Here is a 90544-nt window from a genome sequence, read left to right on the forward strand (position 1 = left end):
GCCCACGACCCGGCGGTCATCTGCCCGTACATGATGAGTCCCTTCGACTCCAGTTCGTGGAAGTGCTCCCAGTTGTCCCACGCGCCGACGAGGTTCGAGTTCGCAATCAGTACCCGTGGTGCTCGTTCGTGGGTCGTGAATCGACCGACTGGTTTCCCTGACTGGACGAGCAACGTGTCGTCGTTGGCGAGCGTCCGAAGTTCCGCGAGGATGCTGTCGTAGGCGTCCCAACTACGGGCCGCCCGTCCGGTCCCGCCGTACACGACGAGGTCTTCGGGTCTCTCGCCGACGTCCGGGTCGAGGTTGTTGTTGAGCATGCGGAGCGCGGCCTCCTGTCGCCACCCTTCGCACTCGATATCCGTTCCCGTCGGCGCTCCCTGATAGTCGAGCCACTGCGACGACGGAGCGCCGATGTCGTCGGTCGATTCGTTCCCGGAATGTTGTTTGGCCATGTGTACGTATACCACAGACGAGTAGACCCATAGTTTAGGCTATCCGTGCGGAAAGGGCTTTAAATATCGACGGCGAGAGTGAGATGATGCACAAGGCGGTGTTCCGAATCCGGAGCGACAGTCCGTACGCGGGTGCAACAGCGGGAAACGATACCCGAATCGAACTGTGGTGCAACGACCACTGTGATTTGCTCCACATCGAAGGCGACCGACAGTCAGAAGTCGTCGACCACGTCGAATCGACCGTCGGCGTCCGCGAGCGAATCGACAACGGCGACGACCGAACCGTCGTCACCGACGCGTGTCTCAAGGAGTACCGAGACGATTACATCGAACGCCACATCGCTGCCAGTGGCTGTCTGCTGCTCCCGCCGCTTCGATACGAACGCGGCGAAAAAGTCGTCCGCGTACTCGCGTTGAACCCGGCGAATCTGGCGACACTGTACGCCGACATCTCGGCGGACCACAACGTGACAGTCGAATCGAAACAGGAACTGTCGTCGGTGAAATCAGAGACGCCTGTACTCTCGGCGAGTGCGTTTCTGCCGAACCTCTCGAAACGGCAGCGAGAAGTGTTTCTCGTCGCGTACGAACGAGGATACTACGAGATTCCGCGCGGCACGACGACCGAGGAAATCGCGGACGTCGTCGGTGTTGGTCGGCGAACCGCAGAACACCACCTCAGGCGTGCCGAGGAGAAACTCGCAACGGCGTTCGCTGCGTATCTGTGAGAGCGACGACTGGTGGCCTTTACCTTCCTGCTGGATACGCAGGTGACAGTCGTTGCTCGTGGACCCGAGAAACGTCGATTAGTTGACTGACCGGGATATACTCGAAATCGAGCGACTGATAGCCCCGACCTCAACAGTTGGGTAGCGAAGTTATGTCCTCTGCTACCCACTATCATACTGGTTACAGTCCGAGGCGTCCCGGTTGACACATGGACGACTGAACCACCCCACGTACAGCCCAGCGAATAGGAGGTGGCGGTCATTGGCTTGCACCCCCAATGGTCGCTGCTACTCCGCTTCCATTGCTTAGTCCGACGAGTTGTGTCTGTGGTTAGTGACTTCGTTGGGGGAAATTCCATCCGGCCATGTCGAGTCCAGGGATATCCGGCGGTAGACACTCCGACGGTGTCACTCCATCTTCCTTCTCGCAGATATGAATGAGATGGATATCAGAACACGTTCTAACTGACTGGAACAGAAAATGTCATTATCTAGAAATTCAAATAAAGGATAGTGACTGAGTTTCGTACGCTAGCGGGAAAATGTACTGTCACCAGTGGTTCCATAGAGGTCAAAGAGAGTCTGATTGGTCCGATAAAGACAGCGTATCACCTCAGTAAGCTCTATTTCTTCGTGCTCGCTGTGTACGTCCCTTTGTTTGGTTTCTTCATTGTATTGACGTGGGAGAACGGCCTCCCAGTGTTGGTGTCTTTTGTAGTGATTGTATCCGTGCTAGTGGTGCTTCGGTATCGGTTGTCGTACGGGTCGGGGACGTTAGATGCTGACTCGATATCTCTCGACACTGTAGAATCGGTCGAGGTGAGAGAGGACCAGTTGATTCCAGTGCTTGTCGTGAGCTATCGGCAGAACAACTCAGTCGAAAAACGAGTCATACGAATGCCGTACTCAGTGCTGAAGAATTCTTCAAGAGAGCTAAACAAAGCCATCGAGGCATTCGACGGCAAAGGGATAGAAATCGCTTGAGTTCTCCCACGAGATAGGCATCTCGCCCAGTGACGACCGAATTGCTGATGTTCTCGACGAGTTAAATTCTGACCAGCTCAGATAAGAGATTCGAGGACGTCGAAATCCAAGCTTCCAGAGCAGATCCTGGCGAGTTGAGGCGCTCTAAGGGGCGTTCGTGGTTGATACCCAACTTAGCAGTTATATGCCCCTGAAGCGTGGTCATCTTGCCCCGTCACTTCCACGTATCGGAGATTTCGATCACACGTCGCTGTTACGATTTCGACGATCCGACCGTCGCTCTTCACTGAAATGATGACTGTGGGGTTGTTGGGTGGATCTTCGACAGTCAACTCACGGGTTGATCCTTCTGTGAGATTTGCTGTTGTAACATGACGTGCAGATTCAGGTAGAACCACCGCTATCGGCGGATGGTCATACCCTTCTGGATGAAACGATCTTAAACCAGGAGTCATTGACAGATTGCCTACCTCTCCACTACTATCCTTGACACCGATTTTCTCAACAGAATCGTCTACGACCCACACCTCGAACGTCTGTGTCTCGTTTGCAGAGTTGATCAGTCCAACTGTAACAGGCCCTTGTTGATCACCGCCTACGAGTGGAGTCATGCTACAGCCAGCAAGCGCCACCATCGAAGCGAGGCCCAAGATTGCTAACAATCGGGTTATCGCTTGTGAGCGACGAGGTAACGTCAAAGACATTGTACTTGGTGATTGACCTTACAGCGTATTAGTATTTCAGATGGCCAGAAGAAAACGGCTCAGAAGATCGCTAGAACTACTAACAGTTGTATCCCGCTGTAGCCCTTCCATCCAGAGTGGTCACTTCAAGGTAATTGAAATCCCCGCTACACGCGGCTGTGACCAGCGCAATAACTCGCGTATCGTTCCTCACCGTGACCACAACCACTGGGTCAGAAGGCGGATCTTCGATAGTGAACTCATCTACCTCACCAGGACTAATCGAGATTTGTTTGATGTCTCGGGCAGATTCTGGTAGTTGTACAGACGTAGTTCGAGGTGTTTTCCCGCTGTAGTTGAATTTCGTCAAACCCGGACCAGCAGGAACAGTCACTGTTTCCCCGTTTCCTTTCTGCACTTGGATTCCATCGAGTGGTCCCTCTGCTACCCACACCTCAAATGAATAGGTCGAATTCCCGTCGTTTATCAACCCAACTGTAACAGGCCCCTGCTGGTCTCCACCCATGAGCGGAGCCATGCTACACCCAGCGAGGATCACCATCGATGTGAGACCCAGAACTGCCACCAATCGACTGCTTGAGTATGCGAAGTTCATCTTTGACTCTGACCCACTATTGAATCTCTGGGATGTTGTCTTATCAACTACACAATGTTTTGCACCGATTTCAGCCTCTGCGAGATGGTGGTGATCAGATTATGTTGGTAGCCGTTTACCGTCACTAAATCTGCAGCAAATGCGCTGCTACCGCATTGCCCATTACTCACCAACTCAATCCAGTCTGATCAGTCACTAACATAATACCTCGGTCGAATCAGAATGTTCGCAATGAGGCGCGAATGCACCTATGTTCCTTCTGGACCACGTTACCTCTCCTTCCCTCGATTGAGTCGGTCGTGGCGATTAGACGAACGCGGTGAGCAGGAGTATATTGCAATGCGGCGGGCGCACAGAGACCCAGATGCTCCAGACCCAAATGTCGAAATTAGCTACCTTGAGACAACGCTTATCGAAGTAGCCAAGCAACTCGAAGAAAGCGGAATCTCCATCGAAAAGTTCCTCCATATTTTGATTCAACCCGCGCCAGAACTGGGAATCTCTGCTGAGGATGTGTTTCACGTAGACAATTCTGTCGCTCTGTCGTGGCCCGAGGATACTACCATAAGTATGGTTGACGTTGAGTGGCTACACCTTCTGCAACGAAGCAACTCAACAACTGGACACCGACACACTCCAAGCAGACTCATCGATGGATGTAGCAGAGGTCAAACGATTCCTCTCTCGATTGCTCGACTTTTGCAATCACGCGGTCAACCTCGGGGTCAGGCCTCAGATGATGAAGTTTGTTGGGCCAGATTACAAATGATTTCACGCGGGTCGGTCAGAGACCTGTGCAGCAAAGAGCCTCAATCATCATCAGCAGTGTACGCTCCACCACGGCGCTTGATTCGAGCGACAACTATCCGCTGTTCGGGTTGGGCGGAAGGTCACAGCTAAACGGAACTCACCGATACGCACCTTCTTGTGCGGACTGTTCTGGAGCGGTTCGCCATAGTCGGGTGGATCCCGCCACGGTGAGTCGACAATCTCGTCGAGTTTGTTCAGTATCCGTTCTTGTTCAAATGGAGAAAGAGCAGAAATGTCGTCCTGTGCTGTCGATGTGAACTCCCACGTCCAGTCGCCCTTACTCATCGCTGTCCGTTCCGAACTGCTTGCGAGCCTCGTCGGCACTCATCGTCCGTCCCTCACGGATGTCCTCCTCTGCTTGGAGAAGAGCGATGAGTTCATCGCGGTCGAACGTCGGGAATTCGGTTGCGTCTCGGAGAGTGTAGCGGATGAATTCGCTCCGGCTGTTGAATCCGCGCCCCTGCCATGTGCTGTCTATTTCGTCGAGAAACGACTGTGTGACTTTGAAATTCACCGTGACAATCTCGTCATCGCCGTTCGATCCGGTAGTTGCTTCAGACATACACTGATGTTACGTCTGTCTTACCAAATCAATTTCGACAGTATATGATACATAGTGCGAGCGCATACCCGCGTCTTTAGGCGCGGGTCAAGCGGACAATAGTGTACATTTCCACCGACGATGGCACGGCTGGATTTCCCACCGTGTAAGATAGCTTTAACACACCACAGAGGCATAGTATGTAGTACGGATGAAGACCACACGGCACGCAACGTACAACCTCAACTACCACATAGTGTGGATACCGAAGTACCGCCAATCGGTACTCGTCGGTGACGTTGCAACCCGTGTGCGAGACATCCTCCACGAAATAGCCGACGAGAAAGGGTTGGAGATTATCGACCTTACCGTCCAACCCGACCACGTTCACCTGTTCGTCAGTAGCCCGCCGAAACACGCTCCGTCGCTTCTCGCCAACTGGTTCAAAGGCATCAGTTCGCGGAAATACAACCACCGCTACGCCGACCACGATGGCGAGAAAATCAAGTGGGCACGCGGCTACTACACAGGAACCGCAGGGTACATTTCAAGCGAGACTGTCGAGAAGTACATCCAGCGTCAACAGAACTCATGAGTTCTGTTTGGCACACGAGAAGCACACTGTGTTTCTCGGAACGTCACGAGGAGGACAAACAGTGACCGAACTCACCGAGACGCTGGAACTGAAGCTTGTGGAACCGAACGCCCACAAGCATCGGAAACTCTGTGAAACGAAACAGGCGTACCAAGACGCGCTCGAAGCCGCGTTCAACGCCAACTGTACCTCACAGTCGGCGGCCAACGACGTGGTGGTCAACTACGACTTGAGTGGGTACGCGAAGAACGCGCTCAAGAAGTACGTCCCGCAACTGTGTGGCGGAAGCTACGACGCGAAAGAGCTTCACGACGACCATCCCGTTCGATTCACGAACGAAGGCCCGAAGCTCGACCACAAGCCCCAGAACGCCATCGAGTGGTACGTCAAAATCCCGCACCACGACGACTACCACCTCTGGTTGCCCGCACAATCGAATCCCGAACATCGGGAGTGGTTGGAAGCGTTGCACGTGGGCGACGCGAAGATGGGCGAGTGTCGGCTGTTCAACCGTGACGGCGAGTGGTACTTCCACATCGTCGCTACGCGAGACGTGGAGGAACGAGAAACCAGTTCGGCGGAAACGCCGATTGGGGTAGACATCGGGGAAGCCTCTTTGTTAACGGTGTGTCACCGTGACGAGCGCGGCTCCCCGACTGCTCCCAACCTCTGGAATGACGAAGGCAAAACGGTTCGACAACTCCGTGAGACGTATTTCACGGCGACTCGACGCCTTCAGAAACGCGGAAGCGAACGTATTACAGAGTCCTACGGTGACGAGTTGTGGCGACACATCGACCACATCCTCCACACGGTCACGTCGGAGGTCGTCGCCTACGCCGACCAATTCGAGAACCCCGTACTGGTTCTGGAAGACTTGACGCACATCCGTGAGAACATGGACTACGGCGCGTTCATGAACCGCCGCCTCCACGGATGGGGATTCGCCAAGATGCACGCCCAGATTCGCTACAAGGCGGCTGAGAAGGGGATTCGTGTGGAGACGGTGAATCCTGCGTACACCTCGAAGACGTGCCACTGTTGTGGAGAACAGGGCTACCGTCCGAAACAGGCGACGTTCAAGTGTTCCAACTCGGCGTGTTGGGTTTCGGAGTACCAAGCAGACGTTAATGCCGCGCTCAATATTGCAGACCGCTACCTCAGCGGAGAGAGCCATTCAAGAGAATACACGAGTGGCGATGACTCGGCTGAGGAAGGGGGACGTTTGACCGTCCCACAAGACAGCCAAGCCGATGCTGACACCCAGCAAGAGACGCTTGGAACGTATGCGTCTTGAAACCTGAAGGCCGCGCTCGGCCTGAAATCCCATGGTGGGATTCCCGCGACTTTAGGCGCGGGAGGAGGTCAAGCCGTGGAGTCCGCTGGCGGCGGGTTTTCTCACACGTTCCTATGATGAGTTTGACGCGACGACGCGCGGTGAACACGAGTCTTCGCTCGGGCGTGGCTACACGAAGGGTGGCGGTCCCGAAATAAACCAGCGTGTGCAAGAACTCGCCGAGGAAAAGGACGTGAAGATGGCACAAATCGCGTTGGCGTGGCAGTTCCACAAGGAGTGGGTGACGACGCCCGTCGTCGGAACGTCGAGTATCGAACATCTCGAAGACGCTGTGGAAGCGCTCGACATCTCCCTGTTGGAGTCCGATATCGAGTATCTCGAAGAGCCGTACGAACCGGTTCCGGTGTCGGGACACGAGTGAACCTGGGCTTGCTCATCCAGATCACTGGCTTTGGTGGATACTCACTCACTGATAGTTGTTTTAAGCCGTGTTCAGTCCAGGACGCAAGTCCGTCACTCATCCGTAGATTGAGTGGTATGACGATTGTACAACCACCATGGAATATCGAGTACCATCGCGAAGACAACTGCCGCACCAAACCCCACCAGAAACTCATCAGTAACTCGGAATGCAAGAAAGACCGCAGTGCCACTCATAACGACTCTTATGATCCGACTTAGATTCCAATCAAGGAGGGCAGACTGAAGCGTGGACATTACTTACCCAGTCAGAAGTCGCAAACATATGCGTTCTGGAAGTCTGGGTTCGAGATGATGAACTCATCCTCTGTATTCAGCACGCAATCCCTGCCAAGCCCTAGGCATTTCAGTAGAGCTAAAAACAGTCCCCTTCACGCGTTCGCGGCTTGGTACCCGAATTGACATCGATTCGACGGGTTCGCTGCTGTACCGTGAGAACACTTCGAGGAAAGTCACAACTAGCTGCTTGCCGAAGGTTCTCTCGAATGTCGAGTAGTTCTGACCTCAGTGTTCGTCTCGTCCGGAATGCGACCGTCCTCGTGACCGTTAGCGACACGACGTTCCTCGTCGACCCCCTGTTTGCAGCACCCGGCGAGATGCCGCCGATACAGAATACGCCGAACGACCGTGCGAATCCGCTTGTCCCATTGCCAGACATCGAACTGGCCTACGACGCCGTGGTCGTCACGCACCGTCACCCAGACCACTTCGACGAGGCTGCAACAGAGGAACTCGACGCCGACGTCCCGCTGTTCTGTCAGCCTATCGAAGCGGACGCCTTCGTAGACGACGGGTTCACCGACGTGCGACCGGTCGACGACGAGATATCGTTCGGGGGGGTTACGCTCCACCGAACGCCTGGTCGCCACGGACATGGGGAGCTCGCAGAAGAGATGGGGCCCGTCTCTGGCTTCGTCTTCGAGGGCGAGAAAACGCTGTACCTCGCTGGTGATACGGTCTGGTACGATGCGGTCGAACGAACGCTTGAGAGGTTTGAGCCGGATATGGTCATACTCAACGGCGGCGAAGCACAGTTCAACTACGGCGAACCGATTACGATGGGAGTCGAGGACATCGTCGCCGTCCACGACGCCGCTGACGGCATTGTCGGTGTCGTTCACATGGAAGCAATCAATCACTGCCTTCTCACCCGTGACGAACTACGCTCGAAAACGGAGCACGTCCACGTTCCCGAAGACGGCGAGCAGATTTCGCTGTGAGCGGCCCTTGTGACGGCACAGGCGCGTAGTTGGTACTATATGACCCGTGGGGTACAACGAGTGGATATGACCGAAACGACGGGGTATCGCGTCGCGGAGATGACGTGGCAAGAACTCGAAGACGCACTGACCGAGACCACGACGTTGTTGCTTCCGGTGGGAAGCACCGAACAGCACGGCCACCATCTGCCACTGGGTGTGGACGTATACATGCCTGAAGCGATTGGTGAGCGCGTCGCTGCAACTACTCCGGCCTTGCTTGCACCGCCGCTTTGGTACGGCGTGAGTCCCCACCACACGTTCAAGCCGGGCACGTTCACCGTCTCGACGGAGACGTTCCAGCGATACGTCTTCGACATCTGTAAGTCGGCGACCGAGTGGGGCATCGAACACATCCTGCTTCTCAATGGTCACTACCTCGCACAGGACCCAGAACTCGAAATCGTCGTTCGACGACTGCGGAACGAACTCGGTATCGAAGCGTTTCACGTGTCTCTGGTCGAACTGTTCGCCGATGTCGCCGCAGAAATCCGCACTGGAGACGTGTCGTTTCACGCCTCCGAGTTCGAGACGAGCATTATGCTCGAACTGTTCCCGGATTTTGTGGATATGGACCGCGCGAAAGACGTTGCACCGCCCGATGAGTCGTTGCCGCTGACCGACTACGACGCACTCGGCGAAAACAAGGTTGGGTGGGCACTGAGTGCAGACGACATGGAGGAGTTGACCTCGACAGGCAATATCGGTGACCCAACCGTTGCGACACAACAGAAGGGCGCACGATTGGTCGAGGCGGCTGTCTCCGACATTCGCTTGCTCGTCGACGCACTCGAAGAGTCGAAGTAACTGGTACTGGTCGAACTGACTCTGACTTTTGCGGAGAGTATCCTGGCACATCCCGATATCGATGTCGTTGATTAACACCAGCGACGGACGACCGACAGCGAAGAACTGTATCGAAATCCAGAACACATTTTGTCGGCGTGTATTTCTATCAACCAATGCCCTCCACGCGTCGAAACGCACTCTCAGTGATAGCTAGCGGGCTAACTGTCTGCATAGCAGGCTGCGCTGGGAGTAGTTCTTCGTCGAACAACTCACGGGAGTACGGAAATTTAGTGACCGAGTACGAGACAGCACGGCACGTTGTCGACGGCAGACAGCAACTCGTCCGCACGTCGAAAGAAAGCGTTCAAAACGACGAACGCCTCCTCATCGTAACGGATGACGACCGGTCGGCACTCTCGTTTCCCACCGAGGATAACACGCCAGTCACCTCGTTCGTGGCTACTACCGACCTCACCAATTCTTCACTGGCACTGTTCCAAGCACATCACAGCAGTTGCCAACGTTTCGACGCATACCAGATCCTCAGACGACCTGCTGCACTCCGTGTCCACCTCTGCACAGAACCGCGACCAGCAGACGAAGAGTGCCAACAGGAAACGGACCGCTCGACACTGCTTGCATTCAAGTTTCCATTCGATGGCTCGACGCTTTCAGAACTAGAGACGGTCGTTTCATCCGAGTGCCGCAGTCGGTTCGGACCCGCTCCCAACGGAGGGACTAACTGATGACCGGGCACTCTCGACGAACAGTACTCGCTGGCGCTACTGGGCTGCTTGCCACATTGAGTGGCTGTTCAGTTACGAGTGAGTTTGATGGGAGCTACGACGACGACGCGCTTCGTCGGCTCACAGAGACAGCCCCCCTCAGACAACCGTACAGACATCCGTTTGTGATTCCGGATTCGATGATACGGCATCATCGTGAGCGAGCAGTGATGTTGCTCGAAAGGGTACCCTCTTCGACTACCATCCCAAACGAACTGATTGGGAGTCGTATCGAAACCGAACGCGAGCGTCTCAAAACAGATTTTGAGGAAGTCACAGCCGACTTGTCGGAGGGTGATGAGCAATCGGCGAATAGTGAGGTCGAAACGTCGCGCGAACGTGCACGAACTCGGTTGCGGGTTGCACACCGTCACCGCAAGGAGGCCGCAACGCTGTGGGGGTCGTATCGAGCGGCCACTGACGACATTACCCGAGAGGAGGTTGTGCGTCGCCGTGATTCTCAGCGAGACCGTCTGGCGACGTTTCGGACCGGGTGGGAGTATCGTGCTCCGACCCCGATTCGTGCGATTCTCGTTCACAGTGATTTCGAGTCGTTGATTCGCGATATCCAACACTCGCTTGAACCGTGGCCGCCGTTCCCAGAAGACCCGCAAGCAGCCACAGACGAGGTTGGGTACATTCTAGGGAAGATAGAGCAAGCGGCGATTTCGCTCGGTGACTTGGAACGGTACCAGCGTCAAGTCGGGAATCAAAACGTCCGTAGCTATCGACCAGCACTCATGGCCGCAGCGACGTGGCTTCGTCGACGTGCTCGCGACGAAGCATACAGTGTCGAACAGCCACTCGAACAGGGAGTCGCTGGGTTCGACGACGAAATCGGTGATTCAGTGACACGCCATGAGTTCAGGTTTGCTCGCAAAGTTGCCCAGCAGTACTCCAACAGCGAGTTGCTCGACAGAATCAAAGAGGAAAACTACGCGGAAGCGGTATTGTTCGCTACAACGCGGCGTACGGCTGTCTCTGCGTTCGCAGCTATCGTCGACGAAGTTGAATCGAAGCCACCGGAGACGACTGTCTCTGCAGAACATATCGAGAAATCGCGTCAGAACGCACGACAAAGGGTGCAGGACGCACTGAATCATCGCTCGAAGCCGTTGATGGCGCACGTGCTCTCTCCTGTGTTCGATGTTCTCCGTGAAGCACACAACGAACTCCAGGGTGGGTCCTCAGGTAACCCGCCCCGTGCGTATGCTGGGTATCGATATGCAGGTCACTTTGCGGAAACTGCAGCAGACGCCGCAGATGAACTCGCGTATTTGTTAGAAAACGCTGCCAACTGACGTGGTGGTGACTAGAGATCCGACGGTCAGAGTACACAACCAGAGAATTTTTGGGAAATAGTTCCGCACGAATGACTATGTTTGATGGACTTGACCTTCCGGATGACTGGACGCCTGTTAACGCGCCAGAGAATCGAACGTCGATGTGGTCTTGTTCACGGGTGCATGCCAGCCATGTCGGTCGGATACACGTCAACCACGTTCTCGACGAGAAATACCGAGTGACAGTGACCGAAGAATCCACTCGTTCGGTGTACTCAGAACCCGATATCGTGTTTTATCGAAACACCACGGAGTCAAACCTCTCTGAGACCGTTGCTCGGAGTGCAGAACAGTGGACCAGTTATGCTCGGCATCGATGGGGAGACTTCGAGACTTCGACGTCTGATACGCAGTCGGAGAAACCAACCTCTCCTCGCGCCTGAAGACGCAGAAGCCTCGCCACGTACCACGCGATTATCTGTCCAAGGATGACCGGGATAGCGGGCAGAGACACGAGACGGAGTCTGAAGCCGACGAGAACACAGAGGTTTTCGCCTCAAACTTTCGCAATCCAGATATCGAGTCCGTTACCAACACGAGGCCTCCGCTCTCAACCGTGTTTTCCAGACTCACATCACACGAGTTGGAGTGCTGAGCACTTTCAACTGCCGTTTACTGGGCAAACTCTTCGAGCACACGACCAGCCAATAAAAACGCGAGTGCCCCGATTACGACCCCAGCAATCGTATCAGTCGTGTAGTGGGTTCCCAGATACACGCGTGAGAACACGATAGCCGCGGCGAGGACGGTGACGATGGCCGTCGGCAGTACTTCCGACCGGCGGGCCGTCAGGGCGAACACCGTCGCCGACGCCGCGTGGCCGGACGGGAACGACGTTGCCACTGCCTCACCTGTCGTCATACAGATCGGTTGTGGCGGAAACGACCGCTGGACGGTGAACATCAGTCCTGCGACGACGACACCGCAAATCGCAAGTGCCACACTCGTCTGTCGAAACTCTTGCGACCAGCCCGCGACGTAGAACAGTCCCAATAAGACGAGGGCCGCGGTCGCGGAGCCGAGCCCGGTCACCGAGGTGAGAATTTTCGTTGCGAGCGGCGTTCGAACAGCCACGATGTCGTAGGCGATCCGGGTATCCAGCGTCAGTAGAGTCTCCAACAGCGCTGAGAGTTGCTCCTGCATACACTACTTCGTGAGCAGGACGCACCACTCATAGAGGTTCGCCCGAGGGCGACCTTCACTGAGGGAACGACGAACTTCCGGTATCCGTCGTTCGTTTCAGTGGTCCGCCCACGTCGCGTGGAGGTGTTTGGCTGTTGTGACTCCCACCACGGTCCAGATAGCGACTTCGAGGAAGAACGAAGGGCTCCAGAGGTAGTACCAGAAGAACTCACCGGGCGGAATCGCCAGCGGGGTCGGTGGCACGACCAGTGGCCAGAACAGAAACAGCGCGTCGGTCGGCCGACCGTTGATGACGATATGGAGTGCGTCCATGAACAGGTGGAGCGCCCAGCCCACAGCAATCGCCACCCCGTGACGGCCGGTCAACGCGACTGCGAGCGCGAGTGGGAACAAGAGCGCCGTGTGCCCGACCGTGTGGAACATCTCCACGACCCCGGACGTCGCCAGTGGCTTGTCGATGAGGTCCGGGAGTGCTGCCCCGAGAACCACGGCAAAGACCGGCAACCGTCGAACTCTTGCGAGCACCGCTGCAGCGAGGAGGTGTGTCGCAAAGAGCATGTTATCGGATTCTTACCGCCTGAAGTAGTTGAACCCCCGGAGTGGGGCGAACTACGATTCGACCGACCGTTCCTGTTCTGCATCCGGGACCGGCCGACGGACACTGTCCTGTTTCTCGGCCGGGTCGTCGACGCCGACGCCATGCAGAAAAACCAGTAGTCGTCAGCAGGGAATCCTGCGGCAGACACACCGTCTCACTGCTCACCGAGCGCATCCGCGAGGTCGTGGGCGACGTCCTCGATGGCCTCGTGGGTTCGGTCGACGTCACGCATCGTCATGAACCCGTGAACCATCGACTCGTAGTTCTCGTAGCGCGTGGAAACACCGTCGCCGACGAGTTGCTCGGCATAGGCTTTCCCGCCGTCTCGGAGTGGGTCGAACCCGGCGGTGACGACTGTCGCTGGGGCGACACCGGAGACGTCGGCGGCGTTCGTCGGGTCGGCATACGCGTTTCGTCTGTGGATATCGGTGACGTAGTAACAGTCGCCGAACCACTCCATGTCGGCCTCACTGAGGACGATTCCGGTGTTCTCTCGAACGGATTGCTGGTCGTTGTCGATACCGACAGCAGGGTAGATGAGCAGTTGGTGAGCGAGTTCCGGACCGTCGCGTTCGGCGGCCATCAGCGCTGCGACGGCAGCGAGGTTTCCACCAGCGGAGTCGCCGGCGACGGCGAGTTCGTCCACTCCGCCGAGCGCATCTGGGTTTTCGGCAGCCCACTCGACGGCGGCGTAGGCATCCTCGACTGCCGCGGGAAACGGGTGTTCGGGGGCGAGTCGGTAGCCAACCGAGAGGACTGCACAGCCACTCTCGCGGGTGAGATGTCGGCAGAGCCAGTCCAGCGTCTCGATACTGCCGAGAACGAATCCGCCGCCGTGAAAGAACACGACCGTCGGAACCGGTTCGTCGGTGTCGGGAAGGTAGAGGCGAGCGTCAAGTTCGCCTGCCGGACCGGGAATCGTTCGGTCGACGGTCGCACCGACGCTCGGTGGGTTTCGGTTCTGCAGCCACATCGCCGGACGGGTGACGAGACGGAGCAGTTTCAGTCCACGACGGCTGTGCGGGAGTGGAAATCGGCCCCGCTGTTCGAGCGCTGCCTTCGCTTGCGGGTCGATTTCGTCGGCTTGCATGAGTGATTGTACGGTCGACAGACACTAAGCTGCTCGTGCTCGACGACGTGAGAACGAGGCGAGTAGACGAATCGTCGTTTCGAGAATGAGATACATTCGACGGCGAGACACTGGGTTCGACGTGGAGTTCAGTCGTCTTGGGTGTACCACCACGCCCACAGGACGAGTACGCCTTGCAGCGGGAGGCGGGCCCAAAGCGCGGCTTGGCCGAGGCGCTCGGCGTCGTCGGGAACTGCATCGGGCAGGAGGCCGCTCGTCGCCATGTAGACGTTTGCCGGGAAGACGGCGAGCAGCAGGCCAATCAGACCCCACGCCGAGAGACGTCGTGTCCGCCGAAACAGAACGCCGATTCCGAGAACGATTTCGACAACGCCGGAGAGATACACCAAGAACACCGGACGCGGTAGCTGCGGTGGGACGATTCGTGCGAACATCTTCGGCGAGACGAAATGCATCACGCCTGCGAACACGTACGCGAGACTCATCACGTAGAGAAGCGGTCGTTTGAGACGGGACGAAGACGAATCCGTGCTGCTGCTCATGGTCTCTGTAGGTGTCGGTCTGTGAAAACGGTACGCAAACGTGCAGGCGACGGTAAGCACGACTGGTGTCTCCCGAGAGCGTCAGACGGGGAAGCCACCCGTCTTCGGGGAGCGTCAGATAGCGAATCCACCTACGCTGGGTGGCCGGTGTTGCCGGGGTGCGGCAGGGAGACGTCGATAGTCGTGGGGAGGTTGTACAGAGTCAAGTCGGGACCGGTCGAGAGCAGGTGCTTCCGTTCCCGAACGTTCGACGTCCTCTCGAACGATTACGACCGGTACGTCGAGTGCAGTTCGAGCCTGAATCCGCTCTCGCAACTGATCTGCGGCCCCGTCGTCCGCCACCGCTTGGACGACCACGAGACGCGGCGTCCGCGAGAACAGTTCCGTCTCGTACTCGACGGTCGTTGAAAGAACTTGGAGTTCGCTTTCCGCAGCGGCTTGTTCGACTGACGATTCGAACTGCGCGTTCTCCTGAACGTCAATCGTCGTAACGACGAGAAACGACGAGAGTACGGCGATGCCGACGACGAGGACGCCGATACGTTGGAGCGTGATTCGGCGGGCGGTCTCCTGTTCGAACCAGTGGTCCGGTCGGTAACCGCGCACCCACAACACGCCGAGACTAGCGAAGTTGATGGAGAGTACGTTGACGAGTACCAGAATCCCAGCGCTGATTACTAACACAGAGTCCGCATAGGCGACGCCGAGTCCGACGGCCGCCGCCGGCGGGATGAGCGCTGCTGCAATCATGACTCCGACGAGTGGCGCACTCGCACCCGCCGAAAGCGAAAGCGCGCCTGCCGCCCCGGACCCAAGTGCGACAACCAGCGAGAGCGCACCGGGGTTCACGCGAGCGGCGACCTCGCTCAACGACCGAATATCGGTGTTCGGCATCACGGTGTACTTCGCCGCGAACGCGAATAGGGTGGCGCTGAAGACCGCAAGGCCGAGACCGAGCAACTGCGCTTTGACACCGGTTCGAAAGAGGTCGTCGTCGTTGACTATACTCCCGACGCTCGCCCCGACAGCGGGGCCCAAAAGCGGTGCAATCACCATCGACCCGACGACGACGGCGGCGCTGTCGGCCAACAGACCCGCACCCGCGACGACGGCGCTGATGACGGTGAAAATGACGTAGTTGGGCGTCACGGCTGCCATCTCGGCTGCTTGGGCGCGGAGTTCGTCACGGGAGATTCGGTCGGTCTGTATCAGTCGCTCGTTTTGCTTGTTTGGCTCGTCTTCTTTCTCGTCGGTGAGTTCGTCGGAGAGAACGGCTTCGACGTCGCTGATGACCGCAAACCCGTTTCGCTCGACACCGACCGACCGAAAGGCGTCGAGGAGGTCCTCGACGGCGTCGGTTTCGACGGGGACCGAAATAACGAGGTCGTACTCGCGTTGTGACACCTCCTGTGTCATCGTGAACGCGAGTTCCCGAGCGTCGAGAATACCGACGACTGCTTCTCGGCTGTCGGTCGGTATCGTCAGTTGCACTAAACGCATTCATAGACTCAGTGGACAGCGCGGTATATATCTCCAGTCGGAAGATGACCGAGAGGCAGGCAGGCGGGGTGACCGGAGTCAACGGAGTAACCGTCGAACAGTCACTGTGGATGTCGGCAGAGCGGAGGTCACCAGTCGAACGCTCGATGTATCTCTCGACCTTCGTCGTTCAACACCGGACCGACAACCTCGCTCGTGCTGTCGAGAATCTCGGCGGAACGCACGGAAGGTTCGGTTCCGACGAACTCCGCAATCTCGTCACCGCCGACGCTGTAGACGACACGGTCGAATCCTGCCGACCGCATCCCCCCGGCGCACATTGGGCACGGTTCCGTGCTCGTGTACATCACCATCTCGGCGCGTTCATCGGCGTCGTAGTCACGGCACGCACGGTAGGCGAGGTGAAGTTCGGGATGACGACGGATGTCGTTCTCCGTGACGACGTGATTGGAATCGGTCTCGACAACCTCGTCGTCGTGGACGAGCACGCTTCCGAACGGTCGGTCTCCGCGGTCGCTGGCCTCGCGGGCGAGGTCGAACGCCTCTCGCATGTGCGATTCGTGGTCGAATTCGTCGAAGTTCGGAGATGACACGTTAGTAGGTACGTGAACCCTCGACTAAGCATTTCGCCGAAGTGATTTGCCACGAAGCGTGTGAGTAGCCTCCACGGTTCCTGCGAACTCGTCCAAACGAGGTGGGAGTGAAACGAGAGACGTGAAGAGTGAGAGACAAAAGACGTGAAGACCAAAACCGAAGGCCACACACCACTGTTTCCGGAGCTACCGGAGAGACTCGAGTCGAGGACACCCTCACTCCACCATTTCCGGAGCTTTTCGTGAGAAAGGGAGGGTGTCGCTCGAAGAAGCCGACTCGATTGCCGGTTCTCGGTTAGACGGGAGATAGTGTCGTGTCAAAAGTGTCGACAGACAAATAATTATATATCTTCTATGTTTTGAGTCTACGGCAGTACGGATTTGGTTTTACTCTTACTAACTTAAATCCTTCCCTACTAGAAGTCTTCGTCTCGACCCCCCGGGTACCTGTTGAGACGATAGCTTCGGAAACAGTGGAGTGAGAGGGTGATATAAAGAAATCGTGCTCCGGAAACGGTGGTGCCTCTCGAGTATTAGTATTCTCGGGCTCCGGACGCTCCGGAAACGGTGGTTTTATCGTGTTACTCTATGTGTCATTTTCTCATGGGGATGTTCGAGCGAGACCGACTCGTGTTTGCCGACGCCGAACCGTTGGACGATTCGTACGAGCCGGAAGATATCCGCGAGCGAGACAAGGAACTCGCAAAGTACCAGCGAGCACTGCAGCCGATAATCGACAACCGGCCGACATCGAACATCTTTCTGTACGGGAAGACGGGAACGGGAAAGACAGTTGCGACGAAGTTCATGCTCTCACATCTCGAACACGACGCCGAGAAGTACGACGATATCGACCTTTCGACGGTGTGGGTCGGCTGCGAGAACCTCTCTTCGTCGTATCAGGTCGCAGTCTCGCTCGTGAACGAACTCCGTTTGGAGAAAGGAAAAGACCGCATCAGTACAACAGGCTACTCCCAGCAACGCGTCTTCGACATCCTCTACGACGAACTTGACTCCTTCGGCGACACCGTCGTCATCGTCCTCGACGAGATCGACAACATCGGTGATTCCGACGATATCCTCTACGGTCTCCCCCGTGCTCGCTCGAACGGCTACGTCGAGGACGTCCAACCGGTCATCGTCGGCATCAGCAACGACTTCCAATTCAGGGAAGGGCTCTCTCCGAAAGTCAAAGACACGCTGGCCGAAAAGGAGATACTGTTCCCGCCGTACGACGCGAACCAACTCCGCTCGATTCTCCAACCGCGCGCGACGAAAGCGTTCCACGATGGTGTGCTCGAAAGCGACGTCGTCCCGCTGTGTGCGGCGCTCTCCGCACAGGACACCGGCTCTGCTCGGCAGGCGATACGTCTCCTTCGGGAGGCCGGTGAACTCGCCCAAGCGGAGGATATCGCTACGGTGACTGCCGACCACGTCCGTGGTGCACAGGACGAACTCGAGAAAAATCAGCTGTACGAGGGGATGCAGGAACTCACCACCCAGGGGCACGTCGTCCTCTGTGCGCTCGCCCACCACGAAGCACGCGACGAGGTCCCGGTTCGCTCTCGTGACCTCTACGAGCAGTACGTCAGTATCTGCAACCAACTCGACGCCGACAGCGTAAGCGGCCGACGCGTCCGTGACCATCTTTCGGACCTGAACATGCTTGGCCTCATCAACGTCTACGAGCGCAACGAGGGGCTCTCGGCCGGACGATATCACGAGTACGAACTCAACGTTCCACTCGACGCCGTACTGAACGTGTTACTCTCCATCTCTCGGTTCGAAGAGATTGCCGAATCCATCGAAGCGAACGCCAACCAGAACAACGTCCTCCAGTCGGATATCTCCGACTACTGACCGCCCGTTTCGACGTCCCCGTCCATCCGTTTTGCCGGTCTCGAAGCTTCGGAAACAGTGGTGTGTTAGACACTACTGGAGGTTATCACTTCGCTTCTCTTTCAACCTACGGAGGAGCGGATTAGCTTCGGAAACGGTGGAGTCCGAAGTCTCGTCGAGCCAGCTCCCCCGAGATACGAGTTCGGCCCGATAGCTTCGGAAACGATGGGGTGTCTCCCCCGTAGGTCGCTGGAACGAAAATTTTAATATCTCGGTGAAATCTTTCACAGTCAACGAGATATTTTCCATCGAACAGACCGCTTCTTCCGTAGCAAACCTAATCAGCCGATACAACAGAAAGAAGCGCTATAGCGGCAGATAACTCCGGAACAGGTGGAGGGGGTTAGCTCACTCGAGTCCGTCTTGAAGGTACGAGAGTACGGTCGGCCACGAGTTCGCTTCTGCCCGGGCGATTCCCGACGCTGTTCCGCCTAGCGCCCGGTCGCCCAACACTATCCGATGCTGCGTCGGTGCGTAAGGGAACCTCACTGAGTGACCTGCGTTCTCGTAAACGAGCATCTTGTAGTCATACGGATGGTCGTGTGAGTCAAGCCGCTCAACGACTTCCCGTCCGGACTGCGCTGCGGGAAGAACAGCGTCGTCGCCGCCTGCGACGTACAGCACTGGACCTGAAATACGTTCGACCGAAATCTTGGTCCTCTCCCGTGTCTTCTCGTCGGCTGCTGCCAGCGCGGTTTCGTGGGCCGGCGTCGTGTGTAGCGCCTGTTGACCGTCTGTCGTCCGTTGTTGTCCCGCATCGAACTCGACTTCGATGTACGGCACTGGTTCTCCGTCGACAGACCACGGCGAGGTTCCGAAGCTGTCGAACCCCATGACGTAGCTGGGTCCGTTGTAACAGACGACTGCCCCGACATCGTCGCGACGTGCGCCCAGAAGAAGCGACAACTGGCCGCCGAGCGACCACCCTATCGTCCCGATAGCGTCGCTGGAGACCGCACGTAACCCGGTAAACCACTCGATTGCGCTATCGAAGTACTCTAACGGAACCCGCCGAGGTTTCGTCGGAATCGGACCGTACGGACCGGTGTAGCGGAGCACGAACGCCGCGAATCCATGCGAAGCGAGTTGCTTTCCCTCCCGGTCCATCCACGTCCCATCCCCGCCTCCGTGTAGGACCAGTACTCCCGGGTGAGGGCCGTCGGACTCTGGAAGGTAACACCGTCCGACGATGTCTGTCGGCGGCTCTACTTGTTCGATTCCGGGTGAGTCGGCGCGACGACGGATTCGCGTCGACGCGACCTGGTCACCGTCAACGAACGCAGTCACGACGGTCTCTACGATTCCGCTCTCGGACGGTTCGTCGAGCTCCGGGGCTCGATTGGCCTCTGAGATGTGTTCACGCGGCCGCATCGACCAGATAAGTCCCATCGGCCGAACGCCGTCGTACGTCCCCCCGACTGGAGCCATCTCGGTCACGTCGACGGCTCCGTTCTCGTCGGCCTCGAACGTCGCATATGACTCGAACTGGCCACGCGACGAAAACCGAAACAGAGGTGCGTCACTGCTGGGGCGATAGGCTGCTCGAAGCGAGACTTCTGTACCTGCATCGAGACCCGAAATCCGGAGGTTCAGTTGCTCGTCTAAGAGACACTCCTCCGGTGCGCCGATTGCTGGTTCCGCGCCCGTTCCGATCGACGAACAGCCTGCAGAGGCGAGAAGAGAACCGGACCCAACCGCCAGAAGTAGCTCACGGCGGCGAGTAGACGAGAAGATGTCATCGAAACTCACACTCTGTGTTTGCTTCCGCAACTCAAAGTAGTTCGGGTGCGTCGAACAGGCTACCTAACGTCCGTTCTACTGGAGTTCGCCTCCTGATGCTAATCGTCGAACGTCATCCCGTAGCCCCACTCTTCGAGATGCGTTTCTGCTTCGTCGAGATGTTCGAGTCCGACTCGCATCAGCGCCTCACGTAGGTCGGTTAGAGAGACGTCATCGTTGAACCGTTCTTCCATCTCACGGAGCGCATCACGTTCTGCGTTTTTCGTCTCCGGTTGGAGGAAGAGAGGAACACGGTTTCGCCCGTCTTGGACGCCGTCACGGCGAAATTTATACGGAATCTGTATCGTCTGCTGTTGTGTCTGTTGACTCTGTTTTGTCTCCGCTGTCTCCTCTTCGACTTCGGCCGACTCAGTCGATATAGCACCCGATGATTTATCGGACGGTTCTTCGGATTCGACGTCCTCTGCGAAGGGGTCTTCGCCGGCGCCTTCTTTCATCCCCGTCATGGCAGCGCCACCCCGTGGGAGAGGTCACCCGGTTCAGGTGGGTTCGGCGCTTCGATGCCCACTGTTCCCTCCAGATTCCGTGCTAGTCGGTCGAATTGGGCGAGCGTCTCCAGTTCGTACTTCCGATGCCGGTCGCGGTGTTCGCGGACGTAGGTGAACGCCGAACACTGTTGCATCCAACAGCCTTCCATCAACGACGCCCGTTCACCGATAATCTCCGGTATCGCGTAGTCGATTTCGTCGAGTACGGTGCGCTGGTCGCGGGTATCTTTGAACGCGACCGGTACGGCGGCGAGTACACCGACGTCGATGTCGAGCTGTTCTTCGAAACCAGCGACGAGCGCTTCTAGTCCTTCGACCGCTGCCCGACCCTTCGCGCTCGGTTCGACCGGGATGACGAGCGACCGGGTGGCGTGAATCGCATTGTAGAGATGCGGGCCCTCCGTCGCCGGAGGGTCGCAGATGAGGACGTCGTACTCGTCGGGAACGTTCGCCTCACGGAGTACGCGGAGCAGCTGTGCGTGGACACCGAACGCTTCGCCCATCGCCTCGGATTGGTCCTTCTCTCGCTGGAGGTACTCCGAGAGGTCCGAGAGCATGTTGTGCTCGGGAACGATGTCGACACCTTCGACGGTCTGAATCAGATCATCGAACTCACCTTTCGGGCGGCGAATCATGTGTCGAACGAGATTGTCGACCGACTCGGTTCGCTGGTTGTCGACACCGAACAGTCGAGAGAGGTCGCCGTCTTGAGGGTCGAGTGGAACGACTAATGGTTTGAGTCCCGCGCGTGCGTGCGCGACTGCCAGGTTCGCAGCGGTGGTAGTCTTGCCCACCCCGCCAGCCTCGCTGTACGTCGAGTACGCTAACATGTACTCGTCATGAGCGTCACCCCTCTTGAAAGTACGTCAGACACACTAATGAGTGAATGTCATTGCTGATTGTAGTGAACACATTCGCTGAACACAACTTATGAACAATAACATTGAACATGTCATAAACGGACCGTCTTTACACTGTCTACGAGGACAACGCCGCGAATATTTTATGATAACACTTCACCGTATATCGGCTTACTATGAGCTCAAAGCCCTGATAAGAGTCTTCTAGAAAGTGAACAAACTCACTGAATACAGATGCTGAATATATTCTGTGAACAAACTTGATGAACAAGCTGACTGAGGTGTTAGTCGTCACCCCTTGAGAACACTTCTCGGCTGTAGGTGTTGTATGTGGTGGATGTCGTTCATGAATACATATAATGAACACAACTACTGAACCTAATTGCTGAATACATCCTTTGAACGTAGCTAACGAACCCACCACATGAACGCCGATACTGTACACACTCATTGAATGAATCGAATGAATCCTGTCGATGAATGATGCGAGTGGCCCTGTTGGATGTGCTCAACTCAGTGCACGGATATTCTTCGTCGAACCTGTGTCACACGCCGGTAGTCTCGAACGCCTCAGCCAACTGTTCGCGCATGTACTCGCGTCGAAGGTGGCGTGCCCGGGCCTCAGAGAGATAGTTTTGGAGAACGACTTCGGCGCTCGAACTCCCCTGTTCGGCAGCGATTTCGTCGAGACTTCCGAGCACCACGTCCAGTGACGCGGAGTACGCGTCGTACCAGAACCGTCGCCCCATCTTCGGCGCAGGTGACACGCCGTCGATTTCGTCGGGCAACGCTGCGCGTTCGGCCAGGTCCGTGAACCGATTCCAGACCGTCCAGCGAGAGACGTGTCTGCGAGAAGCGTGCGGAGAGGGAAACAGATAGCCGTTCCAGTTTTCATCGTCGACCCCATCCGCGAGACGACGGTCGAGTTCTTCGTGGCCGTACAACATCGATACCTCCCCGGGACCGTTCTTTCGCTCTCGAAAGTCGATGTACGGGACGTCCTCGTCGGGAACGTCGAAGACAAACTGCTCGACGTGCAACCGAGCGACTTCGTTCGGCCGGAGTCCCCACGCACAGAGTGCGAGCACGAGCAAACGTTCTTCGTGGTCGTCGGCAGCGCGGTAGAGTGCGTTCACGTGTTCGCTCGACAGACACGGCGTATCCGCACGGTCTCCCTCCTCCGAACGAGACCAGTCGAACTCGTCGTTGAGTCCGTCGGCCGGGTTCACTTTCGCCCATTTTCGGCGGATGAGGTGCGCGTACCAGTTCGAGACGGCGAGGTGAATCCGACGCTTCGTCTGCGAGCTGTCGAGTTCGGCGTGGAGTCGGTCGAACGCCGCCCAACAAGCGTCTACTGCCTTGTACGCGGGAGTCTCACTCTCGCGGGCGATGGGAGTCACCAAGTCATCCGTCTCGTTTTCGGCGCTGTACGCCTCGACATACCGGTTCAATCGGTACCGAAGCGTCTCGATGGACGACTCTGCGAGTCCTTTCCGTTTTCGGCGCGATGAGAGAAACGACTCGACAGCCTCGAGTGTTCGTTCGTCGTTCGTCGCCCATTCGTATCCAGTAGTCGCCGTTTCGAGACCCAAATCCTCGGTCCAGAACTGCGCGAACGTCTTGTCGTGATGTTCGCGGAGCGTGTACAACAACGGCCTGAGGTCGTGGTCTCGAAGCCACTGATGGGTAGGTCTCTCACCCCGGGGGTTTACGCCCTCCATCTCCAACAACGGGGCGACGACTCCCCAGTAGGCGTCGACGAGTTCATCGAGGTCTAGAAGCGTCCACGAGACGTCGTCGACTGCTTTCGGCTCGTGTTTCGGCGCGCTGAGTGCTTCATCCACGGCTGTGTACCTCTTTTGGACGCTGGCCGGTCGGATTTCGAGGTAGCAACCTCGCTGCGGTGACGTCACGTTCTGAGACGGGCATTTTCGGCTAATACGAGTATTCAGACAGTTAGCGTATATATTTTGGGTACCAACAGACCGTGAGAGTCTGTGTGAACACCAATTCAATCGCCATTGACCTCTATTTTGGTCATAAACTGCAAGATGATATACAAAAATAGGGGGCGTGTGACCATCACAACTTTGGAGGATAAGTTTTGGTGTGTGTCTCAATTCCTCTCTCAAAGAAGTGGTCTAAAAGGCGGTGTTGTACCGACAAAAACCCTCTATCATCCGGTTACCGTTCCATCGGATTCTAGATTTACTGTAAACCGGTCGTGTCGAGTTCGTCGAACAAGTCTGTGACTCGCTGTTCGATATTATCCCGGATCGTACGGACCTGAGCGAGACCTTAACCGTCTGAATCCTCCAGTGTCCAATCACAAACGTCGACGTCCTCAGCATCAACTTCGAGTGTCGAACAGCCCACCGTAGCGACGACATCACACGATTCGAGCTCATCGGTCGAGACTTCCCGTGAGGCTCAATCCGAGCGATCGATATCATGATCCCGCATGACCGCCACGACTCCGTCGTGGACGCTGTCGGCGGGGCGAGTACCACCGATAATGATCTCAATACTGTCTTCGAGGCCACGACGGTCACGCTCGCCTTCGGCGGAGGCTGTCGACGTCTGACTGCGACCTGCGTTCTGTACACAGACGAATCCTGAGGTAACCGATGAATCGTCTCGCCTGGACAATCGGTTCGTTGCTACGACTTGAGAACTTGTGTGTGAAATATATGCGTCTCAATAGCCCGAAGCGGGGACTACGAGTACTTATGGGACGATGGATCGAGAGCCGTCGAGCGCGACCAGTATTGCAGTGGCTCGGTTCGTTGCTTTGTATTTGCGCCACTTCCCGTCTTTTCGTCGTGTGAGGAGTCCGACCTCAGTGAGCTGGGAGAGTGCGTGGCTAATCGCACTGTCACTCACATCAAGTAGTGGAGCGAACTCACAGACACACAGTTCTTCATCGGCAGTATGGAGGATTCGGACGATCTTGTAGCGTGTCTCGTTGGATAGCGCGGACAGCAAGTCGACATCCGCTTCGAGATCAGGGCCGCCGACGGCTGCATCCAACTCTTCGAGTTCTTCGAGGCGTTCCTGAAGCGCATCGCTCGTACAACTCCCCCGTTCGTCGCTCAGATACCGTTGGAGTCGGTCGCTCGCTGACATACAGCCAATTGATCAATGGATAAATTAACTCTTTTGCAGTCATCGCTGACCCTACAGCAAAACGATTTAGTATTTACTAATCTGATTTGGCCCTAATTGTCTACAATCTACAGTGAGAGAAGCCATAGTCGACGCAGCCATCGAGGTGAGACCGGCGACATCGAGTAGTAGAGTACATGAATATCTGCGACTGGATGGGCCAAATCGCCTGTAAAATGCTCTAGTACCACTTATCAGGATAGAACCAAGCAACTTGACTGCACCCCGACGGAACTAATCCGGTCGATATTCGATTTAGAGAATATCGAAACGTTTAGTAGGCAGTTCATGTTTTGCTCAAATGAGTACGGAACAAGACGACTCTCAATCACGGTCGACGGTTCCGACCAGCTGAGACTCGTTTGACAACCGATCCAACAAACCCATGACTCGAATCCAACTCTACGAAGAAGCTATGTGTTGTTCCACAGGTGTCTGTGGACCGAACCCCGACGACGAACTCGTCGAACTGAGTGCCGCACTCGACCAACTCGAAGACGAATTCGAGGGCGCCGAGATTTCGCGTGCAAATATGCAACACAACATCGACGAGTTCCTCAACACCGAGGAGATCTACGATCTCGTCGAAGCAAACGGCCCCGAAATCCTCCCGATCACGACCGTCGACGGAGATATCGTCGCCAAAGAGGAGTATCTCTCCTACGACGAGCTGGCAGCCGAACTGCGCGGCAACCAACCTCAGGAGGCCTAATTAATGGCAACAACGCAAACGACAACTGATGCCCGAGAGATCGTCGAACCGAGCAGCGAAGACACTGAGTTCGTCTTTTTCAGCGGGAAAGGCGGCGTCGGAAAGAGTACCGTCAGCTGTGCGACCGCGACGTGGCTCGCCGACAACGATTACAACACCCTGCTGGTGACGACCGACCCCGCACCGAACCTCTCGGACATCTTCGGCGAGGAGATCGGCCACGAAGTCACCGCGATCGACGACATCGACAACCTCTCGGCCATCGAAATCGACCCCGACGAGGCCGCCGAGGAGTACCGCCAGGAGACCATCGAACCGATGCGCGAGTTGCTCGATGACGAGCAGATTCAGGCCGTCGAAGAACAGCTCAACAGCCCGTGTGTCGAGGAGATCGCGGCCTTCGACAACTTCGTCGACTTCATGGACAGTCCCGAATACGATGTGGTCGTCTTCGATACCGCACCCACGGGCCACACCATCCGGCTGATGGAACTCCCCTCCGACTGGAACGCCGAACTCGAAAAGGGTGGCTCTACCTGTATCGGCCCTGCCGCCTCGATGGAAGAGCGCAAGAAGGACTACGAACGCGCCATCGACACGCTCCAGGACAGCGAGAAAACCTCGTTTGCCTTCGTCGGCAAGCCAGAGGACTCCTCGGTCGATGAGATCCAGCGAAGTGCATCGGACCTCGGCGAACTCGGCGTCAAGTCACAGCTGTTGATCATCAACGGCTACCTACCCGAATCGGTCTGTGAGGACCCCTTCTTCGAGGGGAAACGCGAGGACGAACAGGCGGTCATCGAGCGCGCTAAATCCGAACTTGATGCCGACGCGATGGCAACCTATCCGCTCCAACCCGGCGAGATCGCCGGTCTCGACCTCTTGGCAGATGTCGGTGGCGTCCTCTACGACGGTGACGACGCGACCGTCGACGTCGGCTCGGCAACCAACGTTGAAGAAGAAGAGTCGGTCGACTTCGACTCGCTGGCCGATCCTGATGCCATCGCTGAGAAACTCCAGTCGGTCGACGGCGAAACGCGTTATCTTTTCTTCACCGGGAAGGGCGGCGTCGGCAAGAGCACTATCGCCGCGACGTCAGCAACCAAACTCGCCGAAGCGGGGTACGAGACGCTTGTCGTGACGACCGACCCCGCGGCCCATCTCGAAGACATCTTCGGCGAGCCCGTCGGCCACGAACCGACCTCGGTGAGCCAGGTCAATCTCGATGCAGCCCGCATCGACCAGGAGAAGGCCCTCGAAGAGTACCGTCAGCAGGTCCTCGATCACGTCACTGAGATGTACGAGAACAAGGAAGACTCCGAGATTGATGTCGACGCGGCCATCGCCAGCGTTGAGGAAGAATTGGAGTCGCCGTGTGCCGAGGAGATGGCAGCCCTCGAAAAGTTCGTAGCCTACTTCGAGGAGGACGGCTACGATATCGTCGTCTTTGATACTGCGCCGACCGGTCACACCCTGCGACTGCTCGAACTCCCATCCGATTGGAAGGGGTTCATGGATCTCGGCTCGCTGACGAAGGGTGCGGCTCCCGCGAAGGGCGACCAGTACGATAACGTCATCGAGATAATGCAGAATCCCGACAAAAGCTCGTTCGCCTTCGTCATGTACCCCGAATACACGCCGATGATGGAAGCTCACCGGGCGGCCGAGGACCTGAAAGATCAGGTCGGCATCGAGACCGCCTTCGTCGTCGCCAACTATCTCCTACCCGAGGAGTACGGTGACAACGCCTTCTTCGCCAACCGTCGGGCCCAACAACAGCAGTATCTCGGCGAGATCAAGGACCGCTTCGAGACGCCGATGATGCTCGCGCCGCTCCGACAGGACGAGCCAATCGGTCTCAACGAACTCAGCGCGTTCGGCGACGAGGTGACCGGACTGGGTGCACTCGACGAGCAGGTCACAGAGGTGCCACAACAATGAACGACTCCGAATCCGTCCAGAACGCAGAGGACGCCGTCGAAGAGAAACTTCAAACCTTCATCGATGCCGTTGCGGACAGCGAGACTTATCAACAGTTCATTGAGGCCAACACGCAGCTCGAAAGCGACCCCGAAGCGATGGAGCTGCTCGATGAGTACCGACAGAAGCAGCGACAGATGCAACAGAACTTCGATCAAGAACTCATGGCTGAGCTCCAAGAGATCCAGACAGAACTCTCGGAAAACGAGACGATTAAGCAGCACAGGGAAGCCCAGTCGGCACTAGTCGAGTTGCTCCAGAAGACCAACGACGTAATCAGCGAGCCGATCGGTATGGAGTTCGCTCAGTCGACGGGAGGTGGGTGCTGTTGAACACCGATGACCAAGAGGTATTGGCGGCCGCCGAGGAACTCGGCGAGGAGCTTCGAAACGCCCAACAGAAATCAAGCCAGCTCGAATTTAACTCATTGCTGCTGCGCTGCAACGATGCGATCACCGAGGAGATCGGCGTCGACTATGGCGATGCTTGCGATACTGACGATTGCTGTTAGTCGACAATTTCTACCCTGATTTCGACGCAACCCTCAATCTACAACATTAGCACAAGGCGATTGAGATGCCGGACTTGCTGGACCCGTTTTCAGATCGGGCCCGTCGGATGACCGATGCCTACAGTGCGGATATCGAAATTACCGAACGGTTGAAAGCAGGTGGCTCTGTCCCGTCGAGTATCGCAGAGAGTGCAGTTCGAGCTGAACCACTTGATGATGAGTCTCCTGAGCGGCATCCTGCTCCGTATTCGTTTTTGCGGATGGTCCGACTCCTTATCTACCGAGAAACTGCACCGCGTGCGAGCCTTGCTCGACGTGAACAGATACCGATTCAACGGCAACCTCCTGTCCATTTTCGTTCATCGTCTGGATAGCCTCTCGCCCGTCACCGTGGATACGTTTCGGGATCAGATAGTTTACGTCGAGGTTCGAGAGCGTCTGGTACATCGATTTTCGAGTCAAACTTTCGGGCTTCCAGTGCCGATAGCTGGCTCGGTCAGTCACAGATTCCGGTTCCATCGACAGAATGCTTTTGGCCGCGCTCAGCGAAATTCTCCCATGACTACGACCGCGCCAGCACCGTCGAAACACTCTCGACTCGGACCGACGACCAGGGACTCGCTTCGGACCCCTTCGTGACTGCGATTCGGACCCGCGAGCTGCAGGTCATCGAAGACGTCGCCACCGACGCACGAGCCAGTCCGTGGCGGGAATTCGCGCTGAGACACGGGGCGCGCTCGTGTTTCAGCATTCCTCTCACCTACGAAGAGTCCGTCTACGGTGTACTCGTGGTTATGGGACGACGCCAGCCCAGCAACACGGTGATCTGGACGTGCTCGCGGAACTCGGCCGGACGATCGCCCACGCGATTCACGCCGCCGAACGCAGCGTGACCAACCGGATGGACAGCGTGACCGAACTCACACTTCGAACGACGGCGATGACGTCGCCGCTGCGTCGCCTCGCCCAAGCCACGGGTGCTGAAATCGCGTTCGAAGGGCTGGTGCCAGGCTCGGACGACACGCCAACGGTGTTCTTCACCACGACGGGGACCACGCCCGAGGCCCTGATGGCTGCCAGTGAGGACGTCCTCGCGGTCCGGGAACTGGTCTACCTCGCCGACCGCGAAGAGAGAGGCCTGTTCAAGGCCCACCTCACCGATCCGATTCTGGCGTCGTACCTGCTCGAACACGACGCAAGAGTACGCTCGCTCACGATCGGTGCGGCGGCCGCGACTATCGTCGTCGACCTCCCGTCGGCCGCCGATGTCCGCGAGGTTATCGAGGACATCGAGCAGACCGTGCCCGATATCGAACTCCTGTCGCGCCGAACGCGGACGCAGTCCCCCGAGAAGGGTGTGGTGTCCCAGACCGCGGTGCTGGATCGACTCACGCCACGCCAGCAAGAGGTTCTCCAGTTGGCCTACCGGAGCGGCTACTTCGAATCACCCCGCGTTCAGACGGGCAAAGACCTCGCCGATGCCCTCGGCATCTCGCCGTCTACGTTCACGAATCACATCCGTGGCGCGGAACGCGGCCTCCTGAACGTGGTGTTCGATAACGGACAACGATGACGATGGTACGTGGGCCGAATGCTAGATAATTCGGTCTGGCACTGCTGCGAGACGAACATTTTCTTAACAGGCCTTTCGTCCGGACACTGTCTACGGAGCCCATGGCTATTGACGAACCCGTGGACAGGTCGGGTGAATCAACGCAGTCCGAGCGGTCACTCCTCACGGCCGAAGACAACGAACTCTCGGAAATGCCCGGTGTCCTGAGTCAGCAGACCGACCGACGCATCCTGATTCACCCACTCTCCCACGACGGCCCGATACCAGTGGAGTCATTGGCGGCACAGTTCGCGGCGCCCGGCGCGTCCGAGCCTCCCGAGCCCCCGGACGGACCCACAGACCGAAAGCAAGAGGGGCCGTGATGACGAGGGAGTCACAGTCGGCAGCGCCGGCGATGGATACGATGCTGGATATCCTGGCGAACAGGTATCGCCGGCGAGTGCTCGTTGCGCTGCTGGACCACAACCCACAGGACGACGACGAGACGCAGATTCCCGACGACGCGGCCCCGGACGACGAAGACCCAGAAGAGCTACTGCTCCAAATGCGCCACGTCCACCTTCCCAAACTAGAGGAAGCGGGATTCATCGAGTGGGATCAGGAGACGAACAGTGTCACGAAAGGCCCACAGTTCGAGGAGATTCGGCCGTTACTGGAGTTGATGGCCAACCACGGCGACGAGTTGCCCGACGACTGGCTCTGAGTCTCTAGCGTCGTCTCTGTCGTTGCAATCAACGATTAGTTCGATTACACCCGCGCGACGAACCGAACCGGTGCACCGTCACCGTCTCGAATCTTGACGGGGAAGCCTTGCAGTTCGAGTCGTTTACCGACAAGCACGTCGAGGTTCGTCAGATTCTCTGCGACGAGCACGCCTTCGCCCAACAGTGTTCGATGAACGGGGAACTCCATCCATCCCTCCGGTCGCTCCGGCGGTGGAATATCCGGCGTCAGCGTATCCATCGCAATCATCTTCACGCCCCGTTCGACCAACCACTCCGCGAGGTCGACCGAGAGCCACGGATGTGAGACGTACGTCGGCGTCCCGAACTTCTCCTGCCATCCGGTGTACAGCACGACGATATCGCCCTCTCGAACGTCGCCGTCCGCCGCTTCGACGTCATTGACGGTTATCTCTCGGGCGTCGTCGACCGAGACGTCGAGGACGACACCTTCGCCGGCGAACCGGTCGAGCGACAACTCGTCTATCGTCGCGCCGCCCTCTACGAAATGTCGCGGGGCGTCGACGTGGGTCCCGAGGTGGGTCGCCGCCGTGTATCGCTGGACGTTGATTCGGTCTTCGGCGACATCCCGTATCGTCTCGAACGTCGGCGCTGGAACCGCCGGCGGATGCGGCATCTCCTCTGAGAACGGCTGTGAAAGGTCGACCCACCGATTCTCGTTTTCGTCGCTCATGGCTCCGATCCGAGCGCCTCGTACAGTTTCACGACGGCCGAGGCGTCCAACTCACCGTACCCCATCGCTTCACCGACGCGGTAGAGACCGCTGCCGCCGCCCAAGAGCAGCGGAACGTCGTTGTCGGCGGCGAACGACTCGGCCAACGAGACGTCTTTGCGCATCAGTGATAGCGTGAACTCGGAGTCGTACTCGTCGGGGATGACGAACCGCTCCATATCCCGGTCGAGCGCGTACGACGCTCCCGACGAGTCCGCGAGCGTCTCGGCGAACGTCTCGTCGTCGACTCCGGCCGCTCGCGCCATCGACAGCGCCTCGAACAGCACCAACTGGTTGAGGCCGAGTACGTAGTTGTTCACCACTTTCAGCGTCACGCCGACACCCGTCGGCCCGACGTGGTGAATCGTCTCGCTGATGGTCTCCAACACGGGGCGGACGCGTTCGACCGTTTCGTCGGACCCGCCGACGAGAACGGTGAGCGTCCCCTTCTCGGCGTTGCGTGCGCCGCCGCTGACGGGCGCGTCGAGGAATTCGACGTCGGCGGCCTCGCAAGCGTCGGCGACGCGTTCGGACGCCCCCGGAGAGACGGTGCTCGTATCGACGAGTACGTCCCCCGACGCCATCCCGCTCAGGACACCATCCTCACCCAGCGTCGCCGCGTGTAACGCACCATCGCTCGGCAACGAGAGGAAGACGATATCGGCCCGTTCTCCGACGTCAGCTCCCGAATCGGCCGCTGTCGCGCCCTGTTGTTCGAGCGCTTCGACCCGTGCCGGGTCGATGTCGAAGACGACGATATCGTACGCTTCGGCCAGTACCTCGGCGATTCGACCGCCGATGTTTCCTAATCCGACGACGCCGACGGTTTCCGACATAGTCACTCCTCCGCCCGTCGTCGGTTCGCCGTTCGCTGTTTCCTCGTTGTCCATCGTCCGCTACCCGTCGCCTCGCGAAGCGTTTCGCTACGGTAATCGCTCATGTGCAGTGATACACGTTGTCACGTGTCGGATATTGAATCTTCGTATCACGGCCTGCCGCACCGGAAGCGTTGAATCACCCGCGGGCCGACTACGGGCGACAGCCTCCGCGGGGCGTGGAGTTAAGACGGTCCGGTGAGGGTAATCGACGTATGGTAGCCGTTGGAGTCATCGGACTCGGCCAGATGGGCGGCCCGATAACTGAACATCTCCTCACAGACCACGACGTGACCGTCTTCGACCTCGACCGCAGCGCCGTCGACCGACTGGCGGCCGACGGAGCGACACCGGCAGAGACCGCCGCCGACGCCGTCGCCGGTGTCGACGTGGTCTTTCTCTCGCTGCCGACCCCGGACATCGTCGAAGCCGTCGTCGAAGAGACTGCGACGGCGTTCGACTCCGGGTCGGTTCTCGTCGACCTCTCTACCTCGACGCCGTCGACGACAGGCCGCGTCGCGGAACTCCTCGCCGACCACGACGTCGACGTTCTCGGTGCGCCGGTCAGTGGAGGGCCTTCGGGTGCGGAAGCCGGAACGCTCTCGGTGATGGTCGGCGGCGACGAGGCAGTGTACGAGGCCACTCTCCCGATTTTCGAGTCGTTCGCCTCGGACGTGTTCCACGTCGGCGACCAACCGGGTCACGGCCACGCAGTGAAACTACTGAACAACTATCTCTCGTTTGCGGGCTTTCTGGCGACCTCCGAGGCGGTCGCACTCGGTCGCTCGGCCGGACTCGACGGCGAGACGCTCGTCGACGTGTTCAGCGCCGGCAGCGGGCGCAACAGCGCCACGGAGCAGAAGTTCCCCGAGTACGTGCTGCCAGAGGCGTACGACATGGGTTTCTCGCTCGAACTGATGGAGAAAGACATCCGTCTGTTTCAGGAGTTCGCGGAGGCGAACGACGCCTCCGCACTGCTCGGCGGCGTCGTCCGCAATCTGGTCGGCTACGCGCGGGCCCAACAGGGTGGCGACGCCGACATGACTCGCGCCTACGAGTTCGTCGAACGACAGATGACTCGGAGATAGCGTTCCGTCGGACGACAGATGACTCGGACGTAGGTTTTCCCCGACGATAGATAACACGGAGATAGATTTTTACCCTCCATCCGTAATCGTTCGTACGAGACAACTATGACGAGTCCAATCACGGGTGTCGTCGCGCCAGTGGTAACGCCGATAAACGACCAAGGGAACCTCGCGCCCGACCGAGTCGCCGACAGCGTCGCGTTCACGATGGAGTGTGGCTGTCACGCCGTCGTCGCCTCCGGAACCGGTGTCCAAGAGACCGCCGCACTCGCGCCCGATGAACGGAAGACGCTGATTAGCGAAACCGTCGCCGCCGTCGACGGCGAAGTTCCCGTCCTCGCGGGCGTCTCGTATCCTGCCCAGTCGGTCGTCTCCGACCTCGTCTCGCACGCCGAGGAAGAGGGCGTCGACGGCCTGCTCGCCATGCCGCCGTGGGGAATGCCGCCGAGTCACGACGCTATCGTCCGCTACTACGAGGCCATCGCCGAGGAGACGGAGCTCCCGATTCTCGTCTACAACAACCCCGCTGTCACGGTCGATATGGCCAAAGAAACGATGCGCGACGTCGCCCGCATCGACGGCGTCGACTACGTCAAGGAGAGTTCGCGGGACTGGCAGAAAGTCGGCTGGCTCCTCGAACGCATCCACCACGAAGGCCACGCGGAGGTGTTCACGACTATGGACGTTCTCCTTTCGACGTTGCAGGCCGGCGGGTCGGGCGCGGTCATCCCCGCGCCGGCGACGGTGCCCGCGATGCGCGTCTACGATGCCTACCAGTCCGGCGACGTAGAGTCGGCCGTCGCCGCCCAGCGCAGTTTCGGGACGTTCCCCCCGGACGAGGTGTCGACCGGACTCACCGCCGTCTGCAAGACCGCGACGCGTCTCTCGGGCGTCGACGTCGGTTCGCCGCGGCCGCCGTACGACGACGTCGGCGAGGAGGGTCGCGAAGCTATCGACGCGTGGCTCGACGAGCAGGACGTTCCGAAACTGTAACAGCGGCCACTACGACGCTCAGTCCGCAGCGATTTGTTCCAGTATCGGTTCCAAATACTCTTTTAATCGAGTTGGATTCTCGACCATCGGGAAGTGGCCGAGTTCGGTCATCTCCTCGAACTGCGCACCGTCTATTTCGTCGGCGACGCGGCGCGTATCCTCCGGTGCCGCCGAGTAGTCGTACTCGCCGGTGAGCAGATAGACGCCCACGTCGTCGGTGTCTATCTCGTCTAACGTCCCGCGCGCGTCCCAGTCCTCGGCGTAGAAATGCAGGTCGCCGGTGTAGACGCCGTCGCCGCCCTGACTGTAGAGCCACCACGACTCCCGTTTCAGTCGCTCGGGGCTCTGCGGCGCTTGGAGGCCGTACACCCACTCGGGACGGACGACTTCCTGATTCACGTGCGGGTGGTCGAGGTAGCCGATATCCCGCGTCGGTGCGTGTGCAGTCGACTCCAACCCGACGACCGCACGAACGTCGTCGGCGTAGTTCCGGGCGAGTTCGAGTACGATAGCGCCGCCCATCGAACAGCCGACGACGGCGGGCGAGTCGAGGCCGAGCGTTCGGACGAACGTGGCGACGAATCCGGCGTAGAAGTCGGTCTTCAGTCGGTAGTCCTCGGTCCACCAGTCGCTCGTCGTCGGCGGGAGCGTCTGGCCGTGCCACGGCATGTCGAACGCGTAGACGGTGTACTGCTCCAGCACGTCCGGGTCGTTCAGGAGGTGGCGAAACTGTCGGGAGTCCGCGCCCGCGGTGTGTAGACAGACCAACGGCACGTCACCGTCGCCGGCGACCTCGTAGTAGGTTCGGTACTTCTCGCCGTCGAACTCCAACCAGACGTACCGGGCCTCGATTGGTTCGTGGTCGCCGTGATCGAACTCGTCGGGGGTCGCCGCACCGTCACCGTCACCGTTGTTGTCACTCATCGTCGACCTCCCGGAACACCTCGAGCGTCCGCTTCAGCGCCCTGAGGTGTTGTATCGCGGTCTTCAGGTCGCCCTCCAGTACGAGGTCGCCGCGGAGCCACGCCCCCAGCAGGTCGTGGTACGGCGCTGGCGGCGTCTCCGAGAGCATCTGCTGCCACACCGTCTCGGGTGCGCGGAGCGCGAACGCCCACGAGACGAGTTCGGGGTCGTCGTAGACGGTGAGTTCGCCTTCGTCGACGCCGAACGCGCACGCCGTCTCGCCGAAATCGAATCGAATCGTCGTCGAGAACGCGCGACTGGCCCGTGCGAACTGCTCGTCGGCGGCGAGTGCCGTGGCCGCCGATTCGACCCACTCCTCGCTGGGAAACGATGACATACCGTACACGTCCGGCGAACGGATAGTCAATCTTCCGCCTGCCGAGGAGTTCCGGCGTCGCTGAGGTGATTTTTCCCTCGACTCAGGCCGCGTCGGCACCGGCCACGTGGACGGGTCCACGCGGTTCGTACTCCATGCGTGTGGCGACGGCGTCCGCTATCTCGTCGCCGAACTCGCGGCGGACGACGTGAAACGCTAAGTCGAGTCCGGAGGTGACGCCGCCGGCGGTCACCACGTCGCCGTCGTCGACGACGCGAGCGTCGACGACTTCCGCGCCCGACTCCCGAAGGTCGTCTTTGGCGCTGGCGTGCGTAATCGCCGGCCGTCCATCGGTGATTCTCCCCCGAGCGAGCAACATCCCGCCCGTACAGACGCCCGCGACGGCGACACCCTCGTCGTAGAGGTCGGCAATCGTTTCGGGGATGACTCCTCGTTCGGCCTCCGCCCACGCGCCCGTCTCGCCACGACTGGCCCACTGTCCACCGGGGACGAGCACCAAGTCGGGAGATAGTTCGTCGAGGCGGTGGTCGACGCCGATACGGACGCCGTGGCTGGCGGTCACTTCGTCGACGTCGTCTACGGTACACAGCGTCACCGTGAGGTCCGCTCCGCTGTCTCGGGCGTTGTCAAACACCTCGAACGGTGCGATGGCGTCGAGTTCGTCGACACCCTCGAAGAGAACGATTGCGATATCCATGCGTACAACTACCGCGGCAAGAAGAAAACTGTTCGCCCGAAAAGGCGGCAACTGGACGGCCGACTGTGCGCTTTTGCTACTCTCGTTTCGCACCTCCGCCTATCTGCGGTCGTCCGTCACCGGACAGTCCGAGCGCGCTCCGCAGGACGCCGACAGGGTCCGGCCGGCCAGCGAACGCCTGAACGATGTACATGGCGACGAGAACCCCTAGCGCGAACAGCTGAATCGTCGGCGAGGGGTGGACCATCGTGACGAGTCCGAGGGCGGCGTAGACGACCCGGGCGGGGAGCGTGATAGCTTTCCCGAACGCGAACGGGTAGTTGATGCCGTGAATCATCGCTATCGCACCCATCATTGCGAACGCCCCGGACGTCAGCGCCACCGAGTCGAACGTCCCGGAGACGACTTCGGGGTGGTAGATGAAGGTGAACGGCAGGACGAACAGCGGTGCCGAGATTTTGATGGCTTCCCAGCAGCTCTTCCAGAAGTCCGCCCCGGCGATACCACAGGCCACCGCGACGCAGGTCGCAATCGGTGGCGTAAGCCCCGCCAGAATCGCGGCGTAGAACACGAAGAAGTGTCCCGCCAGCTCCGGCAGGAAGAACTGGTTGATGAGCGTCGGCGCGATGAGCAGCGCGACGATGGTGTACGACGCCGTCGTCGGCATCCCCAGTCCGAGGATGATGCAGATAATCATCGCCAGGATGGCGGCGAGCCAGAGTTGGCCGCCCGCCAACTGCATCAGCGTCAGCGAGATGGACGTCGGCACCCCAGTCGCGGTGAGGATGTCGACGACGCCGTTGATTGCGCCGAGGATAATCGCCACCGGTGCGAGCACGACGACACCCTCACGTGCGCCGTTGAGCGTCTCCCAGAGGCTGCGGCGGGCCGACTGACCCGTCGTTTCGTCGCTGACGCCGGCACTCGCCTGCAACAGCGGAATCAGCGTACCTGTGGCCAGCATCGCCGTCGCCGTCCACAGCGCGGCCGTCATCACGGTCACTTGGACGATTCCGAGCTGGTAGATGAGGACCGCGAGCGGGATGCCGTACTTCACGCACTCGGTGAGGAACTCCGAGCGCGGCATCGAGTCGGTGATGAGCTTCTCGGGGTCCGTGTCGTCGAGTTGCGGTACCGAGACGTAGTGGACCGCGATGAAGATGGTCACCACGAGCACCGCCGCCGGAATCAGACCGGCGACGATGACGTCGGCGTACGTGATGCCGGTGATGAGCGAGGCCATGATGAACGCGGCCGCACCCATGACCGGCGGCAGCACCTGTCCGGAGGTGGATGCAACGGCTTCGATTGCACCCGAGGTTTCGGGCTTCATCCCGTTTCGCTTCATCAGCGGGATGGTGAACGACCCGGTCATGCCGGCGTTAGCGGTCTGACTGCCGTTGACGGAGCCGATGACCGCCGAGGCCAGTACCGCAGTCTGGGCGATACCGGAGTCGATGTACCGCGCCGAGCGGAACGCTAACCGCATGATGAGGTCGAACGCGCCGTAGGCTTTCAGGAAGCCGGCGTACAGCAGGAACAACGCAATCCACGCCGCGACGAGTTGCGTCAGGAACCCGAAGAACCCGTCGACGCTGAGCACGAGGATACGCATGAGCCTGTCCCAGCCGATGCCGCCGTGTGCGAGCGGTCCCGGCGCGAGCATCCCCCAACGGCCGTAGGCGATGCCGAGTAGGATAATCGAGAGGAACGTCGTCCCGAACGCCCGCCAGGTGAGATAGATGATGACGAGGGTGAATATCGCCGCCATGTATATCTCGTACTGGAACGCGCGCCCCTGTCGGGTGACGTACAGCTCTTGGAAGTTCATCACGACGTACACACAGACGATGGCGACGATGATTCCACATATCGTCAGTAACGCCGATTCGAGTCGGTTCCCCGGTCCGTAGGCCCGTTTTAAGTCGTCGACGAGTCTGTCGCGGCCACCGCCGGCGAGGTCCATCAGTTCGGTGAAGATGAACAGTTCGAGGATGGCCCCGAAGAAGATGACACCGTACTGTGCCCGCGGCATCATCTGACTCCACGCGTACCAGATGACGATGCCCCAGAAGACGACTGAGAGTAAGATGAGCACGTTGCGCATCGACACGAGCTCCGCGTCCCCGGGCTGTTCGGTGTCGAACCCGTCGTTCATTCCCGATTCCGCGCTGTCGGCTGCCTCACTCACGTTCTCTCACTCCCTCCGGTGGTCGGTTCGTGTGGCCGTTCACGTTGCCGCCTCGAATTCTGCATGATTAGTAGTCTGGGTCCTGGGTGTAGTATGTTGTGTCTGTATTGCTGAAACGTTCGGGCCTGTGAACGGTGTTTAGTTGGTCGAGCCTTCTGTCCACTCGTCGTTCCAGGCGTTGTTGTCCTTCCAGTACTGGGCGACGCCCGGGTGGATTTCGAGGTCGGACATGACCGCGGAGGTCATCGACTCGATGCCCGAGTGGTCGATTGCCGTCGGGTCGGCCTGCTGAATCGCCTCGTGATGTTCCGCGGAGATGCGGGCCACCTCGCGGGCCGCGCTGGCGGGAACGTCCGGTCCGAACGCCCACTGTCCGGCGAGAACCCACGACGTCGTCGTCTCGGTGACGTTGTTGATTTCCTGCTCCCACTCGTACGGGTACTCCTCCCAGTCGTTGAGAAGCGCGCCGGGGACGCTCTCGATTGCCTGTCGGAAGTTGTCGTCGACTTCCATGAGATACAGGCGACCGTTACTGCGGACGTCGACTTCCTGCACCCAACTGGAGAGGTTGACGCCGTTTGCACCGTACACACAGAGCGCGTCCACACGGTTCTCCTCGACAGCACCCGGGATGTCGGTCGTGTCGACGTTCAGTATCTCGTTCTGTTCCCAGAGGCCCGCTTCCTTGATGACCTCTTCCGTGAGCAGTCGCGTCCCGAAGCCGGGTTGAATCGGATAGATGGTGTAGCCGCCGTCTTGGAGGTCGGCGGTCGACTGGATGTCCGAGCCTTCCATCGCCACCCAGTGCATTTCGAGGTTGGTGAAGACGAACCCTTGCATCGGCAGGTTGTCGACCGGGTCCTCCGCGAACGGACCGCTCTCGCTCATCGCCTTCGCCAGCGAGTTGTTGTCCACCCCGAGCGTTTCGAAGTTGCCGCCGTCGAACTCGTAGAGGTTCGCGGTCCATCCGTCTGTCACCTGAACGGTGATAGAGAGCGTATCGCTGTGCTGGCTTGCCGCCCGTGCGAGCGCCTGTGCAGCCTGCTGCGTCGACGTTCCCGAACCTGCACCGGCGATGACCATCTGATACTGTTCGCCGCCACCGCCGCCGCTGCTGTTGTTGCCACCGCCGCCACCGCCGAGCGAATCGGTACAGCCAGCCAACCCAATTGCGCCGAGCGTCGTCATTCCTTTCAGTACATCTCGACGCCGCTTGCTATCGTCTGACATAGACATTCGACAATAATCATTATGGTACATAAGTATAACGCCAGCTGTAATGCTTACTCCGAAGTTCGGAGAAAACGCCACGAGAGGCGCTTTTGACTCGGATTTGGAGTCGGCCGTTTTCAGCGGAACTCGGAGTCGGCGCTGACTGGGACGTGACCCCTGTTTTCGAGCGCTCTCTCCCGATATTCGCGGAGGTCTGCACGGAAGTCGGGGTGGGCGACGTCGATAATCGCGCCCATCCGCTCGGCTGGACTCGCTCCCCTGAGGTCCGCGACGCCGTACTCGGTGACGACGACCGAGTGGTCGTGTTCGGTGTGGTCGACGTGCGGGACGCTCGGGACCACCCGCGAGATGTCTCCCCCGGCGGCAGTCGAGGGGAGTGCAATGATGCCGAGTCGGCAGTTGCGGTTGAAGTCGCCGCCGCCGCCGATGCCGTTGACGATGCGCGTGCCGCCGATGTGGGTCGCGTTCGCGTTCCCGTACAGGTCGATGTCGACGGCGCTGTTGACGCCGACGACGCCGAACTGGTCGATGAGCGCGGGGTTGTTCGACACGTCGGCGGGTCGGAGCACCACGTCGTCGGCGTAGCGCTCGATATCGTCGAACAGTCGTTCTTGGCCTTCGAGTGAGAGCGCCAGTGAGGTCGCACTCGCACCCGAGAGCATCCCCTCGTCGATGGCGTCGAGCAGACCGTCTTGGAACACTTCGCCGAAATAGATGACTTCGCGGTCCGCGAACTCTATCTCCGAGAGTGCGCCCATGAGCGCGTTACCGAGGCTGCCGACGCCGAACTGCAGGCAGATTTGCTCTTGGAGCGTCGGATTCCGCTTCAGTTCCGCCTCCAAGAAGGTCCGAAGGTTGTCGGCGATAGTCGTGTCAGCCTCCGTCGGTTCGCGGAAGTCGTACGGGTCGTCGGGACGGTCGGTCTCGACGACGGCGACGAGTTTCTCGGGGTCGAACTCCAGTTTCGGCGACCCGACGCGTCCGATCGGTTCTTCGAGCGGAATCGGGTCGCGATTCGGCGGCAGGTCCCGGAGATAGACGTCGTGGACGTGTTCCAACAGTCGAGGCTGCGTCTCGTTCACCTCGACGACGAGACGGTCGGCGGCGGCGACGAACGACGGCATGTGCCCGATGGAAGTCGATGGAATGAGCCAGTCTTCGCCGACGGCGACGGCTTCGATGACGGCGACACCGGGGTCGCCAAAGTCGCCCAGACGAACCTCGTCGCCGAACCGCGAGATGTGGCGGTCGTGAAACTCGACCTCGCGGTCGTTTATCGCCGCCCGGGAGACGCTTCGTGTCTGAAACGGGTAGCGCCGCGCCATCTGGCCGGCTTCGACCAACTCGTCGTCTATCTCGCCGCCGACACCGCCGCCGGAGATGACCGTCAGCGACAGGTCGCGGTCGTCGGCCGCCAACGCCTCCGGGACCCGTTTCGGGTAGCCGACGCCGCCGAAGCCGCTCACCAAGACGACGTCGTCGGGTTCGACCGCATCGGCGGCCGTCGCCGCGTCGGTTACGGGAACACCGTCGGCGATGCGGTCGTCTGCATCAGTCATCCGTTCCTCCGTCGGACGGTTCGGTGCCGATTCCTTCGGGCCATCCCGGCGGCCGTGCGGCCGTCGGCTGGGCGTACTCGCGTTTCAGCACCATCGGCGTGCGCTCCATCGACAGCACCTTCGTCCCCTCTTCGTTGTACGCTCTGAGCTCTGTCGTAACGATGCCGACGTGGTCGCGCGAGGAGCTCTCGCGCTTTTCGAGCACCTCGCTCTCGGCGAAGATGGTGTCACCGTGGAACACCGGCGCGTGGTGTCGAATCCGGTCGTAGCCGAGGTTCGCGGTGGCGTTGACCGAGATGTCGATGACGCTCATCCCGACGGCGAGTGCGATGACGAACGTGCCGTCGACGAGTCGCTCGCCGAACTCCGTCTCGGCGGCGTACGCCTCGTTGAAGTGCATCGGGTTGAGATTCATCGTCACGTTCGTCATCCAGACGTTGTCCGTCTCCGTGACGGTGCGCCCGAACGGATGTTTGTACACGTCGCCTACCTCGAAATCCTCGTAGTACCGCCCCTGCCAGCCTTCTACCAGTCGCGTCTCACTCGTCTCCTCCGTCGTGTCGTTGTCGGTCATTGTCGTGTAGTCTCCTTCGTGTGGTCTTCGTGGGGTGTTCGTATGGTTCTTCCCTGCGGTTCTTTCGCGGTCTTTCCCTCTTTTTGTTGCCTCTCTTTAGAACGACCGGGGGAGTTCGAGGACGTTCTCCCCGATGTAGTTCAGCGCCAACTCCTGCGTGATAGGGACGAGACGGGTGAGTCGCGCCTCGCGCAGGTACCGTTCGACGTCGTACTCGCGGGCGACGCCACGCCCACCGTGGACCTGCACGGCGGCGTCCGCCGCCTCGAACGTTGCATCCGCGGCGAGGTACTTCGCAGCGTTCGCTCGCGCACCGACGGCTTTCCGCTCCTCGTCCGTTCGCTTCGCCGCGTCGAACGTGAACTGCTTTGCGGCCTGTACGCGGGCGAACGCCGCGGCCAGCGGGTGTTGGACCGCCTGATTCTGCCCGATGGGCTGGCCGAACACTTCGCGCTCGTTCGCGTAGTCGGCACCTTTCTCGATAGCGAGTTCGCCGAGGCCGATAGCTTCGGCAGCGATGACGAGTCGCTCCTCGTTGAGGCCGTCGAGCACTTGGTAGAACCCTTCGTCCTCGACGCCGACGAGTTGGTCGGCCGGAATCCGGAGGTCGTCGTAGGTGACGCGGAACGAACTGACCACGCCGCTGACGGTCTTGTCTATCTCCTCCAGTTGGATGCTCCCCTCGTCGACCCCTCGTTCGATATCGACGAGGAACAGCGAGACGCCCTTGGTCTTCTTGTCGACTTCGTCGTACGGCGTCGTGCGGGCGGCCAACACGAGGTAGTCGCTCACGTCGATACGGGAGGTCCAGAGTTTCTCGCCGTTGACGACGTACTCGTCGCCGTCGCGTTCGGCGCGGGTCGTCATCGCCGTCGACTCCGACCCCGCGGTCGGTTCGGTGAGGCTGAAACACTGAATCCACGCCTCACCGCTTGCGACTTGTGGGAGCAAGTTCTCTTTGAGTTCGTCGCTTCCGTACTTCACGAGCGGTGCGGAGTTGTAGATGGCGGCGTGGACCGTCTGCGCGCCGCTGAAGCCCGCGCCGCTTCTGGCGATTTCGTACATCATCGCCACCGTCTCTTCAGTACCGTAGCCTTTGCCGCCGTACTCCTCGGGGAGGAGGATTCCGAGCCACCCCTCTTCGGCGAGTGCGTTCACGAACTCGTGTGGATACTCCCCTTCGGCGTCGCGTTCGCGCCAGTACGCGTCGTCGAACTCGTCGCACACCGCCCGAATCTCTTCCCGAACCGCCTGCTGTCTGGGAGACAGCGCCAGTTCGCTGGCGAAGTAGCCTGACATCAGTTACCATATACTCGAAGGGGGCATTAAGCGTATTGGGGTTCCCGAACGATTATCCGGTTAGGATTCCCGCCGACGCGAAAGCACCGCCTGAGCGGTGCGAAACCGATGGTTACGGTGACATTCCGTCGAGCCAGCCGCCGTCCAGTGCGAGCGTCTCTCCGGTGACGAAGTCGGCCGCCGGCGACGCGAGGAAGACGACGGCCCGTCCGAACGACTCCGTTTCGCCGAGTTTCCGTATCGGCAGTTCCTCGGCCCGACGTTCGCGGGCCGCCTCGACGGATATCTCCTCTCTGTCGGCGAGCAGTTCGATTTTGTCTTCGAGACGGTCGGTGACGATGCCCCGTGGACACGCGCAGTTCACGCGGACGCCCTGCGGACCGTACTCCTCGGCGAGGCTCTTCGAGAGCGCGTAGATGCCCGGACGGAACGCCGCCTGAAGCACGTCGCCGGGTAGCGGTTCCGCCGCCGTCGCCGAGATGACGTTCACGACCGACGCCTCCTCGTCGCCTTCGACGAGATGCGGGAGCGCCGATTTGAGCGCGACGACGGTGCTTCGGACGACGAGTTCGTACGTCCGGTCCAGCGTCTCGACGTCCGTCTCCGCTATCGGCTGGACCGGCGGCCCGCCGTGGTTGGTCACGAGTACGTCGAGGCCACCGAACTCCGTCGCTGCGGCGTTCACGGTCTCTCGGATGTCTTCGGGTTCTGCGAGGTCACACGCGTACGTCCGAACGTCGTCCTCGTCGACGCCCGTCTCCTCGACGATGTGTGCTTTCGCGTCCGCGAGGTTCTCCGCGCCTCTCGAGGCGATAGCTACCTGCGCGCCCTCTCGTGCGAGTTCCGTCGCGGCGGCCCGGCCGAGACCTTTGCTCGCCGCGAACAGCAACGCTCGCTTACCGGTGAGTTCGAGTTCCATCGTCAGTTGGCGACCAGCACCGGTCGCTCTCCTTCGAGGATGAGTCCCTGCGTGACGCTTCCGAAGACGGCTTTGCCGACTGGTGTCCGCCGCGAGTTCCCGATGAGAATCGCGTCGGCGTCGACGTCGTCGGCCGCGTCGAGAATCGCCTGCTTCGGTTCGCCAGTCGTCGTTCGAAGACTCACCGCTACGCCGTCGTCTTCCAGTCGTGTTCCAGCATGCTCGACGGTCTCGGGAACGCCCTGTAGCGATTCGATGTTCTCGTTTATCGATTCGAGAATCGTCTTCCCCGCCTCGTCCGCCGGGGTGTCTATCTCCTCGTAGACGTGTAGTACGGTGACTTCGACGCCGTCACGGTCGAACAACCGTTCGAGAGTGTCGAGTTGTCTGTCGAGTCGCTCCGGTTCGGCGTCGACTGGCATGATAACACGCTTCATGCTCGCACCGTCGAGACGGTTCGTAATCAAAGTTTTCACTACACCGTTACAAACTGGATTCCGGACACGAACGGCGAAATCGCTGAAGCTCCGGCGTGCTCAGCGCCCCCTTTCAGCGCTGCTCTACTACTGCGGAGACGACGTTCTCCTGTTCAGAGAGCGACGAGAGAACGTCGTACAGGTGGTCGACTTCGCCTTCGGAGAGAACGGTCCCGGCACACTCTTCGAACTTGGCGCGTAGTTCCTCGTCGGTGAGTGGGTCGTCGTGGGTTCCCGGCGGGTTCTCCTGATAGCGCTCGTACGTCTCCGTTCCGGTGTCGATGCGTACTGTCGCCTCGTGAGAGTCGTACGGCAACTCCTCGTCGACGACGAACTCCACGCGCTCGCGCATCGACTGAACCGCCGGGTCGTCGATGGCGTCGTCGCGGAACGTCGCGAGCGTGACCCGGTCGCGGACCAACCCGCTGGCGACGGCGTACTCCATAGAGAACTTCGCTTCGAGGCCGGTGTCGGGGTCGGCGTGGTGGAGCGCGTCGCCCGCTCCCGACGATGCCGTGACGGTTACGTGCTCGATGTCGTCAGGGTCGACACCGTCCTCGGCGAGCGCTTGTGCCGCCGCGATGGAGGTGTGGGTGAAGTAACAGCACGGATACGCCTTGATGTGGATGCCACGCTCCTCCAACATGTTGTACTCGGGGCTGTCGAACTCCGCTGGTTCGGTGTCGCCGTACAGGTCCCAGAACCCACGGTCACCGCTTACCGCCGCCACGTCCGCAGTGAAGCCGTCGGCGGCGAGTCGTGCCGCGGTCACGCCCGAACGACAACAGAGACCAGCGTGCAACGGCTTCGTCATCGAGCCGAAGTTCCGCTTGAGCCCCGACGGCATCGACGCTGCAATGTTGAGCGCTGCTGTCGTCTCGGCTTCGTCCAAGTCGAGAAGTTTCGCCGCCGCCGCCGCCGCGCCGAAGGCTCCGAACGTCGCCGTCGCGTGCCACCCGGCTTCGTAGTGGTCGGGGCTGATAGGGTCGGCGACGGCGCACTCGACCTCGAATCCGGCTACGTACGCCGTAAGGAGGTCGCGGCCGCTCGCACCTGTCTCCTCGGCGAGTGCGAGGAGCGTCGGAACGAGTGTGACGCTGGGATGTCCGCTCATCGCCCACGCGAGGTCGTCGTAGTCGAGCGCGTGGCCGGCCGTCCCGGTCCGGAGTGCAACACTGTCCGGCGGCGTGTCGGCATCGACGCCGAGTAGCGTCGCGGCGTCGGCAGTCGCCGGGTCGATACCGCTGGACTCGGTCGCCTTTCTCCCTGCTCCTTCCGTCGACCCCGCGAGCGTCACGGCGACGGTGTCGACGAACGCCCGAGTGACCGTCTCGACGGACTCCTCCGGGAGGTCATCGTACGTCAACTGAGTGGCGAACGCTGCGAGACTCCGTTCCGGTGACGGTTGCTGCATGGTGGCACCTAACGACAGTCGGTCAAAAACGTTTGTCCTGAACGTTCGTTCCATTCCGTTCCGCGATACCGAACAGTATTAGTCCGAGCGTGTGAATCGGTAAAGCATGACACAAACGAACGACCCTGCAACGGTGCAGGCAGTACGGACGATGTTCGACATCGTCGAGTACGTCGCCGAACGCGACGGCGTCACCATCACCGAAGTTGCCACCGACCTCGGCTACGCGAAGAGCACTATCCATCGGCATTTCTCGACACTCCACGAGTTAGGCTACATCGTCGAGACGCCGACCGGCTATCAGGTTGGATTACGGTTTCTCGAAGTCGGCCACACTGCTAGAGTACGCCAACGCGGACACAGGATGGTCAAAGAGAAAGTCGAGAACATCGCAGCGGAGACCGGTGAACGGGCCCAGTTCATCGTCGAGGAACACGGTGAAGGGGTGTACATCCACCGGGCGTTCGGCGAGCGTGCCGTTCGGACCGACCCCGGAATCGGCAGTCGGATTCCCCTACACGCCACCTCTGCCGGCAAAGCTATCCTCGCAAGCATGGACGAAAAGCGGAGCGCCGAACTCATCGAGGCAATCAACTTCGACCCAATCACCGAGTTCACGATAACGGACTCCGAACAACTGTACGACGAACTCGAAGCCATCCGCGAACGAGGCTACAGTTTCAACCGACAGGAGAACCTCAACGGGCTTCACGCCGTCGGCGTCGCTGTCTCCGGCCCCGATGGTGAGGTCATCGGTGCGCTCAGCGTCTCCGGTCCGTCACACCGGATGCAGGGTACGTGGTTCGAAGAGGAACTCCCGAAACTTCTGCTGGGGACGGCCAACGAACTCGAACTCAACATCGCCCACTCGTAAGCGTTCCGCGATGCAGAACAGAATGTGATGGTCTGTAATTACTTTACCTCGGTTTCCAGTTCTACGACATTGCACATGGCACTCGTTAACGTAAGTTACACAGCACTCCCGATGTGCCACGTGATACATACTAACATTACTGGAGTGTACACACCGGTCTCAAACCCGATTTTAGTTTACTCTCGTTGTAGTGAAATAGTGACAAATGCGTTCTCAGACGCCCTAATGCCCGGTCCGTGAAGTTGCTCTGTGTACGACAGACCGAGCACGCTCTCAGATGCACCTGATAAACTCTGTTCCGTATCGTCGAACAATTGGTTTCTTGGAAGCGGTTCTCAGAAGGTCTATCAAGCGGTCTCGGCACGCAGTAACCACCGGACGACGTCGTGACGGTTATCCGAATTCTTTCGAACCCGGCGGATTTTGACACACACCATAACAAGCTTATTACTGTTATTCTGTCTCTGTGGACAATCTTACACGCCTCACCAGCCCGAACCATCTCACTTCGACTCAACGGCCTGATTCTCTAGTATGGACGAGCGACTGTGGAGCGTCCAGACAGACGGTTTCGCAGTGCGGAACGCCGTTTCTCTCCCCGAGACGACACGGGAGCGTACGTGCCGCTCGCCGCTTACTCTCGAAGCGTCCGGTCGACGAACGTCCCGGCGAGTCCGACGTAGTTCGTCGGGTCCGCTGCTGCTTCGAGTTCGTCGTCGGTCATCGCGTCCGTCACTCGTTCGTCGTCCCGCAGACACGCCAGCAGGTCCCGGTCGGTCTGAATCGCCTCCATCGCGTTCTCGTGGACGACGTCGTGGGCAGTCTGCCGACCGGTTTTCGACGCGAGCGCCATCATTATCGCCTCCGAGGCGATGAGCGACCCGTGGTGGTCGAGGTTCTCGCGCATACCTTCCGGATGGACATCGAGGTCGGTAAGCACCGCCTTGCAGTTTTCGAGCAGGCGGCCGAAGTACAGTCCCGAGTCGGGAACGACCGCGAACTCGACGTACCACGTCGTGAAATCGCGTTCGTCGTACGTCTCGGTCGCTTCCAGCATCGCCGTGGCGTTCGCCCGCAGGAGTTTCGCCAGCGCCCCGTTGAACTCCGACCGAACAGGGTTCCGTTTGTGCGGCATCGTGCTGCTGCCGACCTCGCCCTCGGGAACGTGTTCTGTGACCTCACCGAACTCGGGACGGTTGAGCAGCAGAATCTGGTGGGCGATTTTCGAGAGGCCGCTACCAATCTGTGCGAGCACCGAGAGGAACTCCGCGAATCGGTCGCGGGCGGCGAACCACGGCGTGTCCGGGACGACGAGGTCGAGTTCGGCCGCGAGGTTCTCCTGTACTTCTTCGCCGCCGTGGTCGAGCGACGCGAGCGTCCCCGTCGCGCCGAAGAACTCGACGACGAACGTCCGTTCGGCGGCGGCGTCGAGTCGGTCGATATGTCGCTCGACTTCTTCGAGCCAGACGGCCGCTTTCAGTCCGAACGTAATGGGCAGTGCGTGGACGAAGTGCGTCCGCCCCATCATCGGCGTGTCGCGGTGGTCGGCGGCGAGTTCGCGGAGCGCCGCACGGATATCGACCAGGTCGCTCCGATAGCGCTCGTACGCGTCCCGCAACTGGAGGACGACCGCGGTGTCGGAGATGTCCTGGCTCGTCGCCCCCCAGTGGATGTACTCGCCGGCGTCGTCGAACGACTCCTTCCAAGCGTCGATGATACTCATGGTAAACAAGCCAATCTCCTCGACGTTGGCTGCCACCTGCTCCATATCGAGATGTTCCAGCGACGCCCGCTCGGTTATCTCGGCCGCCGCCGACTCGGGGACGATTCCGGCGTCGGCTTGTGCGCGAGCCAGCGCAGCCTCGACGTCGAGAAAGCGCTGCAGGTAGCCCGTATCGCCGAATATTTCGCGCATCTCCGGTGTGCCGAACGCGCCCCGAAAGAGACCGCTCGTCTGATGAAAGTGCATTACGACCGCACTGTTCACGGCATTCGTAATGAACGTTTGTGTCGCATGTGTCGTTTGCGTCGGCCTGTGCGACTCACTCCGACGGCAGCGTCGCGTAGAGCAGCACCGAGACGACGGTCAACGCCGCGAGGAGGAAGAACGCCTCGTCGAACCGTCCGTAGTCACCGAACACGCCGACGACCACCGAACCCATCGATGCGAAACCCATGAACAGCGTCCTGGCGAGTCCCCACGAAGACCCACGGACGTCCTCGGGGAGTGCGGCGATAGTGAGCGCGTTGCTTATCGGGACTACTCCCTCACGGACACCGAGTGCGACAATCGCCAGCGCCAGCGGAACGACGTCGTCCAGAAAGGGGATGCTGACGAGCGGAACGATGCTCACCGCACACGTCGTGACGAGCGTCCGCTGCTCGCCGAACCGGTCAGCCAGTGTTCCAGCGAGCGGTTGGACGACCGCTGCGCTTGCGAACAGCATCCCGTAGAGGAGCGCGGCCTGTGCGGCGTCGAACCCCTTCTCTGCGACGAGGTAGAGCGGAAGAAACGCCGTAATCGCCTGGAAGCCGAAAATCATCAACGAGACTGCGGGCACGACGACTCTCGCCCGCGTCACGACGAGCGCTCTGACGACTGCTCGCCACTGCCCGACGGACAGCAGCGTTCGCGTGGACCCCGATGACTCGGTTCGTCGGGGCACCGCCCGCGCGAGACCGACTGCGACGAGGACGAACGGGGCGACGAAGACGAGAAACGACGGCCGCCACCCGGTGACTCCTGCGGCGGCGACGGCGACGAACGGTAGCAACGCCGCGCCGACGCTCCCCGAAGCCAGCGCGATACCGAACATCGCTCCGGAGCGTCGGGTGAACGTCCGCGACAACAACATCCCACGTGGCGGCCCGTACAGCCCCGTTGCGAGGCCGAACAGTCCGCACGCGACCAAGAAGAGTTCGTAGTTGATTGCTCCTGCGAGCACGACGAGACTCCCCCCGGCGAGACAGAGGCTGGTGACGAGCAACGTCCGCTCGTCGACGCGGTCGGCGACCATCCCGGCGGGGAACTGCATGATAGCGTACCCCGCCCAGACGACCGACACGGCGAATCCAGCGGCGGCGTTCGAGAGACCGAAATCGGCGCTAATCGTCGGCAACAACGCGGGGACGACGAAGCGCATCCCGAGCGTCAGAAACCATCCCGCGGAGACGGTGAGCAACACGCCAATCCCCGGGAGCCGGAGTGCTCGACGAACCGTCGAGACGGGTCGCACAGTCAGTCGCCTCCGTCCGTCGCGGTGGTCGAACTCACTTTCGAGGACGTTCCTGCGGTAGCCAGTGCGTTAACGAAGCGTTCCGGCCCGACACGTCCCCCCGCTCGTTCCACACGCCGGCGTCCCTGAAGCACTGCCCGGATACGACGTCGGTTTCGGTAGATACGATATCGGCCATTAGTCCTCGATTCTTGCCCGAACACATTAGTTCTTTGTACAGAAGTAACTCTCGTATTTCGTCCATCGGCGGGCTACAGGACGGGCATCGGCGTGGCTCGGCTTTTCATCGTTGGATTGGGGATTCGGGCTGGGCCGCCGATGCCAACGATGCTATCCACGCCGCCGGCAACTCTGTGCTGTTCGCTCGGTTCCGGGGTGGAAGAACACAGACTGGAAGACGCTGAACGGCGTGCGTGCGTTTATCTCTACCATCTATGCGGCCGCAGACGAGACGAGCTATCGGCAACTACTGGCCGTTCACCGACGTTTATAACCCAGAGGGCGGTAGTACGGATATGACATCGATTGGATTCCAACTGTACAGCCTTCACGGGGTCGACGACTCGCTTCCGACCGTCATCGAGCGTGTCGGTGAGACCGATTTCGAGGGTGTCGAACTCGCCGGTCTGGACGAACAAGACCCGAATACAATCGCCGAGGCGCTCGACACCGCCGGCCTCGAACTCGCCGGCGCACACGTCGGATTGGAGGAGTTAGAGGAGGACGTCGACACAGTCGCGGAAACGTACCGCGAACTCGGCTGTGAAGACGTCGTCGTGCCGTGGCTCGACCCAGAACAGTTCTCGTCCGTAGACGCGGTCGAATCGGTTGCCGAGCGACTGGAGGCCGTTTCGGCGGACCTCGAAAACCACGACCTCTCGCTACATTACCACAACCACAATCAGGAGTTCGTCGAACTCGGCGGCGAACCGGCGCTCTCGACGCTGATGGCGGAGACGGAGACCATCGGCTTCGAACTCGACCTCGGGTGGGTCGGGGCCGCCGGGTACGACCCGCTCCCGTATCTGGACGACCACAGCGACCGGGTAACCATCGTCCATCTCAAGGACTACGACGCCGAGACCGGCGACGTCGTCGAAGTCGGCGACGGCGACTTGGACGTCGAAGCGGCGGTCGAAGCCGTCCGCGGCCACGGTATCGAGTGGCTCGTCTACGAAGCCGAAGAGCGGCCCGACTCGTACGGAACGCTCGACCACGCGGCCGACGTCGTCGAGACGCACTGGTAGGGACGGCAGCGAGGTCACCCGTCCCCGAGACGACCCGACTTGTCTCTCGTGTCGGAGTCAGTCTTCTTGCGCGTCGACGACCGCGACCGCCGCGAGATTGACGATGTCGTTCACTTCATCGCCACGCTGTACCACGTGGACCGGTTTGTCCATGCCGACGAGCATCGGGCCGACGGCCTCGGCGTCGCCGAGTCGCTGGAGGAGTTTGTAACTGATGTTGCCCGCCTCCAGATTCGGGAAGACGAGGACGTTCGCGGGTTCCTCGAGGTCGGAGAACTCGTACGTCTCGGTGAGCATCTCCTCGACGAGCGCCGTGTCGGCCTGCATCTCACCGTCGACCGGGAAATCGACCGACGGGTCCGCGGTCAACTGTCGGGCTGCCTCACGTGGTTTCTGCGTTCCGTCGTTGTCGACGCTCCCGAAGTCCGAGTAGGAAAGAAACGCCACCCGTGGGTCGACGTTGAACTGGCGCGCGAGCGACGCCGTGTGCCGGGCGACTTCGGCGAGCACGTCGGCGCTCGGGTCGCGGTTGACCGTCGCGTCGGCACAGAAGACGACTCTGTCGTCGAACGCGAGCATGTAGACGCCGGCAGCGTACTCCGTATCGGGTTTCGTGCCGATGACCTGCAGGGGCGGGCGAAGTGCGCTGGGGTAGTGATGTGTGACCCCGGTGAGCATCGCGTCCGCGTCACCGGCGGCGACCATGACGCTCGCGAGATAGTTCGGGTCGGTTCGCACGAGTTCGGACGCCTCGCGGCGCGTCACACCCTTTCGTTGGCGCCGTCGGTAGAGTTGGTCTGCGTACTCGTCGAGTACGTCGTCGGTCGGGTCGACGACGGTCGGCTCGAACTCCAGTCCACGAGTCGAAACGACCGATTCGATGGCGTCTCTGTCGCCGACGAGCAGCGGTTTTGCGATACCCTCAGATTCGATTCGAGCGGCGGCCCGAATCATCTTCTCGTTGTCGCCCTCGGCGAGAACGACGCGCTTCGAGGCGCTCTGGGCTTTGTTGAGGATGACGCGGAGCATCTCCAGCGACTTCCCGACGCGCGCTTCGAGGCGCTCGTGGTACTCGGTCAGGTCTATCTCCCGGCGGGCGACCCCGCTTTTCATCGCCGCCTGTGCGACGGCCGAAGACACCTCGAACAGCACCCGCGTGTCGAGCGGTTTCGGGATGACGTAGTCGGGACCGAACTGGAGCGGTTGGTCGCCGTACGCCTTCACGACGGCGTCGGGCACGTCCTGACGGGCGAGTTCGGCGAGCGCCTCCGCGGCCGCACGCTTCATCTCCTCGTTGATTTCGGTCGCGCGCACGTCGAGCGCACCACGGAAGATGAACGGGAACCCGAGCACGTTGTTCACTTGGTTCGGGTAGTCGGAGCGTCCGGTCGCCATGATGACGGTGTCGTCGCGGGCGTTTTTGGCCGCCTCGTAGGTGATTTCCGGGTCGGGGTTCGCCATGGCGAAGATGATTGGGTCGTCGGCCATCGACCGAACCATCTCCGGGGAGACGATACCACCTGCCGAGAGGCCGACGAACACGTCGGCATCCTCCATCGCGTCGGCGACATCTCCCGCCGGGACGTCACGGGCGAACTCCCGATTGTACTCGTTGAGTTCTCCGGCCTCCGCCCGCTCGGTGGTGAGAATGCCGTCGATATCGCACATGACGATGTTCTCGGGTCGGACACCGAGTGAGACGTAGAACCGTGCCGTCGCCGTCGCCGCCGCGCCCGCACCGGCGAACGTGACACGAATCGAGTCGAGGTCTTTGTCGACGATATCGAGCGCGTTGAGAAGTGCAGCGCCGGAGATGATTGCGGTCCCGTGCTGGTCGTCGTGGAAGACGGGAATCGACATCTCCTCGCGGAGCCGCGACTCGATTTCGAAACACTCCGGTGCGCTGACATCTTCGAGGTTGATACCGCCGAACGTCGGTTCCATCGCACTCACGATACCGGTGAACTCGTCGACATCGTCGGCGTCGAGTTCGACGTCGAACACGTCGATGTCGGCGAATCGTTTGAACAACACGCCTTTGCCCTCCATGACGGGTTTCGAGGCCTGTCCGCCGATATCGCCTAATCCGAGAACGGCCGACCCGTCGGAGACGACACCGACGAGATTCCCCTTCGCCGTGTACTCGTACGCGCGGTCGGGGTCGTCAGCGATGTCCAGACACGGTGCGGCGACACCGGGCGAGTACGCCAGCGAGAGGTCACGCTGGGTGTTGGTCGACTTCGTCGTCGAGATTTCGATTTTTCCCGCCGGTTCTTCGCTGTGGTACTCCCGGGCGTCTTCTTCGAGTGTCATAGAGTGAGTACGCTTCCCGCGACTCATAAAAGTAGTCGACTGTCCATTCGGGAATGTTGTTTTGCGAACGTGGTACGGACTCGTACCGACCACGCACGTCGATTCGTGTTGACGGTAGTCTCGACGGGATAGTCACATCGCACCGATACATCCTTATCGACTGCACGAGACCAGTACCCTATGACAAGTCCAACAATCACGGTCTGGAACGAGTTCGTTCACGAACGCGATAGCGACGTCGTCGCGGATATCTACCCTGACGGTATCCACGCGGTCATCGCCGACGCCCTCGAAGAACACGGTTTCGAGACGCAAACGGCGACGCTGGACGAACCTGAACACGGACTCACCGAGGACGTGCTCGACGACACCGACGTGCTGACCTGGTGGGGTCACGCCGCTCACGACCAGGTCGACGACCACATCGTCGAACGCGTCAAAGAACGTGTACTCGACGGGATGGGGCTGCTCGTCCTGCACTCGGCACACTACTCGAAGATTTTCAAATCACTGATGGGGACGACGTGTTCGCTGAAGTGGCGCGAAGCCGCCGAGCGCGAACGACTCTGGATTGTCGAACCGAGCCACCCGATCGTCTCCGGCCTCGACGACGACTACATCGAACTGGAGGAAGCGGAGATGTACGGCGAACGCTTCGACGTGCCTGCCCCCGAGACGCTCGTGTTCAACAGTTGGTTCGAAGGCGGCGAAGTGTTCCGTTCGGGGTGCTGCTATCGCCGCGGCGCGGGCAAAGTGTTCTACTTCCGTCCCGGCCACGAGACGTACCCCGTCTACCACGACGAAAGTATCCAGCAAGTCCTCGCAAACGCCTGCGAGTGGGCCGCAGCCGGCGAGAACCAGCCGTCACCCACCTACGGTAACGCCGACCCGATAGAGGATATCGACACGAGCGACGACCGTACGGTTCACTGAGGGGCCAGCGTCCCCCGACCCGTGTGGGACCGATGCCCGGAATCGCGAGGGCTAACAATTTTTATATACCACCCACACAGAATATTAGCTATGTCATCGAAAGTTACCACGGACGAATCCGCACGATTCGTGGTGAAAAACGTCGGCGGTATTGACGAAACAACCGTCGAACTTCCGCCAGGCATCACGGTTCTCGCGGGCCGCAACGCGACGAACCGAACGTCGTTTCTGCAGGCTATCATGGCGACGATGGGAAGCGAACGGGTTTCGTTGAAAGGCGACGCCGACGAGGGCCACGTCGAACTCGAACTCGGCGACGAACTGTACACTCGGACGCTGACTCGAACTGGTGGCGGCGTGAGCACGAGCGGTGACCCGTTCCTTGACGACGACGCCGACGTCGCCGACCTCTTCGCGTTCCTTCTCGGCAACAACGAGGCACGGCGAGCGGTCACGCAGAACGTCGACCTCCGAGAGATTATCATGCGACCGGTCGACACCGACGCGATACACCGAAACATCTCGGAGTTGGAAACCGAGAAATCACGACTCGACGACCGAATCGACGAACTGCAGGCGTTGAAGCGCGACCTGCCGGAACTGGAGACCGAACGGACACGACTGCGAGAGGAACTCGACGCCAAACGAGAGGAACTGGCGGCGAAGGAAGCCGAAATCGACGACCACAGCTCCGATGTCGACGAGTCGCGCGAGGAGAAACGCGAACTCGAAGCGAAGCTCGACGAGCTCCGTGACCGCCGCGCCGCCCTCGAGACGGTTCGCTCCGATATCGACCTCGAACAGGAGAGTATCGAGTCGTTGACGCGCGAACAGCGCGAACTCGAAGACGAACTCGCCGACCTCGACGACGACACCGACGAGACAGACGGAAACATCGACCACCGAATCGACCAACTCCGTGAGCGCAAACAGCGCCTCAGCAGCGAAGTCAGCGAACTGCAGAACGTTCTGAAGTTCAACGAGGAGATGCTCGAAGACGGTGCAGTCACGGCGACGCTGTCGTCGGAGAACGACTCCGGGGTGGACTCCGGAGCAGTCACCGACAAACTCGTCGACGACGACACAGTCGTCTGTTGGACCTGTGGGTCGAACGTCGACAGAGAGAACATCGAAGGCACGCTCGACCAACTGCGCGCGCTCCGGAAAGAGAAACTCTCGACGGTGCGCGACATCGAAGACGACCTCAGCGAACTCCGAGCGCAGAAAAAGAAACGAGAGAAGAAACGAAAGCGGGCGGAGACGCTTCGAGCGAAGCGCCGACGCGTCGAAGACGAACTGGACCGCCGCGAGGAGACGCTCTCGGAGAAACGCGAGAAACGCGACGAACTCGGCGAGGAAGTCGAAGCGCTCGAAGAGACGGTCGACAGTCTCGAATCGGAGGACTTCGGCGAGATACTCGACCTCCACAAGGAGGCGAACGAACTCGAATTCGAACTCAGACGACTGGAGTCTTCACTCGAATCCGTCGAATCGGACATCACCGACATCGAAGAAGAACTCGCCGAGGAGCGTCGTCTCGACGACGAACGCGAACGCATCGCCGACGAACTCACCGACCTCCGAACCCGAATCGAGCAGATAGAGACGCAGGCGATTTCGGAGTTCAACGAGCACATGGACGCCGTACTCGGCATCTTGGAGTACGCGAACATCGAACGAATCTGGATCGAACGCGTCGAGCGTCGCGTCCGTGAGGGTCGACGTAAAGTCGATAAAGCGGCGTTCGAGCTACACATCGTCCGCAGCACCGAGTCGGGAACGACCTACGAGGACACCGTCGACCACCTCAGCGAGTCCGAACAGGAGGTGACCGGCCTCATCTTCGCGCTGGCGGGTTATCTCGTCCACGACCTTTACGAGACGGTTCCGTTCATGCTGCTTGACTCGCTGGAGGCTATCGACTCCGACAGAATCGCTCGTCTCGTCGACTACCTCTCCGACTACGCGGAGTTCCTCGTTGTCGCGTTGCTCCCGGAGGACGCACAAGCAATCGAGAACGAGGACGCTCGCGTCTCCGAAATCTGAATCGCTGTCTCGGAATTTTTGATCGCTGACGGACCGCACTCCTCAGTTCGACTCGCTCGTTTCTTCGGTATCACGCCGGGACTCGCAGTCGCATCCACCGCGTTCGAGCAGTTCGTCGACGGCGTACTGCGCGCCGCACTCTTCACAGAGTACGTTCATCTCGACGAACAGGCGGAACTCGCCGAGGGTGATGTGGTCGTTCGCTCGTAACTGGTCGAGGTTGCCCTCGGTCACTGTCGCCGTGCGCGAGCGGAGACGCTGGATGCTCTGAGTCGTGTTCTCCATTCTCTCGGCGTCGCTCGTTCCTTTGTACTCCGCCCCACGATATTTTTTGAGATACGAGCGTATCGCTTGGTGCGTGACGAAATCACGTTCGAGTCTGTCGATATCGACACCGTCACGTTCGAGTCTGACCCGCGCCTCTGTCCGCATCCCGCTGCTCACATCGTCGTCAGTCAACAGACGGTAGACGTTCTCGACTTCACCGTCCAACATCGACGCTCCGGCCTCCCTCAGCGCGGCGTCGAGTACACGTCGATTGAAGAGGTCCGCCAAGTCCCGAAGGCTTTGCCGCTCTTCACCCTCGCCTGTCCAGAGTCGCTCTAGTCGGTCACCGAATTCGGGTCCGAGGTCGTACGCCTCGATAACGCGTGCGACCTTACTGTTGGGTCGATTAGAATCGTCGCCCGTCTTCTCGGAGTCCATCTGTACTCGTCCTTGGCGAGTCGGTGGTTTAACGGTACGGGTTAGTCAGAGCAGAATAACAGTTCTAGTAGTGTTATGAATAAGCTCATAACTCGAACTACGCGCATGCAGAAACTGCCTCTCGTGGACTCATAACTTCATCTCGTTTCTCAATGAGAAACATAGTAGCGCATAGAGTAGTAACCCGACGAAACGCGACTCATCTCTTGCAGCGCTATTCGTCTTTCTCCGACCTACTGTTGGTGTTTTCGTGAGGTTCGACGTTCCCGAACTTGAATCGAACCCCAAGCGGTGCATCGAATTCGTGCACTTCTGAAGCCGACATCGACCAGTCTGTTCGCTATCGAGAAACACTACCGACGAAGGAGCGTCACCTCGATGGCGTTCGCGGTACTGACGACCAACCCCGCGAGGTCCTCTTCGAGCTTCTTCCCACTCATCTGGTCGATACTTCCAGAGACGCTTATCGCGCCGACCGGTCGTCCGGACGCCGTCACGGGTGCGGCGACACACTGGACCGACGGGAGGTGTTCTCCTCGCTCGAACGCCAGTCCTCGGTCCCGAACCGACCGGAGTTCCCGACGAAGCGCCTGTTCGTCGGTGATGGTTTTCTCCGTCAGCGACGGGAGGCCTCGACGGTCGAGAACTGTCTCTACTTCCTCGTCGGAGAACTGCGAGAGAATCGCCTTCCCGCCTGCGGTGGCGTGTAGATAGACGCGCCCGCCGACGGGAGGGAGGTAGCTCGACGTCTCGAACTGCTCGCCCGCGCGATACGCGTAGACGCCGTATCCGTGCTCTGCGACCATCAGATTCGTCACCGAACCGGCGGTTCGAGAGAGGTTCTCTATCGCCGGTTTCGCTATCGACACGAGTTCCGAGCGGTTTCGGACGCGATTACCGACACCCAGAAACCGAAATCCGAGCCGGTAGGTTCCCTCGTCTCTGACCACGTAGTCCAGCGATTCGAGCGTCGTGAGGTGTTTGTGGACGGAACTCTTCGAGAGACCGATTTCCTCGGCGAGTTCGGTGACACCCGCAGTACCTCGCTGTTCGAGGGCTTCGACGATTCTGAACGTCGTCCGAACCGACCCGACCGGATAGCGTTCGTCGTTGCTCATACCTGTTCCAGTCGGAGAGGCTACATAGTGTTTCTTCTTGAGAAACGATTTCTCCCTCTTCTTCGTTGGACACCTCACTCCTCTCGGTCCAGCGACCGGTAAACGCGCGCCGTTGGCTCGTCTCAGTGAGGACCGTTTCCTGATAGCGAACGATTGGTAGCCGTTGGACAGAGCGTCCACTTGGCGTCGTGCTACTCTACCGAGAGAAAGCGATACGCGCAGTCTACAGCGTCCGTTTGTACGACCGAAACGCGTCGTCGTCCATCACGACCGACCGGCCGCCGTCGACCAATAGGCTCTCGCCGGTGACGAACGCGGCGTCGTCGCTCGCCAGAAACGTCGCAACGCCGGCGACGTCGCCCGGTTGTCCGATGCGGCCGAGCGGATGCAGCTCCTCGACTGCCTCGTAACGGCCGTCTTCGAGTTCTTCTCGGGTTCGTTCGACCTCTATCCATCCGGGGTTGACCGTGTTCGCCCGGATGTCCAGCGGACCGAGTTCGAGCGCCATCGCCCGGGTCATCCCGTCGATACCCGCCTTCACCGCGTTGTACGGGAAATGCTCCGGCATCGTCACGAAGGCGTGATTCGACGAGATGTTCACGATACTGCCCCCGGCCGGCATGTACCCGATTGCGTGCTTGGCAGCCAACCAGTAGGCCCGAAAGTTCGTTTCGAGAACGAACGACCAGTCGTCGAGCGTCGCGTCCTCGACGCCCGTCTCGGTCTGGACACCCGCGTTGTTTACGAGCACGTCGACACCGCCGTACTCGCTGATTGTTCGTTCGACCAGCGACTCGATAGCTTCGGGTTCCCGCATATCGCACTCGATAAAGGCGGCGTCGCCCGCCGTCGGCGCGTTGTGAATCTCGCGGGCGACGGCCTCACCGGCGGCCTCGCTGCGACCCGAGACGACGACGTTCGCGCCCTCGGCCGCGAACCGCCGGCAGATTCCGGCCCCGATGCCTCGCGTCGACCCGGTGACGATTGCGACCCGACCGCTGAGGCGGCCGTCTCTCGACGGAAGGCCGACGCTGCCGTTGTCGCCGCCGTCGGGCAGGTTCACCATTCAGCGACGCTCCCGTCGTCGTTGCGCCACACCGGGTTGTGCCAGTCGACGGTCTGTTCGGCCTGCTGTTCGACGTACTCCTCGTTGATTTCGATGCCGAGTCCCGGTCCATCGGGGATGTCGACGTAGCCGTCGTCGTACTGGAACACGTCGGGGTTCTGGAGGTAGTCGAGCACGTCGCTCGTTTCGTTGTAGTGGATGTTGAGACTCTGTTCTTGGATGAGCGCGTTCGGCGAACAGGCGTCGACGTGGATGCAAGACGCGAGTGCAATGGGGCCGAGTGGGCAGTGCGGCGCGACGGCGACGTCGTACGCTTCGGCCATCGCAGCAATCTTCTTCACCTCGGTGATGCCGCCGGCGTGCGAGAGGTCAGGTTGGATGACGTCGACTGCCTGTGACTCGAATATCTCTTTGAAATCCCACCGTGAGAACATCCGCTCGCCCGTAGCGATAGGAATAGTCGTATGCGCCGCAATCTCGGGGAGCGCGTCGTTGTGCTCCGGCAGAACGGGCTCTTCGATGAACATCGGGTCGAACGGTTCCAGCGCCGCCGCGAGTCGTTTCGCCATCGGTTTCGAGACGCGGCCGTGGAAGTCGACGCCGATGTCGGTCTCGGGGCCGACGCGTTCGCGGACCTCTCGGAGTCTGTCGACCGCCGAGTCGACGGAGGCGGGGTTGTCCACCCGGCGCATCTCGGAGGTGGCGTTCATTTTCAGTGCGGTGAACCCCTCTGATACTTTCTCCGCGGCGGCGTCGCCGACCTCCGAGGGCCTGTCGCCGCCGATCCACTGGTAGACGCGCACTCGGCTTCGCGCCCGTCCGCCGAGCAGTTCGTAGATGGGTGCGCCGAAATATTTGCCTTTGATATCCCACAGCGCCTGGTCGATGCCCGCGATGGCGCTCATCAGGATGGGGCCGCCGCGGTAGAACCCACCGCGGTACATCCGCTGCCAGTGGTCCTCGATAGCGTTGGGGTCCTCACCGAGCAGATAATTATCCATGAGTTCCTCGACGGCCCCCTCGACCGTCTTCGCGCGTCCCTCGACGACCGGCTCGCCCCAACCGACCGTGCCGTCGCTCGTCTCGATGCGCAGAAAGAGCCACCGTGGCGGTACTTCGTACAGGTCGTAGTCGATTATTTTCGTCATAGTTCTGTGTCGTTGTCGTGGCTGGTTGCGGCTTTCGGTGCCGCGACCTATCGGCGTGCCGGACACTGCCGAGTCGGTGTTGCCGAGCGTACTCGTCCGCACTCGACGCCGCTCGAACCTGAAGACATCGCCGATACGGCCCGGGCGAAGACCACACTCCCTGCCCGAACGAGCGCTATCCGCGACATTCGGTTCCATATGTCCCGGTGGTTGGCATAAAAGTATCGTATCGTGCACTTTCGGCTCTCGACTGTCGAAACCGAGTACGCACGCGAGAGCGTCGCCCGCATCCACACTGCCGAGTATACGACGGGGCACGGCTTCGCCAACTCGTTGCCGTTTTGCGAAGCTCTTTATGTTGAACCCGGAGAGTTTTACAGGATGTCGTACACCGTAGCGGTGATTGGAACCGGAGCAGAGCCTGAGAACCCGGGACGAGACGGATACGCGATGGCGTATCACCACGCGGCCGGATACGAGAAACACGACGACTGTTCGCTCGTCGCCTGTGCGGACATCGTCAGAGAGAACGCCGAGGCGTTCGCCGACGAGTTCGGTCTCGACGAAGCCCAGATATTCGAGTCCTACGAGACGATGCTCGACGAGGTCGAACCGGATATCGTCTCTATCTGCGTTCCACCGGCGCTTCACGAGCGAATCACCGTCGACTGCATCCGAAGCGGCGTCGTTGACGCGATTCACGCCGAGAAACCGATGGCCGACACCTACGGCGGCGCGAAACTGATGACGCAGGAGGCGTCGCGCCACGGCGTCCAGTTGACTATCAACCACCAGCGGCGCTTCAGCGACGCGGTCAGAACCGCCAAGGAACTGCTCGATGACGGCGAAATCGGTGACCTCCAGCGCGTGGAGTTCTCCGCGCCGGTCGGCATCTTCGACTACGGCAGTCACTCGCTGGACCTCTGTAACTACTTCAACGACGAGACACCCGCCGAGTGGGTACTCGGCCAGATTCACTACGACGAGGAGAACATCCTCTTCGGGACGCACAACGAGAACCAAGCCATCGTCCACTGGGAGTACGAAAACGGCGTCCACGGTATCGCCGCCTCCGACAGCACCGGTACTGGTGGTCCGGCCGACGCGTTCCGCTGTCACAACCGACTCGTCGGCACCGAGGGAACCATCGAAGTCGGTCCCGAAGCAGAGGACGGCGAGGACCTCCCGCCGCTTCGCATCCGCCGCGCCGGCGGCGAGTGGGAGACAATCGAGACCGAAGACGGCCTCCACGGCTGGGAGTTCATCGACCGCGCTATCGCCGAGAACGTCCGCTGTCTCGAAACGGGCGAGACGCCGGAACTCGGCGCGGAGAACGCGCTGAACGCGACGGAACTCATCTTCGCGGTCTGGGAGTCCGCGCGCCGTCGTGGCCGCGTCGACCTACCGCTGGACATCGACGACAACCCGCTCGCGGCGATGATAGAGTCGGGGGAGTTGACGCCCCAACCGGCGGGAGACGACTGATGGTTCGGTTTTCGGTCTGCGTCGAGATGGTGTACGACGACGATTCGTTTCCCGACCGGATTCGACGGGCCGGCGACGCCGGTGCCGACGCCATCGAGTTCTGGGACTGGCGCGAGAAGGACCTCGACGCGATACGAACGGCGGCCGCCGACGCCGACGTTCCCATCGTTGGCTGTACCGCCGGCGGCGTCCTCACCGACCCCGAGGCGGCCGACGAGACGGTCGAAACCATCCGCGAGTCCATCGAGACGGCCGCCGACCTCGACTGTCCGTCGCTCATCGTCACGACCGGTCCCGACCAGGACGGACTGAGTCGGGAGCGACAACACGCCAACATCGTCGACGTGCTCCGTCGGGTCGCCGACGACGCCGAAGAAGCGGGCGTGACGCTCGTCGTCGAACCGCTCAACACCGCGGTCAACCATCCGGGGTACTTCCTGACCGACACCGTCGAAGGCGTCGATATCGTCGAAGCAGTGGACTCACCGAACGTGAAACTGCTGTACGACGTCTACCACCAGCAGGTAACGGAAGGAAACCTCGTCGACACGATAACCGACCACGTCGACCACATCGGGCACATCCATATCGCCGACGTTCCCGGTCGCCACGAACCGGGGACCGGCGAAATCAACTACGAGAACGTCCTCACGGCCATCGACGACGCGGGATACGACGGCTACGTCGGCTGTGAGTTCAGTCCGACGGTCGACGGTGACGAAGCATTGAACAGCACGTTCGCCCTCGACTGACCGCGGACACCACACCCCGGCCCGTCACGCCGTGGCGCTCGGCGCGCTTGATATCCGTTTACCAGAGATGCGGGTCCTGAAGGATGACCGCTCGTCAGTTTTTATCCCTGAGTGGTCCTTCGATAACCACTAATGATTATACACACCGATATATTGATATAGCCCCTAGAGAAATGGTGTCATTGGAGAACTTATGCCAAACTCTTCAGAGCCTAGTGCGCGTCGCCGCCAGTTACTTCAGATGCTCGGCGTTGCAGGCGCGACCAGTTTAGCGGGATGTAGCGTGAGCACCGGCGGCGACCAGAACAGCGGCGACGGCGGTGGCGGGAACAGTTCGGACAACGGCGGCGGGTCGAGTTCGGAGTTGGCACAGTCGTCGACGGGATGGGGATGGGACATCGCTGCCCGGTCACTGCAGGACGCTGCGGAGACGTACAACGAGCAGGAGGGAGCCGAAATCTCCGTCGAGGAACTCGGCAGCGACTCCTGGGAACAACGATTCCAGACCGCAATCACGAGCGGGAGCGGCGCCCCCGACTTCTCGGTCGTACAGAACTTCGACGTGACGAACTACGCGAGCGTCAACGGTCTCACCGACCTCACGAGCCGAATCGACGAGGCAGGGATTCGAGAGGACATCGTCGAGACGAAGTGGGGCACGGTTAGCCACGACGACGCAGTGTACGCGATTCCGTGGGACATCGGCCCGACCGGAATCTACTACAAACGCGACCTGTACGAGGAAGCCGGCATCGACCCCAACAGCATCGAGACGTGGGACGACTTCATCGAGGCGGGACAGCAACTCCCCGACGACGTTGCGATGGTCAACCTCCCGCAAGGGGACATGGGCCAGACGTGGCGGATGTACGTCCGACAGCTCGGCGGGCAGGCGTTCACCGACGACGGGGCCGTCGCCATCGGGAGTGAGGAGAGCATCCGCGTCGCGCAGTTGATGAAAGACATGAGCGACGCCGGCATCTCCACCCGAATCGAACTGTGGTCCGGCAGTTGGTTCACCTCCTTCGCGGAAGGGACCCTCGCGTCGCTGCCGAGTGCGGCGTGGATGGACGGCACGCTCCGCGCGGAACTGCCCGACACCGCGGGTAACTGGGGTGTGTTCAAACTGCCAGCGTTCGAACCGGGCGGCAACCGCGCGTCGAACCGCGGCGGCTCGAACATGGCGATACCCTCACAAATCTCGGACCAGAGCGTCGTCAACCGAGCGTTCGACTACTGTCTCTGGGCGATGACGACGCCGGAGGTCCAGAACACGATGCTCGAAGAGTACGGTCTGTTCCCGTCGCTGACGACCGCCTACGAGGCCGACATCTACGACCAAGAACAGGAGTTCTACGACGGTCAGCCAATCTTCCGACTGTTCGCCGAAGTGGCGACGGAGATTCAGCCGTACAACTACACGGTCGACTCGCCGGAAGCGCAGGACGCGCTCGAGACCGAACTCGGCCGGATGCTCGACGGCGCGAAGAGTCCCGAACAGGCGATGACGGACGCCGCACAGACCGTCGCCGACCGGACCGACCGGGAACTCGCGTAATGGCGGCCACGAACATCCACGAAGGAAACATGCAGCTATAAGCCCGACGGAAATGTCGATGTCATCACCACGGTAAGCCAACTCATGTCAGCACCACCGAGCGACGAGTCCGAACGAACCGCAGTCGGCCGGCTTCGACTCGTGGAGAACTGGCCCTCCACGAACGTCTGCCTTCGGTCGAAAACTACGGAGGGTCCCGAGAGCGGCGGCCCGACGACCGACGGAGGGGTGTAGTCGCCGCGCATGGTGCTCACCGCTATCCAGTCGACGCTTCGTTCGTCGACCACGTACCAACAGCTCTCGGACCGCGTGCGGTATGCTCGCCAAGACCTCTCCGGCGCAGTGCCGTCCATCCCGGGATTACCGTATCTCTACATCTCGCCGTTCTTCATCCTCTTCGGGATTTTCCTCATGTTCCCGGCGGCGTACACGTTTTATCTGTCGTTTTTCGACTACGTCGGGGTCTCGAACAACATCCTGTTGAGCATCCAGATGGGGCCGGTCGTGATTTCGATACCCGAGATTGCGAACCTCGAGTTCGTCGGCTTGAACCACTACGAACGGCTCATATTCCGCGACTCGCTGTTCCACCGGTCGCTGTTCAACACGTCGTTCATCTTCTTGGTGCAGGTGCCGACGATGGTCATCCTCGGTCTGGCGACGGCGCTCGTGCTGGACGCGAAGTTCATCCGCGCGAAAGGGCTGTTCCGAACCCTCATCGCCCTTCCAGTGGCGACTGGACTGGTCGCGTACTCGACCATCTTCCTCCTGCTGTTCAACGGTGAGGTCGGCCTCGTCAACTACGTGTTAGAACAGGTCGGCGTGGGCGCGATTCCGTGGCTCGGAGACGGCTTCTGGGCCAGAATCACGCTCGTCATCGCCGTCACGTGGCGCTGGCTCGGCTACAACATGATAATCCTCCTCGCGGGGTTACAGACGATTCCGGAACCGCTCTACGAGGCGGCCGAAATCGACGGCGCGAATCGCTGGCAGAAGTTCCGCTACGTCACGCTGCCGCAACTCCGTCCGGTGTTGCTGTTCGTTATCGTCTCCTCGACCATCGGTACGTTCCAGATATTCGCCGAACCGTACGTCATCACCGGTGGCGGCCCCTCGAACGCCACGATTACCATCGTCCAGTACATCTACAACCAAGCGTTCCTCCAGTTGAACCTCGGATACGCGAGCGCAGTCTCGGTTATCCTCGTGGTTCTCGTGAGTATCATGTCGATAATCCAAATCCGCTACGGGAGTGAAGAGTAGTGCACACGCAAGACAAACAGGAAGCGCTCTGGAAGTTCGGGAGCTACATCTTCCTGCTCGTCGTCACGGCGTTGGTGCTGATTCCGCTGTACTGGATGCTCGTCGCCGCGACGATTCCGCAGTCGGAGTTCTTCTCGTGGCCGCCGCAGCTCATCCCGGGCACGTACTTCCTCGAGAACTTCGCGGCGCTGCAGGAGAACGTCGACTTCGTCCGCAGCATCGGCAACAGTATCTTCATCGCGGTGACGTACACGATACTGTCGTTGATTCTCTGCTCGATGGCGGGCTTTGCCTTCGCGAAGTACGAGTTCCGGTTCAAGGAGCCGCTGTTCTACTTCATCTTGGCGACGCTCGTGTTGCCCATCCAGTTGCTCATCATCCCGCTGTTCCTGTTGATGGTGCAGATAGGGTGGACGAACTCGTATCTCGCGGTGATTCTGCCGTGGGCGGCGAACCCGCTCGGCATCTTCCTGATGCGGCAGAACATGAAGGCGATTCCGGACTCGCTTCTGGAGTCCGCGCGCATGGACGGTGCAACCGAGTTCCAACTGTACTACAAGATTGCGCTCCCGACGATGCTTCCGTCGCTGGCGGCGCTGGCAATCATTCTCTTCTTGAACCAGTGGCAGGCGTTTCTCTACCCGCTTGTCATCCTGCAGGACCCGCAGATGTTCACGATACCGCTCGCGCTGGCTGACCTCGTCGGCCAACAGCGGGTGGCGTTCGACCAGATTATGGTGGGCACGTCGCTGGCGGTGTTGCCCATCTTCATCGTGTTCCTGACGCTCCAGCAGTACTTCATCAAGGGAATCCTCTCCGGTTCGGTCAAACAGTAGGTGATTACATATGGCAAAAATCGACATCACGAACTTACGCAAAACGTTCGGTGACGACGGCGAACAGATAGTTGCAGTCGACGACTTCAACCTCAACATTAGAGACGGGGAGTTCCTCGTCTTCGTTGGGCCGTCAGGCTGTGGCAAGACGACGACGCTCCGGTGTATCGCCGGGTTGGAAGACGTGACGAGCGGGACCATCGAGTTCAACGGGACGGACGTCACCGACAAACGCGCACGCGAGCGCGACGTGGCGATGGTGTTCCAGAACTACGCGCTCTACCCGCACATGACCGTTCGCAAGAACATCGGGTTCCCGCTTCGACTCTCGACGAAGCAGACGTCCGAGGAGATAGACTCCCGTGTCCAGAACGTCACGGAACTGCTCGGTATCGAGGACCTCTTGGAGAAAAAACCCAAGGAACTCTCCGGCGGCCAACAGCAACGCGTCGCTCTCGGCCGCGCCATCATCCGCGACCCGGAAGTGTTCCTGATGGACGAACCGCTGTCGAATCTCGACGCCAAACTCCGGTCGACGATGCGGACCGAACTGCAGGAACTCCAGCAGGAACTCGGCGTCACCACCGCGTACGTAACGCACGACCAGACAGAGGCGATGGCGATGGGCGACAGAATCGTCGTCCTCAACGGCGGCGTGCTCCAGCAGGTCGGCACTGCGAGCGAAGTGTACCGTAGTCCGACCAACGAGTTCGTCGCCGGGTTCATCGGCAGTCCGAGCATCAACCTGTTCACCGCGGTAGTGGATGGCAACACGCTCACCGGCCCCGGTGGCTTCTCGTACACGCTCGAAGACGAGTCGCTCGTCGCCGGGCGTGACCACGTCCGCGTCGGCATCCGTCCGGAGGACCTAACGCTCTCGGAGAGCGGTAGCCTCCCCTGTGAGGTGACCGTCGTCGAACAGATGGGCAACGAGAACTTCCTCTACGGGAAGATGGACGACATCGATATCACCGCACGTATCGAGAGCGAAATTCGCCCCTCGGAGGGGTCGGTCGTCGAGTTCGGATTCGCCGAGGAGGACCTCTACCTGTTCGACGCCGAGACGACGGAAGCACTCAAGACGAAGACCGGCGAGACGGATATCGACTACGACCAGTACACGCAGACCAAGAGCGTCTCGTAAACGGATTCACCCGACTCGACCCCGAAAACCGGGTCAGTTGCAGCGGGTGAACTGGCTCCGACCCCGTATTCGACAGCGACCCTTCCTGACGGCCTCGCGTCGAAACACTATTGAGACGAGGCGTCGCACGCCAACACGCACCATGAATATTGGCGTCTGCTACTTTCCGGAGCACTGGCCAGAGGAGCGACTGCAGCGAGATATCGAACAGATGGCGGAGGCGGGGTTACGCTACGTCCGTATGGGCGAGTTCAGTTGGTCGCGGCTGGAACCCGAACCCGGCAGCTACGACTTCGAGTGGCTACGGGAGGCCGTCTCGCTCATCGGCGACCACGGGATGCAAGCGGTGCTCTGTACGCCGACGGCGACGCCGCCGAAGTGGCTCGTCGACGAGTATCCGAGTATCCGACAGAAGGAAGTCGACGGGACGCCGCGACACTACGGGAGCAGACGCCACTACTGTTACAACTCCGAGATTTATCGGCGCGAGACGCGACGCATCACGGAAGCGCTGGCGGAGGCGTTCGCCGACGACCCGGCCGTCGCCGGGTGGCAGACCGACAACGAGTACGGCTGTCACGGAACCATCCGGTGTTACTGCGACGACTGCGCCACCGCCTTTCGGACGTGGCTGAAGGAGAAGTACGGCGATGTCGAGACGCTCAACGAGTCGTGGGGGACCGCGTTCTGGAGTCAGAACCTCAACTCGTTCGCGCAGGTCGACCCGCCGCGACACACCGCCGCAGAGCACCACCCCGCCAGACTGCTCGACTACTACCGCTTCAGCAGCGACAGCGTCGTCGAGTACAACCGACTCCAGACTCAGTTGCTTCGAGAGGCGAACGACGACTGGTTCGTCACCCACAACTTCATGGGCCACTTCGGTGCGCTCGACGCCTACGACGTCTCCGAGGACCTCGATTTCGCCTCGTGGGACTCCTACCCGACGGGTCACGTTCAGGAACGGTCGACACCCGCGACGAAAGAACAGTTGCGCGCGGGCGACCCCGACCAAATCGCGTTCAACCACGACCTGTACCGAAGCGCTACCGGGTCGCCCTTTTGGGTGATGGAACAGCAACCGGGCGACATCAACTGGCCGCCATACTCGGCGCAACCCGGTGACGAGGCGATGCGGTTGTGGGCGCAGTTCGCGGCCGCCCACGGCGCGGGCGTCGTCTCGTACTTCCGCTGGCGACAGTGTCTGATGGGCCAAGAACAGTACCACAGCGGCCTCCTCGCACCGAACGGCACACCCGACAGAGGCTATCACGACGCGACACGGGCAGCGGCCGAGTTCGACGAACTGGTCGGCGAACGTGAGACTGACACCGGCGTCGATGGAGCAACGACAGCGGTGCCCGAAGCGAACGTCGCCGTGCTCCACGACTACGACAACCTCTGGGCACTCGAAATCGAACCGAACACGCCCGACTTCGACTACTGGGAGCACGTCGAGACGTACTACGCGGCGTTGCAAGCGCGCTCTGTGACCGTCGACGTCGTTCCGCCGTCGGCCGAACTGTCCGGCTACGACGCCGTCGTCGCGCCGACGCTCTACCTCGCGGACGAGGACCTCGCGGAGACGCTCGAATCGTACGTCAGTTCGGGCGGCGAACTGCTCGTGACGATGCGCTCGGGTGTGAAGGACCCGTACAACAAACTCCACGAGACGCAACAACCGGGACCGCTGACCGACCTGCTCGGCGCGGAAGTCGCCCAGTTCGAGAGCGTTCCAGAACGTATCGAGAGCGGCGTCAGCTACGGCGGCGAACGGTACGACGGCCACATCTGGAACGACTGGCTCTCGCCGGTGGCCGACAGCGCAGAAGTCGTCGGGCGCTACGACGGCGAACTCGCCGACGGCGATGCGGCAATCGTCCACAACTCCGTCGGTGACGGCTCTGTCCTCTACGTCGGTACGTGGCCGGAGCGAGCGCTCGCCGACGAACTGGTCGGTGACCTGTTGACCCGTGCGGACGTCGAGACGACGCCACGTCTGCCCGACCAAGTCCGGTTGGCTAGACGGGACGGATTGACCTGGGTGACGAACTTTAGCTCGGACCCGGTGTCTGTCAGCGTTGATGCGGACGCGGACGCTCGATGGCTCGTCGGCGACGAATCGGTCGACAGCTACGACGTCGCGGTCACCGACGCCGCGCCGGCGACGCTCTCGGTCGAACAGGAGCGCGAGTGAGCCCGATGCCGAGCGAAGAACCTACACAGGCCCAGTCGGCGTACGCCCGAATCACCGACAACGGCGTCGTCGGCATCGTTCGGGGAGTCGACGCCGACCGGACTATCGAGGTCGTCGACGCACTCGTCGACGGCGGCGTCGACACCGTCGAGATAACCGCCGACACGGCCGGCGTGCTCGACACGCTCGACGCCGTCACGTCGACGTTCGACCGCTCCGAAGCGCTCGTCGGCGCGGGGACGGTACTCGACAGTGAGACAGCGCGAGCGGTGCTTTTGGCGGGGGCGTCGTTCGTCGTCACGCCGAGTTTCGACCCGGGCGTCGTCGAGACGTGTAACCGCTACGGGGCCGTCGTCGCCCCGGGCGTCCAGACGCCGACAGAGGCGGTTCGGGCGTACGAGGCGGGCGCAGACCTGCTGAAGATTTTCCCGGCGTCGTCGCTCGGTCCCGACTACGTCCGAAGTCTCGGCGGCCCGCTTCCACAGTTGCCATTGGTACCGACCGGCGGCGTCTCGCTGGACAACGTCGAAGCGTACATCGACGCCGGGGCCGCGGCCGTCGGCGTCGGTAGCAGTCTCGTCGATACCGAGGCGATTGCGGCGGGCGAGTACGACGTGCTAACCGAGCGTGCAGCGCAGTTCCGCGCGGCTGTCGACCGCACGCGGTCGGACTGAGCGCGCTTCAGCGTCGCCATCGTCGTTGTCGCCGTCGCCGCCACTGTCGCCTCCAGCGGATGATTTTTCGCGCTCGTCGCCTACTGCTACTGTATGACGCTCACAGACTGGATGACGAACTACGCCGCCCGCGACTGGCAGCAGTCCTCGGGCGGGACCGTCAGATATGCGCTCGTCGGACTCGGCTGGTGGACGACCGACGTCGCCTTACCGGCGATAGCGGCGTCGGAGTTCTGTGAGACGACGGTCCTCGTCAGCAGTTCCGCCGAGAAAGCGGGCCGAGTCGCCGAGGAACACGACGTCGACTACGGTATCACCTACGACGAGTACCACGAGGGCGTCGCCGCCGACGCGTACGACGCGGTGTACATCGCCACGCCGAACGCCTTCCACCTCGACTACGCCGAGACGGCCGCCAAACTCGGTAAGGGAGTTCTCTGCGAGAAACCGATGGAGGCGACCGTCGAACGCGCCGAGCAGATGGTCGACGTCTGCGACGAGGCCGACGTTCCGCTGATGGTCGCCTACCGGATGCAGACCGACCCCGCGGTTCGTCGTGCGCGCGAACTCGTCGAAGACGGCTTTCTCGGCGACCCGGTGCAGGTGTACGGAAACAACTCCCAGCCGTTACTGGAGACGATTCCGAACCACGACCAGTGGCGACTGGACCCCGACCTGACCGGTTACGGGACCTCGGTGATGGACCTCGGTATCTACTCGATAAACACGACTCGGTTTCTGCTCCGCCGCGATTTCGTAACTGTCGAATCCCGGATGTCGTCGCACCACGAGGCGTTCGACTCGGTCCCCGACGAACGCTCGTCGTTTCTCGCCGTCCTCGAAGGCGACGTACAGATGGTCTGTACCGCCAGCCAGCGCGCCCACGCCGACACCCAACTGAAGATAACCGGCACGGAAGGTCAACTCGAACTTCGGCCGGCGTTCCACGGCGAGTGTACGCTTCTCGCCTCGAAAGGTGACGTGAGCGTCGAACTCTCACACGAGTCGTTCGAGGCAGTCGAGGAGATGACCGAGGAGTTCGATTACTTCGCGGACCGACTCCTCTCGGACGTACCGGTGTACCCCGACGGGGCGCACGGGTTGGCCGACATGCGAATCGTCGAAGCGATTCATCGAGCGGCCGATAGCGAATCTACAGTCACACTCGACTGACACGGTTCGGCCTGTCTCGACTGGGTACCAAACAGAAGTAATTGGACAATATTTTGTGTAAAATCGTTTCCCAACCGCAAAATATCCGCCGACACTGACGAGGAGACAGAACCCCCGCTACAGTTTCTGTCGGAGCAGTCGTCTGACGTGGCCTTCGGAGTACGAAACGTCGTACTGCTGTTCGATATGTTGACGAAGCAACGCGGTTGTCCACTCGTCGGCGTCGTGTCCGTGTCTCGTGGGCGACGCTGCCACATCTGCACGAAGTTCAGCACGCGCTTCTTCGGACAACTTCGGCGGCCGTCCCGAACGGTGTTCATCGATGATTGCAGTATCGACTGACTCCGTCTCAAACCGCTCCAACCACGCGTAGAGCGTCGAACGCGGGATTCCGTATCGGTCGCTCACGTCGTCTACAGAGTGACCGGCCTTGTAGTCGAGGGCGACGACGAGTCGTTTCGCTTCCTTCGCAGTCGTCGCATCCGACAGTGCGTCTCGGAGGTCGTCCGCCGACACGTCGTCGAGCTTTTCCATAGAAACGATACTCTCTATTTGTCTAAATACTTTTGCACGCGATTGTCGCTTCCCAAGTTAGGGTAAGGCGTCCGAACGGACTCGGGTGAAGTCGAGTGCATGTGGTTCGTCGTGTTCTGTCGCGTGGTCGTCCTGTAGGTCGAACGCGGCGTCGACATCCGCGACGGTCGCCTCGAACTCACACGCCGTACACTGACAGTGATACGTCACGTGGGAACACCGTTTACCTGACTGTCGACGAGCGAACGCAGTTCGCGTTTTCTGAGCGGTTTCTCATGGATGTCGGTGACGCCGTCGCGGGCGGCACATTCGCGGGCGTTCGGCGTCACAGTCCCTAACAGAAGAACGACCGGTACGTCCTCCTCGCAGAACCGTCTGTAGACCTCGCGGAGAGAATCGCTGAAAACGTCGGCGTCGACGAGTACGAGCGACGCCGACACATCGACTGACAGGTCTGAGCCGTTCTGGCGTATCGCTTCACTGCTGACCTCGTATCCACAGTTCTCGAAGAACGCGGCCGACAGTTCGAGATTTCGTGCGTTCGTTCCCAACAGACACAGCCTCGACGAACTGCTCGGCGGTTCTCGGCGCTCGGACCCGCCCGACTGGATTCGCTCTGAAGGGGACGAAACGGCGTCTGCCGATTTCCCCGAATCTGACATACCGTAGTTCCGTAGCGATGAGGAATAGGGCACATACCTAATGGCTACGATACGGCCGCTGTTCGGACCCGAACTACTGAATGTTTCCCGAACGGGGATGTCGAAACTCCGGCTGCTGGACGTTCAGTTTCGTTCCAGCGCCAGCGACGTGAGTTTCTGTAGGCTGGCTTGGAGATGTTGGTGGAACGTCGGCGCGGAGATGTCGAACGACTCTGCGATGTCGCTTCCGGAACTCTCCCGTGGTCGCTTGAAGTAGCCGGCGTAGTGTGCGCCTTCGAGCATCTCGCGCTGTCGAGCGGTGAGTCGCTCGTCGAGCTCACCGCGGAACCCGTCGACGGAGCGAACCGTTCGTTCGGTCCGCTGCTTTGCGAGCAGATTCGCGTCGGGGTGGACCGCTAGCAGTGACTCGACGATACTGCGAACGTCGGTTTCGGTCGAGACGACGGTGAGAAGCTCTAGCGTGCCATCCGCGGCGGTTGCCGTCTCGATGGTCGCACCGTACTCGACCAGCGGAACGAGCGGCGACCCGCGCTCGACTCGACATTCCAGCAGGAACTCCTCGTCGTCGTCGCTCACGATTCGTGTCGGGTCGACGCCGTCGTACTCCTCGAACGCCTCCAGCACCGTCTCGGGAGCCACCTCGCGGATGCGCAGGTACGCGCGAAGCGTCCCGCCGTCCGCCGGAACGACGCCTTCGACGTCGACCGTACAGTCCGTCGCCGCCGACACGGCTGCCAACGGTGACTCCGAGGCCGGCACCTCGAAGGAGAGCTCGGTGACGGTGTCGGCGTGCAGAATCATCTTGTTCTCGATGGCGTTGAACGCGTAGCCGACCGCCTCACCGAGGACGTCGAACGCCGACTGCTCCCGTTCGCTGAACGTGTCCGCAGCGACGGCGTTGACGACGAGGGCACCGTACACCGTCTGGCGATACCGGACCGGTACGACGAGCGAGGAGTTGTACTCGGCGTGGTTGGCGAGCGTTGTAATCGGTCCCTCGGCGTCGACTTCGCCGGGTCGGTCGACGACTCGTATCTCGTTGTCGTCTATCGCCTCGGCGATACTGCTCTGGGCACAGTTTGCGTCGTCGAGGCTCTCGAGCGCCTCACGCGCCGGTTCGTCGAACCCCGAATCGGTTTGGACGGCGATACTGCGACTGTCGAACGTTCGTTCGACGAGATACGCCGAGTGAAACAGCGACGAGTCGGCGAGTTGTCCGCAGACCGTGGTTTCGATATCGGCCCGTGTGACGCCGCCTAAAAGCGAGTCGATGAGCTCCCGGATGAGCGAGTTTACCCGGTTGAGCGTGGCGAGTTCGGTGTTCTGCTCGTGGACCCGCATCTCCGAGAGCTTCCGGTTCGTGATGTTGAGATGGAGAACGAGAACGTACTGCTCGCTTCCGTAGTCGAACTGAATCGCACGCATCGTAAACCAGCGTTTCTCGTCGGGGCCGTGACATGGGTACTCGAAACTGAACTGTGACTGCTCACCTCGGAGAACGGCGTCGATACCGGTGGCGGCCGTCGTCGCGTGTTCGTCGTCGCTCGTCAGACAGACGTCGAGGTAGTTGACCCCGAGCGTGTGCGACGGTTCTGCGATGCCGTTAGACTCGCCGAACGACCGCCACGCCTCGTTCGTGTAGACGATGTCGCCGATGTCGTCGAGGACGGCAATCTGTGTCGGCAGCGCGTCGAACGCCGCCTCGATAAAACTCTCGTCTGTGAGTATCTCTGGTAACCCCGGTTGGGTGACGTGCAAGTCGTCTGATGGGGTTGGAGATGGAGCCATTGATATCTGAAGTAGAAGTCGGTAGTCGAGTTGCCTGTTAAAGCTTGTTGCCAATCTGTTTCGACCCGACAGCTCATCGACACCTCAGACACGCCCCGAATGCAGCTTCGCGTCCAATTTCTGTCGGTCTCGGTTGCCAGATAACACACACCCAAGTACGTCGACTCACGAGGTCTGGACATGGACGTCGTCTCGAATCTCCTCTACCTGCTGGTCGTTCTCGCTCTTGGCTTCCTCGCTCGTTACGTCGGCTTGTTGAATGACGCTCGCGCTGACCGTCTCACCCAGTTCGCCTTCTACGTCGCACTCCCGGCGCTGGTGTTCACGTCGACGGCGACGCAGTCGCTCGGCGAGGTGCTCGAACCCAGACTCGTACTCGGTTTCTGGGCCGTTCTTCTCTCGGCAGCGGCGGTCGGGTGGGTCGTCCACCGCCGGGAGTCGTCGCCGTCGGTCCGGAGCGTCGCCGTCGTCCAGTCGTATCACTGCAATCTCGGCTTTCTCGGCCTCCCAATCGTCGCGGCGACGTTCGGCGACGTCGTCACCGCAAAGGCGAGTCTGCTGCTCGGCATCGGCGCGCTGACACAGGTTCCGTTGACCGTCGCGGTACTCGTGTTCGTCAACAACGCCGACGCGAACGTCCGCGACGAACTCGGGAACGTGTTCGCCAATCCGGTTCTCGTCGCACTCTGTTTCGGTTTGCTCTGCTCGGCGTTCGGGGTCTCGGTTCCTGCTCCCGTCCTGTCGGGTCTGGACGCCGTTGCGGGGTTCGCACTGCCCATCGCACTCCTCGTCGTCGGCGCGTCGCTGTCGTTGGACGAGGCTTCCGTCGACCTCTCGACGGTGGGGTCGGTCGTCGCGCTCAAGATGCTCGTGATGCCCGCTATCGCACTGGTAACGTTCTCGTTGCTCTCGGCGGACGTGTCGACCACGCGCGCGGGTGTGCTGATGTTGGCGATGCCGACGGCCGTCTCGACGTTCATCTACGCGTCCGAACTCGGCGGCGACGCGAACCTCGCCTCCGCGAACGTCTTTGCGACGACCGTCGCGTCTGTCGGGACGATTCTTCTCGTTCTCCAGTTTGTGGGGTGAACGTTGGCCTCGGCGGGGCTCGTCGACCGCGACATCGCTACTCCGAGTCTGATTTCCCGAGCGAATCGCCTAACTCCGAGCCTTGCTGTTGCCAGAACTCGTGGAGGACGTTCACGTCGGTGCCGAGACTGAAATGTGAGACCCCGCGTTCGGTGAACGCCTCGGCCTGTTCGGCCCGCTTGAGTTCGACGCGCGGGGCGACGCCGGCGTCGAGTGCGGCGTCTATCATCTCCAGTTGGGCGTTCTGTACCTCTTCGGAGTGTCGGCCTCCGGGTCTGCCGATGCTCAGTGCGTAGTCGACGGGGCCGAACTGTACCATATCGACGCCGTCGACAGCGAGGATTTCGTCGAGGTTCTCCATCGCTTCGCGTTTCTCTATCATCAGCGCGACGACGGCGTCGTCGCACCACTGGACTATCTCCTCCGGTGAGGCGTACCCACCGACGTAGCCGTTTCGTCGGTCCTTCCGAACGCCGTTCGTCCCCTCCGGTTCGGCACGGACGGCGGATACGGCTTCTCTGGCATCCTCGGCGGTTCGGATGTCGACGAACAGCACGTTCTGGATACCCGCGGCCATCGCACGCTGGGCGAGATACGTCCGCGGTTCCGCGTCGACTTTTATCATCGTTGCGAGACCCGCGAGTTCCGCGGCACGGGCGATGTTGTCGAGGTCGTGGAGGTCGAACGGCGCGTACTCGGCGGCGAACTCGACGTAGTCGAACGTCTCGGACTGTCCGAGTACTTCGATGACGCCGGGCCACGGACTGAGAACGCGGCTTGCGACGCTCGGGTCCTCGGCATCGAGACGTTCTCTGAGCGGATTGCTGGTCATCGACCGCCCACTCTCGGACCGGCGTAAAATAGCTGCCTTCGGGCGCGAACTTCGCCGGGCGCTCGCTTCTCAGAACTCGCCGGCGACGATGTCGGCGACGCGTTGGCGGTCGAACAGTTGCTCTTCGGCAGGAATTTCGGGGTACGGGCTTCCGCTCTCGTAGTCCGGCCACTCGCCGAACTGTTCGGGGTACAACTGCTTGGCGGTCATCTCCAACTGGAAGAGGTTCATCAGCGGCCCTTGAGTCGGGGTGCCCGACGGGTAGACGCGACCGTTCTGAACGGCGGTCATCTGACTGCCGACCGGGTGATTTTCGAGCGTCTGTCGAATCTGACCCACGTCGTAGTAGGAGGCGATACCGTACGGGTGGAGGATGATATCGGGGTCGATTTCGAGCATCGTCTCGTAGTCGTACGACGTCTCGTACGTCACGTCGTCGGCCATGAACGCGTCGTTCGCCCCCATCGGCCGAGTGTGGGCGGCCGCAAAGCCCGGACCGTTGAGTTTCGAGGGGTAGAACGTCTCCTGCATGAAGATAGCTACGCCGACGGAGGGTCGTTCCTCCTCGGGCGGCAGGTTCGACTGAATCCGTTCGAGCAGGTCGTCGTGGACCGACTGGAGCGCCTCGAAGCGCTGCTGTTGCTGGAAGGCTCGGGAGACTCTCCCCGAAATCTCCCAGAGCGTGTAGTACTCGTACGCGTCGCGGTACGCCTCGGGCGGTTGGCTGTGGCTTCTGCTGAAGTTGTTGCCGAACCACGGCGCGATGTTCTCACGGACTTCGTCGATGTCGGACTGCTCCCACCCGTCGAACGAGGCGACGAGAGCGGGGTCGACGAGGTGGAGGTCGGAGTTCAACTCGTAGAACAGTTCTTTGCTGACGTTGACGTCCCCCGAGCCGGTGTTGAGCTGTTCGAGTCCGCTCCGGTCGAAGGAGACGCCGTCGAGCCGTTCGTAGTAGGCGTCGAGCGTGTTGCCGCCGGCGTCGGCGTCGAACCCGAGCGAGTTCACCGAGTCGCCGTGACCGTACGCGACGGCCATGTCGGCGTACAGTAGGCTGTAAACCATCACGTTCTGCGGGACGCTCTCGAACTCGACGGTACCAACCGGTGCCATCGACACCGAGTACGACCCCGACTCCGACGACTCCGTCGTCGACTCGGTTTCGTCGTCGGTGGTGCTCGTCGCTTCCGTGTCGTTCGACCCCTCCGAAACAGTCGTTCCGGCGGGTTCCGGTTCGCCTTCGTCGCCTGCACATCCGGCGAGCAGGCCTGCTCCGACGACTGTGCTTCCGTATTTGAGGTACGCACGACGGGTCGACGTTTTCCGTCCTGCTGAGCCGCGTTCCATACTTTTAGGCCTACCTAAAGGGTAAAACCAGTTTCGGATTCAGACTATCGCTCCGGCTCCCGTTTTATCCGAGCTAAGCGCGTCACTCACCGAACCTGTTCGACGACTTCCTCGGCGAAGCGCGTGAGTTCTGTCTTCGGGTCGACGCCGGGTGTCGAGACGAGCACGTGGTCGACGCCCATCTCGTCGAGCGACCGGAAGTAGTCGACGAACCACTCGCTGCCCGCACGGTAGCCGAGGTGGAGTGGTTCGGGTTCGGCTTTAGGGTCGTCTGCGAGTTCGGTGCGGACGGCCATCGCGTACGGTTTCTCACCCGCTTTCGTCCGCCACTCGTCGAGGTACGATTCGAGCGTGTTCATCGGCAGGTGATAGAAGAACCAGCCGTCGCCGTGGTCGGCTATCCACTCGGTCGACTGTCGAGCGTATCCGGTCGGCAGCAGCGGAACCGTCCCGGTCGTCGGTTTCGGTACGAGGTCGAGCGACCCGTCCAGCGTCCCCCACGTCGACTCGCTCTCGGGGAACTCGCCGCGCCAGACGGTCCGAAGCAGGTCGACGCTCTCGCGGAACCGTTCGCCGCGTTCGTCTGCGTCGACATCGAATGCAGAAAATTCGGGGTCCCGGTCGCCCGATGCGACGCCGAGAACGAGGCGGCCGTCGGAGAGATGGTCCAGCGACGCTGCGTTCTTGGCGACGTGAAGCGGGTGTCGAAGCGAAAGCACGATGCTGGCTGTCCCGAGTGCGATATCCGTCGTGTGCGCGGCGACGTGACTCAACCACGTCCACGGGTCGAACGTTTGCCCGGCGTCACCGAACCGCGGCCAGTACAGTGGGACATCGCGGGCCCACAGGCCGTCGAATCCGACTTGTTCTGCGTGTGCGGCGAGTTTCATCTCCTCGCCCACGGACGGTTTGGACTCGCGCGAGTCGGTCAACGGAAAGCCGACGCCGAAGCTCAGGGTATCGGTGCCGAACAGACGCTCGTAGCCCGCGTTGTGGTGGTCCGTCGTCACGACTGCGCGTTCGGACGCGAGCGTATTGGGGCTACGGTTGCCGGTAGAAGCGGTTCACTCGTCGGGTGGTGTGTGACTGCGACCAGTGGACGAAGGTTACTCCTCGAAGGATATGTGTGCTTCTTCCCACGTACGGCGCTCGCGTATCAGGTCTTTCCCTCGCTCGGTTATCGCGTAGTAGTTGGTGCGTCTGTCGATGGGGCCTTTCTCTACGTACTCCTTCGTGACGAGCGTGTCGAGGTTCGGGTACAGCCGTCCGTGATTGATATCTCCGTCGAGATACTGTTCGAGTTGCTCTTTGGCCTGCTGTCCGGACGGTTCCTCCATCCCCGAGATAACGTACAACAAGTCGCGCTGGAAACCGCTTAGGTCGTGCATGTGATATAACTCTGCAGTTGTGAATATAGCTCCTCGCAGTATCACGACTCTTGGTAGTTCACGTTTCAAAGAATAACTGGACACTACATTCACCGAATCAAACAGTTGGCGTCGGTGTCTCTCAACGGCTATCGACGGGGTAGTTCGGTAGTCGAGCGACTCGCTCGGGAGATAGTGAAAAGGCCGGAGCATGGCACGTTCCGGCAGTCGAACGACACCACGGCCAAGTAGGTCGTCCGGGGGAGTACCGCCCGACTCGACGCAGTGACGTACGTCGAAGGGGTGGAACTCTACTACAATATGTGAGCTAGACACCTAACAGTTACCGGCCTAATGGGATTGGCTCGCCGAACTCACTCGCTGAGCGGAACGTGTTCGCTTCCGACGAACGCGGAGGCAGCGTCGTCGCTGTCAGCGACAGTGCAGCGGTTGACCAGCGAGCGAACCCGCCCGAACGACTCCGACGGCTCGAACTCGTCGGTGGGGTTCCCGGCGCGGTTCTCGCAGTGGCGGAGGTACAGTTGCATCCTGACGCTGTAGTCGGCCGGAAGCCACACCGAGGCGGGAGAACTGTCCAACTGGGCTTCCCACTCCGTCGAGAGACGATTGAGTTCGGAGAGGAGTTGTTCGTGAGCCATCCGCAAGGAGAGGTCGTCGGTCGGAACGTCGCTCGGGACACTGTCGACCGACAGCGTTTCGCCGTCGGGCATCGGCGTCGTCGCTTCGGCGTCGAGAAGAGTTTTCAGTGCCGAGACGTCCTCCCAGAACACCGTCACCGCGGAGGCGTCTCTCGTTTCGTCGTAGTATCGGTCGCGTCGTTGTGTCCGCGGGGGCTCTTCGGGGGGGTCGGGATTGTCGAGGAGATAACGAAGTATGTCCATACGCGGCGATTTCATTCACGCTGATATAACTGTTCCCCCAAATTGCCTCCCGACGTACGCTTGCGGAACCTGTGTATCTCGGAGTCGCCCGCCAACAAGTTGATAACCACTCGGCTCCCGGTCTCAATTGCGTCCGTCCCCAACGACGCAGCTGTTCATAGGTTTGGTATCCACCGTTCGGCGGGGGAGTCGTCTCCACTCCCCGTCGAAATCACACGGACCCGCCGAATCGCGGCACTCCCCGCTTCGATTCGTGGAGAGTGCCTTCGGTGTGTCGTCCATCTGATTGTTTCATCGAGTGAGCACCGCTCACTGGCTGAAAAGTTGTCAGCGGGAATGATGATACGCGTAGCGGCCGAATACTGGTGTATGAGATACTCACTCCGACAGATGGGCAGTATCGCTTTCGAATCGCGTGGCGAACCGATGACTCGATTGCACTGGGCCGCCGTTGGCCTCGCGGGCATCACCGCCGGGGTCCACCTCTACCTCTACTCGGTGCAGGGATTCCTCCCGTTCCTCCTCGCAGGACTGGGCTTTCTCGGCGCGGTAGTGCTACTGGTCGCGGGTGTGAACCGCCGCCTGCTCTACGCCGTCGGCGTTCCGTTCACCGCCTCACAGATTGCCGTCTGGTTCGTCCAGGGGATGCCCGAGTTCGCACTCGGCGTCGCCGACAAAACCGTTCAGGTCGCGCTCATCGGGATACTCGTGTACCTGTTCGTCGCCGAACGGACCGCAGCGAAAGATGTCGTCGAACCCGAACCCGCTCCGACGGTGGTGGCGCGATGAGCAACACGCTCGCAGACCTACGAACCACTCGCCGAGCGTATCTGAAAGCCGCCGGAGCCGTGACGCTCGGCCTCTCGGTGCTCGCCGGATGCAGTGCACGCGGTGCACCCGACTCACCATCGGGTCCGCTGCTGGCGTCGGAACCAGCGTACGGTGACTGGTTCAGCGGCGTCGACGCCTACGAAGGGACGTTCGACATGCGCGAGCAGTCGTCGGTCACTGTCACTGTCGGCGCGAAAGACCGGATGGGGTATTTCTCGTTCGACCCGGCGGCAGTCGCCGTTTCTCCGGGAACGACCATCACGTGGGAGTGGTCCGGCGAGGGTGGCGGCCACGACGTCGTCGAACTCGACGGCCGGTTCAGTTCCGGTGCGCTCGCCGACCACGCGGGCCACACGTTCTCGCACGTGTTCGACGACCCGGGTATCTACCCGTACTACTGCACGCCGCACCGCGCGATGGGAATGAGAGGTGCGGTGTACGTTCTCGCATAGTTCCTGTCGCGGTTTCGAGGCGGCCGGAGACGACGATTTTGACAAACGTCCACATTTGTCCTAATGGTAACACCTAACACAGAGCCGTGCGATACCGTCACTGCAGCGTTACGCGGCGTTGCACGAGCACCACGCCACGCTTGGTCACGCGGCGATGGTGACAAATCGTCAGACGGAATCACGGGACTGAATGGGAGTCACGGCCCAGTCGGTCCACCACTGATTCTCCACGTACCCAAAACCAGAGAAAATTCCACACGCCGACGAATGAGTATATTGTCTGACGCATGACAACACCACGAACGATGCTGAGTCTTATACGCGTGCTTTGCTAGTTGTTCATCGCCGGTGTGAGGGATATCTCATACTGGGACGACAGAGGCATCCGTCATCGTCGCGTCCCCGCAGACGGGATTTTTCGTGTTCGAGGCACTCATCCTGTCGACGCGAACGTCCGGATGTAGAGCGTGACTATCGGCCGCCGATACCTGCTAGCGATGGCCTCTGCCGACAAATTGATGATTCTCTGGCCGATATCAGCAGACGGGCGGAAGGTACTGTGTTTGGTTAGGTTCTTGCACTGATACTCCCCGCCCACTTTCGGCTGACCAGTTCTCTCGTCGCTCGATATCCGATAGCGGCGCGTCGACAATCGATCCGACGTACACCCAGTGTCCCGACCGACTACCGACGCTGAGACTGCTCGGTCCGGTCGTTCTCACTCGTCCGATTCGAACTCTCCCGACGTTCCCGTTCGACCGCCGTGTGACCGTCGCGTCGCGCCTCCTCGACGTCGTTTTCGAACTGGAACTCGTCGTTGGACTGATCGACGTCCCCAGATGTATCCGCCGGCAGCGACTCCCTCGTTGCGTCCGCGTCGGAGGGATTCAGTTCGCGCCGGTCGTCGACGGCGGTCACGTACTCGTCTCTCTCGTCGGGTTCGTCGCCGAGTTGCGCTCGAATGTCGTCTGCGAACTCCGTGGAGTCGTACACCTCGTCGATGGTGACGGTGAGACCGCCGGACGCGCCCGCTCTGACGTGGACGCTGCCGATTCCGGCCAGCGACTCCCGCATCGACTGTCGCTCCTCGACGGCTCGAACCTTCTCCATCGGGAGTTCGTTTCTGACGAGCGAGAGGAACCGATACTCCTCCATCACGCGCTGGTTCGTCACGAGGTACGTCGTGAGCGTGTTCCGCCAGTAGCGGTGGATGCCCGTCGAGAACAGATACAATCCCACGCCGAACACGAGCGTCGGGTAAACGAGCGGATACTCGGTGAAGTACAGAAGCGAGATGCCGCTGGCGAGAAACGGGATGGCGGCGAACGCCTGTGCGAGGGCGTTTCGCTGCGCGGGGTCTCTGTCGTCGACGAACCGTTCGCGCGGCCGCATCGAGGGTGCTGGCGGGGCACCGACGAACTGAACGTAGAGTCCGATTCCACAGACGAAAAGCCCGAATACGGCGAGTACGACGCCAGCTATCGGCGGTGCGGTCGACTGGCCGTCGACGAGCGGGTACTGCGTCTGGAACCCGTAGATGTAGCCGCCGACGGCGACGAACGGTAGCCCGAACAGTGCGCTCCACAGTGCTGGAAGTCCTCGTGACATGGTTATCGACTCTTGAGCATCTCGTAGGCGATTCCGAACACGGACGTGGCGATACCGATGAGCGTGAGCGTCGTCTCGTCCATCGACGTTCCGCCACACTCGCTGAAGAACCCGCGCTGACACGTGCTTTCTCCGTCGTTGTCGGCGTCGGTGTCGCCGTCGTCCGGCGGCGACTCACCGGCCGGGGTAAACGTCGCCGGCGGCGGCGTCTCCGTCTCCGTCTCGACGGGTGCGTAGACGGTGACCGGTCGGGTCTCCAGCGCGTCGTCGCCGACCCACACGCCGTGGGTCGTCTCCTGTGACGACACCGGAATCGCGGCGCGTTCGACCTGGTCGTAGCTCAACTCGAACTGCACCGTTCGTTTCTCGCCGATGGGTACGCGGACCCATTCGGTGGCGACGATGGCGTCGTCCAAGCGGTACGACAGTTGCCCTTTGAAGTCGCTCGACCCGACGTTTCGGACGGTCATGTTCACCCGAACGGGTTCTCCGGGGCGCACGTCGTTCGCCACCTCGAACCGTTCGACGGCGAGTGTCGACGCGTCTGCGCTCGGGCCTTCGACGACGCGCATCTCGCCGCCCCGTCTCGACTCGCCGGTGACGACGGCGTGGTTGTGGGTGGTTTCGTTCCGGACCGACCCGACTGTCTCTTCGACGTCGGCGAGCGAAACCTCGAAGGCGACTTGTCGCTGCTTGCCGGCACCGACGGTGACGGTTTTCTCGGCGATTTCGTAGCCGTCGAACTCGTAGCTCACCGTTCGCGTGATGGTCGTCTGACCGGGGTTCTCGACGGTTGCGAGGACGATGTACGGTTCACTGTGAGAGAGTTCCGTCGGCGCGTCGAACGTCCGCATCGTGAAGTCGACGTCGGGCGTCACCCGAACCCGCGCCGCCGCCCCGTGACCCGTCTCGTTTTGCACGCCGTGGACGTAGCTCCCGGGAGCGGCCGACCCGCCGCGCTGTTCGACCGCTGCGAGCGACGAGGTGAACGAAACCCGCGTCGATTCTCCGGCGTCGAGCGTCACCTGCTCTGTGGCGACGACGGTACCGCCGAACGTGTAGTTCACCAGTTCGGTTCCGGTTCCGGTTCCGCGGTTCGTCACCGTCGCCGCGACGTCGATTCGGTCACCGCGTCGAACGGTCGACTGAGTCGAGAGATTCGAAACCACGAAACTAGTGTCACCGCTTGCTTGTCCGTCGGACGTCGTCTCCGCAGATGTCGTTTCTGCGGGCGTTGCCGTTGGTGGGGTTGTGGTCGGTGTCGCCGGTTCCGTCGTCGGTGCCGACGTACTCGGTGCGTTCGTTTCGGTCGTCTCAGTACTGCTCTGACTGGTCGTCTCGTTCGTCGTCTCCGTCGCCGACTGCTGGGCGACGACGCCTCGCTCGCTCGCCGGGTCGATGCCGTCGCTCCTCTCGGAGACGACAGTCGCTGCGACCGGTGCTCCCATCGCGGTGAGGAGGGCGAAAACGAGCGCGACAGTGATGACCACCGAGCCAATGTCGCGCGTGGATGACATTCTATCCGTGCTTCCGGATTCGTGTTATAAATAGTTTCTTCTATCGTAATTGTTCCAACGATAAGTCAGAAAAAGAGAAAGTATTACAAAAAAGAGATTCAGAAATTCTGAATAGGGGTTCACCACGAGTTCGACTCGCTCGGTATCGGAGGGAGTCTCAAAACTCAAAGGAACCTTTGTGCTTACGCCGGGGTTATCTCCTCACCGGTCAATCTACTCGTATGTCCCCGACACGACGAACGATGTTGAAAACCGTAGGAATGCTCTCCGCTGCGGCGCTCGCCGGTTGTACCACGAGTGCAGACTCCCCGGGAAGCGGAAACGACTCCGACGGTCAGAACGGCACCGACGGCGACGGAAACGACTCTGGGCTCCCCGGGAGCGGAGACGACTCCGGAAACGCGAGCGGAACGCGGCCCGAGGGTACCGGCGGTCCGGGCGTGCTCATCACGAGCACCGACGACGCGCCGGAGTTACCCATCGTACCGAGCGTTGAACTGACCCGAGACGTCGCCACCGAGGAGCACCCCCCGCAACTACGCGTCACGATAACCAACGAGAGCGACCAGTCGGTCCGACTCGGCGAAGGCCGAGACGTGTTCTTCGAGTACGTCGCAGACACCGACAGATACCTGACGTTCCTGCCGGCAGACGGCGAGTACGACGCCGAAGCGGGCTGTTGGCGCCTCGCCGAACCCATCATGATTACCGAGGAGTATCAGACGGTGACGATTGCGGCGGGCGAGTCGATGGAAAAACTCGTCGACCTCTACGCGACGCCGGGCGAAGACGCCTGCCTGCCGGTCGGCGAGTTCCGGTTCGAGACGACGTACGCTATCCTCTCGGAGTCGATGGAGTCCGAAGCACAGGCGACGTGGGGCTTCTCGCTTTCGTTGGAGTAAAAACGGCCTCTCTAGGCCGTTCCCTGTAGCTTCGGGCTTTCTCACGTTTCTCTCGTTCTTCCTATCCTTCCTGTTCCCACCGTTTCGGCGACCGTGACCGTATTCACAGGGAGACCGTTGAAATATCTTCACGTCGGCACGGTTTTATTATCCTCTCCGATAATCGTGTAATCATGATTACCGACGCTCGGGTACTTCAAGCGGAATTCAGCCCGAAAGAAGTCGAGCATCGTGACCAGGAGGTCGACGTGTTGTCGAGTGCGTTAGAGCCGATTGTGGCCGGTCAACCCGGCGAGACGGCACTCATATTCGGTCCGTCGGGTGCGGGAAAGACCTGTATCGCGCAGTTCACCGTCGGTCGGTTGCAGGAGGCCGTCGGCGAGATGAACCAGCAGTACGTCAACTGCTGGCAGGATTACACGCGCTTTCGCGTTCTCTACCGTGTCCTCGAAGGAATCGGGCGGGCCGCCGACGTACACAGACAGTCGACGCCGCGCGACGAACTGTTAGAGCGTCTCCGAAAGTACGACGGCCCGCAGTACGTCGTCATTCTCGACGAAGTCGACCAACTGGAGGACCCTCGTGTACTGTACGACCTCTACAGGATGTCGAACATCTCGATGGTGCTCATCACGAACCGCGAGGAGGAACTGTTCGCACAGATGGACGAACGCCTCAGCAGTCGCTTCGGGAGCAGCGTCCGCATCCAGTTCGAACGCTACACGCTCGACGAACTGGTATCGATACTTTCCGCGCGCGCACGATGGGGACTTGTCGCGGACGCCGTCGGCAGACAGGAACTCGCGCTCATCGGGGACGCCGCGGCGGGAGACGCTCGCGTCGCAATCGGTATCCTCCGAAACGCCGCCCACAGAGCGTCGCGGGAGGGAGTCGACGAGATTTCCGTAGACGTCGTCCATCAGTCGATACCGGACGGCAAAGACGAAGTCAGACAGAAGACTATCGAACAGTTCACCGAGCATCAACAGATACTGTACAACGTACTCGTCGATGCGGGAGAGACCCAACCGGGTGAACTGTACGACCTGTACTGTGAACGCGTCGACGACCCGAAGACCCGCCGCACGATTCGGAACTACCTCTCGAAGATGGACCACTACAAACTGGTCGTCTCCGACGGCAACGGACGCAACCGGACGTACCGCTTGCGCTGACTGACCTCGACGCCAGCGGCGAATCCGGAAATCCGGAAACCCGGAAACGAACACCAAGACGACGCGACCTGTTCTCCGTACTCTCGTCTCGCCACCGCAGAAACCACTCATACGGGCGTCTCCCGCTCGAATAACTCCGTCTTTCTTGCGCGTATAGCCCATACCTGAGACACCCGTCCGACCGATTCCGGAATTTCCGGAAACACCTCTGAACCGTATATCCGACGTCGGCTTGTACTGTTCTGTATGGTTCAACCCACTCGACCGACGAACCGGTGGCGTCCGACCGATGGCGGTCATGTCACCCGGATAGTACTATTATTTTCACAAAGTGCGTGAGATATAACTAAGGCAAACGTATCGGATTTGTACGCCCGGCCCGGACGACGCGCGTTTGCGCGGATGACCTCCCGGCCGTGACAGTGACGACGACAGACAATGAGAGGACTCAACGCATTCTGCCCCAAGAGCGGTGCACCGCTCTCGACGAACAGCCACTACGACCAGCGCGGCCGAAAATCGCGGGCCGTCGAAGCCGACGACGCATCCCAACGGGCCGGAACCGTCGGGGAGCTAACGAACGGCGCTCGGCGGTCGTCGCGGACGGCGTTGTTCCGCCACTTCCGACGAACGCACGAACGGTACTCCGACCCCGATGCGACGCTGTACCGGGACGCGACGCTTGCACTGCGACGGCTCAAGGCGGCGGCGAACGGCCGACAGGAGTGGGACGATATCGTCTGGTTCGCCCTTCACACCCGGCTTAGCAGAAAGCCCCACGACGTCGACTGGATGCTCCCACACGCGGACCTGTACTGCCCTCGATGCGGCGGACGACTCCGATACGTCGACTACGATGTGGGCGACGTGTTCGCTACCTGTGTCGTCGACTGTACCGGAGATAGAGCCGACCGACTCGACGAGATACGCACCATCGTCGCGGACCTCTACGCTGCGACGTATCCCGACGAACGCACCCTCGACCCGACGACGCTACTCGTTTTCTGAGCGTTCCTGCAACCCGTTGACCCGCGCGAACTCGGGCAGAGACGTCCGTCGACGCCCCTGTCACACCCGCGACTCACACCCCTCACCAAATGTCCGACATGATGCACGAAGACATGCGATTGCTCGAAGTGATGACGTTTTCGGAGGCGACGCACCGCAACGTCGTTTCGCTTCTCGACGAGGACGACCTCGACTACGTCGTCACCGACCACACCGAACGGCCCGGTGCGTCCGCCGTCGTCTCGGTGCCCCTCCCGACACAGACGGTCGAACACGTCCAGAGCCGTCTGGAGACGCTCGACGCCGACGAGATGTACACCGTCGTCGTCGCCCCCGAAGCGGTCGTTTCGACGGCCGACGACGGCGACCGAGCGTATCGACGCTACGAGGCGCTCGAACACGGCGGTATCTCCAGAAACGAACTGGAGTCGAAGGCGGCCGACCTCATTCCCGACCTCGGCACGTACGCGGTGATGACGGCCATCAGCGCCCTCGTCGCCACCGCCGGTGTGTTGATGGGGTCGGCGACGGTGCTCGTCGGCGCGATGGTCATCGCTCCCATCATCGGCCCGCTCATGGCGACGAGCGTCGGGACGGTGCTGGACGACGACTCGCTGTTCGGCCGGAGTCTTCACTACCACGCAGTCGGCGGACTCACCGCACTCCTGAGCGCGGTGTCGTTCGCGGCGCTCGTCCGCGAGACGACGTTCGTCGCGCGGACGTTCGAGGTCACGGAACTGGTTCGCGTCGGCGGGCACACCGCACCGCAGTTGCTCTTGCTCGTCATCGCACTCGGTGCAGGCACTGCGGGCGCGCTCAGCATCTCGACGAGCGGGACGCTCGACCTCGTCGGCGTAATGATTGCTGCGGCCGTCGTCCCCCCGGTCGGCGTCGCGGGTGTCGGCATCGCGTGGGGACAACCAGTGGCGGTGTTCGGCGCGTCGGCCGTCGTGCTCATCAACGTCCTTTCGGTCTGTCTGGCCTCGATACTGACGCTGTGGTATCTCGGTTACCATCCCGATGGATGGGCACAGCTCAGAAAAACGCGCACGCGGATGCTCGTCCGTGTCGCGGTTATCGGCGTTAGCATCGTCGCACTCGTCGCGTTCTTGGACCTCGTGGCCAGCGGGTCGGCCGGCAGCCTACTGGGGGTGCTTCGATGAGCGACTCCACGGCGGGACCCGAGAGGGAAGTCGAAGCTGATGCTCTCAGAACCGAGCGGTTGCGAGACGTGGCCTCTGTCGCCTACAGCGTTCTCTCGTTTCTCCTGCGCTTCGGCTGGCGTCTCGGTCAAATCGCCGTCACGGGCGCAGCCGTCGTCGTCGCCGTTGCCACCGACAAATCCCGTCGCCGGGCGTTCAAACAGTGGTTCTTCCTCGAAGGCGACCGGTGGACCATCGTCGGTGGCATCACCGCCGCCGTCTTCCTCATCACGTTCGTCCTCGCGCGCACGGACATCGTCGGTGTCGGACAGAGCGGATTCGTCACCAACATGTTCAGTGCGTTCATCTCGGGGCTGTTCTCGTTCGTCCCAATCGTCATCACGGTGAACCAACTGACCGTCTCGCAGTTGATGGAGTCGCCGAAGGGACTCCGCGAGCAGATACGTGGCGTTCGAACCCTCCGAACCGAATTGGGAGCACTTCAGGACGGCGACGGCCCGTCACCGACAGAACCGGCGCTGTTTCTGAGCGGTGTCGTCGAGAGCCTCCGGCGACGAACCGCCGAACTCCGGCGTCTCGTCGACGGATTCGACGACGACATGGTCGATGTGGTCGACGAACTCGTCGACACCGTCGACAGAGAGGCCGACGAGATTCGCTCCCGACTCGACGGGAGTCACCTCAGACTCATCGTCGTGTTGCTGCCGATGATGGGCGGCCCCTACTCCGAGTCCATCAACCGGATTCGACGGATTCGAGCCGAACGATACGACGAACTCCCCGGACGGGCCGTCGACTTGCTGGACGAACTCGAAGAGTTGCTGCTCTCGTTGGACGTGCTCAGACAGTACTTCAAAGCCATCTACATCCAGCAGGAGCTGTCGAACCTCTCACGGCTCATCGGCTACTCCGGCGTCGGCGCGTTCTTCGTCGCCATGTACGTCATCATGGTGTTCGCCAACGGCGAACCGCTGCCGAACGCGCCGGTGTTACTCGACGGCCTCGTGAGCCTCGCTATCACGCTGGAGGCGATTCCGTTCGTCATCCTGCTGTTGTTCGTGCTTCGTATCGCCACCATCGCCAAACGAACCGCCGCACCCGGAGCGTTCACGCCGCGCGAAGAGACGCCCGAACGAGCGTGGAATCGCCCGGAGGAACCGTGAATCCGTCTGCGTACTGGGACGAACGTGAGCGAAACGCGGCGTGCTGGCACTCGTTGCCGCCGCCGTGCTGAGGCCCTACACCACTACACCACCGACGGGCCGTGAGCAGCCTCCCCGGTTGGACGCTACGACCGGCCACCGCCGTTCCCCTTGCGACGACAGCCGACTTCCCCTCCGAACCCGCCCCGAATCGGGGCTTCGAATCCTCAGAAACCAGCTATGTCAGAGACCATTCGACAGACTGTAAAACGTAGTATCGAACGCATTTCGGCCGTCTCCGCGGGCGGCTTTCCACGAACCACGACAGCGATGCTTGCCACGACAGCCGTGCTGTGGACTGCCCTCTTGAACGGGTGGCTCCCGATGCCGATGATGGGTGCACCCGGGCCGATGTCCGCGCCCGGTGTTCCCGAGGCCATCGGCACTGCCAATGGCTTCTCCGGAGCCACCGCCTACCTTCTGATGTGGGGCGTGATGATGTCGGCGATGATGTATCCCGCGATGACGCCGTTCGTCCGCCGATACGTCCAGCAACTCGGCGGGT

At 60.6% G+C, this 90544-nt stretch carries 86 protein-coding genes and 5 pseudogenes (1 of these 91 only partly in view); 43 read left to right on the plus strand and 48 right to left on the minus strand.

Translation table 11 applies throughout. The features are described from left to right. Positions 1 to 452: the beginning of a urocanate hydratase gene (hutU, locus tag AUR64_RS18955; protein ID WP_058583542.1), read on the minus strand. Its footprint begins 1294 nt before the window's first position; only the first 452 of its 1746 coding nucleotides appear in the window; it begins with the start codon at positions 450 to 452; the stop codon falls past the left edge of the window. A gap of 86 nt (positions 453 to 538) precedes the next feature. Between hutU and AUR64_RS18960 the strand changes: the two genes are divergently transcribed. Both AUR64_RS18960 and AUR64_RS18965 read left to right on the plus strand, forming a co-directional pair. Further along, entirely contained in the window at positions 539 to 1183 is a 645-nt protein-coding gene (locus AUR64_RS18960) for a helix-turn-helix domain-containing protein (RefSeq protein ID WP_058583543.1), read from the plus strand. Between the two features lie 513 nt (positions 1184 to 1696). Further along, on the plus strand, positions 1697 to 2167 hold the full coding sequence (locus AUR64_RS18965; protein WP_058583544.1) for a hypothetical protein: 471 nt from the start codon (positions 1697 to 1699) through the stop codon (positions 2165 to 2167). Between the two features lie 173 nt (positions 2168 to 2340). On the opposite strand, the gene AUR64_RS20680 is transcribed toward AUR64_RS18965, so the two are convergent. From AUR64_RS20680 to AUR64_RS18970, 4 genes and pseudogenes are all read right to left on the minus strand, one after another. Beyond that, the gene (locus AUR64_RS20680) at positions 2341 to 2778 is read right to left on the minus strand and encodes a hypothetical protein (protein ID WP_155120670.1); all 438 of its coding nucleotides are present in this window, start codon (positions 2776 to 2778) and stop codon (positions 2341 to 2343) included. 172 nt (positions 2779 to 2950) lie between these two features. Beyond that, entirely contained in the window at positions 2951 to 3436 is a 486-nt protein-coding gene (locus AUR64_RS20685) for a hypothetical protein (RefSeq protein WP_155120671.1), read from the minus strand. A gap of 839 nt (positions 3437 to 4275) precedes the next feature. Further along, a pseudogene (locus AUR64_RS21320) lies at positions 4276 to 4561 on the minus strand (type II toxin-antitoxin system RelE family toxin). Beyond that, positions 4554 to 4838 (minus strand): ribbon-helix-helix domain-containing protein, encoded by a 285-nt coding sequence (locus AUR64_RS18970; RefSeq protein WP_058583545.1) that lies wholly within the window; start codon positions 4836 to 4838, stop codon positions 4554 to 4556. Before AUR64_RS18970 ends, AUR64_RS21320 begins: the two are co-directional and overlap by 8 nt. A gap of 190 nt (positions 4839 to 5028) precedes the next feature. On the opposite strand from AUR64_RS18970, the gene tnpA reads away from it, so the two are divergent. The 6 genes and pseudogenes from tnpA (at position 5029) to AUR64_RS20690 (ending at position 11323) form a co-directional block, all read left to right on the plus strand. Further along, entirely contained in the window at positions 5029 to 5412 is a 384-nt protein-coding gene (gene tnpA, locus AUR64_RS18975; protein WP_058583546.1) for an IS200/IS605 family transposase, read from the plus strand. A 61-nt stretch (positions 5413 to 5473) separates the two neighbouring features. Next, positions 5474 to 6709 carry an RNA-guided endonuclease InsQ/TnpB family protein gene (locus AUR64_RS18980; RefSeq protein WP_058583547.1) on the plus strand — a complete coding sequence of 412 codons (1236 nt, stop codon included), beginning with the start codon at positions 5474 to 5476 and terminating at the stop codon, positions 6707 to 6709. A gap of 67 nt (positions 6710 to 6776) precedes the next feature. After that, positions 6777 to 7130 (plus strand): annotated as a pseudogene (locus tag AUR64_RS18985) (aldo/keto reductase); the annotation flags it as partial. Positions 7131 to 7674: 544 nt separating this feature from the next. Then, positions 7675 to 8409 (plus strand): MBL fold metallo-hydrolase, encoded by a 735-nt coding sequence (locus AUR64_RS18990; RefSeq protein WP_058583548.1) that lies wholly within the window; start codon positions 7675 to 7677, stop codon positions 8407 to 8409. 66 nt (positions 8410 to 8475) lie between these two features. Then, positions 8476 to 9255: a creatininase family protein gene (locus AUR64_RS18995; RefSeq protein WP_058583549.1), complete on the plus strand. Its 780-nt coding sequence runs from the start codon at positions 8476 to 8478 to the stop codon at positions 9253 to 9255. 1507 nt (positions 9256 to 10762) lie between these two features. Further along, positions 10763 to 11323 (plus strand): hypothetical protein, encoded by a 561-nt coding sequence (locus AUR64_RS20690; RefSeq protein ID WP_155120672.1) that lies wholly within the window; start codon positions 10763 to 10765, stop codon positions 11321 to 11323. Positions 11324 to 11977: 654 nt separating this feature from the next. On the opposite strand, the gene AUR64_RS19010 is transcribed toward AUR64_RS20690, so the two are convergent. Both AUR64_RS19010 and AUR64_RS19015 read right to left on the minus strand, forming a co-directional pair. Beyond that, entirely contained in the window at positions 11978 to 12508 is a 531-nt protein-coding gene (locus AUR64_RS19010; RefSeq protein ID WP_058583552.1) for a phosphatase PAP2 family protein, read from the minus strand. A 96-nt stretch (positions 12509 to 12604) separates the two neighbouring features. After that, on the minus strand, positions 12605 to 13066 hold the full coding sequence (locus AUR64_RS19015) for a hypothetical protein (RefSeq protein WP_058583553.1): 462 nt from the start codon (positions 13064 to 13066) through the stop codon (positions 12605 to 12607). A gap of 33 nt (positions 13067 to 13099) precedes the next feature. On the opposite strand from AUR64_RS19015, the pseudogene AUR64_RS20695 reads away from it, so the two are divergent. Continuing rightward, positions 13100 to 13225: pseudogene (locus AUR64_RS20695) on the plus strand (serpin family protein); the annotation flags it as partial. A gap of 35 nt (positions 13226 to 13260) precedes the next feature. Here AUR64_RS20695 and AUR64_RS19020 read toward each other — a convergent pair. From AUR64_RS19020 to AUR64_RS19035, 4 genes are all read right to left on the minus strand, one after another. Then, complete coding sequence (locus AUR64_RS19020) at positions 13261 to 14196, minus strand: alpha/beta hydrolase (RefSeq protein ID WP_058583554.1); 936 nt, start codon at positions 14194 to 14196, stop codon at positions 13261 to 13263. 128 nt (positions 14197 to 14324) lie between these two features. Continuing rightward, entirely contained in the window at positions 14325 to 14738 is a 414-nt protein-coding gene (locus AUR64_RS19025; RefSeq protein ID WP_058583555.1) for a DoxX family protein, read from the minus strand. Positions 14739 to 14852: 114 nt separating this feature from the next. Further along, entirely contained in the window at positions 14853 to 16238 is a 1386-nt protein-coding gene (locus AUR64_RS19030; RefSeq protein ID WP_082230868.1) for a TIGR00341 family protein, read from the minus strand. A 128-nt stretch (positions 16239 to 16366) separates the two neighbouring features. After that, positions 16367 to 16831, minus strand: coding sequence for a nucleoside deaminase (locus AUR64_RS19035; protein ID WP_276203548.1), 465 nt, complete (start codon positions 16829 to 16831; stop codon positions 16367 to 16369). Positions 16832 to 17434: 603 nt separating this feature from the next. On the opposite strand from AUR64_RS19035, the gene AUR64_RS19040 reads away from it, so the two are divergent. After that, on the plus strand, positions 17435 to 18691 hold the full coding sequence (locus AUR64_RS19040; protein ID WP_058583557.1) for an orc1/cdc6 family replication initiation protein: 1257 nt from the start codon (positions 17435 to 17437) through the stop codon (positions 18689 to 18691). A 387-nt stretch (positions 18692 to 19078) separates the two neighbouring features. On the opposite strand, the gene AUR64_RS19045 is transcribed toward AUR64_RS19040, so the two are convergent. The 6 genes and pseudogenes from AUR64_RS19045 to AUR64_RS19065 all read right to left on the minus strand — a co-directional run bounded on the left by AUR64_RS19045 (position 19079) and on the right by AUR64_RS19065 (position 25004). Further along, complete coding sequence (locus tag AUR64_RS19045; protein ID WP_058583558.1) at positions 19079 to 20479, minus strand: acyl-CoA thioester hydrolase/BAAT C-terminal domain-containing protein; 1401 nt, start codon at positions 20477 to 20479, stop codon at positions 19079 to 19081. An 89-nt stretch (positions 20480 to 20568) separates the two neighbouring features. Further along, positions 20569 to 20976, minus strand: coding sequence for a hypothetical protein (locus AUR64_RS19050; RefSeq protein ID WP_058583559.1), 408 nt, complete (start codon positions 20974 to 20976; stop codon positions 20569 to 20571). Continuing rightward, a complete protein-coding gene (locus tag AUR64_RS19055; protein WP_058583560.1) occupies positions 20973 to 21848 on the minus strand; it encodes a ParA family protein in 876 nt (291 codons plus the stop codon). The genes AUR64_RS19050 and AUR64_RS19055 overlap by 4 nt, the downstream gene beginning before the upstream one ends. Positions 21849 to 22423: 575 nt before the next feature. Next, a complete protein-coding gene (locus tag AUR64_RS19060; protein ID WP_058583561.1) occupies positions 22424 to 23722 on the minus strand; it encodes a tyrosine-type recombinase/integrase in 1299 nt (432 codons plus the stop codon). A gap of 364 nt (positions 23723 to 24086) precedes the next feature. Beyond that, positions 24087 to 24527, minus strand: a pseudogene (locus AUR64_RS20210) (arsenate reductase/protein-tyrosine-phosphatase family protein). Positions 24528 to 24605: 78 nt separating this feature from the next. Further along, positions 24606 to 25004 (minus strand): ArsR/SmtB family transcription factor, encoded by a 399-nt coding sequence (locus tag AUR64_RS19065; RefSeq protein ID WP_058583562.1) that lies wholly within the window; start codon positions 25002 to 25004, stop codon positions 24606 to 24608. 424 nt (positions 25005 to 25428) lie between these two features. Here AUR64_RS19065 and arsD point away from each other — a divergent pair, with 424 nt between their 5' ends. The 8 genes from arsD (at position 25429) to AUR64_RS19105 (ending at position 30522) form a co-directional block, all read left to right on the plus strand. Further along, positions 25429 to 25755 carry an arsenite efflux transporter metallochaperone ArsD gene (gene arsD, locus AUR64_RS19070; protein ID WP_058583563.1) on the plus strand — a complete coding sequence of 109 codons (327 nt, stop codon included), beginning with the start codon at positions 25429 to 25431 and terminating at the stop codon, positions 25753 to 25755. A gap of 3 nt (positions 25756 to 25758) precedes the next feature. Beyond that, positions 25759 to 27696 (plus strand): arsenical pump-driving ATPase, encoded by a 1938-nt coding sequence (gene arsA / locus AUR64_RS19075; RefSeq protein ID WP_058583564.1) that lies wholly within the window; start codon positions 25759 to 25761, stop codon positions 27694 to 27696. Next, positions 27693 to 28067 carry a halo-CC-star protein HcsL gene (gene hcsL / locus AUR64_RS19080; protein ID WP_058583565.1) on the plus strand — a complete coding sequence of 125 codons (375 nt, stop codon included), beginning with the start codon at positions 27693 to 27695 and terminating at the stop codon, positions 28065 to 28067. Before arsA ends, hcsL begins: the two co-directional genes overlap by 4 nt. Beyond that, positions 28058 to 28246, plus strand: coding sequence for a halo-CC-star protein HcsS (hcsS, locus tag AUR64_RS19085; RefSeq protein ID WP_058583566.1), 189 nt, complete (start codon positions 28058 to 28060; stop codon positions 28244 to 28246). The genes hcsL and hcsS overlap by 10 nt, the downstream gene beginning before the upstream one ends. Before the next feature lie 506 nt (positions 28247 to 28752). Continuing rightward, positions 28753 to 29139: a GAF domain-containing protein gene (locus tag AUR64_RS21410; RefSeq protein ID WP_082230870.1), complete on the plus strand. Its 387-nt coding sequence runs from the start codon at positions 28753 to 28755 to the stop codon at positions 29137 to 29139. Further along, entirely contained in the window at positions 29079 to 29819 is a 741-nt protein-coding gene (locus tag AUR64_RS19095; protein ID WP_058583568.1) for a bacterio-opsin activator domain-containing protein, read from the plus strand. Before AUR64_RS21410 ends, AUR64_RS19095 begins: the two co-directional genes overlap by 61 nt. Before the next feature lie 101 nt (positions 29820 to 29920). Continuing rightward, positions 29921 to 30181 (plus strand): hypothetical protein, encoded by a 261-nt coding sequence (locus AUR64_RS19100; RefSeq protein ID WP_058583569.1) that lies wholly within the window; start codon positions 29921 to 29923, stop codon positions 30179 to 30181. Next, a complete protein-coding gene (locus tag AUR64_RS19105) occupies positions 30181 to 30522 on the plus strand; it encodes a DUF7344 domain-containing protein (RefSeq protein ID WP_205628434.1) in 342 nt (113 codons plus the stop codon). The genes AUR64_RS19100 and AUR64_RS19105 overlap by 1 nt, the downstream gene beginning before the upstream one ends. 44 nt (positions 30523 to 30566) lie before the next feature. Here AUR64_RS19105 and AUR64_RS19110 read toward each other — a convergent pair whose 3' ends face one another. After that, positions 30567 to 31235: a cyclase family protein gene (locus AUR64_RS19110; RefSeq protein WP_058583571.1), complete on the minus strand. Its 669-nt coding sequence runs from the start codon at positions 31233 to 31235 to the stop codon at positions 30567 to 30569. Continuing rightward, positions 31232 to 32110: an NAD(P)-dependent oxidoreductase gene (locus AUR64_RS19115; protein ID WP_071391330.1), complete on the minus strand. Its 879-nt coding sequence runs from the start codon at positions 32108 to 32110 to the stop codon at positions 31232 to 31234. The genes AUR64_RS19110 and AUR64_RS19115 overlap by 4 nt, the downstream gene beginning before the upstream one ends. Positions 32111 to 32364: 254 nt before the next feature. On the opposite strand from AUR64_RS19115, the gene AUR64_RS19120 reads away from it, so the two are divergent. Both AUR64_RS19120 and AUR64_RS19125 read left to right on the plus strand, forming a co-directional pair. Further along, entirely contained in the window at positions 32365 to 33237 is an 873-nt protein-coding gene (locus AUR64_RS19120; protein WP_058583573.1) for an NAD(P)-dependent oxidoreductase, read from the plus strand. 105 nt (positions 33238 to 33342) lie between these two features. Beyond that, complete coding sequence (locus AUR64_RS19125) at positions 33343 to 34230, plus strand: dihydrodipicolinate synthase family protein (RefSeq protein WP_058583574.1); 888 nt, start codon at positions 33343 to 33345, stop codon at positions 34228 to 34230. Positions 34231 to 34248: 18 nt separating this feature from the next. On the opposite strand, the gene AUR64_RS19130 is transcribed toward AUR64_RS19125, so the two are convergent. The 11 genes from AUR64_RS19130 to AUR64_RS19180 all read right to left on the minus strand — a co-directional run bounded on the left by AUR64_RS19130 (position 34249) and on the right by AUR64_RS19180 (position 45892). Then, positions 34249 to 35154 carry an alpha/beta fold hydrolase gene (locus AUR64_RS19130; protein ID WP_058583575.1) on the minus strand — a complete coding sequence of 302 codons (906 nt, stop codon included), beginning with the start codon at positions 35152 to 35154 and terminating at the stop codon, positions 34249 to 34251. Further along, complete coding sequence (locus AUR64_RS19135; protein ID WP_058583576.1) at positions 35147 to 35530, minus strand: hypothetical protein; 384 nt, start codon at positions 35528 to 35530, stop codon at positions 35147 to 35149. The genes AUR64_RS19130 and AUR64_RS19135 overlap by 8 nt, the downstream gene beginning before the upstream one ends. 82 nt (positions 35531 to 35612) lie before the next feature. Further along, entirely contained in the window at positions 35613 to 36227 is a 615-nt protein-coding gene (locus tag AUR64_RS19140; protein ID WP_058583577.1) for a DJ-1/PfpI family protein, read from the minus strand. A gap of 76 nt (positions 36228 to 36303) precedes the next feature. Next, complete coding sequence (locus tag AUR64_RS19145) at positions 36304 to 38334, minus strand: TRAP transporter permease (RefSeq protein ID WP_082230876.1); 2031 nt, start codon at positions 38332 to 38334, stop codon at positions 36304 to 36306. Between the two features lie 222 nt (positions 38335 to 38556). Further along, the gene (locus AUR64_RS19150; protein WP_240479641.1) at positions 38557 to 39648 is read right to left on the minus strand and encodes a TAXI family TRAP transporter solute-binding subunit; all 1092 of its coding nucleotides are present in this window, start codon (positions 39646 to 39648) and stop codon (positions 38557 to 38559) included. A 119-nt stretch (positions 39649 to 39767) separates the two neighbouring features. Beyond that, on the minus strand, positions 39768 to 41210 hold the full coding sequence (locus tag AUR64_RS19155; RefSeq protein ID WP_058583578.1) for an acetyl-CoA hydrolase/transferase C-terminal domain-containing protein: 1443 nt from the start codon (positions 41208 to 41210) through the stop codon (positions 39768 to 39770). After that, positions 41203 to 41784 carry a MaoC family dehydratase gene (locus tag AUR64_RS19160; protein WP_058583579.1) on the minus strand — a complete coding sequence of 194 codons (582 nt, stop codon included), beginning with the start codon at positions 41782 to 41784 and terminating at the stop codon, positions 41203 to 41205. The genes AUR64_RS19155 and AUR64_RS19160 overlap by 8 nt, the downstream gene beginning before the upstream one ends. A 96-nt stretch (positions 41785 to 41880) precedes the next feature. After that, entirely contained in the window at positions 41881 to 43083 is a 1203-nt protein-coding gene (locus AUR64_RS19165; RefSeq protein WP_058583580.1) for an acyl-CoA dehydrogenase family protein, read from the minus strand. A gap of 112 nt (positions 43084 to 43195) precedes the next feature. Next, a complete protein-coding gene (locus AUR64_RS19170) occupies positions 43196 to 44002 on the minus strand; it encodes an SDR family NAD(P)-dependent oxidoreductase (RefSeq protein WP_058583581.1) in 807 nt (268 codons plus the stop codon). A 2-nt stretch (positions 44003 to 44004) separates the two neighbouring features. Next, on the minus strand, positions 44005 to 44439 hold the full coding sequence (locus AUR64_RS19175; RefSeq protein ID WP_071391326.1) for a universal stress protein: 435 nt from the start codon (positions 44437 to 44439) through the stop codon (positions 44005 to 44007). A gap of 112 nt (positions 44440 to 44551) precedes the next feature. Next, positions 44552 to 45892, minus strand: coding sequence for an MmgE/PrpD family protein (locus AUR64_RS19180; protein ID WP_058583583.1), 1341 nt, complete (start codon positions 45890 to 45892; stop codon positions 44552 to 44554). A gap of 106 nt (positions 45893 to 45998) precedes the next feature. Between AUR64_RS19180 and AUR64_RS19185 the strand changes: the two genes are divergently transcribed. Continuing rightward, the gene (locus AUR64_RS19185) at positions 45999 to 46766 is read left to right on the plus strand and encodes an IclR family transcriptional regulator (RefSeq protein WP_058583584.1); all 768 of its coding nucleotides are present in this window, start codon (positions 45999 to 46001) and stop codon (positions 46764 to 46766) included. A 634-nt stretch (positions 46767 to 47400) separates the two neighbouring features. Here the strand turns inward: AUR64_RS19185 and purB are convergent. Together purB and AUR64_RS19195 are read right to left on the minus strand one after the other, a co-directional pair. Then, positions 47401 to 48735, minus strand: coding sequence for an adenylosuccinate lyase (gene purB / locus AUR64_RS19190; RefSeq protein WP_058583585.1), 1335 nt, complete (start codon positions 48733 to 48735; stop codon positions 47401 to 47403). A gap of 73 nt (positions 48736 to 48808) precedes the next feature. Beyond that, positions 48809 to 50002 (minus strand): MFS transporter, encoded by a 1194-nt coding sequence (locus AUR64_RS19195; protein ID WP_058583586.1) that lies wholly within the window; start codon positions 50000 to 50002, stop codon positions 48809 to 48811. Positions 50003 to 50517: 515 nt separating this feature from the next. Between AUR64_RS19195 and AUR64_RS19200 the strand changes: the two genes are divergently transcribed. After that, positions 50518 to 51249, plus strand: a complete 732-nt coding sequence (locus AUR64_RS19200; RefSeq protein ID WP_058583587.1) for a sugar phosphate isomerase/epimerase family protein — start codon at positions 50518 to 50520, stop codon at positions 51247 to 51249. 57 nt (positions 51250 to 51306) lie between these two features. Here AUR64_RS19200 and AUR64_RS19205 read toward each other — a convergent pair whose 3' ends face one another. Further along, on the minus strand, positions 51307 to 53562 hold the full coding sequence (locus AUR64_RS19205) for an NADP-dependent malic enzyme (protein WP_058583588.1): 2256 nt from the start codon (positions 53560 to 53562) through the stop codon (positions 51307 to 51309). A gap of 180 nt (positions 53563 to 53742) precedes the next feature. Here AUR64_RS19205 and AUR64_RS19210 point away from each other — a divergent pair, with 180 nt between their 5' ends. Beyond that, positions 53743 to 54495 (plus strand): ThuA domain-containing protein, encoded by a 753-nt coding sequence (locus AUR64_RS19210; protein WP_058583589.1) that lies wholly within the window; start codon positions 53743 to 53745, stop codon positions 54493 to 54495. A 90-nt stretch (positions 54496 to 54585) separates the two neighbouring features. Further along, the gene (locus AUR64_RS19215) at positions 54586 to 56541 is read left to right on the plus strand and encodes an archaea-specific SMC-related protein (RefSeq protein WP_058583590.1); all 1956 of its coding nucleotides are present in this window, start codon (positions 54586 to 54588) and stop codon (positions 56539 to 56541) included. Between the two features lie 42 nt (positions 56542 to 56583). Here AUR64_RS19215 and rdfA read toward each other — a convergent pair whose 3' ends face one another. From rdfA to dgoD, 4 genes are all read right to left on the minus strand, one after another. Continuing rightward, a complete protein-coding gene (gene rdfA, locus AUR64_RS19220; protein WP_058583591.1) occupies positions 56584 to 57246 on the minus strand; it encodes a rod-determining factor RdfA in 663 nt (220 codons plus the stop codon). 353 nt (positions 57247 to 57599) lie between these two features. After that, the gene (locus tag AUR64_RS19225; RefSeq protein WP_058583592.1) at positions 57600 to 58364 is read right to left on the minus strand and encodes an IclR family transcriptional regulator; all 765 of its coding nucleotides are present in this window, start codon (positions 58362 to 58364) and stop codon (positions 57600 to 57602) included. Between the two features lie 223 nt (positions 58365 to 58587). Beyond that, complete coding sequence (locus tag AUR64_RS19230) at positions 58588 to 59430, minus strand: SDR family NAD(P)-dependent oxidoreductase (protein WP_058583593.1); 843 nt, start codon at positions 59428 to 59430, stop codon at positions 58588 to 58590. After that, positions 59424 to 60578 (minus strand): galactonate dehydratase, encoded by a 1155-nt coding sequence (gene dgoD / locus AUR64_RS19235; protein WP_058583620.1) that lies wholly within the window; start codon positions 60576 to 60578, stop codon positions 59424 to 59426. Before dgoD ends, AUR64_RS19230 begins: the two co-directional genes overlap by 7 nt. A gap of 381 nt (positions 60579 to 60959) precedes the next feature. Between dgoD and AUR64_RS19240 the strand changes: the two genes are divergently transcribed. From AUR64_RS19240 to gfo6, 10 genes are all read left to right on the plus strand, one after another. Then, entirely contained in the window at positions 60960 to 62063 is a 1104-nt protein-coding gene (locus AUR64_RS19240) for a Gfo/Idh/MocA family protein (RefSeq protein WP_058583594.1), read from the plus strand. Next, entirely contained in the window at positions 62063 to 62815 is a 753-nt protein-coding gene (locus AUR64_RS19245) for a hydroxypyruvate isomerase family protein (RefSeq protein ID WP_082230872.1), read from the plus strand. The genes AUR64_RS19240 and AUR64_RS19245 overlap by 1 nt, the downstream gene beginning before the upstream one ends. A gap of 241 nt (positions 62816 to 63056) precedes the next feature. Next, entirely contained in the window at positions 63057 to 64373 is a 1317-nt protein-coding gene (locus AUR64_RS19250) for an ABC transporter substrate-binding protein (protein ID WP_240479642.1), read from the plus strand. Positions 64374 to 64457: 84 nt separating this feature from the next. Then, positions 64458 to 64607, plus strand: coding sequence for a hypothetical protein (locus AUR64_RS20700; protein ID WP_155120673.1), 150 nt, complete (start codon positions 64458 to 64460; stop codon positions 64605 to 64607). Positions 64608 to 64616: 9 nt separating this feature from the next. Next, entirely contained in the window at positions 64617 to 65636 is a 1020-nt protein-coding gene (locus tag AUR64_RS19255) for a carbohydrate ABC transporter permease (protein WP_082230873.1), read from the plus strand. Beyond that, positions 65636 to 66472 (plus strand): carbohydrate ABC transporter permease, encoded by an 837-nt coding sequence (locus tag AUR64_RS19260; protein ID WP_058583595.1) that lies wholly within the window; start codon positions 65636 to 65638, stop codon positions 66470 to 66472. The genes AUR64_RS19255 and AUR64_RS19260 overlap by 1 nt, the downstream gene beginning before the upstream one ends. Before the next feature lie 10 nt (positions 66473 to 66482). Continuing rightward, the gene (locus AUR64_RS19265; protein ID WP_058583596.1) at positions 66483 to 67616 is read left to right on the plus strand and encodes an ABC transporter ATP-binding protein; all 1134 of its coding nucleotides are present in this window, start codon (positions 66483 to 66485) and stop codon (positions 67614 to 67616) included. Positions 67617 to 67758: 142 nt separating this feature from the next. Then, the gene (locus AUR64_RS19270; RefSeq protein ID WP_058583597.1) at positions 67759 to 69813 is read left to right on the plus strand and encodes a beta-galactosidase; all 2055 of its coding nucleotides are present in this window, start codon (positions 67759 to 67761) and stop codon (positions 69811 to 69813) included. Positions 69814 to 69818: 5 nt separating this feature from the next. Further along, positions 69819 to 70487, plus strand: coding sequence for a bifunctional 4-hydroxy-2-oxoglutarate aldolase/2-dehydro-3-deoxy-phosphogluconate aldolase (locus AUR64_RS19275; protein ID WP_058583598.1), 669 nt, complete (start codon positions 69819 to 69821; stop codon positions 70485 to 70487). A 93-nt stretch (positions 70488 to 70580) separates the two neighbouring features. Further along, entirely contained in the window at positions 70581 to 71660 is a 1080-nt protein-coding gene (gene gfo6 / locus AUR64_RS19280) for a D-xylose 1-dehydrogenase Gfo6 (RefSeq protein WP_058583599.1), read from the plus strand. A gap of 117 nt (positions 71661 to 71777) precedes the next feature. On the opposite strand, the gene AUR64_RS19285 is transcribed toward gfo6, so the two are convergent. The 4 genes from AUR64_RS19285 to AUR64_RS19295 all read right to left on the minus strand — a co-directional run bounded on the left by AUR64_RS19285 (position 71778) and on the right by AUR64_RS19295 (position 74644). Continuing rightward, positions 71778 to 72194 (minus strand): helix-turn-helix domain-containing protein, encoded by a 417-nt coding sequence (locus AUR64_RS19285; protein WP_058583600.1) that lies wholly within the window; start codon positions 72192 to 72194, stop codon positions 71778 to 71780. A 57-nt stretch (positions 72195 to 72251) separates the two neighbouring features. Continuing rightward, positions 72252 to 72404 carry a hypothetical protein gene (locus AUR64_RS20705; protein ID WP_155120674.1) on the minus strand — a complete coding sequence of 51 codons (153 nt, stop codon included), beginning with the start codon at positions 72402 to 72404 and terminating at the stop codon, positions 72252 to 72254. After that, entirely contained in the window at positions 72401 to 72745 is a 345-nt protein-coding gene (locus AUR64_RS19290) for a hypothetical protein (RefSeq protein ID WP_155120675.1), read from the minus strand. The genes AUR64_RS20705 and AUR64_RS19290 overlap by 4 nt, the downstream gene beginning before the upstream one ends. Positions 72746 to 72979: 234 nt before the next feature. Continuing rightward, on the minus strand, positions 72980 to 74644 hold the full coding sequence (locus AUR64_RS19295; protein WP_082230874.1) for a bacterio-opsin activator domain-containing protein: 1665 nt from the start codon (positions 74642 to 74644) through the stop codon (positions 72980 to 72982). Between the two features lie 180 nt (positions 74645 to 74824). Between AUR64_RS19295 and AUR64_RS19300 the strand changes: the two genes are divergently transcribed. Continuing rightward, positions 74825 to 75733, plus strand: coding sequence for an AEC family transporter (locus AUR64_RS19300; protein WP_058583603.1), 909 nt, complete (start codon positions 74825 to 74827; stop codon positions 75731 to 75733). Positions 75734 to 75770: 37 nt separating this feature from the next. On the opposite strand, the gene AUR64_RS19305 is transcribed toward AUR64_RS19300, so the two are convergent. The 5 genes from AUR64_RS19305 to AUR64_RS19325 all read right to left on the minus strand — a co-directional run bounded on the left by AUR64_RS19305 (position 75771) and on the right by AUR64_RS19325 (position 80181). After that, positions 75771 to 76565 (minus strand): HpcH/HpaI aldolase family protein, encoded by a 795-nt coding sequence (locus AUR64_RS19305; RefSeq protein WP_058583604.1) that lies wholly within the window; start codon positions 76563 to 76565, stop codon positions 75771 to 75773. Positions 76566 to 76634: 69 nt separating this feature from the next. Continuing rightward, the gene (locus tag AUR64_RS19310; protein ID WP_058583605.1) at positions 76635 to 77912 is read right to left on the minus strand and encodes an ABC transporter substrate-binding protein; all 1278 of its coding nucleotides are present in this window, start codon (positions 77910 to 77912) and stop codon (positions 76635 to 76637) included. Positions 77913 to 77998: 86 nt separating this feature from the next. Then, entirely contained in the window at positions 77999 to 78922 is a 924-nt protein-coding gene (locus tag AUR64_RS19315; protein ID WP_058583606.1) for an LLM class oxidoreductase, read from the minus strand. A gap of 96 nt (positions 78923 to 79018) precedes the next feature. Then, positions 79019 to 79300 (minus strand): PadR family transcriptional regulator, encoded by a 282-nt coding sequence (locus tag AUR64_RS19320; RefSeq protein WP_058583607.1) that lies wholly within the window; start codon positions 79298 to 79300, stop codon positions 79019 to 79021. Between the two features lie 353 nt (positions 79301 to 79653). Then, entirely contained in the window at positions 79654 to 80181 is a 528-nt protein-coding gene (locus AUR64_RS19325) for a hypothetical protein (RefSeq protein ID WP_058583608.1), read from the minus strand. Between the two features lie 369 nt (positions 80182 to 80550). Between AUR64_RS19325 and AUR64_RS19330 the strand changes: the two genes are divergently transcribed. Further along, entirely contained in the window at positions 80551 to 80970 is a 420-nt protein-coding gene (locus AUR64_RS19330) for a DUF7475 family protein (RefSeq protein ID WP_240479643.1), read from the plus strand. Continuing rightward, positions 80967 to 81464, plus strand: coding sequence for a halocyanin domain-containing protein (locus AUR64_RS19335; protein ID WP_058583610.1), 498 nt, complete (start codon positions 80967 to 80969; stop codon positions 81462 to 81464). The genes AUR64_RS19330 and AUR64_RS19335 overlap by 4 nt, the downstream gene beginning before the upstream one ends. A 684-nt stretch (positions 81465 to 82148) precedes the next feature. On the opposite strand, the gene AUR64_RS19340 is transcribed toward AUR64_RS19335, so the two are convergent. Both AUR64_RS19340 and AUR64_RS19345 read right to left on the minus strand, forming a co-directional pair. Then, a complete protein-coding gene (locus tag AUR64_RS19340) occupies positions 82149 to 83072 on the minus strand; it encodes a PH domain-containing protein (RefSeq protein ID WP_071391328.1) in 924 nt (307 codons plus the stop codon). Between the two features lie 2 nt (positions 83073 to 83074). Next, positions 83075 to 84589: a hypothetical protein gene (locus tag AUR64_RS19345; RefSeq protein ID WP_058583611.1), complete on the minus strand. Its 1515-nt coding sequence runs from the start codon at positions 84587 to 84589 to the stop codon at positions 83075 to 83077. A 221-nt stretch (positions 84590 to 84810) separates the two neighbouring features. Between AUR64_RS19345 and AUR64_RS19350 the strand changes: the two genes are divergently transcribed. The 6 genes and pseudogenes from AUR64_RS19350 to AUR64_RS19375 all read left to right on the plus strand — a co-directional run. Next, positions 84811 to 85491 (plus strand): hypothetical protein, encoded by a 681-nt coding sequence (locus tag AUR64_RS19350; protein ID WP_058583612.1) that lies wholly within the window; start codon positions 84811 to 84813, stop codon positions 85489 to 85491. A gap of 173 nt (positions 85492 to 85664) precedes the next feature. Further along, the gene (locus AUR64_RS19355) at positions 85665 to 86666 is read left to right on the plus strand and encodes a Cdc6/Cdc18 family protein (RefSeq protein ID WP_058583613.1); all 1002 of its coding nucleotides are present in this window, start codon (positions 85665 to 85667) and stop codon (positions 86664 to 86666) included. A gap of 438 nt (positions 86667 to 87104) precedes the next feature. Then, a complete protein-coding gene (locus tag AUR64_RS19360; RefSeq protein ID WP_058583614.1) occupies positions 87105 to 87674 on the plus strand; it encodes a hypothetical protein in 570 nt (189 codons plus the stop codon). 98 nt (positions 87675 to 87772) lie between these two features. After that, positions 87773 to 88837, plus strand: coding sequence for a TIGR00341 family protein (locus AUR64_RS19365; RefSeq protein ID WP_205628435.1), 1065 nt, complete (start codon positions 87773 to 87775; stop codon positions 88835 to 88837). Beyond that, positions 88834 to 90000, plus strand: a complete 1167-nt coding sequence (locus AUR64_RS19370) for a hypothetical protein (protein WP_058583615.1) — start codon at positions 88834 to 88836, stop codon at positions 89998 to 90000. The genes AUR64_RS19365 and AUR64_RS19370 overlap by 4 nt, the downstream gene beginning before the upstream one ends. Positions 90001 to 90309: 309 nt before the next feature. Next, positions 90310 to 90544 (plus strand): annotated as a pseudogene (locus tag AUR64_RS19375) (DUF2182 domain-containing protein); the annotation flags it as partial.

The organism is Haloprofundus marisrubri (assembly GCF_001469955.1).
GTDB classification, from domain to species: Archaea; Halobacteriota; Halobacteria; order Halobacteriales; family Haloferacaceae; genus Haloprofundus; species Haloprofundus marisrubri.

Bases quoted from the DNA above. Each gene is read 5' to 3' on its own strand.
- AUR64_RS18960 (WP_058583543.1), top strand. From the start codon at position 539: ATGCACAAGGCGGTGTTCCGAATCCGGAGCGACAGTCCGTACGCGGGT.
- AUR64_RS20680 (WP_155120670.1), bottom strand. From the start codon at position 2,778: ATGACTCCACTCGTAGGCGGTGATCAACAAGGGCCTGTTACAGTTGGA.
- AUR64_RS18970 (WP_058583545.1), bottom strand. From the start codon at position 4,838: ATGTCTGAAGCAACTACCGGATCGAACGGCGATGACGAGATTGTCACG.
- tnpA (WP_058583546.1), top strand. From the start codon at position 5,029: ATGAAGACCACACGGCACGCAACGTACAACCTCAACTACCACATAGTG.
- AUR64_RS18990 (WP_058583548.1), top strand. From the start codon at position 7,675: ATGTCGAGTAGTTCTGACCTCAGTGTTCGTCTCGTCCGGAATGCGACC.
- AUR64_RS18995 (WP_058583549.1), top strand. From the start codon at position 8,476: ATGACCGAAACGACGGGGTATCGCGTCGCGGAGATGACGTGGCAAGAA.
- AUR64_RS20690 (WP_155120672.1), top strand. From the start codon at position 10,763: ATGGCCGCAGCGACGTGGCTTCGTCGACGTGCTCGCGACGAAGCATAC.
- AUR64_RS19010 (WP_058583552.1), bottom strand. From the start codon at position 12,508: ATGCAGGAGCAACTCTCAGCGCTGTTGGAGACTCTACTGACGCTGGAT.
- AUR64_RS19015 (WP_058583553.1), bottom strand. From the start codon at position 13,066: ATGCTCTTTGCGACACACCTCCTCGCTGCAGCGGTGCTCGCAAGAGTT.
- AUR64_RS19020 (WP_058583554.1), bottom strand. From the start codon at position 14,196: ATGCAAGCCGACGAAATCGACCCGCAAGCGAAGGCAGCGCTCGAACAG.
- AUR64_RS19025 (WP_058583555.1), bottom strand. From the start codon at position 14,738: ATGAGCAGCAGCACGGATTCGTCTTCGTCCCGTCTCAAACGACCGCTT.
- AUR64_RS19030 (WP_082230868.1), bottom strand. From the start codon at position 16,238: ATGCGTTTAGTGCAACTGACGATACCGACCGACAGCCGAGAAGCAGTC.
- AUR64_RS19040 (WP_058583557.1), top strand. From the start codon at position 17,435: ATGGGGATGTTCGAGCGAGACCGACTCGTGTTTGCCGACGCCGAACCG.
- AUR64_RS19050 (WP_058583559.1), bottom strand. From the start codon at position 20,976: ATGACGGGGATGAAAGAAGGCGCCGGCGAAGACCCCTTCGCAGAGGAC.
- AUR64_RS19055 (WP_058583560.1), bottom strand. From the start codon at position 21,848: ATGTTAGCGTACTCGACGTACAGCGAGGCTGGCGGGGTGGGCAAGACT.
- AUR64_RS19065 (WP_058583562.1), bottom strand. From the start codon at position 25,004: ATGTCAGCGAGCGACCGACTCCAACGGTATCTGAGCGACGAACGGGGG.
- arsD (WP_058583563.1), top strand. From the start codon at position 25,429: ATGACTCGAATCCAACTCTACGAAGAAGCTATGTGTTGTTCCACAGGT.
- arsA (WP_058583564.1), top strand. From the start codon at position 25,759: ATGGCAACAACGCAAACGACAACTGATGCCCGAGAGATCGTCGAACCG.
- hcsL (WP_058583565.1), top strand. From the start codon at position 27,693: ATGAACGACTCCGAATCCGTCCAGAACGCAGAGGACGCCGTCGAAGAG.
- AUR64_RS19100 (WP_058583569.1), top strand. From the start codon at position 29,921: ATGGCTATTGACGAACCCGTGGACAGGTCGGGTGAATCAACGCAGTCC.
- AUR64_RS19105 (WP_205628434.1), top strand. From the start codon at position 30,181: ATGACGAGGGAGTCACAGTCGGCAGCGCCGGCGATGGATACGATGCTG.
- AUR64_RS19110 (WP_058583571.1), bottom strand. From the start codon at position 31,235: ATGAGCGACGAAAACGAGAATCGGTGGGTCGACCTTTCACAGCCGTTC.
- AUR64_RS19115 (WP_071391330.1), bottom strand. From the start codon at position 32,110: ATGTCGGAAACCGTCGGCGTCGTCGGATTAGGAAACATCGGCGGTCGA.
- AUR64_RS19120 (WP_058583573.1), top strand. From the start codon at position 32,365: ATGGTAGCCGTTGGAGTCATCGGACTCGGCCAGATGGGCGGCCCGATA.
- AUR64_RS19125 (WP_058583574.1), top strand. From the start codon at position 33,343: ATGACGAGTCCAATCACGGGTGTCGTCGCGCCAGTGGTAACGCCGATA.
- AUR64_RS19130 (WP_058583575.1), bottom strand. From the start codon at position 35,154: ATGAGTGACAACAACGGTGACGGTGACGGTGCGGCGACCCCCGACGAG.
- AUR64_RS19135 (WP_058583576.1), bottom strand. From the start codon at position 35,530: ATGTCATCGTTTCCCAGCGAGGAGTGGGTCGAATCGGCGGCCACGGCA.
- AUR64_RS19140 (WP_058583577.1), bottom strand. From the start codon at position 36,227: ATGGATATCGCAATCGTTCTCTTCGAGGGTGTCGACGAACTCGACGCC.
- AUR64_RS19145 (WP_082230876.1), bottom strand. From the start codon at position 38,334: ATGCGCAACGTGCTCATCTTACTCTCAGTCGTCTTCTGGGGCATCGTC.
- AUR64_RS19150 (WP_240479641.1), bottom strand. From the start codon at position 39,648: ATGTCAGACGATAGCAAGCGGCGTCGAGATGTACTGAAAGGAATGACG.
- AUR64_RS19155 (WP_058583578.1), bottom strand. From the start codon at position 41,210: ATGACTGATGCAGACGACCGCATCGCCGACGGTGTTCCCGTAACCGAC.
- AUR64_RS19160 (WP_058583579.1), bottom strand. From the start codon at position 41,784: ATGACCGACAACGACACGACGGAGGAGACGAGTGAGACGCGACTGGTA.
- AUR64_RS19165 (WP_058583580.1), bottom strand. From the start codon at position 43,083: ATGTCAGGCTACTTCGCCAGCGAACTGGCGCTGTCTCCCAGACAGCAG.
- AUR64_RS19170 (WP_058583581.1), bottom strand. From the start codon at position 44,002: ATGGAACTCGAACTCACCGGTAAGCGAGCGTTGCTGTTCGCGGCGAGC.
- AUR64_RS19175 (WP_071391326.1), bottom strand. From the start codon at position 44,439: ATGAAGCGTGTTATCATGCCAGTCGACGCCGAACCGGAGCGACTCGAC.
- AUR64_RS19180 (WP_058583583.1), bottom strand. From the start codon at position 45,892: ATGCAGCAACCGTCACCGGAACGGAGTCTCGCAGCGTTCGCCACTCAG.
- AUR64_RS19185 (WP_058583584.1), top strand. From the start codon at position 45,999: ATGACACAAACGAACGACCCTGCAACGGTGCAGGCAGTACGGACGATG.
- purB (WP_058583585.1), bottom strand. From the start codon at position 48,735: ATGCACTTTCATCAGACGAGCGGTCTCTTTCGGGGCGCGTTCGGCACA.
- AUR64_RS19200 (WP_058583587.1), top strand. From the start codon at position 50,518: ATGACATCGATTGGATTCCAACTGTACAGCCTTCACGGGGTCGACGAC.
- AUR64_RS19205 (WP_058583588.1), bottom strand. From the start codon at position 53,562: ATGACACTCGAAGAAGACGCCCGGGAGTACCACAGCGAAGAACCGGCG.
- AUR64_RS19210 (WP_058583589.1), top strand. From the start codon at position 53,743: ATGACAAGTCCAACAATCACGGTCTGGAACGAGTTCGTTCACGAACGC.
- AUR64_RS19215 (WP_058583590.1), top strand. From the start codon at position 54,586: ATGTCATCGAAAGTTACCACGGACGAATCCGCACGATTCGTGGTGAAA.
- rdfA (WP_058583591.1), bottom strand. From the start codon at position 57,246: ATGGACTCCGAGAAGACGGGCGACGATTCTAATCGACCCAACAGTAAG.
- AUR64_RS19225 (WP_058583592.1), bottom strand. From the start codon at position 58,364: ATGAGCAACGACGAACGCTATCCGGTCGGGTCGGTTCGGACGACGTTC.
- AUR64_RS19230 (WP_058583593.1), bottom strand. From the start codon at position 59,430: ATGGTGAACCTGCCCGACGGCGGCGACAACGGCAGCGTCGGCCTTCCG.
- dgoD (WP_058583620.1), bottom strand. From the start codon at position 60,578: ATGACGAAAATAATCGACTACGACCTGTACGAAGTACCGCCACGGTGG.
- AUR64_RS19240 (WP_058583594.1), top strand. From the start codon at position 60,960: ATGTCGTACACCGTAGCGGTGATTGGAACCGGAGCAGAGCCTGAGAAC.
- AUR64_RS19245 (WP_082230872.1), top strand. From the start codon at position 62,063: ATGGTTCGGTTTTCGGTCTGCGTCGAGATGGTGTACGACGACGATTCG.
- AUR64_RS19250 (WP_240479642.1), top strand. From the start codon at position 63,057: ATGCTCGGCGTTGCAGGCGCGACCAGTTTAGCGGGATGTAGCGTGAGC.
- AUR64_RS20700 (WP_155120673.1), top strand. From the start codon at position 64,458: ATGTCAGCACCACCGAGCGACGAGTCCGAACGAACCGCAGTCGGCCGG.
- AUR64_RS19255 (WP_082230873.1), top strand. From the start codon at position 64,617: ATGGTGCTCACCGCTATCCAGTCGACGCTTCGTTCGTCGACCACGTAC.
- AUR64_RS19265 (WP_058583596.1), top strand. From the start codon at position 66,483: ATGGCAAAAATCGACATCACGAACTTACGCAAAACGTTCGGTGACGAC.
- AUR64_RS19270 (WP_058583597.1), top strand. From the start codon at position 67,759: ATGAATATTGGCGTCTGCTACTTTCCGGAGCACTGGCCAGAGGAGCGA.
- AUR64_RS19275 (WP_058583598.1), top strand. From the start codon at position 69,819: ATGCCGAGCGAAGAACCTACACAGGCCCAGTCGGCGTACGCCCGAATC.
- gfo6 (WP_058583599.1), top strand. From the start codon at position 70,581: ATGACGCTCACAGACTGGATGACGAACTACGCCGCCCGCGACTGGCAG.
- AUR64_RS19285 (WP_058583600.1), bottom strand. From the start codon at position 72,194: ATGGAAAAGCTCGACGACGTGTCGGCGGACGACCTCCGAGACGCACTG.
- AUR64_RS19295 (WP_082230874.1), bottom strand. From the start codon at position 74,644: ATGGCTCCATCTCCAACCCCATCAGACGACTTGCACGTCACCCAACCG.
- AUR64_RS19300 (WP_058583603.1), top strand. From the start codon at position 74,825: ATGGACGTCGTCTCGAATCTCCTCTACCTGCTGGTCGTTCTCGCTCTT.
- AUR64_RS19305 (WP_058583604.1), bottom strand. From the start codon at position 76,565: ATGACCAGCAATCCGCTCAGAGAACGTCTCGATGCCGAGGACCCGAGC.
- AUR64_RS19310 (WP_058583605.1), bottom strand. From the start codon at position 77,912: ATGGAACGCGGCTCAGCAGGACGGAAAACGTCGACCCGTCGTGCGTAC.
- AUR64_RS19320 (WP_058583607.1), bottom strand. From the start codon at position 79,300: ATGCACGACCTAAGCGGTTTCCAGCGCGACTTGTTGTACGTTATCTCG.
- AUR64_RS19325 (WP_058583608.1), bottom strand. From the start codon at position 80,181: ATGGACATACTTCGTTATCTCCTCGACAATCCCGACCCCCCCGAAGAG.
- AUR64_RS19330 (WP_240479643.1), top strand. From the start codon at position 80,551: ATGAGATACTCACTCCGACAGATGGGCAGTATCGCTTTCGAATCGCGT.
- AUR64_RS19335 (WP_058583610.1), top strand. From the start codon at position 80,967: ATGAGCAACACGCTCGCAGACCTACGAACCACTCGCCGAGCGTATCTG.
- AUR64_RS19340 (WP_071391328.1), bottom strand. From the start codon at position 83,072: ATGTCACGAGGACTTCCAGCACTGTGGAGCGCACTGTTCGGGCTACCG.
- AUR64_RS19345 (WP_058583611.1), bottom strand. From the start codon at position 84,589: ATGTCATCCACGCGCGACATTGGCTCGGTGGTCATCACTGTCGCGCTC.
- AUR64_RS19350 (WP_058583612.1), top strand. From the start codon at position 84,811: ATGTCCCCGACACGACGAACGATGTTGAAAACCGTAGGAATGCTCTCC.
- AUR64_RS19355 (WP_058583613.1), top strand. From the start codon at position 85,665: ATGATTACCGACGCTCGGGTACTTCAAGCGGAATTCAGCCCGAAAGAA.
- AUR64_RS19360 (WP_058583614.1), top strand. From the start codon at position 87,105: ATGAGAGGACTCAACGCATTCTGCCCCAAGAGCGGTGCACCGCTCTCG.
- AUR64_RS19365 (WP_205628435.1), top strand. From the start codon at position 87,773: ATGATGCACGAAGACATGCGATTGCTCGAAGTGATGACGTTTTCGGAG.
- AUR64_RS19370 (WP_058583615.1), top strand. From the start codon at position 88,834: ATGAGCGACTCCACGGCGGGACCCGAGAGGGAAGTCGAAGCTGATGCT.